This is a genomic window from Legionella pneumophila subsp. fraseri, assembly GCF_000586315.1.
GTDB classification, from domain to species: Bacteria; Pseudomonadota; Gammaproteobacteria; order Legionellales; family Legionellaceae; genus Legionella; species Legionella pneumophila_B.
This window is the reverse complement of the sequence record NZ_JFIM01000016.1, coordinates 1-115,343: the sequence shown is the minus strand read 5'-3', so window position 1 is coordinate 115,343 and position 115,343 is coordinate 1. Positions and strand designations below refer to the sequence as shown.

Below are 115,343 nucleotides of genomic sequence, written 5' to 3'. Positions count from 1 at the left end.
CTTTCCACATATTGTTCAGGGTTATCTTTATACTGATTTATGAGTGCATTTTCCTTACGCACGTCCGAATAAAGGTAGTATGACGAATTAAGTATGCCAAACCCCATAATGCCTATACCAAGATATACCCACATCGTGGGGAATAACGTTCCCAGATAGATGAGTGGTATAGCCCCTGCTGCAGCTGCAATGAGAATACCAGCCGACATCACACGACTTAATTTAGAGGCTGTTGGATCAAGTATTCTTGCAATAGTACTGCTTACAAAACCAATGACTGAAAAGAGCACTCCCAGAATGCCCAGGGCAATGCCCGCGCTTTCCGTAAGTACAATGATGCGTGTCATGTACTGCAGAATGCTCGACAGAGAGTTTGTAGCGAGCCCCGTGCTACGCAAGTAGACAAAGGCTGAATTATTGTTCTGTAGGTTTTTCTTGATTTCTTTGCTCATCTGGCAAAACTGGAATAAATATAAAAAATGCTCATTATACAAGGTCTGTCTTAAGAGAACTTTAACAATCTTAGATATCAATAGCCCGATGATCAACTTTTTATATGTTGACAGTGTATAGCTGGCGTAGCACTGATGCAAGCGCAGTCATACTCCCGGATTTCGTTCCACTTAATCCGGGCTACGCTTGCTAGCTGAATTACATAAGCAACATGAATAAAGCCATTCCTATCATCATTAAATTTTCAGTGAGAGAAATAAATCCTAAAGGTACGTTACTATCACCTCCCACACAGGCACATTTAAGCTCACGCTTGTCGATATAAACGGCTTTAAAAACCGAAAGAGCACCTACAGTTCCAATAAATAAGGCAATTGGAATAGAAAGCCAATTTAACGCTCCTGCAATCATTAATATCCCCGCTAAACCTTCAGCAAATGGGTAAATATAGCTGTAAGGAACCCAGCGTTTGGCCAGGAGGTCATAGTTTAAAAACATGGTTGAGAAGCTTTCGATATTCTGGAGCTTTAATAAAGCAAGAACTGCCATGCTAAATGCAATAAACCAGCTTAAAGCATGTGGTGTAAAAGGATTGGCAAAGCGAGTATAACTCACTGCCATCGCCATTAAAGCGGTAATCGCAAACAGTACGATGACGGGGCGATAACTTTTTTCTTTTGGGTCTCTTACTTTCTTTCCAAAGTAACGCCGTAAATCGTCATAACCACCTATACGCTCATCGTTGAAAAAAGTCTGAGGTGTGGTTTTCACATTGTGTTTATCCTTAAACGCCTCGACCTGTTCACGGGTTGTTAGCCAATTATCTTCTACCTCATAGCCTTGACGTCTTAATAAATCTCTAGCTTTGAGACCATAAGGGCAAACATGATGTTCTATCACCATGCGATACAAAACCGCTTTTTTAATTGAAGTATGATTCATTTCTATCCCCTATGATTAATGGTCTATAAATAGTAATATAGAGTACGTACTATAGTACGGAGTCAAGTAATGAATAATAAAAAAATTGGTGAATTTGCTAAATTATGTGGAGTTGGCATTGAAACCGTGCGTTATTATCAACGCCAGGGACTGCTTCATGTTCCGTTGCTTAACAAAGAACTTGGGGCTGAAAAAATAAGGCGTTATGGTGACGATGATATAAATCGTTTAAGGTTTATTCTTTTAGCAAAAAAAGCAGGCTTTACTTTAAAAGAAATAAAAGAACTATTGGAGTTTGATGCTAAAAATGATCGAGAGCGCGTAAGAGATATGGCTGAAAAGCGTATTGAAAAACTAAATTTAAAAATTAATGAATTAACCGAAGCTCGGAATAAACTTTCACTCTTAGTAACAAAATGTATGGAAACCAGCTCTTCGCCTTGCCCCATTCTTATGACCTTTGAGAAAAGTTAAACCCATAAAAATAGAAAGCAATCAAATTGTTGGTAACCAATCATTGAGCTCAGCAATGATTGCAACTCACTTTGCTGGCAAATCAAATGCCCAAACCCGATCAACACCTAAATACCCATACCAAAGAAGCCGTATCCGTCCTAATTCATCGGGTTGAAACCGAACTGGAAGAGACAATACTGTTCCCCGATGGTGGAATGTTTGGATGATATTATCCTTTAACCGGCTTTTATCAATGAGCTTACCCTATCGACATAACAATAGCAGAGCATGAGAAGAGGGTTACTTGCTTTGAATTAACTTGATTTTGGAGTAAAGCCCATATTCTTAGAAGAAAGAAAATTAATTTTATCAGGATCATAGTCATTTTGAGGATGTGCATTTATGTATTTATCTGACATTACCAAGTAGTTATTAATAAATCCTTCATAGACCGATTGCCCTCCCAGCATTTCCAATTCACAAAGATCGGCAAAATGGGCATTAACCTCACCGCGGCTGTCCACACCAAATTTAGCAGCTAACCGTTCTTTTGCAGACTCTCTAACTCTGACAAAACAATTCTCATCAAGAAAGTCACGATATGGTTTGTATTCCTCAGGGCAGCTGTCAATAACAGGATCTCTTGAGCGGGATGTGGTTCTCCCTGTTCTTATTTCTTCTTTATATTTAGCGATTTTGGAGGATAAAGTCGCGGTAGTTAAGGTTTGATCCCCTTCATGCTGAATATAACACTGGTGGGGATCTGAATGGATATACTTTTGTCCAGGGGCAACGTTCCATCCGGTAAATTCCAGCAAATTTTTAACAATAGATTTTGATGCTGAAGGAATTAAAGGAGATCGATCGATTAAGTCTGAAACAGCGGCTTTAAACGATTTAAATGCATTGTTCATTATAAGTCGTACTTTTATATCCGCTTGCTTCTCAATCTCATTTTTTACCTCCAGCGCTACTGACGCCCCAAAACAATCGCCTTGCAAAACAATATCATCTGGCTTGACGCCCTGATTTAATAAAGACAAAACCGCTGCAATACCTGCGTTGGTTAAATCATTAGCCTCCGTAACTTCTCCTGTACTCATTCCGATGCCTGGAAAATTGAGCGCGTGTACCGTTGCCCCCGTTTCTTTTGCCGCAGCGCTAATATCCCGAAAACACGCTTGATAGTAGGTATTTGCGCCAGGAAAATATACAATGTGTTTACCAGTACCCGGTTTTTGAGGAGAATCTGGCTCTGGTTCGCATTTCAGGATCTCCAATTCACACCAATCCCCTGAAACCAATTGAGAGGGTACCCTGTTTAATGTTAATTCAAGATTCTGGAACGCGTTAAAATAAGCGGCTTCAGGATTGGTTTTTTGTTGATTAAGAAAATCAGCAAATGGTTCCAGGAAATCTTTATCCGTATCTTGAGCACCATAGCCCTTTTTTTTATACCAATCGCCCACTCCCTCTGAGAACAATAATTTCGCAACAGAGACCTTCAAATGATTCTGAAAGAATGAACTATTTCGCGTCTTTGGCCCTTTATTTTTGGCCATTACCGACTCAAATTGATAATACAAAGAACATGTCAGTTTAAGTATAGTTCGTCGATTTTGAACAAATCAAATTCTGGCTCGAATGAAAGCAAAGCTATAATGATAATTGGGTTGAAAATTTTGAATATTGTGCGGCAAGACTTTAGCAGCCTGGGAGGAGGGTAAAACCCGTGTCCTGGGGTTACCTTTACCACTAATTCACTCCCCACCTCCCCCATTCTCATTCAATAACCCAGAGTGGACATAACGATGAAAACTGGAATAAAGCCTTTCTTTAGCTGTGTCAGCATACCAATGCCTTATTGGGTTAATCAGTTCTTGACTTCAGAGAATACAATGTAACCTCAGGATGCAGGCTACGCCCCCACACCAGGTTACTTGCCTGCTGTAGTGAAACTCAAATCTATACTTTAACTTCCAGGACACTCTTGTTTTCTAGTGGCATTTGCAAATGCATATCTCTAATTCATCTTTTTTACATGAATAACATGCTCGGGCAATCGCTCAAAATGCACTGCCGTCTACCAAGTTAATAAAGCAGTTTTCTTGCCTTGGAATTGATGATTTAAAATGACTAAATTTATCTTTAGCGATTTATATTAAATAAAGATCCATGGTAACTTGTTAATTCTCTAGAATGATTAAATTGGTAATCATCTCGCAAGATATGATGACTATATATATCTTGATAAAAATCGGTCGTTTCAGAAAATCGACCGCTCCTCGGGTAATCCAAAGCCTCTTTAGCTTTCACAACAATTTGCTTATAAGCCGCTTTGGCGTTTAATTTACTGCTTTCGAATTTTTCAATTACATCCAGAATATCCTTTACTCGATGAGGAAGGCGTTTATCACCATGCATAACACCATCACTATAAAATGAATAATTAGCTAGTTTCCATTCATTGGCCATAATATGCATCTTTATTTCAGCCAATCTGGTCTTCAGATAATTCGCCTCAGGAAATGCCGGGATTGTTACATTGGCGGACAAATTATTGTGAAATGCGTTCTTGATTTCCTCTCGTTCTCTTGTCAATTCAACTGGCCTGACTCCTTGTCTATATTGCTCGGGAGTAATTTCAGGAAATTGTTGCTGATAGTAAAAAATAGGCAAAATTCTAAACCCTTTATTTAGAAACGCTTGATAATCAGCGTCTCTATGATTCAGAGAAAAATATTTTACAGCCGTTTGTTTTATAGTAGCCCAAATTTGTTTTACTTGTTCCGGGATTAAATAATCCCCTAATGTTTTATTGCCGTTTTTTATTGTTTGATCATAAAAATTAATAAAATTTTGCTGATCAATTTTTGTGATATAACCCAGCAGCAGTTGCCCTATGAGGCGATTACCTGTACGAATTGGGTCAGTTGATTCTATTGAAAGTTCAATGGCCATTAAGTCATTGATAATTTTCAAAATTTCTTCGTGAGAAGCTTTCGCTATGATGTTATTCACCAGTTGTCGTTTTTCATCTCGGCTCATCATGGAGGTGTTGTTATATTCTTTTCTTGTTAAGCCGACCTTTAACAAATAGAGATGAGGCACATCAGAATTTTTTAAGGAATCAATTATTACGCTCATGACAAATGACACATCAAATTAACCAGCATCCATTCTATATCAATTATTAGCAGACAATAAAGAAGAGACATACATGGCCTCTTATATTGAAATCAATATTAAAAATCTGGTGACATAATCCCTTGATCTGGGATAGTTAGAATTCGCTGCTCGCCTACGCGTATTTCGGCTGAATAATCAATAAATTACCATCACGCGTCACTACTCCCAACATAATTGCGTTAATTAATCTATGGATGGATACGGTGTAATAATTATCCCCTGAAACCGGATTCTTTTTGTAAGGATCAGCGACCACTACTAAGCGATGTTTTTGGTTGTATCCGCATAGAACAACAAAATGTCCGCACGGTAGGCCGCGAATAGGATCACTCCTCGATTTGCCTTCCTTGTTGAATAATTCCCGACTGCAGTTATACAGATAGGTTGAACTAAGACCTGTCAATATGGGAATCTGCCTGGCAAAATATTCCTTTAAAATTTCTGCAGTCAGGCATCGAAAATAGATAGCGCCCCCTAAAGTCAGAAAATCAAGTGCTGCATGTGTTCCGCGGGCAAGATACTGGTTACGCTTATACCTCATTTGTTGCATGAGCATTTCTCTCAGAACGTCGGTATTTGATGAACCATCGCTATTAAACCATGTCGGGTCATACAATTGTAAATTATTGACATAAAGGGTCACTTTAAATCCCAATTGCAAGGCATGTTTACCAAGCATGGGCGCTATTGTTCCACCAGATAAAAAGCTCTCTACCTGGTTTGCCACCTCTTCATAACTGATATCCAAGCCATAATATTGATATATGGCATGTAAACAGGTTGGCCCGCAAGATTCATCATCAGGTTGGGAATTTATTTTAAAATCAATCATTATAATATCCAACTGGAGATCAATTTTATGTCTTTTTGATTTAAATTTAGGCTTATCTTGGTTTTATGTCAATGAATCATCTCCTGTTTTTCAAATATTCGGTCCACCAAACTGCTTGAATTAGCAAGCAAACGCAAAAATTGGTTATTTCAAATCGGGAGATACTGTGTCTTCAGCATAACTTTTTAGTGACTGCCAAGCATAATTGGAGACCATACCATGCTCTTGATTATTTAACCGCATAGCATAAATATCCATAGTAACGGCTACATAATCCCTAGTATTTAACTGAACCAAAGAGCCCTCTGCCAACTCCTTTTCAACCAGATGATCCGGTAAACGGCCAATACCCATACCCGATAAAATCAGTTGTTTACGAATATACATATCACCCACTAACCATTTGGGCATAGAATGACTTAATGGCTCAATCTTGAGTTGATATAATTCCTGTTGCGTGCCAGCTATCATAATTTGCATGCAGTATATTCCCAGTTTGGGATTATTTATTCGTTCTTTATGCTGGCCATAATAGTCCCTGCTCGCAACAGGAATCATTCGTATGGAAGGCATACGCAAATATTCTATCTGTGGAGAGCGGATATGGCTTGCAGCTATACACAAATGGCACTCTCTTCTTTCCAGGCGCTCAAGACATCGAACAAAAGTATTGTTACTTAGTGAAAAACAAGTTTCGGGATATTGTCTTATGAAAGATTGAATAAGCGGAGCATATCCTGGCAATGGTAAAGCAATATCGAGATCTATAGAAAACTGTGTTTCTACTCCGGATCTCAATGTTTCAGCACTATTTTCCAGTTGCATAAATTGAGCGACCACTTCTCTTGCTTTTTGATAAAAAGCTATACCTTTCGCAGTGAGTTGAGGTCGGTATACTTTTCTATCAAACAGTTCGAAGCCCAGGCTGGACTCCAATTTTTTTATGGCATTAGTGATTGCCGGCTGTGAACGGTGCATCTTCTCTCCAGCAGCAATAAATCCACCCGATTCGACAATTGTAATAAATACCTGGATTTGTGAAAAATTTATCATAACTAAAAATTATCAAGATAATTATAAAATAATATTTTAATTATATGATCTTTATAGTTATGGTAAACCCTTGATGAATTGATTTTAATACTGACTGGAGGCTTCATGATAAGAGAATACATGGATAAGAGAAACAACCAATTTACTACCGAAATTTTAAATTATTTTAGTGACCTAAAAAAATTTTCGACGAGTTATCTTGAATGGATAACCATGGAGCATTATCAATTTTCGTTAAACAATACTCGTTTCTTAATGAATTCTCATATCCAAACCAAGTCGCTTTCTGATCCCGGAGTTTCTGAAGAGTTACTAGCTAACTATAACGAAGAAAAAAATCATGCTCAAATGTATCGGCATGCACTAAAAAAAATCGGCCTGGATGTAACAAACAGGATTCCGTATGTGTCAACCAGACAGTTTTTTATGCGCCTTGAAGCCTTGATTGAGATTAACGCATCCAAAACCCTTGGCGTTATGTACGCTACTGAAACAGCTGCAATATTTGAGCATATTTTATTTAAAGAAATAAGCGCCGAGCTTTGTCAAAGAAAACGTTTGGATTTTGAGAATTCTCGCATCAAGCAATTCCATGATTTACACCTGGATGGAGTAGAACAGGCACATAAAGATGAGTTAGGCAAGTTTATGGATCATACGCTTGCTCAAGAGCACGTTGATCCCAATATTTTTCTCCAAGAAAAAGAAATATTGGATGGCGCGTATGTAGCGATCAATATAATGGAAGATTGGTGGTCTGGTTTAATTAACGCAAAGGAACACCTTTTGGTACAAGCTCATGCTCAATAAACTTACGTGGCTAACCGGCAAGATACAAGAAGACTGGATAGAGAAAATTTTACATTTGCGGCAAAAGATTTGGTCTGATTATCAACGCATTAAAAATGACACTCTTTTTAAGCTCTATAGTCATTATCCTTTATACCAATGGCTATCTCACTATAATGGTGAGGTAGTAGCTGTTATTAATTCTTTGCCAGTAGCACTTGATCAATCACTCGATAATTTGCCACAAGAAGGATTAAATTGGGTCCTGTCTCATTTGGAATCTACAACACCCTTAACCCAATCCAATTATCTTGCTGCTGTATCAGTGACAGTGAATCCGGCTTACCAAAGACTTGGTTTAAGCAAACCCTTATTGAATCGGTTAAAAGCCAGTGCACAGGAGGCTCAATATAAAGCACTAATAGTGCCAGCCAGACCTAGCCAAAAAGAAAACTACCCGCTTATTTCCCTAGAGGATTATTTGAAGTGGAAAAGAGTGGATAATACTATTTTTGATCCTTGGTTAAGAGTTCATGCACAACTGGGAGGAAAAATAGCTTATCCATGCCAGCAATCACGCGTGATCACAGCGAATATTGCTCAGTGGGAACAATGGTTCGGCCATCCGTTACTTCAAACGGGTCAATATCTTGTTAAAGGCGGGTTAAATCCTGTCACTATCAATAAAGAAAAGGATATTGGAATATACATTGAGCCAAATGTTTGGGTTATTCATGATTTGTAATTGATTTTTGCCATCTCCCGTTATGATATCAGGCAAACAAGCTTGTCTTTGGTACATGATCTATACGCTTTTCAAGCTTTGGATGTCGTTTTGCTGTGCATTTCCAGAAGTTTGAAAAAATATCCAAAAAAACGTAAAAATAAAATAAACCAGACTTACGAAAAACCCCAAGATCAAGGCAAAAAATGTTTTTAATGAAGGAGTTTAGATAAACTAAATGACCGAATTAAAAACTTTTTTTAACAAAGAGATTGGGATTTTTCGTAAGTCCTGATAAATTCTCATCTTAGGCAAAACAAGGAAACCAAATGTCAAATTTTCGATACAGCCAGGGAAAAAAACTACGCGAAGCGTTAATGAAAGAAAAACCATTGCAAGTTGTAGGAACAATTAATGCCTATACCGCTTTGCAAGCCCAAAAAGCAGGATTTCATGCCATTTATCTTTCAGGAGCAGGGGTGGCTAATGCCTCTTACGGCTTACCAGACCTGGGAATTACCACATTAAATGATGTAGTTGAAGACGCACGGCGCATCATGAGCGCGGTTGATTTGCCTTTACTTGTCGATATTGATACAGGGTGGGGTGGCGCTTTTAGCATCGCCCGCACTATCAAGGAAATGATTAAAGCAGGGGTAGCCGCGGTTCATATTGAAGATCAGGTTCAAGCGAAACGATGTGGTCACCGCCCAGGTAAGGCACTGGTTGAAAAAGAAGAAATGATTGATCGTATTAAGGCCGCCGTGGATGCGAAAACCGATCCTGATTTTGTTATTATGGCAAGAACCGATGCCCTGGCGAATGAAGGGTTAAATAAGGCGCTAGAGCGAATTAATGCTTATATTGAAGCCGGGGCAGATATGATTTTCTTCGAAGGAGTACGTAAACTTGAGGAATATCAGGCGCTAACTGAGCAATGTAATGTTCCGGTATTGGCGAATATCACTGAATTTGGAGTCACTCCATTATTTACGCTGGAAGAATTAAAAGAAGTAGGAGTTAGCCTGGCTCTTTATCCTTTAAGTGCATTTCGGGCAATGAGTGCCGCTGCAGAAAAAGTTTATGACACAATCCGCAAAAACGGTACCCAAAAAGATATTCTGGCAGAGATGCAAACTCGCGAAGAGTTGTATCAGGTATTAAATTACCATTTTTATGAAGACAAGCTTAACGAACTCTTTATGAAAGAAAAGACGACATAAATATCAATGAATTATCAGAGCTGATTTGAAAAAATAAGGTTCTATTTGTCTGGATATGGGGGTTATCTGCCTAAGATTGATGTTTTTAAGTAACTAACTTAGCCCTTATCCAGACAAGCATCCAATAAGCAATCCATTTAAAACCTGATAAAGTTATTGCAAAAGAAAAGCAATTCTATTTATAGTTTTAGGATAAATGATTTGTTGAAAATGATATGTGGCTTGACTACCTCCATAAGATTAATTCCGATCCAAACCTTTTATATCTTTTTATAAGAACTTTTATTATCTATGTTTTCGCAATTTTTATCATCCGCGTTGGCAATACCCGATACAATTTTGAAACAGCATTTGATTATATTTTTGTATTTGTCATTGGCGCCGTGTTAAGTCGCGCAATTAATGGCAACTCTACTTTAATATCTGCGATGGCTGGGAGCAGTTTACTTATTTTTTTACATTGGATCTTTGCTATTTGTTCCTTTTATTCCCACGGATTTGGAAAACTGGTTAAAGGGAAATCGGTGCTATTAATACAAGATGGGCAGCTCATTTGGAGTGCTTTGAAAAGACATCAAGTGACTGAAGAAGATTTGAGGCAAGTTTTCAGAGAAAAATTAAATGCAAGTGATTTGACAACAGTGAAAGAAGCTCGTTTGGAGCGAACGGGGCGCATCAGTTTTATTACCTACAAATAATTTTGTAACAAGAGCGAATTCTGGCGATTACTTTTTTTCGTAAATCCTGGCTGTTTCATTGGATAGAAATTGTATCTTGAAAATTAAGAATACTCTTCTATTCTTTATGTAAAGAATTCTTTTTATGAAAATTAACTAAAAATACCAACGTAATTATTTGATTTTTATATGGCTCGTTTAACGACCTGCGTGCCCTCAATTGTCCAAGACATACAGCGGCAAGTAAAAAACGGGCATTTAAAATTCAAGTGAATCATACGTATAAAGGAGGAGTTATGTTTAACTTAAAAAGGAATTTAATCAAGTTAGGGACTCTCAGTATCAGCATTGCTCTATTAGCAGCATGCCATACTGTCAAGGGGACTGTAACAGGGGCTAAACAAGATATTAAAGCAACTGGAAAAGCAATATCAAGAACCATGCAATAGAACGAAAACAATGTTGGATTATTTTAATCCAACATTGTTCAAATTTAATAAAAACTTCAGTTATATCTTCAATGGAACGAAAAAGGCCATTATTAAAACAATAATCAATAAAATTCCAAAACTTATACCCACATATTTTAATTGGATATTTAATGGTAAACTTCCCATTTCATGAGCGTGCTCATGCCCTCCTTTCGAACCAATCATTTTAGCTTGTGCCTGAGAATGCGCTTCATGCCCCTCATGATGATGAGCCATATGCCCTTCGGTATGTTCTTCCCCCTCCGGCAAAGTCATACATCCATGCTTTAATTTTTTCTTAACCAACCAGTTATTAATTGGAAAAGCGATAAAGCCACCGACTAAAGTAGCCATTCCCATAATAAACCAGAATTGCAAATGCGCTGGATTGCGCCCATATTCTAATGAATTCATTAAAATCATCATCACAGGAATCATACCCATCATCACAAAATTCATGGATACGGTTTCTGCAAAAAATGTTTTCCTTAATGCTTCTCCATAACTGGAATACATATTTCTCATCATTCCAGCCTGAAAAATAACCCAGCCAAAAATAAATGCAGAAATATACTCGAGAATCAGCTCTACACCGTTGCTTAAATCAATAAAGGATAAAAAAATTGCTGCAAATATAATGCCTGTCGCATCCCCAGCCAAACAATGCACTTCCGAATTAACCGCCTGTTTCCATTGCGCTTTAGTATATAACGCATGCAATCCTTTACCTGGGCTTCTGCAAGTCAAAAAATAAAAAAACAAGCCGAAAGGGCCGGTATAGGCCACAACCAAAACCCATCCGAGTTTTTGCACCCAATCTATTGGCATCTCCCTCACATCATAAGCTATAAAAGCCAAAGAGAGCATCAGTAAAATAAACCATAAAACCATAATCCCATCGATCATTGCTCTTCCTTTTCTCTGATCTTCTCGTTTATTTTAGAACACATCAGTCTTTTTTTCTTATCTTTATAAAAAGCGATTGGCAACAACTTTCCAAATAAGTCCCAGGGCAAGTAAACTGATTCCCGTTATCCATACCCCAATCGGAACCCAAAACGCCAGGAAAAGACAGGATAACAACCCTCCGATGGCGAACAGGGGTGAATACAATTGCTCCTCTTTAGGCAAACGCAAGGCAGCAAGATTAGTAATTGCGTAATAGATTAGCACTGTAAACGCACTGAATGTCCATGTTGTTTCAACACTACCAGTCAATACCAGAGCAATAATTACAACTCCAACTCCAATGACAGCAAAAACAGGAACATGTTTTATTTCTGATACATAGCAAAAAATCTTCGGTAAATCGCCTTTTCTACCCATAGCCAAGGCCACACGAGATAAGCCAAGTATTAAATTGAGTAATACCCCTAACATGGCCGTGCATGCCCCGATGGAAATTAAGACATTCAATCCAGGGATACCAATAGCTCGTGCTGCGCTCTCCAAAGGAGTTGCGTTTGTTTCAGTCACTTGAGCCAGTTTTTCAACCCCCACAGCCCCAATGGCAACAAGGCTCACCAAAATATAAAGTATTGCACTAACAATCAGAGTGATAATAATAGCTGCAGGAATAAATTTTCTTGGATTTTTAACCTCTTCCGCTAATGTTGCAATTCTCCCATAACCGGTATAAGCCACAAACATTAAAGCGGTAGCATAAAAAAAATGGCTTAATCCTTCCTGGTTTGATACGGGAAAGAAGGGCTTCAAATTAACCGTTCCCCACTGGAGGAAATCAGGTAATCCTCCTATTATAAAAACGGTTAAGGTTACTAACGTAATCATTACAATAACAATATTCACTGTGTTTGTTCTTCTGAGCCCACTTAAGACTAAAAGTATTAATATGATAGACACTATCAAAGCAATAGGTATGATAGGTACTGTCTCTAAACCTGACAGGTGAATGAAATAACCGGCAAACCCAAGTGCTGCCGTTGCAGCGGAAGCACTCTTCGCGCATAAAAACATCCAACCGGCAGTGAAACCAAAAGCAGGATGTAAATAACGATATCCGTATTCATAAGTACCTCCACTAACAGCATGATTTGCGGCAAGTTGAGCGCTGGAAAACGCATTACAGGTAGCAACAAGTGCTGCCAAAGCAATAGCAAGAATGACGGATGGTCCTGTGACACCCGCCGCAATTCCGATGCTGACAAAAACACCCGTGCCGACAATAGATCCAAGCCCCATCATCGTAGCGCCGAATAGAGTGAGTTCACGTTTCAAAGGCTTATGCTTGATATCCATATCCATCTTTTTTATTTCCTATTAATAAATATCTTTGCTGTTTTAACAGGTATTCACAATTAACGTGTTAAGAATATTGGTTTTTTTAATATGGCCAATCGATAATTGCCTACTTTATTAAAACCAATTGCCTGGTAAGCTCGTACGGCGGCTTGATTATTAGTAAATAATACCGCTCGACTCACTCCACTTTTTTGGGCTGCACTAAGACTAAGCGCAACAACTGTTCGAGCATACCCTCGCCCCCGCAACGTAACTGGTGTCCATACCGGTCCAATTTGGACAATATCCGGTAATCTTGCGTTAAAACCGCATAGCGAGACAGGGATACCGTTCTCCTCTAAAACCCAACGATCATTGCCTTCGAGAGTACTTTTCACTTCACTCTCTACGTGCTCTTTTAAAATTGAACTGCCCTCTTCAGCACCTAAGGCTTCGATTTGATAAGCTCTAATCCATTCATATAATAAACATTTATCACAGTCTTTGGCGACTTTCAGTTGATATCTGTCTTGATTATCAGGCATTGCCAGATTCTGTAAATTAAGCGCGTATAACCCATCCGGGTAATTCACGGAATAATCTATGTGTTTGAGCTGAAGGTGTTGAATAACTACGTCGGCTTGCTGCTCTTCACCCAGAATACCTGCAATTTCTCTGGTCACACTTTTTTGAAAAATGTCCACTAGAGCTCTTAATACATTGAAATCAGGGCACTGCACGATTATATTGCCGTTCCAATAATGGGCTAATACGCCAGTAATCTTTTTGGTATCGTCAAAAGAAGCAAAATACTCACCATGAAAAGGTTTATCATGATAAGACAACCCAGAATGATAAAGATTACTACGTAAAAACATACTCTCATCCATATGGGACTTTAAAAAAATTTCCAAGTTGGCTTCGTCACCTGCTCTTAATTGCCTGATATTCATCATTTGCTTTCTATCGTATGGTTTTGCTCATAGCTCCTGCTTGCCTGCTCCAATTTATCTATGTTATTGCTGCAAATATAGTTTTTTAACAAATTAAATTTGGCTTCACTCCAGGAATAAATACTTAATGCCAGAATTCGTTCAATCACATCATCTGCAAATCTTTTTCTAACTAGTTTCGCAGGATTTCCAGCAACAATGCTATAGGGCTCCACATTTTTGGTGACAATACTGTTTGCTGCCACTATTGCTCCTTCGCCAATAGTAACACCAGGCATAATAACAGCACGCATCCCGATCCAGACACCATCCTCAATAATAGTATCGCCTTTGCCCTGATAAGCATCTACATATTTGTCAGCAAAAGGATACAAACAAAACCAGTCCGCTCGATGATTATGGTTTCCTCCCAACAGGATTATCGCTTCAGCAGCAATGCAGACATAATCTCCAATGTATAGTTGGTCGATCGGCCATTGTGGTTGCCAGGTTTTTAAACTGTATTCATCTCCATAAAGATACCGAACGACGGTTTCTTCAAAACTGCCAGTCCATGCGTCGCTGTAATAGCTGTGTTTACCTTTGATATGAATGTTGGGATTTTTCACGCTTTGATGTAGATATTCGATTTTAGACCAGTGCTTTTCATCCGCAGGTTTCATGCTTTGCTCATTTCGGAATTTAAATGATCTCATTGTATATTATTATTCTCACAATTTTCTAATGTTTAATTAGGGTCTGTTAACATTTCGCCCGCTTGAATCGAAAAAGCTTGGTTTTCGAGCACCGTAGCGGAGCATACATAGAAGCATGTGAGTAACGGGGTACAGAAAATCATGGCTTTTTAGCCAAGACAGTAGAAATATCAACAGACCCTAAGTATGCACTTCATCCAATCGATGACATGAGAGGAGTCATCTGAAAGACCCTGACACACCATTTGCGAGCCTGAGCCCACCTTCTATCACTTCTCTTATTTATTAGCTCATTGAGAAAGAAGAGGACTTGATATATTGCCAGCTCTCACAAGTTCTAATAAGAACCATTTGATGGCTCTGCAGAAAAGCACTAACATCCTTGATGGCTGCATCCCCCTGATTGATGGTAATTCCAGGAATCTTTGCAAGTTGTTTAAGCAAATAATCCGCCGGGTAGTTTTGGGCTGTTCCCGCAAGTTTTGATGTCCAAATGGCCAGGTTATGTTCCGGATAGTAAAACCAAACAAAAGGATGAGTGTCACAAAATATATCTGTAAAACAAATTTCCTTTACCGTTGTTTTATTTGTAGAAGTACTTACAGGAAGCACGCTTAATGTTGTTCCTGCTTTTTCTTCGTTACTTTTTTTATTTTTTTTGGCAAAGAAAGGAAAACAGTTCATCATCTATTCCTTGTTCTGGCACCTCAATTCCTATTAGTCAGATAAACATAACACATCTGGAACAACTACTACAATTGATCACCTATCTGAGCTAGAATCACCAAGCCATGAGCAATAAAACCGTTTATTTATAAACAAACCAGGAATTGTCTTTCTTGGTTTGAGCGAGACTAAAAATTCAATTTATTTTCTTAATCTAAGGATAAGATTTATGAAGCCAACTAACAACATGCGGAAAAAAGAGACTAACGAGCTGGATTTAGAACAAAAACAAAAGGAAAAAAAAGGAGACAATGCCCCCGATTTTATTCCTGGCGCCTCACCCTATTATAATCTTTATTGTTTTTTTTATAGACTTTGCCATAGCGAAGAGACACCCAAACAACATCAACCTGCTACTTCCTTTCAGCATGGGAAATAAATTTCTTTTGACATGATTAGAAGCTGCCGGGATTTGATAACAATCTATGTTCAGGGAATCATACGTTATGGCTCCCGGAAATAAGTCTTTAAAGAAAACCGGCTATATTTTTAACTAAAGCCCACATGCTAAAGCAACTAATAAAACTCAACCATTCCAAAAGTTATTGCAACTACTATCGTAATTAGCGGAAATTTGAAATAGACAAATTGTAGCTTGCCAAAAAAATGGATTAATTTATTTATATTTAATTCAGTCCAATTTGTTTTTGTTCGGATTCCGAGAGTTAATTTATTGGTATCATCTTTATTCCAAAGGGGCTCTGCATGAGTATGAAATAAATAGTCCCATAACGTTAATCCTGAAGTATAATTTCTTCTGCATTCATCTTGAGTATGATGCAACACATGATATCTCGGAGTAATAATTATTCGAGATAGTGCTCGCTCAAGTTTAATATTCAGACCAATGTTGCTGTGTCCCCAGAATACTAGAACCGCTTGAATAAAATCGGAGATTAGTAAGACAAAGAAATAAGGACCTAACAACATAATCAAAACTATTTTTAAAACATTGAATAAAACATATTCAATGGGATGAAATCTAAAACTTGTTGTTACGTTAAGTGATTTGTCGGAATGATGTATTTTATGAAAATACCATAAGGAAGTAGCATGACTTAGGCGATGAAATAAGTACACGAACAAATCATACATTATGAACCATAAAATAAAGGCAAGCCAAAAGGGCATCTTCAGCACATTAAATAATCCTATTTGATAATATTCACAACAGGCCGCCACAGTTAAAGTGCTAAGAGGAAAAGCAACTATAATATTAACCACTCCCAGACACCAATTACTGATTCTACGCTTTCGAATTCCTGCTTTGCCTAAATGATTATAGCTAAAGAAATATTCAAGAAGTACCATCAAACCAACAAGTGTAAAAAATAAAAAAGCTCTGGTAATGGCATAAAAATCTAAATCTAAAGAATCCATAGCAAAACCTTAATAAATCTGGTTAAACACAAAGAAAAACAAGCAATCCCCTTGGTGCTTACTCCTTAGCTTATTAAGTTATGTTAATTATCTTGACTAGAATAGTGTGTTTGTGCATCTCACTATATGTAGATAACTATAGCACAAAAAGCCAATAATATTGGGGAAAAGAAAGCCAAGCGAGCAAGAACAGTAAATTTTTAATACTATCTGTACTTGTTTAATTATCTACATTACAATCTCGCACTCAGGTTATTTTTAAATAATCTGAGTAACGCCAGTTTTATGTATGTAATGCAGTTGCATTTTTATAAGGATAATAATTTATGAAACGAGTACATCATCACCCTGCAACACACTCTCACCCATCAAATACTACTGTTCAAATCAGCAATGGACAACACACTGTCGTTGTTAATCCGAACCCACCTTATTTTCCAGGCCAATTGCCTATGTACCATCCCAATAGTTTTTTTACAACTCATCATCATTCACCCTATTACGCATCCCAGCATCAACATTATCATCAACAACCAGCACCAAATACTCATCAACACCCATAAATGATGGTAACTATTAATAATCAGACTATTACTTTTTAAGAATTTAGACTGAACAATAAGTAATAACTGGCTTCTCTGGTTATTACTTATTTTGCCCCCACGCTTTTTTGACAAAGGACTTTATGGAAAGTTTGGTTTCTATTATTCTTGAAAAACGAAACAATCAAATGGACAGCCATGGTTAGCTATTTATTTTCAGAAGTACATTTTACCCATGCTCTAAAGAAAGTACTTGGAATTAGTGTTTTGGTTGGTGTTTACAGCGCCATTATTTATTTTTGGTTTGAGCAAGTTAACTTGCATTCCAGTAACTGGCTATCCTATTCGCAAAGTGTATTTGGCATCATTTTAGGATTGCTTCTGGTTTTTAGAAGCAATCGGGCTTATGAGCGTTGGTGGGAAGCGAGAACTCTGTGGGGCCAATTAGTCAATGCCAGTCGTAATTTAGCAATAAAAATCAGGGTGTTGTTATTGCCTAATGCCGATGAAGCCAAAAAATTTTCTGAACTCATCAACACGTTTTGCGAGGTATTAGCTATCCATTTGAGGCAAAAAAGTACTCGTGATGACTTTAAAAAATTTTTAACAATGGCAAATCTTCCCAGTCATGTACCTTCTTATGTTGCCCAGGAGCTGTATCGTGAGCTTTCTGACAAGACGAAAGCGTCAAAAAGATTGAATCTATGGTTGTTGGATAACGAATTTAGCAAATTTATGGATATTTGCGGTGGTTGTGAGCGCATAAAAAATACATTTATCTCTCTTTCATTTCGAGTTTTTGTAAAACATGTATTTATTATTTTTATCCTTTTTTTACCTTGCAGTCTAATCGATACACTTGGAGTTTGGGCAATACCTGCTACCATTATTATCACCTATTTAATTATAGCTATAGAAGGAATTGCCCGAAATTTAGAGGAACCATTTGGTTTAACAGAAGATCACTTAAACCTTGGCGCAATAACAGAAAGTATTAGAGAGAGTGTCAATGAAGTCTTACTAGGACAGAAATCCAATGAAGAGTCTGGACTTGAAAACCGTCCTTAAGTATTCTTAGAATCCAATGTAATTGAATTGGTTTATACTTAATAAAAATTTCTACTTTAAAGGGGAGTCATTACAATGGAATGTAAATGCAATCAATGTGGTATGGGTGTAAAAAATTTAACCTGCAGTAAATGCGATGCATTGCTGGTTAGCGGCACCATAGTCAAAAATGACGGAAATAAAGTTCAAGTAGCAAAATGCCCCAATGGATGCGGTCAAATCAAATCACCTGTTTGCTGCGGTCATGATATGGTGTGCTCCATTTAAGTCAATTTAATTTAAGGACTCTATAATAAAAACGAATTGGTCTATTCTCGTTATTGTACTAAGAAATTAGAGCAATTGAGGCCTATGATTGATCATTTTTATATTTCTCAACTGGCAAAAGAGGTAAAAATCTTTTGCCTTGCAAAATTTATCAATAAGAAATTGAAATGGAACTGGAATGTCTAAAAATTTTTTATATGCCTGTGAATTAATTACTGGATTGGGTTATACCGTCTATCCATACTATAAACTTGACGCAATTTATTACTTTTTAGATAAAACGAATATAAACCAAGATCAGCCCATAACCGTATTTCCTAAAATAATGCATGGTGTTAACCTACAATCCTTAATAGTTTAATGGATCCGATAACTCACGGTGCTTTAGGAGCTGCTTGCGCACAAGCAACTTTTGGAAAATACAGCAAGAAAATCCCTTGGCAAGCAGGTGCTTTAGCAGGGATGGCTCCAGATTTGGATGTTTTTATTCGTTTTAGCCAAGAACCATTGAGCCTTGAGCAATGGCACCGTTATCTTACGCACTCCTTAATGTTTATCCCAATTGGAGGCCTGGTAATTGCACTGTTTTTATTGTGTTTTTCACAATATAGACAATATTGGAAAGTAACTATTGGAGCCTCTATTGTTGGTTATGCAACTCATTGTTTATTGGATGCATTGACTTCTTACGGCACCGTTTTGTTTTGGCCGTGGAGCGATAGTCGTATTAGTTGGGATATCATTTCCATTATTGATCCCGTATTTACTCTGCCTCTATTATTGGGGACAGCCTGGTCTGTCATCTATCAAAATCAAAAAGCAGTAACAATGAGCTTGTTTTTCTGCATTTTTTTTCTGATTTATAATACGATATTACATAACCGAGCTTTAGATGGCATTCATCAATACGCCACGGCTAATAGTCTCAAATTAAACCATGCACGTGCTCTGCCTAAATTGGCCAGCTCTACTGATTGGCGCATCATCGCCAAACAACAACATTGTCTAATTATCGCAGAAGCAAAAACCTCTCTTTTCTATCCAACCACAATCAGGCTGATTCGACAGGCTTTAAGCTTTAATGAATCAATGATTCCTTTCACTTTGTCATCCGGACAAAAAAGTGATTTGGCGACATTTCAGTGGTTTACCGATGGATTTCTAATTGTTGCCAATACAAATCCATTAATCCTCGCAGACGCAAGATATACGATAGATGACAACCCCATATTCTCACTCTGGGGAATAGAGATATTGCCAGGGCAAGAGCATATCAATAAATTGAGCTTGCCTAAAATCAATGAATATTGTAAATCGCCAGATAGGCAAAGCTATCTATAAGGAGGACAGACCAAACTAGAAACAATTCCAATTAATAAACTCATTTTTTAGTTTTTTCAAAAACAACATAAGAATCGTAAATAAATAAAGATTTAAATTTATCCCAAAATTGTTTGCCACAAATAAAAAAGCTTAAAGCAAACATAGTGGTCCATACGATTTCTATCCAATAATAATAACGTCCATAAGCTAAGGTAATTTCTTTTACAAAGACCTCCAGCAACCCTATAACAAGTGGGAAGGCAAAGAAAACCAAACCTAAACGATAACGAGCTCTTGAGACTTTTTCTTTAAAAAGGATATTTTTAATTTTTTGCTCGATAAAGCCATACGCTTCTTTTCCAAGTAAAGCGATAGCTAAAACTATCAAAATTTCTGGGAGACCAAACACTAATATTGAAGATAGAAAACCCTTTATCAGCACCGAGAAATTGGATTGCACAATGAACGGGATCAGCAAAGGACAAACTATCGCCAAAATTAAAAGAATAATACCTAGATAAAAACGGAACCGAAATTTCAAGATGGCTACTCACACTATTTATCTCACCTATCAATAGTAATCCAGAAGAAGATTGAATATCTACAAAATGAATAATTAATTCCTGCAATTTTTTCATCCGTTTTCTCCCCATACCCACCGGACACCATGACATTCGACTCTATGATTTATACAGATCTTTTATCGTATTTATTTTACAAAATGTCATTTTATTGTTATCAAAATAATACTTTTTGTTTATAATGTTGACAACTTATTTAAGGAATGATTATGGCCGCTACAATTCCCCATATTGAAACAATTACTTTTACCGACTGGTTCCTGACAATCATTGACACTCCAGGCATTCCCATCAATGAAATTGAAACAAGAGTAGCTGAAGGCTTTAAGAGAAAATTGACAGAACGGCAATTTCAACAATTAACCGAATTAATCCATTTAATCAGTTTCATTAAGCACAGGCGTCTCTCCAATCCTACCTTGGCTCTCCGCATCTATGTTGATGAAAATACGAGCTCTCTATCAAGAACCGCATTGATTGATGCAGTCAGGATGCTTCCACCAAAAGATAATAAAACCTATGAGTTGGTATGCTATTTGGCTCAAAAAAATAAACTGGAACGATATACAAACATAACGAAAGTCCCTCCTCTGCAATTTTATCAGGGGGATGGCGTATTTGAGCAATACGATGAATGGATTCTTCTTTTTGAACTGTTCGGGTTAACCCAGGTAACACCCAATGATTTAATTCCTGCTATTGCTCATTTATTAATTAGCAACAATCTTGGCATCCCTGAGCTTAAAGCACTTTCAAAATTCATAGGCACTACGGATAAATTAGGCATATTAAGCCAAGGTTTTATGGAAAAAATGACTCCTCATTTGTGTAATGGGCAAATCATAGAAAAATATGAGTCATTCTGGCTTAAATTACAAAGTAACGACTTGTTAACCGAGGAAATGCTGGAAACAATCTATCCACTACTTAAACAACTAGATGCTCTTGACGCTTTTTTTTCTCTCTATCATGAAGAACTATTGCACAGCAGCGCTCTGTCTTTCCTGAGAGAAACTTTGCCATCCTTTTGCGCAATGAGCCTCCCTAGTAAAGAAAATTATGACGACGAGATACCAACAAACACGCCTTTGCATCTGGCCGTTATTGAGGGTAACAAAACGAATCTGGAACGAGCGTTAACCTTTGCCAACCGCAATTTACTAATAACATGCTCTTATGAAAATACAGCACTTTTATTAGCCTGCAAACTTGCTGATAAAGAGGCAGCCCGATTAATTTTGGCGAAAATGCAAGAATTAGGTTGTGCTGTCAATCAAAGAGATCATCATGGCATGACTGCCTTGCATTGGGCTAATTTTTATCATTTTGATGAGCTAATCAGGGAGCTGGAGATTGCGGGGGCGGCTCCCCAATTAAAAGCAGCCAATGGAAAAACCTGTGAGTATTTCTATCAACATCAATTCACCTTGAAAGATTTAAAATTAAATGGCAAAGAAATCATTGATGGTGAATTCAAATTAAGTGATTGCGCTCTAACGGATATTGCTTTCCATATGGATAAAATAGCCTTGAATTTAAAATTAACAACACCATCTGAGATTGCAGAACTGTACGCAAGAGATGAGATGGCACAAATTCGTTCAAGCAACCGGTTCTATTTGTTTTTTAAATTATTCCGACCAAAATTAATTGCCTGGTTAGACAAACAAAATGAGCTGGAACAGCAAACTATTCATCATGTATCGGCTCACAGTTAATTCGTACAGCATCATCAGCTTTATCAATTAGCAAGCATTGCAATCTGCCTTAATTTTGTTAAGGATAAGGTAGGTTGCTTAAAAACAACCTAACTGACCTTTTATTTTGCTAAAATGAGGCTAAAATAATAAATAACTATATAAAAAGGATCTTTAAATGGTTCGCCTCAGAATTTATTTATGTTCTTTGCTCTTGGTTATTCCCTTTTATAAAGGGTATGCCCTGACTTTGACCATAGGCACCTTGTCTTATAATCCTCCTTTTGAAATTCAGGTCAACAATTCTTCCAAGAAAAATGAGTTTTATGGTTTTGAAATTGAACTTATGGATGAGATTTGCAAACGCATCAATGCAAAATGTCAATACAAGCCATTATTATTTGAACAAATTTTATCGGAAGTTAATTCCGGCGCAATCGATTTAGGCATTGGAAGCATTAATATTACGCCTGAAAGAAGTGAGCGATTTTTATTCAGCCTTCCCTACAAAGCCAGCTATCACCAGTTTCTTGTGCCATCTAACTCGAATATAAAAAAAATTGACGATCTTAAAGGAAAGACTATAGGAATTCATTTAGGTTCACCTACTGCCGATTATTTAATCGGTCTATTTTAACAATAATATTCAATTTAAATATTATCAAACATTCATGGATTTGCTTAATGGACTGACTGATCCACAAGTTAGCGCAATAATAACGAATAGCGATCAAGCGCAATACTGGGTGTCGAATACACCTGACTGTAAGTTATTGGGAGACAGTTTTCCTTTTGGAATAGGATTTGCGGTTGTCGCCAGATTAGATCAAGCTGCACTTATTGAAAAAATCAATCAGGCATTAATTGCTATTGAAAATGATGGAACCTACATTAAAATATATAATCTTTACTTTCAGCCTTAAGTACCATTTAAACAGACAAATGACTTAAACGCTTAATAAATCTATTGATTTTTGCCTATAATCTGGAGAACAATAAAAAGGCAATATCATTCTATCAATATTATAAAGATATGACTCTCAGCTATTTTATAAAAAAATGGAACGCTAAAATAAAAAAACCTATTGGCAAGAGCTTCTCAAACCTCATGCACTATAAGCTTATAAGTCCTTTAAAATAATGAATTACCAGCATTCCTTTAGTTTAAAGAAAAAGTTTCTGTTCGCTTTTTCTATTTTGTTTATTGTACAAATGTTCACTTATGCTCCTGTCAGAGCATCAACAAGAGATACTCAACTATGGACTCTTATGAACGCGGTAGGACCAATCAACAAACAGCATCGCAAAATACGTTATTGGCTCGAAATACAAGAGAGGATTGGTGAAAATATTTCACAACTCTCTCAACAGCTATTACGCCCAGGCTTGGGATACGAACTCTGGCCTACTACAACCATCTGGCTCGGATATGATAGAATCTATACAGCGCAACCATTTGCCAACCCTCCTGTAAATGAAAATCGAATTTGGCAACAGTTATTGTGGAGCAAGGAGTATACTCGCTTCAGGCTTACGGCCCGTTCGCGTTTGGAAGAACGCTTCATCGAAAGAGCTATTCATACCGCCTGGCGTTATAGACAATTACTTAAAACCAGTATTTTTATCCCCAAACATCCTAAATACGCAGCAGTGATTAGTGATGAAGCTTTTTTTCACCTGAATGATTTTAATCTTCAACGTAATCAAGGCTTTGATCAAAACCGTTTATTTCTTGGCTTAGGTTATAGAACCAGTAAAAACAGTACGATAGAAATTGGGTATCTCAATCAAATGATTAAGCGAGTAAATAGTCCCGACTATCGTGGAGACTATTTATCTATGGCTCTATTATTAACGGAATAAGGAAACAGTCGTCTCCCGCAAACTATTGAGTTCCAGGTAGGGGGCTGATCTCTTGCAATTAAGTAGAACAAACTGCTTGTAATTCTTGATCACCCAAGTTAATCAGATTAATCTGAGTCCCTGATTCTGCACTAACCGAGATGCTGCTATTATTTTTTATTGTAATAGAAGTTCCCTGACCAGTTGAAAGACTTTTACCATTTACTTTACCATTGTTCTTTAAAACGATGATTTTTATTTTACCATTAATCTGCGTGCTACTCTGCACGTTACAAGTCGCATTCAAAGTCCATAAAGTACTATTTTTTAGCGTCTTGGTTTCGTTAGGGCTAAGTCGTATCGTTTTTTGAGCATAAGTTGGGAAGCTTAATAAACCAATTGAAATACATATCAACAAAGCAAAAAATTTAGGCATTCTACTTTCCTTCTCCAGAATCCAGGATATGATTATTTTGTTACAAAATGTATACATTATATGCAATTTTGCTTAAGGTTTTATTACGGCTTTTTATAAACCATTTTTTGAAGTGTCCAATTAAGCAATCAACTCTCATGGATAAATTGATTTAATTGATTGGCGATCTTTTCCTTTTTAGCAAAAGAAGAATCATACGTTGTTACAAAAGGAAGAGGCGGCTTATCCTTTAGAGTGATGGCAAGTCTACAAGTTTTCGCGCCTCTACTCCCAATCGACTCTTCGACTATAATTTTATCTACATCAGAAAACGATAATTTGGTTTCCTCTGTCTTAAATAATCCCTTTCTTTTGATTACAATTGTTTTTAATATTCTGTCAAAATCAATGATAGCCCCTCTAACGGTAAGCAAAAAAACACCTACCACCAGAAAAAAGCCGGATAACCCATACATCCACCAAGAGGCTGGGTAACTCACTTTAAAAGTCGTTTCCAAGCTATTGCTTATATAGTTGTTAATCCTATTCGCAACAATGTCCTTGTCGCTTCGGCCGCTGGAACTACTCCCCGTAAGATTGACTGAACCTTTATCCGTTAACAAATCGATATAATAAAGCGTATTTCCTTTGCTTGAACGACTGCTTTTAACTACGGCTGCCTTTAAATCCCCCAAGTCGGTACTGGAATGATATAAATCATAAATATTGCTTTGTAAAACACACTCCTTAGCCAAATGATACTCTTTGTTTTTGCAAACGAGAGTGTACTCCATCATTAGAATAAGGATTGTAAAAAGACTTGCTACAAGAAACAAAACTGCGAATAGATATATAGGCCACATGCTGATGATTAGGCGCATCTTGTTTGTGCTGATAGAGTGTAGTTTCATTTCATATTATTGCTAATAACTTATTTTAAATATAGCAACAACTTTCGATTATATGTAATGGTTAATACCATTAGTCAACGTGAAAACCATTCCATAATGACCAAAACAAAACCATAAAGGGGCTATTTTTCTACTAAATGCTATTTTTTGCCACAAATAAATCTGGCTTTTAAAAAAAATATGTTATTCTTTCCAACATCACTGATTCGTACTTAATCAAAGTGGCGAATTTATTTTTTATCATTTAACAAAAGACTTTAAATATGGGATGGACTGATCGATTTTGGAATGCGTATCGCGTGGTTACTAATACCGTAATCGAAGGTGCGGCAAACTCTTTAAATGCAGCGGGCTCACTAGCCTGTATGGTCGGAGGCGCTGGGGTCTCTCTCTCTTACTCCATGTCTGAAACGATAAAAGCAGGATACTTCGGATCAGTTGGAGTAGCTGGCACAGTTAATTTGGATGTGACTGCAGTAGAATTTAATTATGGATTTAATCAAACCATTCCTTTTCGCAGAGATTTACTGGAAAAATCCGGCGGTGGCAGCTATGCATTGAATGATTTTGCCAATCCAGGCACTATTTTTATGATCAGTTCTCTGGCTATTCTTTCCGGGACTACCTTAAGGACTTTTGGTGCCAACCTTAAAAAATGGCAACAAAACAGAGAAGACAAATATCACTTTAATTCCAGGTACAGCACTGACTTAGAACCACCTTCTTACAAAGAATATCTGTATGTCAACGCAGAATCCTTTTGTAATTCTTTGGCAATCGCTTCATTTAGCAGTCTTTTAGCAAAAAATGTTCTGGATTTCTCAATCAAGGATTTATCGCAATATCATTTCACTTATCCTTTTAATGGAACAAATATAACTGGCTCAGTGAAAACGCCTGATTATACTGGCCCAGTTACATCAGAATTTTTCCCCCTTGATTTTTTTGTGTCTCAAAATACAACCATCCACACAGATTATTTAAGCCTGTTGGTCAATGAAAAAGTGAAAGCCAATGCGATGACCAATGTCACTTATGGTGGAGGAGTGCTTTTAAAGCCCAGCCATCAGTCAAGCGCCCCCCTTCTGGCAGCAACTACAAGTATTGGTATCAGCACCTATTTGGCAGGCACTTTTTTTGGCAAGAAAGTCTTGCGAGAACGTGATGAAAGGCTTCAACGTTCAAGATCATCGAGCTATTCCATAGTTTCAGGCACTTTTTGGGATAATAAGAATGACATAGAGGCAAAGGGCGATGAAAAACATGAACACGCCCATTCATTGCAGTAAAGAATGGCCTAAATCTCCTTCATGTAATATATTGCAATGAATAAAAATGAAATGGAGTTTTTCATGATATTTAAATCAAGGCTAGCTGGCGTTATTTTATTGTGCTTTTCAAGTGTTAGCGGGTGGTGTCTGCCTCAGTCTTATAAGGAGGATAGAATCATTGTGTCAAACTGCCTTTATGAGCAACTAAAAGACAAAGCCAGGTTAATTACCCAATCTGATCACTTTAGCTTCATTGCCATTTCCATTGATGACAATATTGCCAATACTCTACAAAAAATGAGACCGGTATGCGGACATTACCTTAATGCTGAGCCCTATATCAAAAATATCTACAATGGTTTCCTTGATTCGCAAAAATTATTGGATAAACTGACCCGCCACCACCCCATTCCACCCGCAAACCCTTACCCTATTAATCATGAAGCACAAGTCCATGGTTTGTTCGATCAAATTGATCCAGCCAAAATATGGCAGACCAATCAACATTTAACCAGTTATATCAACCGCTCTGCCAAATCCAGGACAGGAGTAGACGCTGCACAATGGTTTAAACAGCAATTTGATACTTTGGCCCAAGATTACGGAAGAAAGGATGTGGATAGCTACTTTGTCAAAACGGGTAATAAATATATACAACCCTCAGTCGTCACAGTGATTGGAAAAGATAAACCAGGTGAAGCAATTGTTGTAGGAGCGCATATTGACACACTGGACGGTAATATGCCTGGCGCCGATGATGACTCTAGCGGAATATCCGTTGAACTTGAAATGGCAAGAGTTCTCTTTTCATCGGATTTGGAGCTCAATAGACCCGTTTATTTTATCGCTTATGCTGCTGAGGAAAGAGGGCTTATTGGCTCTGGATATGTAGTACAAGATTTTTTACAGAAAAATACTCCAGTGAAGGCAGTAATGCAATTAGACCAGGCAGGATACAGAGCCAACTCCAAAGACCAAACGATTTGGCTATTAAAGGATTATGTAGACAAAGGTTTGACTGAATTTACTGCACAATTATTAACACACTATGTCAAAATTCCTGTTGGCTACACTAAGTGTGGTTATGCCTGCAGTGATCACGTGAATTGGACCTATGAAGGTTTTAAAACCACCTACCCATCTGCTACTACTTTAGACGATGATAATCCTTATGTTCATACCTCAGATGATACTTTGGACATTCTGAATCTGGAACATATGGTTAATTTCACTAAATTAGGCCTGGCCTTTGTAGCAGAGCTTGGTTTAAATTAGCGATGAAAATAGATGAAAATAATATAGAATTCATACCAATTTAATGGTGCTCTGCAATTGGAGTTTATTAATGAAAACAGAAGCCTTGCTTAGATGGTTAAACATAGAAAACAATGAATCCTATGATTCTATCAGAAGAAAGTATCAACAAAAACTTGAGGCCTTAGAGAAAGAAGAACGCATTAAAAAAATGGGGGGTATTAATCCTTTTGCTCCTAAAATACCCCCTAATAACACCCAGATAGTTACTGCCAAAGAAATACAAGAGGCATGGGCTGCTATTGACTCTCAAAGCAAGTACCAACAATTCAAAGGACTGGCGCCTCAAGAAGAGAACTTGCCCACATTTTCTAACAAAAAAACGGATAGCTATAGTGAAAAACCGAAGCTAAACCATTTTGTAAGAGAACGTCCGCAAGGCCCCCACGGAAGGCGCTTGCCTGCTCATTTACAAGCTAAAGTTACAAGGACACCTCTGGACAAATCTCGCTGCAGACCAATGGCTAAAGAGACCGAGCAACACGTTAATGTATTTTTAGACCAAACCACCTTGTCAGTGAATGACTTGCAATTTGCTGTTTATACGGCTGTGCAAAATTATACGAATTACCACACGAAATCCGAAAATAAAAATAATCCCAAATACAATAGAGGACAAGGAGATGGCTATTTCAGTTTTTTTCGTCATGGAAACTTTGGAATCACTACAGCCAATAATCTATATACTTCTATCAGCGCAAAAAATGCTACGATGGATGAAACCATAGAAAGATTAAAAGATTTTTTAGGCCACTCCTCCAGGGCGTATCATCATCATTCCTTCACATCCTACCTGGCTGATGCACTTGCTGAAAAGGGATTATTAACATCGCATCCTGCCAGCCGGTATAAGCAAGAAGACGTGGTGAAGCAACTTGAGCAATGGATAGCACAAAATTCATCTCTTAATCATTTAAAATCATAATAACAAGAATATCCTGCTGTTTTTTGCACCTGAAGTAAAAACAAATAAGTTAGTACCAGCCATCGACATCCGTGCCTAATTTAAAGAATAGGCACCCTTTCATGCTTATTCACTAAATAAAGCAGGACTGACGAAAAACCCCAATCTCATTGTTAAAAAAAGTTTTTAATGCAGTCAATTAGTTTATTCTAAACTCCCTCATCAAAAATATTTTTTGCCTCGACCCTGCGGTTTTTCATAAGTCCTGACAAAAACTTATCTCCACTTAAAGGTTTGGAAAAATACTATCCCTGTACCATATCACAGTTCATTGAACGCATTAATTCCAATTGTTCTGCCGTTTCTATTCCTTCAGCAATAACCGACAGTTTCAGATTGCGTGCCATGGCTATAATACTATTAATCAAACTTAACTCATTATGATTTGTATTTACACTTTGAATAAAAACGCGATCAATTTTTAAACTTTTGAATGGATAGGATTTAATATACTGCAGGAAAGAATATCCTACCCCAAAATCATCCAAAGAAAAATGAATACCCATATCACTTAATTTGTTTAATTGAGATAAAATGAATTTTGAATCATCAATAAATGCAGATTCTGTAATTTCAAAAATTAGAGAATCTGCAGATAATTTCGTCCTTTTCAAAATTTCTTGTACCTTATTAATAAAATCCTTTTGTTTTAATTGTAAGGTAGAGATATTCACTGCTACTTTTATCTTGCTGCTGGTAATAAATTGCCACTCTTTCGCTTGCGTACACACCTTATCCAAAATCCAATAGCCTAATGGAATAATCATCCCGGTCTCCTCAGCCAAGGGGATAATCTGGTCAGGAGTGATTTGACCTAAGGTTGTGTTTTGCCAACGTAACAAGGCCTCCGCAGCGACTACCTTGTTTTCTTTAAGCTCAATGATCGGTTGGTAACAAATATATAATTCATTACGTGTTAGCGCCTGATATAGCTCCGTCTTAATACGAATATGGTTATTTGCCTCCTCAACCATGGTATTTTGAAATACTGTCCAATTATTTTTACCCCGCATCTTACTCTGATACATGGCTGTGTCTGCATTACGCATTAAAGTTTTGGCATCCTTGCCATGATAAGGATATATTGCAATTCCTATACTTGTAGACACCAGTAATTCTTGTGATTCAATTACAAAAGGTTGAGAACAAACTTCTCGACATTTTTTTGCGATACTTTCAGCATCGGTATCTTGCATGATGTTTTCTAAAATCATCATGAATTCATCACCACCTAACCGTGCAATCGTATCGGTTTGCCGTACAACAGATAGGAAACGTTCTGATAACGCTTTCAATAGTGAATCACCAACCGCATGTCCCAAGGAATCATTAATCTGTTTAAATTCATCCAAATCTAAAAACAGCACCGCCAATTTTTGATTGTTGATGTGGGATTTTGAAATGGCTCGTTCCAATTTGTTAACCGCATAGAGACGATTAGGAAGATTGGTTAAATTATCAAATGTTGCCTGGTATTTTAACATTTCCTCATAGCTTTTCTTCTGAGTCACATCTTCCATAACAGCCAGATAATGAGTTATTTCTTCATTATCATTGCGAATTGGAGAAATAATTGCTGATACCCAAAAATGCTCTCCGGATTTGTTTTTATTCAGCAACTCACCATGCCACTCTTCCCCATTGGCTAATTGTTCCCACATGGTTTTATAAGTTTCATGGGGTGTTTGGCCTGATCGTAAAATTCTTGTATTTCCCCAAATCAATTCTTCCTTGCGATAACCGGTTTGCTCTATCACTTTTGCATTGACATACTCAATAGTTCCCGTTTTATCAGTTATTATGACTAAAACAGGGCTTTGCTCTAAAGCTCGTGTTAACTTTCTTATAGTCGCTTCAGAGCGTTTTTGAAGTGTAATATCCCTTACTATAGCCAAAACCAATTTCTCACCAGTCGCATTAAAAACCGCTAAACGAACGTCAACAGGAAAAATTGTGCCATCTTTCCTGCGGTGCATCCCTTCTATGTTAACAGGCCCCTTTTGCACATCCTCCCACAACTGATTTAAACTTTCCTGCGAAAATCCCACTTCAATATCCCAAACATAGGAATTAATTAACTCCTCCCGACTATAATTCAAAGACAAACAAGCTGCTTCATTCACCTCCAGAAATGCTCCCTGCAAATTATGAATAAAAATACCATCCGATACAGCGTTCATCAGATTTCGATATCGTTCCTCGCTAATTTTTAGTTGATTGAATCGATGTACTTGTTCAGTAATATCTTGTTTAATGGCTATATGCCGGGTAATTCTCCCTAACTCATCATCCATCACAGGAACTATGATGGTTTGCGCGATCCAATAGCTGCCATCCTTTTTTCTTGAGCGTATTTGCCCCTTCCATGTACTCCCTGATTTAAGTGTTTGATTTATTTGTTCAAATAAATGAACGTCTTCGACCGGTGAACGCAATAAGGACGCCACCGTTTTGTTCATCGCCTCATGAGCATTATACAAAGTGATATTCTCAAAAGCAGGATTAACATATTGAATGACAGCTTCTTCATCAGTTATTTCGACAGAGTCGCCTGCTTTTTCCAAAATAGTGGTCAGCAGCTTTTCCCTTTTTTTACTCATCAATTTGGCTAAAGACAGATTTAATACACCCAGAATATCTTTAAAAAAAGGCATTAGTGTTTCAAAATTAAAATTAATAGACTCAAACCAGAAACTAATACAAAATAAATTACCTTGATAATTATCTAGGCAAATATCGATACGCTGCTTTGATTTTTCTTTAGAATGCTTCTTGAGCTTTGTCTTATTTGTTTTTAAAAAGTGCCAATCCGACACTTCAGTTAAAAATTTCTCTAATTCATGTTGCGCATCAAATATTAATCCATTAGAAGCCATAATATTGATATGACTGCCGTCATAATGCCAAATCGCTGTAATTGTATCTTTTAATAAGGGATGCTTACCAAGTAACTTTAACCCACGCAAACTTAAAGTATGTAATGTATTTTCATCGTAACTCAGTTCAATCATTTGGCTTACTAATCTTCGTTCCAACTGGTTAAGATGACTTAATGGACTTGGCCTTTTAACCTTCCTCATTTTATCCATCGTGTGCTAATTTAGATGTGTGCGCATCATTTATGTATAATAAAGCTTAGGATCTTATCGCGTAATAATCAAAATAAGCGCACCAAATATGATCACTTAATAACTTCATCATAATTCACAAGCAGCGATATTAAACAACCTTATAAAATTTAATTGACTAATGACTTCAAACTGCTCACCAATCAAGTTAACATAGAGATCCAACACTTTATTTAAAGTATCCATGCGAACATCAAGCTTCCTAGATGGGTTAATAGGTGAAGTCGATAGTGCGCTTCGAACTCTTGTTTTGCCAAAAAAACGTATTACAGCGCGCCAATCCCCTGCTGAGAACCTTGCTGACACCGTGCTTTCCAATGAGGAAAGGAAACATATTTCAGGATTAATGAGAGTCAATCATACCGGAGAAGTATGCGCTCAAGCGCTTTATCAAGGACAAGCTCTAACAGCACGGCTGACTCACATCAAAGAGCAAATGGCTAATGCTGCGGCCGAAGAAGTCGATCATTTGGCCTGGTGCGAAGAACGATTGTATGAATTAGGCAGCAAACCCAGTCTTTTAAATCCCATCTGGTATTGCGGTTCTGTTCTATTAGGTGCCTTGGCTGGATTGGCTGGCGATAAAATCAGTTTGGGATTTGTTGCTGAAACAGAGCGCCAGGTAACAGCTCATTTACAAAGACATCTTCATTATCTCCCGGAAAAGGATAAAAAATCAAAAGCCATATTAGAAAAAATGCAAGAAGACGAAGAACATCATGCGAATACAGCCATGGAAGCTGGAGCAGTTGAACTTCCCTATGTTATTAAACAATTGATGAATGCTGTATCAAAATTAATGACTCAGAGTAGTTATTATATTTAACAGGATATGATTACATATGGACTACAATACGATATTCATTCTATTTGTCATCTTTGTTGCCTTCGTATTTGATTTCATTAATGGATTTCATGATGCCGCCAATTCAATTGCAACCATAGTCACTACAGGTGTTTTAACGCCAAGACAAGCTGTACTATGGGCTGCTTTTTTTAACTTCATTGCTTTCCTGATTTTCAATTTAACTGTAGCCCAAACAATAGGCTACGGTCTAATCGATACTGATCTGGTAGATACTTATTTTATTTTAGCAGCCTTGATGGGAGCGATATTCTGGAATTTAGTGACTTGGTATTATGGACTGCCATCAAGTTCCTCTCATGCCTTAATTGGTGGATTGGCCGGTGCGGCAATAGCCAAGGGAGGCCTATCTTCCCTCAAGATTACAGGTTTTGCCAAAGTGGCGGCAGGAATATTCGTATCTCCTGTTCTAGGATTATTGATTGGCTTATTATTTACTCATATTTTCACTTTGTTTCTTAGACATAAGAACGAAGAAGAACTGAATACATTATTTAAAAGCTTTCAACTGATTTCTTCAGCACTATTAAGTATCACTCATGGAGGTAATGACGCACAAAAAACGATGGGAATCATCGCGGTATTACTTTTTTCAGCATCTTGGCTTGATGGTGTATTTTATGTGCCATTTTGGGTCGTCATTTCATGTCACGGGGTAATTAGTCTGGGGACTTTAGCTGGAGGCTGGAGAATTGTGCATACGATGGGAACTAAAATTACCAAACTTAACACACTGAAGGGTTGTGCCGCTGAAACAGGAGCTGCCATTACCATTTTCGCCGCAACAGAATTTGGAGTCCCTGTCTCAACTACCCATACGGTCACGGGTTCCATTGCAGGAGTTGGGTTAATCAGTGGAATAGGTGGCGCCCACTGGAAAGTTTTACGAAGGATATTCTATTCCTGGTTGCTTACCATCCCAGCAGCAGCATTAGTTGCTGCTGCCATCATGACCATCTCACCAACTGTTTAGATTATAACCTTATTCAGCGGCACAATCCCCTTCAACACTTAATGCACTATTTGTCCTGCTAAATGCAAAATAGACCACTATACCAACTAGCATCCAAATCATAAAACGCAATATCGTTACCCATGGCAAATTCAAAATCAAATAAAAACAGCTTATTATACCTAATACAGGAACATAAGGCATAAAGGGAGTTTTGAATGGCCTTTCCATATCAGGATGGGTTCGCCTTAAATATAAAACACCTCCACAAACAATAATAAAGGCAAACAAGGTGCCAATATTTACTAACTCCGCCAAAGTACCAATAGGAGTCACTGAAGCGAGAGCTGCCATTAATATACCGCATAACAATATAATTCGAACTGGTGTTTTAGTCTGTTCATTCGTTTTTGATAAGAACCTTGGCAATAAACCATCCCTTGACATCGCTAAAAACACCCTGGTTAATCCATAGAACAGGACCAACATAACTGTGGTTAAACCAGCAATTGCACCCACACCGACCAGTCCAGCTGCTGTTTTATAACCCAAGACAAGCAGAACATGACTGATTGGTGATGAAACGTTAAGAGTAGTGTAATGGGCAATTCCGGTTAATAAACCTGAAACCAGAATATATATCACCGTACAAATAGCCAGAGAGGCGATTATCCCTATAGGTAAGTCTCGTTGTGGATTAATGGCTTCTTCGGCGGCAGTAGAGACAGCATCAAACCCCACGTAGGCAAAAAAGATGATTGAAGCACCTTTCATTACACCAGCCCAACCATATGGCATGAAAGAAGACCAATTTTCAACCTTGACCTCACCAAATGCGATCACTATAAAAATAAAAATAACCAAAAGCTTAACAAGCACCATGATATTATTAAATCGAGAACTAGACTTCACACCAATAATTAATAATGTAGTTAAAACGGCGATGATCGAAATGGCTAAAATATTGAGATCGCCGCCGTCAGCAGGGCCGTGTAATAAATGAGTTGGAATAAATATTTTCAGAGCCATTAAAAAATCATTGGCATAACCACTCCAGCCGATAGAAACAGCCGATACAGCAATAGAATATTCCAATAACAAATCCCATCCGACGATCCACGCGATTAACTCACCAAATCCTGCGTAAGCATATCCATAAGCACTGCCACAACCTCCTATGCTGGCAGCCAATTCAGCATAGGATAAGGCTGCAAACGCGCAAGCAAATCCGGCAACAACATAGGAGAATATCACGGCTGGCCCAGTGAGAGTGGCAGCAACTATTCCTGTCAGAACAAAAATACCAGCACCTATAATCGCACCCACTCCCAAAAAGGTAAGGTCAAATACATTAAGGCATTTCGCCAAATGTGATTCATTATCTAATGATCCTTTTATATCTTTTTTACGAAACAAGTCCATGATAGTATGCTCTCAGGTTTATTTTTTATTGTTTATTTCAGAAATTTAAGTTATCAATAAACATAAACTCCGGTTATCTTCCATCTAACAAAACCTTACACAACTCAACTCTACCATTAAATTATAGCTGGGAGAAACCCTGCAAAGGTTAAAAATTGAATGAAAAGATTAATTTCCAGCTTAACAGTAATTTGCTCTTTAAATGCTTTTGCGGCATCCGAAACGGCATCTAATCCTTGTTCTCGATGGATCCCTATCCTTAAACCCGTATGTCAACGTATCCATCAAACATGGACAGAAGGCCATGATGATATGTATTTTTCGGGTTATGCCTGGCATAACCGCTACACGTATAGACCTGAGAAAATTAAATCCTACAATGAAGCCGCATGGGGTGGCGGATTAGGTAAAAGTCTTTTTGATGAAAAAGGAAACTGGCATGGACTTTATGCGATTGCCTTCCTTGATTCCCATCGCCATATAGAACCCGCCGTTGGTTATGCCTATCTAAAAACAGCTTCTGTAAATAAAGATTTAAAAGCAGGCCTCGGATACTCCGTATTGGTTACTTCTCGCGTTGATTATGATAACGTCCCCTTTCCAGGAGCATTACCATGGGTCGCCATTTTCTATAAACGAACAACGATTGCGGCAACCTACATCCCTGGCTCAGCAGGAGCAGGAAACGTGTTGTATATCCTCGGAAAAATATCATTATAAATAAGTAATAACCCCCACATGCGGCAAAAGATATTGCGGAATAAATACCAATCACATCCTTTTAAAACTGTTGCAACTGAAAATTCAACTTGCTAGTCTCTTGAAGATTTTTAACTGTTAGGTAACAAGGAGAAGTAACATGATGTTGAAAACCAAGTTGACTGCTTTTATCAGTGCTGTAATCTTGGCTGGCTCTTCTTTAGCAAATCAAATAAAACCTGAGGCATGCCCCAGTATACCCTCGATTCAATCGGAAGGGATGTCCATGTCTGCTGAAATTTTGGAGGGCATGTATATCACTTATAATTTAAGTCATTACAATACCAGTTCAAACTGGGTATTTATTGTAGGACCAATCGCAGCTGACAATGATGATATGGCATTGGCAGAAAGCAATAAATTACTTTCAACCATGTCAGGTTCTCCCCATCCAGAAGATGATGGAGAAGGCAATTGGATATGCCAATATAATACCGAATCCAAGGACATTATAGCGTTTGCTATAGAAGCAGATGATATGTTCTCTCCATCGAAAATGATGAGATATTTCAGAACAGTTCGCTGATCAGCGTATAACAACTACATGGATACGGAAGCACTATTTGCTTCCGTAACTCTATGGATTTCAAAGCCAATCAATATTTGGGTTTACCCACTTTGATTTTATCGTTCAAAAAAATCCTGGTAATGAATAGACCAAATCAAATTCAATGACTATTAACAAAGAATGGTTAAGAACTTCTCTCTTTTTGGTACTTCTTTATTTTATGTGCTATGTTTTCTTCATGACCCTCAACATCAGGACGAAAAGAAAATGAAATCATTTATTGAGCAAGCTCAATTCTATGCAACTTACCATCAAAACAAAGCGACACGTTACACGCATATGGCAGGAGTCCCATTAATCATGCTTTCCATCATGATCTTTTTGGGATTTGTTAAAATTGTTATTCCAGGTGTTTATGCAACCGATCTTGCTTGTTTAGCAACATTAGCTGCCCTCATTTATTACTTCCTGTTAAACTGGCAACTCGCCTTGGCATTAACTCCGATTTTGATCTTTTTGTTATGGCTAGCCAGTTGGTTTAACTATGATGGTCCAACGAAATTCGGACTTTGGGTATTTATTATTACTTTTGTTGTGGGTTGGGGATTGCAATTATACGGTCACTTTATTGAGGGGAAAAAACCTGCCTTTATGGTTAATTTTACCCAAGCCCTTATCGCACCCTTGTATTTAACAGCAGAATTGTTTTTTATGGCTGGACTTATGAACTCCCTAAAAGAACAAATTTATGGGAATGAAGAAGGAAACATCCATTCTGAAAAAGAAAGCAAAACAAAATCCAAATCTTAAATAATAAATAACTGAATTATTCAGTTGCTTCAATCACAGGACTTACGAAAAACCCCAAGGTCAAGGCAAAAAATGTTTTTAACGATGAGATTGGGGGGTTCGTAAGTCCTGAATCAGTTATCTGCAAAATGAGGCATTACAATTTTAAAGCAATGGTGAATTTTGTTATTTCGTTTAAAATCCTGATCGATGGTCTGCGCTGTGATGTCCTGTACTGCATATTTTTCTTTCAGCATTGGCTCTAACTTAAATTGGCGCAGATTAGTAGAGAAATATAAAATACCATTGGGATTTAATAGCCGCATTGCCATGTTAATCAAAGAAACATGATCTCGTTGAATGTCTAAAATATCGGCCATACGCTTTGAGTTTGAAAAGCTGGGGGGATCTAAAAAAATGACATCAAATTTATCCCTGGTAATTTTCATCCATTCCTTGCAGTCATATTGCAAAAATTGATGCTGGGACAAATTAATATCATTTAACCTAAAATTATCTTCCGCCCAAAGTAAATACGTTTTGGATAGATCAACATTCGTGGTTAATGCACCAGCCAGGGCAGCATGGACACTTGCGCTGGCGGTATAACAAAAACAGTTCAAAAATCGAGTTCCCGGCTCCAATTGCGCAAATTTCAAGCGCATAGGTCTATGATCCAGAAATAGCCCTGTATCGAGATAATCATACAAATTCACTATCAATTTTGCCTTGCCTTCTGTCACAATCAGTCTGTGGCCGGTTTTTCCTATTTTTTGATATTGCTCTAAACCCTTTTGCTGCTTTCTTTGTTTGACTATTAATTTTTCAGGGTGAATACCCAATGCTCGAGGAACGACTTGCAATATCTCAAGACTGCGTTTTTCCGCCTTGTGTACTGGAATACTGGCAGGTGGCGCATATTCTTGCAACACAGCATAGTCATTATATATATCTATGGCATAGGCGTATTCGGGCAAATCGGCGTCATAAATTCGATAACAGGAAATTTGATTCTTTTTAGCCCACTTCTGTAAATGATTTTTGTTTTTTTCCAATCGGTTAAATAGCATTTGTGCATTATCAGACAACGGTGCATCCGGGGTATTTTTAAGCTTATTCGCCGCAGAAAGAGTCAAACAATAGAGTTTGCACTCTAGTGGCCCATTATATAAAGTATATTGCTTATCAGCCCGTAAACCTAAGGCTTTGGCCAAAACCGAACTGGAGGTTAAAATAGCCGCCTGCCAACCTTGATAATAAGTATGTAATGCGGTGCCCAATTGTTGATATAAAGGAACAAGCTGAGTTACCTCGCCCAGTCGCTCGCCATAAGGTGGATTACAAACAACTAATCCTTTTTTTGTCCCTGGCCTACAAGCGTTTAGCGATAATGTTTTAAACTCAACCAACGGTAATACCCCAGCCCTCTCTGCATTGGAATGTGCAAGCGCAACTACTTTGCTGTCCGTGTCCGTACCAACCAGCTTAACTGCCAGTGGTTTAACTTGCTGTAATGCCTGAGTTCGTAATTTTTCCCATAAAGAACTCTGATGTCGGGCCCAATATTGTAAGGATTGATCTTGTCGCAATAAGCCTGGAGCAATATGAGCCGCCATCATGGCAGCTTCGATAACTAATGTGCCTGAACCGCAAAACGGATCATGTAAACCATATCCTTGAGCGGCCAACTCTGGCCATTTCGCTCTTAATAGCATGGCTGCTGCAACGTTTTCCTTTAAAGGAGCTTTCCCCGCTTTTTTACGATACCCTCTTTGATGCAAGCTATATCCAACCAGATCAAAGCTCACGGTTAAAATATCATTTTTCAAATGAGCATGAATTAAAATTTGCGGTTTTTCCTTGTCGACAGAAGGCCTTGAGCCATTCAATCGGCGAAAATGATCCACTATGCCATCTTTTACTATCTGAGCGCCAAACATGGTATTACGAATTTGCTCTGATGCACCATGAAATTCGATGGCTATGGTTTTATCATGGGTGAAAACCGTTTGCCAATGAAAGTCTGTGCATAACTGATGTACGGCTTGTTCTTTTGCAGCATGACCACTAAATAAAATGAGTTGAATTCTGTTGGCTAGTCTTGACCATAAACATAAATTATAAATTACAGGCAGGCTGGCCTCACCATATACTCCTTGTGGACTCACCTGAGTAACATGTAGCCCCAATCCCTTGAGCTCGTCTTCCAGCAAATACTCCAAACCTTTTGCACAACTAATGAATAGTGAGTAATTCATTTTATTAAAGACCTTAAATAGCGAAACAGTGCTTTAGCAGCACCAGTATTTTTATCTTTTATCTGATCATCTAACGCTTTTTTAATCAATTGCCTTAATTGTTGCACGTCGTCAGGTTGATAGGCATCAATAAACTCTGTCAAAGCTTCTTTTCCATCTTGCAATAACCTGTCGCGCCATAGTTCTATCTCATGAAAAGAAGCAGTAATTGAACTCTCTTCTTCAAGGATTTTTTCATAGGCAGCAATAATCGTTTCAAAATCGGCTGCTCGCATTAATTTGCCTATTAATTGCGCCTGTCGTCTCTTCGCTCCATGACTTTTGATTGACTTGGCATCCATAATTGCTTGACGTAAATTATCAGGAAGGGGTAAAGAATCGAGCTTGGATGTGCTTAGATCAATAAATTTCACGCCTATATCTTGTAAATAATGGGCGTCTCTTTTTTTCTGTGATTTACTGATTTGTTCATCCATAGGGCGATATATTTTTTAAAATAACATCCATTATACTATATTAGTGCATGTCCAGATAGGATAGACTCTAATCAAATTTGAATGAAAACAGGCAAATACCAGCGCCTTCAAAAATCAACCGGGGTCATCATGTTGGTTGACCATGAGTTTAAAACCTCTGTTCCTGCAAAACAATAAAGAAGAATCCCAAGTAAGCCGATAAACTCAGTCCGCTGCAGCAAGTTTAATAGAAGATTGAACATATTGTTTGGCAGGCCTTGATCGTAAATAAGTATGGCCAATCGCTAAAAAATTATAGATGAGAATAAACAAAAGTAAAAAATGCAGCCAGGTTATTGTTAATTTCGTAAAAATTGGAATGGTGATCATAACACCCAGACATCCTGAAAAGCTTAAAATCAAAGTCTTTTTTAACGGGATTTTATTTTTTTGTAAAAAAACCAATGTGGTCAGGGGCTGTTGCATAGCCCCTGCTGTTGTCATGATGGGAAAAGCCACAACGGGTGAAACATTCATTAAAAATAAAACACCTTGCACCATGACAAAAAGCCCCACCCCGACCGAAGTCAGAGAACCACAAACCACCATGGCAAAAAAACCAATAACCAGTTTCCAGGAATGTAATTCCGTCAAATCACCACCAACGGGCAATATGCGAAGCTGATGGGAAATTAAAAGAATAATGATTAGGGCAAATGAACAAATCATTGCCAATCTAATGGCTTGCTTGCTTAACTGACTTACGACAAAACCACCTACTAATCCACCAATACAGGTTCCGGTGACTAAAGTAAGCAACGTAGTTAAATCAACATCTATCATGTTTATAAAAAATAAAGACTCTATAGCTCCAGGGAGGACCTGGGCTCCATTATTCACAGCAGGTAATTCATCATCCCTAAAAGTGCCTAACAATTTTGCCAAAGCGACATTAACAGCGAAACTACCAACACCCACTGTATCCGCAATAAAAGCAATAACCCCGCTACACATTAACTTAACATATTGGGAGAAGGATAGAGGCGAGGAGGGCTGCTGAATAAATTTTAAAACCATTACGGCCAGGCAGAATAAACTCAATATTAGTATGCAAAGCGTGATTAAAAAAAATGCCATTCTGTTCCTAATACGAAAGTAATATTTAATCTTAATGATTTTAAAATCAGAGCTTATTAAGATTTCAATTCCAATGAAATCTAAAAGATAGATCCTGATTGATTATATACTAATTTCCATGCACGGCAAACAACAATGCGAGCAAAAATAGCTCGCGATGAATTACAAGAAAACACTAATTTGCTTGAAGCAAAAACCTGCTGGAAACTCTTGCACCCGTTAAATAGCACACCTGGCTGTATCAATACCTACTTGGCCAAAAGCTGACTTAACCTTATTGATATCCGAGTTTAAATCTCTGGCAGCATAAATCACTCCGCAAGCTCCGTTTTTAAAGTCGGTCGTAGGGGTCCAATATTTTGTATTAGCAACAACCATGATGTGATACGCGTTTTTAATACCCATATCTTTGGACATTAGGTAAAAAGCCTTATTAAACACACCACTGGCTGTATGAACTATGAAACTCTGGCGTTCTTGAGGAAGCGCAATATGCGCATTGGCATAGGCCACTACCTCATCATAATTGATAGCACAATAGCTGCCATAACTTTGCGCAATACCTTTGTCCAAACAATCCGCAGAACTTCCGTCAGAAGAAGGATAATCCATGAAACGCAAAGCCTTGCCAAAAGAGTCGCGAATAATTGTTTCGCCAATGCCCCATGTTACTTCATTTGGTTGCAAGTAAGCCTTGTTATACAGCTGAGGATTCGTTTCCAAAAGATAAGCTCTTGACGCCTGTCCCGCCATATCAGACAGAGATTCATTAAGCGCGCCAGATTGATCATGATACTCAAGACCAGAGTGTTGCTCTGTAAAACCATGAGTTACCTCATGACCTGCTACATCTAAAGAAACTAATGGGTAAAAATCCATTCCATCTCCAAATGACATGGCTTGCCCATCCCAAAAAGCATTATCATAGTTTTGTCCAAAATGAACTCGCATAACCAATTGCATTGGCGCGCCATTAGGATGTTGTAGGGCATTAACCCCATACCAGTCCTTGTACATACCAACAATAACATGTCCGAAATAATACGCATCATTGCTTGGGGAAAACCCTCCATTAATATTTTCTTCTACATTATTATTACAAAGGTATTCAAAAGGGGTATTTATACTGTTTTCCCAGTCCCATTGGGAATTGAGATTAACCAATTTAACTTTTGAGTTTTCCATGACACATTGGCTGCCATTTTGAGTCACATCCAAAGCAGGTAATCCATCTTTACCATACCAATATTCCTGAACTTTCTCATTGCCCCCTGGTCCTGTATCCAAATAATTTTTAATATTATTCCATTGCTTAATCAAAGCTCCGGTTTGAGCATCAATAACAAAAAAAGGCCAGTCTGGTTTGCCGTCTTGCTGTACGCTTTTAAACGAAACCAAATAAACCAGCTTTAATTGACTATTTTGATCAGGTCGAATCTGTAATTCGGCGGCTTCCTGTTGTATGTTAGACTGGGGGCTGAATTGAAAATAGGACTTTTTTGCAAATTCCTTGGCTTGTTGTGCGCTAATGCCGGGTTTAGTATTAAGCTCTATATTTTCCAATAAATGCCCGTTAACCTCTGCATTATTATTGGATTGAACTCCAGGATTAGCTCCTTTAGTAATCATCACTTGAGCGCCAATAACAGGTATTCCTTTATACAACTGCTGATAACGAACAGTCATTTGATTATCTTCTTTTGTTTGATTCAATTTTTGTAATGAATTATCAATAACAGCAGAAGAGCTCTTTAAAATAATCGTATTCTTTGGTGTCTGTAGTATCGGGTATTTATGTATGCTATTGAGAGGGGCTTGATATAAATCAACATTGTCTACAGCAAAAACACTTGAAGAAGATATCGACAAAATAAAGAACATTATTTTCTTTGACATAGAGAGCACTCACAGAATACACAATGCCGCAAATAATGTCATAAAATTAAACATTATGCAATATTTGTTTTCATTCCATGTTTTTATTTCACACCTTTGACAACCTCTTATGCATTGCAAGTGAACGCCAAGACCCAAATTGGGAAAGGCTCTTGGGAGAAGTAAGTCTCTCTTTATAAACTGAGTATCCTGACATCCATGTTTGTAATCATTTATAACAGAACCATGATTGCTCAACCTGAAGCGTTTACTTCAGACTCAAGTCTGGCGCGATAACCTCCGGCCAATTCTTGATATAAGCGGACGATGCTTAGTAGTTCTTGCAATTTATCCTGATTTAAACTGATGTTGATTTTATCGAGCGAAATTTTGCTGTTTAAGGTTTCTATATAACTTTGAATACCTGTCTGATACAACCTGTCGTTCAAATTATACGCTTTTGCCAAATGTTTTTGAGCCGACGCAGTTTGTTTGAGCTTATTGGTTAAACGCTCATTTTCTGATAAGGCATTGGTCGTATCTCTTAATGCTTTTTGTAAAGTATCAATATAATTATAATAAGAAACCTTATTTACGCCTTTAGCCTTCGCTACTGCACCTAAAACAGGCATATCAATAATGGGTGCTTTCAATAATTGATCATTAAATTTGACCGTTTTTTTAGGTAACGCGTAGCGGTTATCTCCAGCAGCTAAACCACCTATGTAATCTAATTGTATTGTTGGTAAAAGATTACTTTCTGCAACGCCAATTCCTTCATGGGAAGCACGCAAACGGTTTTCAGCCACTTGCATATCAGGTCGGTTTTCAAGAACCGTTAACGGTAAAGAACCAGGTATTAAATTATGATTTTTAAGTTGTAATAATTTCTTAACCGTTTTTATTTCGCCTGGATTTTGGTTTAGTAAATAACGGATAGCATTGCGACTTATAATGATATTACGCTCTGTTACTTCCAGTTCGCCTTGTATCAAATTGACCTGGCTATACAATTCTTCCTGCTCAATTTCAGAACTTAACCCTCCCTGGTAAACTTTCCTGGCAACCTTTGCCAACTGAGTAAGATCATTGGCTAAGGTCTGTAAAAATTCTTTGCGTTCTATTTCTGCAAGATAGGTGAAATAACTTGCTGCTATTTGTGAAATAATAGTGAGTTTGAGAGCATCGTCTTCTGCTTTTACCTGAGCAAGTGTGTATTTTGCCTGTTTTTGCTCTCTAATTTGATTGATGATGTTTATGGTATAGTTTGGAATAAAAACAATCAGAACGCCAGGAAACCCGGTTGCCGGATTTCTTGAATAACCGGTCATAAGATCCAGAGTAGGAGCCCACTGATAACGAATTTTTTTAAGTTCACCCTCTGCCGCTTCAATGCTCCCTCTTGACATACCAAGGCTTGTATTGGAAATCAATCCTCTTTCAATCAGTTGGTTGAGAGTGGGGTCTTTAAAATCACGCCACCAAGCCATGTAAGGAATATTCTTGCTGTCAATATTTTTAACATTTTTGTCCGTTACTGACCATTTGTTAATCACTTCAACATTAGGTCTGCGATAGGGTTCACTATAACATCCGACTAAAAAGACTGATAATAAAATGATTTTAACCGGACGTAGCATTCTTTACTCCCTCGCTAAGGTCAATTGTTTGCTCCCCTGCAACAAAATCCTTTAAGTGCACCAAATCTTTTTGAACCTGTTGAAATAGTTGATAATAATTAAACGTATGATAATGTTTCGTATAATAAGCCATATATAAAGCTTTCAGGCCAATAAAAATTCGATTGGCCAGTTCCACAAACTGATTAAATTCATCCCCTACAGCATGTTCTGAACTGATTAAAAACTGGGAATTTGTTATGAGCTTATTGACCTCAAACAAACTGTCAGTCAACTTGATACAAGCTTGGAACCACTCTGTTTTTTTTATTTTACCCTTATTTAACAAGCGAACCAGTCTGTAAAGATCATCAATCACTTCGGCCTGAGTACTCTTGATAAATCGCTGCATCAGCCCATAATGCCTAAACCAAAAGTATTCAAAACCCAGAATAATAGTAAAGGCGATCAAAGTGCAAACCGTATAATCAATAATAAAATAGAAGACTGGAAGGGTATCTTCCGTGCTAAAGTAGCCTGAGCCAATTACAGACACATTGACAGTAAATACAGTGGGAACACTGTATGCCCTTCCTACCAGAAAAAAAGCAAAAAAGACCATTAAGGGCATAATCAGAATTAACGTTCGATAATCCAGATGACCTATAAACCACAATAAATATCCGGTGAATAAACCTAAAAGGACCCCTAAAAACCGATGATACGTCCTGAATATGGTTGTTCCATTATCAAAACCGGCATAAATCATCATGACAGCAAAACCCGTCCACCCTGCCCGTGGATAACGCAACCATTCCTGGACAAAAATAGTAAAGGCAAAAACCGTACTGATCTGAATACAGCGCAGCTCAAGATAAGAAAATGCTTGAACTCCTAGCCATCGGCGCATAAGTAATTCCAGCTTAAAATTAATTGATACAAGACTTCCAACTCATGCGTTTCTTTAAATGCAGGCAGCTCCTGGTCTGAGAGTATCACTGGTTGTCTCGCTTTACAGGCTTTACAAAGACGTTCAAGATAATGATGTAAAACCATAACGTATTCCCTACGTAACTGCTTTTGAAAAGACAGCAAGTAAGACATGGTCAAAATTAACTCAAAAGACAACATGGTTATCTTTAATATACTGTAGCACTTAATATTTCTTGGCAGCATTTTGGAATAGCGCTCCATCACAATTATGCCTGAAAAGATAGCGATGGTTTTGACCTCTCCCTTACAAATCTTGGCAGATAGAGACTCCAGGCCGGTAATGACTTCGAAAAAGGCTCGTTCCCAAATATCAAAATAATATTTTTTGGGAAATAGAAATAATCCAGCGAAAATTACCGCCATGGCAGCCAATGTATATAAAGCATTATTAATGGCAATATAAAAATTGCTGTCTGCCTCCACACCATAAATCAGGGAATAGGACGCCAAACTCAGCATCAATGGAACAATAACAAGCATTTTTTTAAAATGGTGAAGCACGAGGAAATAAAGAGCCAAGGTATAGAAAAAAACGAAAAAAACAAAAAGCACGTTGTATACAGAAATTATGCCGAACAAAAATATAGAGAGTACGCTTCCTAAAAGGGTATAGAGTAAAAGCATGTACTTCTCTTTTAGGGTTGTTCCCGCCGCCTCCACAGTAAAACAGGTGATTGGAGCATAAAAATAATAGAAATACGGATTGTCAATGGAAGAAAAAAAGTAAAATAAAATCATCAGTTCCAAAACAAACACTGCTTTTAATCCATTAATACGATGTTCTTTATACCTATCGTAGGATGCAAGCTTATCTTTTAGTTGAGATATAAACATAAGCACTGGCACCAGGATTTAAAGGGTAGTCAGGATCGGGATCCAATATCTTGATTTGTAATGGAAATCGCTGAGGAAGCAACAGCCATTCATTTTGATTTGTAACAACCTGAATTTGACTCTTTGGGGCAGTAGTTTGCCGTTCAGCAGCCCATAACGAGTTGACAACAACCCCATGAAATATTTTGTCAAAATAATACATGCGTAAAATGATATACGCTTTATCACCTTGGCGTACGTTTCGTAAGTCCGTTTCATTAAAATTAGCCTGGATATAATAATTTGCAGTATCTATAAAAGAAAACACTGGTTTATGGATCTCGATAGGGGTATTTGGAGAGACATACATATTATCTATCACTCCATCACCAGGGGCTCTGACAATGGTTAAATCAAGATTAACCTTGGCATTATCCATTTTTGCCTTAAGGCTGGCGACAGTATGTCTTTGTTGTTCAATTCTGGCTTGCAAAACCGCCACTTCCTGTTGCAGAGCATTTCTTTTATTACTTAGCGTAGAAACATCATAACCAAGATTTTTTAATTCAAGAATAGATACTGCTTCAGCCACGTTCTTATTTTTTTTAAGGCCAAGAGCAAATTGGGCTTTTTCAAGCTCAGCATCCGTTGCTTTAATCAAAGCAACCGTTCTTTCAATCTGCTTTTGAAGCACGTCTATTTTCTTTAGCCCCTCCTTATAATCAGCCGTTGCCTGTTGATAAGCCAACTCATAAGGAACCCGGTAAACACTAAATATAGGATCGTTCTTTTTTACTTTTTGACCATTCTTGACATAGATTTCAGTAATAAAACCAGATACATCAGCAGCTACAGGAGTCACATTAGTAACAACAAACGCATTGTCAGTGAAAGGGATCAAATAGGAAAATAAATGAAAAAGGCCAATAATAAGAGCCAAGCCAACGACAATAATGGGAAGATTGATGTAATTTTTGGCCTTTTTAAAAAACATAGGGATAGAATAACTAAAGAAAAACCGGATATGTTTAGTTACTATTTTATACCATGTGGCAAGCTTCTCTTTCACAATGCAGCGCCTCTTTGATGATGACTCTATAATACAACATCAGTTTATCTCTCAAAGAGAGAAACCCCATGACAAGGCCCTCTCTTTTTCGGCATTAAAACTAAAATACCTCTTTTTTCCGTTTTCGAAACAATCGAGAAAGATTGTTGGGTGACTCATATAATCGGCTTTTTCCATCCTCAGGTAAATAACCCCATTGAGATTCTTCTGCCAGCACAGCCTTGGCATCTGAATACCCAGATTCCATTCGCTTCTTAATAACCACTCGGCCAAAGTTGTAATCCTTCGAAGCCGCTTTTACTATTCTTGAACTGTAAGCCAAATGAACCAAGGTACAATGATGAGGGCTGCCGATATCTAACAAATGAGCGCTCTTCTTCTTTTGCTCATCCGTTAAAATACGGCTCAATTCCATCATTGAATTTCGCATTTTTTGTCTCTGCAAATAATTATAGATAGTGCGTTGAGCATGGGTTCCATAGGAAATGTCTTTTCTTCTCTCTTCAATTTCACTCATGCTTTTTGGAATAAACGATCGTCCACCAAAACAATCAATTAGAAAACACAAGGTATTTTCTGGCGGAATGGCCTCCAGAATAACTTCTAGTGGGGTGTTAGAATGAACGCCACCGTCCCAATATAACTCCCCGTCAATATTAACCGCAGGAAAGCCTGGAGGTAAAGCGGCACTTGCCATAATGTGCTCCACTTCTATACGATAATTGATATTATTAAAATAGATTAAATGGCCATTGCTGATTTGAACGGCACCGAGACTTAAACGAATGGGGCAGGAATTTAGCAATTCAAAATCAATAAGCTCCAGCAGCGTTTTGCGAAGAGGCGTCGTATCATAATAGCTTAAAGTCGTTGGATCACCCCATAAAGGAATTGTTCCGGTGCACCATTTTGGAAAAAAAAACTCGGGCTGGCCAAATAATAAGGCACAAGCGGCGCTTAATTTATTATAAAAATCTAAAGTAATTTCGGACTCGCCTAAAAAATCGAAAAAATTACCCGGCGCAATTTCATCCCAAAATCTTTCGAGTTTTTCAATACGTTTTTCAGGAGGATTCCCTACAATAATCGCAGCCTGTATAGCGCCAATAGAAGTTGCTGCAATCCAGTCCGGTTCATACCCGGCTTCAAGAAGCCCTTTAACCACTCCAAATTGATAGGCTCCCAGTGATCCACCACCTTGCAGCACATAAGCCACTCGAGGGAAACGTCCTTGAATTTTGGGTGGTAAGTTATCAAAGCGATTGGCATAGGGATTATTACCGTGCGGTTTAGATTCCACTTCCAAACTCATAAAAACTCCTTTTTCACTTTAGTTGACCATCGCATCCTGACTGAAATATTGGGAATACTTGCTGCCGTTTAATAACACTGTCCAAAATTAGATTGATAAATACATTGTTATTAAATAACGTGAATTATGGATTAGGATTATATAAGAAGCTGTCGATATCCCGGGTTCGAGCTGAGGAGATGCGTAAGCATCGTCTCGAAGCCTTGGCACGAAACATTAAATTCCATACAAGGCTTCAAGACGGCATCAATGCCTCCTCAGCCCGAACGATTCAAGATAGCGTATCCATAACTCACTTTAAATAAGTTTCACATAAATCATAAGTGTTTAATCATTCACATTGTACTCATATTCCCTTGAGCAACCAAGATAATATATGAAGATTGGCCTGAATAGTTTTAACTATCCAGCCAAAATCAACAAAATCAGCAACTAAAAATGTCCTGTACGAAAATCATGCATTGCTTGCATAATTTCTTCTTGGGTATTCATTACAAAAGGACCGTATCGAACAATAGGTTCATGAAGTTTAGCCGCAGCTATCAATAAACAATGATTTCTGTTTTGGCTGTTTTTGCCTTCCATTTGTATTCTTTCGCCGTTTGTCAGGCTAGCTAAAGTCCCTGCAGTAATTTGCTGTCCTCCTATATTCACAACACCCTCTATGACAAAAAGAATGGCTTGATAATCATCAGGAATCGTTTGTTGGATAGTTGCATTGGCTGGGAGAATAATATCAAGAAATAAAGGTCGCGTCGCAATTTCAACAATGGGTGAGCTCAAGCCTTGATCAATTGTTCCTGCTATTACTTTGATGGTTGCACCTGATTCCATGACCTCAATAGGTAATTGATCCGATGATTTTTCCTGATAACGAGGCTCTTGCCATTTTTCTGCTGCAGGCAAATTTAGCCACAACTGCAAACCATGCAAACGACCAGTTGAAGACGAAGGCATTTCCGAATGAATAATCCCTTTTCCAGCAGTCATCCACTGCACACCACCTGCATTGATTACTCCTTTGTTGCCTTTATTGTCTTCATGGGTAATGGTTCCCTCCAGCAGATAAGTAATTGTTTCAAATCCGCGATGTGGATGAGGCGGAAATCCGGCAAGATAATCCAATGGATCCGAGCTGTCAAAATAATCAAAAAGCAGTATAGGTTCAAAATAATTGGTTTTATCAGCACCTATATACCGACGTAACTTAACACCTCCACCTTCCCGTATTAATCTTCCCTGGATTAACTGCTCTACTTCTATTGCTTTCATATGAACTACTCATTATTACTATTCTATATAAGATAGTTCAAAATAGTATGGTTTCCTAATGGAATTACTATTATTTAACCTATTGGCAGGTTCGGTTATCAAGGATATGATGAAAATAGACTCTAGGGATAGGAGCGGAACTTATGAACACAACGGAACATACAGAGCTGGGCAATGGTTTGCTCATGGATAAAATCGAAGGCAATCCTTACTTACGAATAGATGAGTTTGGTGTGCTCCATCTGCGACTCCAACGATTCGGTGAAAACAACCTGCCTGAACCAATGGAGTTAGAGATGTCTGCTGGCGAAATTATTGCTATGGCGGGTGATTACTTTACTCAGGCTAATTGGACTATGGATTTGGATCTACCCAAATGCGAGTTCTTTAATTCCCCAATAGAATTGGGAAAACACCTCATTCGCAAGCCTATAGATCCTAAAGAAGAAAGCGCTTTAATTACAGCGTACAATAACTTGGCTGCTCCTGATGTAACTCGAAAAGAAATTGACCGTATTTATTCAATTAATAATGCTAACTATGTACCCTTTTCGCCTACCTTGAATTTCTATGCTCAACAACTGATGTATTATTTTCGTGTCAAAGATTACGGGGAAATGCTTGTTCGCAATCAAACCCATTTTACACCTTGGTCTATTCGAGTTTATATCCTGGGCCACGCTATCGCCTTAAGATATGCTCGCTTATCCTATGAATTAAAACAATTAGCTACTGACAAAAATTATCAATCAGATAACCCTGATTTGAGTACTTTAAAAATCTCCTTACAAAATAAAAATGAACCTCTTTCAAGCAATACCCTGCTTGATTTGGCGAATCGCTATCACGCCCAAGCTTATTCTATAGAACTATTTACTTTTCATTACTATTCTGATCATTTTGCTACAGGACATATGTCTATGATTGGCGATTTACGTGTCGTATTAAAAGAGCGTTTTGGAGTCTGGGGCAATATCCTGGCTAATAATCTTCATGATGAAGTAAATCGTGTTGGAGTTTATACAGTAAGACCCTATGACCCAACCCCTAATACGACAGAAGCCCCTTCTCGAGCTCGTGGGGATGGAAAATTTGATACATGCCTTAATCAATTTAACCGTTTAGCTTGCTTAAATGGTATGACCGCATCACTAAAAGACATCAATCAAGTATTATCTGGAAGTGAAATACCGGAGCAAAAAGATTTTGGCGGTTTGGTGCATATGCCCGACGTTGATTTTAACTCAAGACAACATCAACCACTGCTGGTTTTAAGTAAAGGGAAAGTATATTACCGCAACAATCTCAGTAAAATTGAAATACTTTCTCCTACAGAATATGAGCAGCTCAGACAAAATCCTGAAAAACATGGGTATAGGGAGCTAACCAATAAATGGGCTGCGTTTAAATTAGTTACCAAACTTCGCCTCTTTCCTTATATTTACGACGGCTCGGTTATGCCTGTTTCAGATGAAAAGCTCGCTGAAATTATTGCAGATGAAAAACGAAGAAATCCGCAACGAGCTCCCATCCCCACACCAACATGCCTTCCAGAAAACGAGCCAACTGTATTTGATTGGCGAACAAAAGCGAGCTGGCGTAATAACAAAGACTCGCTGGATATTTTGGATGGGTTAAAAAAACACAGTATTTTGGGAGCAAAACAAGCTCCTTCGGCCATTCAAGAGGAAGAAGAGGTTCAGTTGAATTTGGGAGTCTGATTGTTTTCTGATAAACTAGCCGCCTATTGTTACTATTTAAATTTTAGCAAACCAATTAAATATGTCTTAAGGTTAGTGAGTTGAATATAAGCAAATACAATTATTTTCTTATGTTCAACTTGCATAACATAATAACCGCAGACAATTTTGTCTATTCAAGAGGTGATCATGAAGCGCTTAATACCTACTTTCATATACCTGCTTATTTTAGCAATTGCGCCCTTCTCTGCTCATGCAGAAGCGCTCTTGAAAGATACCCTTGGTCACAATATTCCTTTTTCATCACTTAAAGGAAAATGGGTTTTTATCAACTATTGGGCAAGCTGGTGTGAAACCTGTATTGATGAAATCCCTGAGTTTAATCGTTTTTACAAAAATCATAAAAACGATGCAGTAGCCTTATACGCAGTCAATTACGATGCTCTTCCCTTACCGGAGCAAAAACTACTAATCAAGAAATTTAATATTAATTATCCTAATTTGTTAAAAGATCCGGCTCAGGATTTACAGTTGGGAGACATCACAGGAGTCCCTGTAACTTTTGTATTTAACCCAAAGGGGCAATTAATTAAAAAATTATACGGAGGACAAACAGCAAAAACATTAGAGAAAGTCATCGAAAGGAATAGGAGCGCCTAAGAGGATAAATAAAAATTATCTTTTTGGTCAATAAATTAAATCAGGACTTACACAAAACCCTAATCTCTTTGTTAAAAACATTTTTTGTCTCGACCTTGACGTTTTTGCGTCCTGTAAATGTTTTCTTGTGAACAGATCAAGTGCAGGCTCCACAGCCTGGTTTGGCTATTCATGAAAGCAACCGTCGTTTTTGATCAATCGTTATTCTAATTTTCATTAACCAATCACCGTTTTCATCTACAGACTCTTTAAGTACCGCGCCTAATTGGTATAATTGGGCTCGTAATTTTGCCTGGCCGGGTTTAATTACAACATCCTCAATTAAAATCGTACCATGCAATTGCGTTGCTATTGCTTCTTTTAAAAGATCCAGACCAGCTCCTGTTGTCGCTGATAACCATACCTTGCAAGAATCTTCAGTGTAATCAATTTTTGGCTGCCAACCTTCCTGCAAATCAATTTTATTAAACACCTGAATTACCGGGATATCATTCACTTTCAATTCATCTAATACCTTTTGTACTTCAAAAACCGTTTCGCGCCAATTTGGGTCAGAAATATCAATGACATGTAGCAACAGGTCAGCCTGTTGGGTTTCCTCCAAAGTAGCTCGGAATGCTTCTACCAAGTGATGGGGAAGATCACGAATAAATCCTACCGTATCGGCTAAAATAGCAGCAGACGACCCCGGCAATTCCAGTTTGCGCATTGTCGGATCCAGCGTTGCAAACAATTGATCAGCCACATAAGTGCGTTCCCCTGTTAACGCATTAAATAACGTGGATTTTCCGGCATTGGTATAACCTACTAAAGAAATAGTGGGCATAGACGCTTTTCGCCTGGCCTGCCTGTTTTGATCACGGCTGCAGCGTACTTTTTCCAAGCGCTTATTGATGTAACGAATGCGCTCTCTTAACAAACGCCGGTCTGTTTCTAATTGGGTTTCTCCTGGGCCTCTTAAACCAATCCCTCCTTTTTGCCTTTCCAAATGGGTCCATCCACGAATAAGCCTTGTTGATAAATGTTGCAATTGGGCTAACTCAACTTGAAGTTTACCCTCAAAAGTACGAGCTCTCTGAGCAAAAATATCAAGAATCAAGCCACTTCTATCGACAACTCGACATCCAAATAATCGCTCGAGATTCCGCTCTTGAGATGGTGAGAGCTCATGATTGACTAGCACTAAATCCGCATCGAGCATGTTTACCAAATGAGCTATTTCCTCAGCCTTACCTTTCCCTACATAATATTTAGCATCAGGAGTAGCGCGAGCACCTAATACACAATCCAACACCTCAGCTTTCGCTGAAAGCGCCAATTCTTCAAACTCAGCCAATGCCTTATCCGCATCAACCCCGGGGAGAGCTAGCTGCACTAAAACAGCGCGCTCACCGCCTTGTGGACGTTCAAACACTACCCTAATCCCCAAACAAGAAATTGTTTAGTCTGCCACAGTTCCGTCTTCCTCACCAGAGCTTTCCTCAGCAGGAATTTTGACCATTCGAGAAGGAACAACTGTTGAAATGGCGTGTTTATAAACCATTTGGGTTATGGAGTTTTTAAGCATCACCACATATTGATCAAAAGAATCGATTATCCCATGCAATTTAATACCATTGACCAGGAACACTGAAACAGGTACCTTTTCCTTGCGCAATTCATTTAGGAAAGGGTCTTGTAGTAAATGATTTTTAGACATTGCCTACTCCTTGTTGTTATTGTAATTTTTAAAGGCAAAAACGGGTATCTAACTATTTATTCGACACCCTATAATAAAACTTTAGTATATTTTCATGACAGCGTGGTTTGAATTCGTTAATATAGTCAATCAAAATATTTTTGCACATCTAGAATCAGGCTACTGATGAGTTAATAAGGAGATTTTAATGACGTTTACTTGCGATGAATTAAAAGGATTAGAGCACCCCTACGAAGTACTTGGCAATGGTGACGCACTGGCGGAAAACCGCGAAGAGCTAAACAAATTAACCAATGATGAAAAATTAGTTTTAGCCAGCCGCCTCGTTTTGGAGTGCCCCGTTAATGAATTAAAAGATTTTGCTCATGCCATTGAAGCAGCTAGAATGCCACAAGATGATAGCGATACCTTTCATTCCTTTTTATTCCAGGCTTATCAGGTAAAAAAAAGAATCATTTCCTTGCTCGATCCGCGCAATAAAAACCCTCATTCCATGATATTGGAGAAGGAGTTTGATGGTGAGCTATTTAATAATTTTAATAAATTGGCTATTGAGGTATTAAATAACAATGAAGTCGCAATTGCATTGAGACTGGCTGAAACAACTCCTCCCCAAGAACGTTCCCGAGTATCTCAAAATATTAACAATATTTTCCCACAGTCTCTCTTTGCCGCTAAAGTAAGCCACGCTTTTGCTATTCGCAGAGACATAGAGCGATTATTGTTAGGAGACAGGCCTGATCTATTCTTCTCAAGCCGTGAATTCAAGATCGATTCTTGTATCGAATTCGCCAGTTTATTCAATGTAATCAAAGATAAAGAATCTTCAATTGCCGGAAAACTCGCACTGCGAACCTCGGCCGAAAATCGCACTGAGGTATTAAAGAAAATTAAAGGTTTCTGTGCTGAGGATAGTGAGCTTGCAATAAAAGTTCAATCTGCTTTTGCATTAAGAAGAGATATAGACCGTTATCTATTAGGCGATAATCCAGAACAATTTTTTAATAGCCGTGATTTTAGCGTTGATTTATGCCTTGAATTTTCAATTTTATTCCCGGAGTTATTAAAAGGGCATGAGCAAGCTATCGGAGAAAAGTTAGCTACACTGGATGCTAAGGTACGTTCAGATATCAGTAGAAAACTGGAAATGATTAATGGAGCAGCTCACGAGCAATCAAGTCCTTTCAGAAAGATAGCCAGTGCTATGGTGCCCAAGGAAGAGCCCTGCCTGATAAAACCCATACCCGTTGTCTTACCTTCTACTGAGGAAATGATACCAAAGCAAGAATCACCTACCAGTTTACGCAATAGGAACGTTTTGTTTAAAGAACAATCTGAAGAACAAAAGAAGAAAAACTCTCAGTTAGAACCCATTGCCTCAGATTCTGAAGAGGAAGAAGAAAAAAGTAATTGCTGGACTAATTTTTGTGGATTATTTGGCAAATAATCCATCCATATCCTTTGCCCTTACTTGGTTAAGGGCAACTTTACACTTTTTTACCCATTCTTTACACATCATGCAGCAACAATTCATGTTAGTATTTTCCCATAAATTCATTGACTTATTGTAATCTACTCAAGTTAAAGCGATGAATTAAAAATAAAACACCGCTTTAAACTTAATATGATTCGAACAGAATGCTATTGAACAAGTTTATTTTTTAGTTTTAAAACAAATAGGCAAGACCCTTACCTCATAAAAAATCAAGGAAAACAGAGTGCGCCGTCCTGAATGAAGAAAAAGTTCTGCTTCCAATTGATAGTCGGAACCTTTCAATACGTTCAGAATAGCAGCAAAAATGAGAGGTGAATTGAAATTAATGCTAGTACAATGAGAGCTTTTTTTGATAACATAGCCAGATTTTTAATCTGTATTGATGATTTAATTTAACCAAGAATAAACAATTCAAATTTGAGATAAAAAATTACTTAACAGCATTTATTGGGAACTCTAATGAAAGAAAACAAACTAACAGTAGCACTGGTTCAGGAACGATGGTATGAAAATCCTAAAGAGCATCAAGATAAACTGGCTTCCGGAATATTTTCAGCTACCCAGCAAGGAGCAAAGCTTGTTTGTTTACAAGAGCTTACCTTAAGCCCTTATTTCTGTACCCGTTGTGATGTTGATCCTGTTCCCTATATGGAGGATATTGCCACTGGCCCTACTGCTCAATTTGTTAGCCAAATGGCAAAGGCGAATCAAATTCATATTACAGCGTCACTTTTTGAAAAGGCAGGATACAATACTGCGGTAGCTTTTAATCCCCAAGGAGAATTGATTGCTGTTACCAGAAAGCAACATATCCCTAGTGGTGAAAAATACCATGAAAACTTCTACTTCAAACCAGGTAATTCCAATTACCCTGTCCATGCCATCGCAGGTCACCGCTTGGGATTACCCACGTGCTATGACCAATGGTTCCCTGAACTATCAAGAATTTATGGATTAAAAGGAGCTGAAATTTTGGTTTATCCCACAGCTATTGGAGGGGAACCAACCGCGCCAGGATTTGATAGTCAACCCATGTGGCAAAAAGTTATGATAGCACAGGGAATTATGAGCAACACCTTCATTATTGCGGTCAACCGTATTGGCTGTGAAGATGATTTAAATTTTTACGGAAGCAGCTTTATCAGTACCCCTATGGGTGAAATTTTAGCTCAGGCACCACGAAATGAGCCTGCTGTATTAGTTGCTGAACTGGATTTCAGTCAACGTGAATTGTGGGGACGATTATTCCCATTTCCACAACAGCGAGAACCCGAGACTTATCATGAATTAGTCAAACCCCGTTAATCCCCTTTGGAACGCAAGAATGAACAATAATACTCTATCAGATGAAAATCTTTATAACATTGAAAATTGGGGTGAAGGATATTTCAGAGTTAACTCTAAGGGAAATATTGAGATCAGTAAAAAACCAGGTAAACAGGGTGTTGAACTGCAAACTATAGTTGATGCAGCCGATCGTGCCGGATTGCATTTGCCCTTACTAATCCGTTGTAGTGATATTCTGCATGATAGAGTCCAGAGAATTTATCAGGCGTTCACCCAGGCTCGAGAAGATACTGATTATGCAGGCAATTACCAACTGGTTTATCCGATTAAAGTAAACCAGGAACAAAGTGTGGTGCGTGAATTGTTAAAATCGCCTGATAATCAGATAGGCCTGGAAGCTGGCAGCAAACCTGAGTTGATGGCGGTTATAGGTATGTTGGGAGACCAGCAAAGCACCATAGTTTGTAACGGCTATAAAGACTCCAGCTACATTCGTACAGCGCTAATCGCTCAACAAATGGGGCATAAAGTTTTTATTGTTATTGAAAAAAAATCTGAATTGGACATTATTTTAAAAGAATCTGCGCGCCTTCAAGTCAAGCCGACACTGGGAGTACGAATTCGGCTAGTCAGCAAGAGTGCTGGCAAGTGGGAAAATACAGGTGGGGTTAAGTCAAAATTTGGATTAAATGCCAAACAGGTACTTGAACTGATTTTACAATTAAAAGCCAATGATATGCTGGATTGTTTACAGTTAATGCACTGCCATTTAGGCTCACAAATAGCCAACATTCATGACATACGCCATTGCATGCAGGAAGTAGCGAGATACTATATTGAGTTACGTCAGCTCAATGCTCCGATAAGCACAATTGATGTTGGTGGAGGTCTGAGTGTGGATTATGAGGGAACTCGATCTAATAAAGGATGCTCAATGAACTACAGTCTTGTTGAGTATGCTACGCATATCATGTTGGCTTTAAAACACTTATGTCAGGAAGCTGAGATACCAGAACCTGATCTTATCTCCGAATCAGGACGAGCATTAACAGCTCATCACGCTGTATTAATTTCCAATATTACGGATATAGAGATCATCAATAAGGCACCTGTCCTTCCTGAAATATCGGAGGATGATTCACATGTCATTCGTGATATTTACGATACTTACCAAGCAATAACAGACAGCTCACCCACTGAAATATATAATTATGCAGCACATTCGCTTAATGAAGCACACTCCCTTTTTAAACACGGGGTAATCAGCCTGCAGGAAAAAGCCAAAGTGGAAGCTTTTTACACAAACATTTGTATGGAGATAAAAGATAAACTGGATGAAGAAAATCCAAGTGAAAAAGCTTTACTGATGCGAATCAATGAATGCATGGCTGCCAAGATATTTTGTAATATTTCTTTTTTCCAATCTATTCCTGATGCCTGGGCCATTGGCCAGATTTTCCCGGTAGCCCCTATCTCTCAGCTTAATAGAACGCTTAGCATGCATAGCATCCTGCAAGATTTAACCTGCGATTCAGATGGTACAATTAAACAATATCCTGGTAGTTCCTGCGTTACAACTACATTGATGCTCCCTTCTTATGATGTCAATAACCCTTATAATATGGGATTTTTCCTGGTTGGTGCCTATCAGGAAATATTAGGCAATCTACATAACTTGTTTGGAGATACCAATTCTTTGGATGTAAAACTTTCTGATGATGGGCATTTTGAGCTGGATGATTTAGTCAGTGGTGACACTGTCACAAACGTGTTGAATTTAGCCCATTTCGATACCAAGAAATTAATTCAATCTTATGAAAAGCAATTAATAAAATCAGAACTACCTAAGGAAAAAGCACTCTCTTACTTAAATGAATTAAGAAGTATTTTTTCTCAATTAACTTACCTAGATGGAAATGTCGCACAGTGATTATGAATACAACACCTCAACAATATGGTTTTTATATGCCTGCTGAATGGCATCCTCATGAGCGATGCTGGATGGCATGGCCCTGTCACCAAAGCACTTGGTCTAAAGTCGGATTAGATAAAGCAAAAATGGCCTATGCTCGGGTTGCAAATGCTATTTCTCAATTTGAGCCCGTCGCTTTATTAGTCAATCCAGGTGATGAAGACTCAGCTAAAAAATTATGCAATGGCCATAATATTGAAATTATCACTTTACCAATTAACGATTCATGGACCCGTGATACAGGTGCTACCTTTTTAATTAATAAAGCAAAACAACTTGCCGGAGTGGATTGGATACATAATGCCTGGGGTGGTAATTACGCTGATTGTTCTTTAGATAATTTAATAGCTGCTGAACTAATAAAATATACTAATGCTCAATATTTTCATGCGCCATTGGTCATGGAAGGTGGTTCCTTTCATGTGGATGGTGAGGGGACTATATTAACAAGCAAGGAGTGTTTATTAAATGCCAATAGAAACCCTCATTTAACTCAGCAGGAAATCGAGCAATACCTTTTGAATTACCTGGGGGCAGAGCACATTATTTGGCTGAATATGGGATTGATAGGTGATGAAACAGATGGTCATGTTGATGAAATAGCAACATTTATTGCTCCTGGAAAAGTATTGTGCCTTATTAGCAATGATAAGGATGATCCTAATTATCATCGCTTGCAAGAGAATTTTGAAATTCTTAAATCATCTAAAGACGCCAAAGGACGCGTGCTTGATGTATATACTGTTGAACAACCTCCAGCAACTTACCTTGATGGGGAAAGGCTAACACTCTCGTACATTAATTTTTACATGGCTAATCAAGGTATTGTGATGCCAGCTTTTGGATATGAGTCTTATGATAGATTGGCTTATCAGCTGTTTGTACAAATATTTCCAGGTTATCAAATTACACAAATTGATGCTCTCGATGTATTTTCTGGTGGCGGCGGTATACACTGCATTACTCAACAACAACCTAAGTCCATTGGCATTGCAGGGTAGTGCGGCTTTCAATGAGGAAGACAATACCGCTTCTGAATTGAGAAATTTCTTACATATCACTGCTCATTATACTCAATGACATAAACTACCAATTGGTTATACTTAAAGCATACAGGGATGACATGGATATGTCTGACAGGAAGTCAACTAAGGGACCAGTACAAAGGATGTACTTCGCTGCAAGGATGCAGCACTTATTAGCTAAATTGGTAGTTTGCCTATGAATCTTTTCTTTTAAACAACAAAATCAAGTTTTCTTCATGATCTCATTATCTGAACAGTAAAATCCATTTAATTATTGAGCAAGACTTGCTGTGAGTTAGAGGAGCGTTTGTCACCAGTGGAACAGTAGTCTCTCTAACTCATCGAAACATTTATTTAAATATCAATGTTTTCAGCATCTAAAGCATTCGTTTCAATAAACTCTCTTCTTGGCTCTACATTATCACCCATTAAGGTAGTAAATATTTCATCTGCAGCTACTGCATCTTCAATACTCACTTGCAGCATTCTTCTTACATCGGGATCCATAGTGGTTTCCCATAACTGCTCAGGGTTCATCTCTCCAAGGCCTTTATAGCGTTGTATGGTTTGTCCCTTTTTTGCTTCATCCATTAGCCAATTAAGTACTTGTTCAAAATTTTCTACTGGTAAAGATTTATCCCCACGTTGAATATAAGCTCCTTCTTCTATTAAATTCGACAATTTATGTCCTAAATCAGCCATTTCTTTGTAATCTTTAGACAAGAAAAATTCAACTTGCATAGGAATATAATTTTCCAGGCCATGTTGATACACTGTAATTTTGGGGTTGTATTGATTGCTTTCTGTCAGTTTTTGGATATCTACTTTGTATTGTTCTGTTTTACTGTCTACTTGTTGTAAGCTTAAGTGTAATTGTCTGCACCAATTTTCAATTTTTGACTGATTGTTAAAATCTTCTTGATGCAGCATTGGCATATAAGCTACTCGCTTGAGTATATCGCTGGGGTATCTTCTCTTGTACCGCTTTATAATCCTCTCAACTCGCCTGAAGTGGTGAACCAATTCTTCCAGCGATTTGGCTGATATGGGTGGAGCCTCTTTAGCAGGATAAAATGTCGCTCCATCCAGAGCGCACTGAGTCAAATAATCAAACAAAGCTTCGTCGTCTTTAACATATTGCTCCTGCTTTCCACGCTTTACCTTGTACAAAGGCGGTTGAGCTATATAAATATAACCTCTCTCCAATAGCTCTCTTGTTTGTCTATAGAAAAAGGTCAGAAGTAAAGTTCTTATATGAGACCCATCCACATCAGCATCTGTCATAATGATGATTCTATGGTAACGTACTTTGTCTGGATCATATTCATCAGGACCAATTCCACAGCCTAGCGCAGTAATCAGAGTGGCTACTTCTTGAGAAGAGAGCATCTTATCAAACCGGGCTTTTTCAACATTAAGAATCTTACCTTTGAGGGGTAAAATGGCCTGAAATTTCCTGTCTCGTGCTTGTTTTGCTGAACCTCCTGCGGAATCACCCTCAACCAAATACAACTCAGAAAGTGATGGGTCTTTTTCCTGACAATCAGCTAATTTACCTGGTAATCCGGCAATATCCAGAGCCCCTTTCCGTCTAGTCATTTCACGGGCGCGACGCGCTGCCTCTCTAGCTCTCGCGGCATCAATAATTTTTGCTACGATAGCTTTTGCTGCAGTGGGATTCTCCAAGAGAAAATCATTAAATTTTTCTGCAACACAAGATTCTACTGCTGGTTTTACTTCAGATGAAACCAGTTTATCTTTGGTTTGCGATGAAAACTTGGGATCTGGTACTTTAACTGAAAGAACCGCTGTTAACCCTTCACGAGCATCATCACCTGTTGGCGATACCTTTGCTTTTTTCGCATATCCTTCGTTTTCTATGTAATTATTCAAGGTGCGAGTTAATGCTGCTCTGAAGCCAGCCATATGTGTTCCGCCATCCCTTTGAGGGATGTTGTTAGTAAAGCAAAATATAGTTTCTTGATAGCCATCATTCCACTGCATTGCCAGTTCAATGACGATGCCATCTTTTTCTGATGTCATTGAGAAAACCACGGGGTGAACTGGTGTTTTATTTTTATTTAAGTGTTCCACAAAAGCCTTGATGCCGCCTTCGTAGTGAAACGTATCTTTTTTTTGTGTTCTTTCATCGAATAAATGAATGCAAACACCTGAATTTAGGTAAGACAATTCACGTAATCTTTTAGCTAGAATATCGTAATGGAATTCTATATTCGAAAAAGTTTCTGCGCTTGGTTTAAACCAGATTTGTGTACCAGTTGAGTTGGCTTCTCCAGTTTCAGCGATAGGAGCTTCAGGAACGCCGTGCCTGTAGTGTTGTTCATAGACTTTTCCATGTCTACGCACCAGCAAATGCAACTCTTCTGAAAGAGCATTCACTACAGATACACCCACTCCATGTAGCCCCCCGGATACCTTATAAGAATTATCATCAAATTTACCTCCAGCATGCAGGACTGTCATGATGACTTCGGCTGCTGATTTGCCTTCTTCTTTATGAATGTCGACAGGAATACCACGGCCATCGTCCTTAACTGTAATTGACTCATCGCTATGGATGGTAACAAAAATTTCCTTGCAATATCCTGCCAGAGATTCATCTATTGAATTATCTACAACCTCAAAAACCATATGATGCAAACCGGTCCCATCGTCTGTATCCCCAATATACATGCCTGGTCTTTTTCTTACCGCATCTAAACCTTTTAAGACTTTAATATTATTTGAATCATAACTGGCGTCTACGCTCATCAGCTGTCCTCTTGCCGTATTATGGTATTAAAATGAATATATTATATCATCTTTTATATTTGGTTTATATCTTAGTAGAGAACTTTACGCTTGAGCCGTCTAAATTGTTGGTGTTAATTTCATGAATACCGTTTTGTCTATTTGATTTCTACATCAGCACATTTAAGCATCTCTTTAGTATCGTACTATATTTTCATCTTTATAATTTTATACTGTATTCAGGGATTACTATTATTTAATAACGATAACTACTCATTCAATCAATTTGTGTTCCACGTGAAACATTTTATATTTATCAAAAGTTAACTTCACCACGGTTTATTTGTAGTAAGCTTGTGTCAGATGGTATAGTGTGCAAATTGTTATTGTTTAAATTCGTTATGACAAACTGCCCTCGTTGCTGTGTCAGATATTTAATCAAATTTCTCTGGTGATACTCGTCCAGCTCAGCGGCCAAATCATCAATAAGGTACAAACACTCTTTATCTAGCAACTGTCCTTGAGCCAGTTTAAGTGAGATGAGAATTATTTTTTGTTGTCCACGAGAGAGCGTATGCTTCACTCTGTATTGTTCAGTAGTAATTATCAAATCAGCTTGATGTGGGCCCAATTGGGTATATAATCTATTTCTATCATTTTCAAACGATTTAAGAAGCAATTCATTCAAACTTTGTCCTGTATTCTTTCTATCCCAGCCTTTATAATACTGTATTGTACAGGATATATTAGTCAACTCACTTAATACTTGGTAGAATTTGGGTTGCCACTGTAAAAAATACTTAGTCCTAAGATTATCCAGTTGGTTTGCCAATTGACTTAGTTGTTGATCCCAAGGAATAAAATGTTCGTAGCTCGCCTTAGATTTCAATAAGGCATTTCTTTGACTAAGAGTGCGCTTATATTCTTTCAAAATTTTCAAATAATCATGTTTCACGTGAAACAATCCCCAATCAAGCAAACTTCTCCTTACCGAAGGACCTGCATCAATAATTTGAAAAATATCTGAGTAAATAACTTGACATGGAAGAGCATAGGCTAGTTGACTTGTAGTACAACAAAAATGATTATTTAATTTAATTTGTGTGCCATCTGTTAAGGATTTTTGAACACTAATGGTACTTTCATCTTGAGCACGGGCAAAAACATTTAATTGGTTTTGTCCATAAGAAATAATTGGTGTGACTTCACGAGACCGAAAAGAGTGACCACAACTCAACATATAGAGAGCTTCTAATAGTGAGGTTTTGCCACTGCCATTAGGTCCTGTAATACAATTAAAGTGTGAACTTAGGATTAAATTAGTCGAAGCGATATTCCGAAAATTATGAATTCTTACTTCAGATAAAATCATATTTTCATAGGCATAATGATGTATTGATAATTATCATTGACTAATGACTCAATTAGAATACTACTTTCGGTATTAGACATTGATAACTTAATTTCTCCTTCAGAAAAGTGAGTTAAAACATCCAGCAAATAAGTAGCATTAAGTCCTATTTTAAGTTCATCACCTTGTGTTTCAGCGCTCAATGTTTCTATTGCTTCTTCTTGCTCATTATTATTGGCAATTAAAGTTAACTGACCTGGTTGCAAATGCAGCAACACGGCCTTTGATTTTTCATGAGCTAAAATGACAATACGAGACAGAGCACGCTTGAGCGTAGCACAATCAATAATAATATGTTTATCCTGTTCTCTTGGTATGGCTTTAGTATAAGGAGGAAAGCGTGCTTCAATTAATTTAGACAAAAATACAAATTGGTTAGTAATCAATTTTATATGGGATTTCCCTGCAGCCAACAAAACCTGATCGTCATTTATACAGTTCAATAATCTTAATAATTCTTGCACTCCTTTTTTTGGCAAAAGTAATTTTGCTTGAGCAATACTATTACAAGAATACCGAGAAATAGCCATCCTGTGCCCATCAGTAGCAACTGCTGAAATAAGATTACTGTCAAACTCAAGCAACAAACCATTCAAAAATATACGAACATCCTGCTGAGACATAGCAAAATGAGTAGATTGCAATAATTGCAAAAAAACCAGGCGAGGGATAGTTAACTCAACCTCATTGCACTCATCTTCGCTGGTTGGATAATTTTCAGAAGGCAAAGTAGCCAGTTTAAATGTGCTTCGATTTTGTTTTATCGTCACTAAAGTTTTATCAAAAACAATAGATGGGCTTGCATTGTCATCCAATGACCGAATAATATCAATAAATTTCTTGGCTGGTACTGTAATAGAACCACTAGTCTGTTTGGAGTCACATGCCACCTGTGCTGATATTTCAATTTCCAAATCCGTGGCGGTAATGAATAAAAGTCCATCCGATAATTTCAATAAAAAATGGGATAAAATAGCCAGAGACTGCTTCTTATCGACAGCTCCGGAAACAGTAAGCAAAGGGGTAAGAAGCTCTTCTTTTTTAATAGTTAGCTCAAACAAGATAGACTCCGTATCATGAAGATAATATTCGCATTAAATTCTTATAATCTTCAGCAAAATCGCTATCATCCTGGATTAATTCCTTAACTTTTCGACAAGCGTGTATGACTGTCGTATGATCCTTACCACCGAAATGATCGCCGATTTCAGGTAAACTATGGTTGGTCAATTCCTTACTCAAGGCCATTGCCATTTGCCTTGGTCTTGCAATAGACCGACTTCTACGTTTGGAAAGTAAATCAGCAACCTTTACTTTATAATATTCAGCTACCGTTTTTTGGATATTTTCTATTGTAACTAACTTATCTTGCAAAGCGAGAAGATCACGCAAAGCTTCGTGTACAAATTCAATAGTTATCGGCTTACCAGTAAAGTGAGCATTGGCTATAACTCGACGCAAGGCACCTTCGAGTTCTCTGACATTCGAACGTATACGTTTGGCTATAAAAAAGGCTACTTCATAGGGTAATTCAATATTGGATTGCTCTGCTTTGCTAACCAATATAGCCACACGAGTTTCTAATTCTGGAGGCTCCACTGCTACAGTCAACCCCCACCCAAATCGAGATTTTAAACGCTCCTCCATCCCTTCTATTTCTTTAGGGTATCGATCACTAGTCAATATAATTTGTTGCTGACCTTCCAGTAAGGCGTTAAAGGTATGAAAAAACTCCTCTTGTGACCTATCCTTGCCAGCAAAAAACTGGATGTCATCAATAAGTAAAGCATTTAAAGAACGATAAAAACGTTTAAATTCATTAATAGAATTGGTTTGCAATGCCTTAACCATATCGGCTACAAAACGTTCTGAATGCAAATATAATACTTTTGCTTCAGGGTTATTTTTTAGAATACTATTACCAATAGCGTGCATTAGATGTGTTTTACCTAAACCCACTCCTCCATAAATAAATAAAGGATTATAAGCATCCCCTGGACGTTCAGCTACCTGCATGGAAGCAGCTCTAGCCAGCTGATTTGAATTTCCTTCAACAAAGCTATCAAAAACAAATTTTTTATTTAAATGACTACTCTTATAGTCAACTGCTTTCTTATTAGAAGTAGATTTTAGCGATGCTATACTAGAGGATGTAACAATTGGTTCAGCAGGTGTCACAACAGTCTCTATAGGCTTACTGCCTACTTCAATAGAAATGACTTTGATATCATCACCGGAAAATTGTTTAATCAACTCTTCAATACGGGAAAAAAAATGCTTTCTGACCCAATCAACAACGAAACGATTAGGCGCTAATAAGACTAAACGCTGCTCGTCAGTGTATGCTTGTAAAGGACGCAACCAGGTATTAAATTGCTGAGCAGAAAATTCATCTTGCAACAAACCTAAACATTTTTGCCAAGCAGTAGTTGACACAAAATAACTCCTAAATTAAACAAGGGTGGTAAAAGAATACTTAAAACCATCTATCCACAGTATTAAATATTGCCATTGAAAGTACCCGATCAGCAAGACAATTAATAAAGATTAATAACAAGAATTTATCAATTGGTAAAATTTTTTAAAATCTAAAAAGATTTCAATCTATATGTCATCTGAATAATCAATAATTATACTCAGCTTTAAAAAAAAGGCAAAGTTATCCACAAAGACATAATAAAGTCTGTTTTTAAATATTTATACTTATTAGATTGTATGAATAAGCTCAGACGTTTGGAAATAAATAGAAAGGCAGCCAAAAATAATTAATTGAAATGATTCACCAGTAAATCAACCAATCCCCAAAAATCAATACAAAACCAATTAGTACCAATTATACTCATTTTGAACTTATTTCTTTATGGATAAGTACAGATCAAATAAGTGAAAAAGGGGAAAATAACACATGAGTAATATTGGCAAAGGAAAAAGACAACAAATAAGTCACAATAATACAAAGAAGTTACAAACATAGTTTGATAAAATGTAATATATTGAAAAATAATATATTTTTAAAAGTATCCACAGCAGTTGTGTTTTATATAATAAAAATAAATTTAAAAAATATATAAAGTTAATGTTATTACGACCTGTAAATAAAAATTTACACAAAAAATAATCAGTTAATCAAATTGACAGTTGAAAAAAAGTTATCTATCATTTCCAACCTTATAAATTTCGAAGCAGGTTTATCATGAAACGCACTTTTCAACCTAGTAATTTAAAACGTAAACGCGATCATGGTTTTCGTTTAAGAATGTCTACTCGTGCAGGTAGATTAGTTATAAAGCGACGTCGTGCTAAAGGCCGCAAGCGTTTATCAGCGTAAGTGTTTGCATTTAGAAAAACGCAACGGCTATTAAAAAAGAATGATTTTGATTTCGTGTTTGAAAACGCGAAAAAAATAACTACAGATGACTTTGTTGTTCTTTTTAGAGAAAATAAGTTAGGTTTTGCCCGTCTTGGATTAGCATTATCAAAGAAAATGATAACTAAGGCACATGACAGGAATCGTATCAAACGGCTACTTAGAGAAAGTTTTCGTCAAACTAACTTGCCATCTGTAGATATAATCATTTTGGCGAGACCAGGTCTAGCAAAGAAAACTAATTTAGGTATAAATACTAAATTAAATAAAACATGGGAAAAATTAACCTCATGCTACGGCAAATAGTTTGCTTACCAATAAAAATGTATCAGTATTTTATTAGCCCTTTGATAACACCATGCTGTCGCTATTATCCAAGTTGTTCCGAATATGCTGAGAGCGCGATCAAACATTATGGCGTAATCAAAGGTTTATGGATGGCAATTAACCGATTGTCTCGTTGTCATCCATGGTCAAAAGGTGGCTATGATCCTTTACTTCCTAACGATAAGAATTGAGAATATTTAATGGATATACGACGTATAGTTTTATATATGGCGCTTGCGCTTATTGGGTTATCACTTTGGAACGCTTGGCAAATTGATTATCCAGCCAAACAACCAGTATCAGTAGAAGATAAGGCTGCGGGCAAATTAACATCAGATGGGCATTTGTTACCACAAATAATACCCTCTAATGCAGAACAAGCTGTAACATTGAAAGCAGAGGAAAATGCGAGCAATAGTAATCAATTGATTCAGGTTAAAACAGATGTTTTGGATGTTGATATTGATTTGCGGAATGGAGATATTGTTAAAGGTCTATTACTTGATTATCCACTGAGTGTTGAAGATAAAAATAAGCCATTCCCTCTCTTGCAAAATCAGTCCAGCGAGAGATATGTAGCGAACAGTAGCCTTTTTGTTTTAGATGGTCAAAAACCTCTATCGTTAGATTTTGATTTTAAATCAGAAAAAGAATATTACGAATTGAAACCGGATCAAAACCAGTTAATAGTGACTCTAAATGGTAAAAGTGAAGACGGTTTGGATGTAAAAAAGGAATTTGTTTTTACAAAAGGAAGTTATTTAATTGAAGTCAATTACAAGATAGCCAATACTGGCAATTCGCTATGGAAAGGATATTTTAATACTCAGTTATTACGCAGTTCTCCGAAAGAAGACAAATCAAGTATTTTTCATATTGGTTCATATACAGGCGCTTCCTTTTCGAATCCCGGGAAAAATCGTTACCAAAAAGTTAGTTTCAGTGACATGAGCAAATCGAACCTGGATGTGGATGCAAAAGGTGGTTGGATTGCTATGCAACAACACTATTTTTTGAGTGCTTGGGTTCCCAATGCGGGTAGTGAAAACAAATTTTATACATTAGCTACGGACAAGGATTATACTATTGGAGCAGTAAGCCAACCTGTTACTGTCAAACCAAATGAAGAGAAGGTGATTGGCTCCAAACTATACATAGGACCGGAAATTACCAGTGTTTTAAAAGACATATCCCCATCTCTGGATTTAACGGTGGACTACGGTATTTTGTGGTTCTTGTCTTCATTATTATTTTCTTTAATGAAGGCAATTTATACTGTTGTTGGGAATTGGGGCTGGTCAATTGTCCTTGTGACTGTACTTATTAAATTGGCTTTTTATCGATTGTCAGCTACAAGCTATAAATCAATGGCTAGTATGCGAAAGCTACAGCCTAAGTTGCAAGCTTTGCGTGAACGATATGGTGATGATAAAGCTAAAATAAGCCAAGCTACCATGGAACTTTATAAGCAAGAAAAAGTAAATCCTTTAGGCGGTTGTTTACCTATATTAATTCAAATTCCAGTTTTTATAGCGCTCTATTGGGTTTTACTGGAAAGTGTTGAATTAAGACAAGCTCCATTTATATTTTGGATAAATGATTTGGCTTCAGCGGATCCTTACCATGTTCTTCCATTAATCATGGGAGCAACCATGTTGATTCAGCAAAAGCTCAATCCAGCACCAGCTGATCCAATGCAAGCTAAGGTAATGATGTTTTTACCCATATTATTTACCGGACTGTTCTGGAATTTTCCTTCTGGTCTGGTTTTGTACTGGATTGTGAATAATACTTTATCAATATTACAGCAATGGTACATCACCAGAAAATACTCAGATGAAAAGCCAGCTAAAAAGGTTGTTGCCACAGCAAAATAAATGTCAATAGATACCATTGTTGCTATCGCTACCCCGCCAGGACGAGGCGGGGTAGGAATCGTCAGAATATCAGGTCCAAATGCTTATGCTATAGCCCTTTGTCTAAATGGGAACAAAGCATTGCAACCACGTTTAGCCACTTTTTGCTCTTTATATAAAGGAAATAATGAAGTCCTTGATCAAGGATTGGTCCTTTATTTTAAAGGACCTCATTCTTTTACAGGCGAGGATGTTATTGAAATTCAAGCGCATGGCTCACCTGTAGTTTTGGATTTATTAATTAAGGAATCCATAGCAGCAGGGGCAAGGCTAGCCAGGCCGGGTGAGTTTTCTGAAAGAGCATTTCTTAACGATAAAATTGATTTAATTCAAGCAGAAGCCATAGCGGATTTAATTCAAGCCAGTTCCGATACTGCGGCTCGTATGGCTTTAAAATCACTACAAGGTGATTTTTCCAAAAAAATAAATCAATTGAATGAAGAATTAATTTACTTACGCATGTACGTTGAAGCCGCTATCGATTTTCCGGAAGAGGAAATTGATTTTCTTAATGATGGAAATGTCAGTCGATTACTACAAAGAATTATTGAACGATTAGAAGAAATACGTTCACAAGCGAACCAGGGAGTTTTGTTGCGTGAAGGATTATCCCTGGTGATTGCTGGCAGACCTAATGCAGGGAAATCAACCTTAATTAACAACTTGGCAGGGCGAGATGTTGCCATTGTTACTGAAATTGCTGGTACTACTCGAGATGTTATGCGAGAACATATCCTATTGGATGATATCCCTCTGCACATTATCGATACGGCAGGATTAAGAGACAGCGATGATCTGGTGGAAAAAGAGGGAATAAAACGCGCTTGGCAAGAGTTGAAGCGAGCCGATTGTGTGCTTCTGGTGGTAGACATCAATAATCCGGATCAACAAAATTCTCTGCTTAATGAGTTGAAATTAACATTACCCAATAAAGTACCCATAATTACGGTATACAACAAAATTGATACCACTAAATTTTCAGCGAAATGCTATGAACAGACGGTTTATTTGTCTGCAAAAACTGGTGAAGGAATGAGTGAGCTGAAAAAAGTAATTAAACAAGTGGTTGGATATCAACCAGCAGAAGGTCAGTTTCTAGCTCGCAGACGACATCTACAAGCATTGGATGAAGCAAAAACTTTATTACTAAACGGGCAAGCACAATTAACAAATCATAAAGCTGGAGAACTGTTGGCAGAAGATTTACGGTTGGCTCATCAAATATTATGTGAAATTACAGGTGAATTTACTTCAGACGATTTACTGGGAAAAATTTTTTCCAGCTTTTGTATTGGAAAATAAGGATGATGCAAGGCAGTCATCATATGAACTTTCAATTATTCCTGCTTTTGAAATCAGTAAAATTATTATTAAATAAAACGTAGTAATGTATTTACTCTTTTTGCCTTACTTCAAGCCAAACAAAGCATCCATCATCTTGATCAATTGATATGCAAATACCGGGTTGAATTACAAAAATCAATGTGTAAAATAATAATACAAAAAAGCTTGTCAAAATACATCTCAAATGGTAACGTATTATTGTAAAACTTCCTGTGTAATTTTTGTGAGTTCTTAATCATGGTCTACTCAAAACAAAGTGCTGCATTTCGTAGGGATAAACAACAGTTTTTTGCTCAAATTCCGATGGATAGTCAATTAGATGCAAAAATTGTAACAATTGATGATCGAGTAAATACCATAGATTACACTTTTTTATTGCGCCACAAGCAGGATTTAGAAGCTGAATTTACTCAAATGTTTAATGTGTTACAGCAGCAAGACGATGAAAACAAGGAAGTTTTTTGGTTGTACTGCTATTACTGTGCGTCCTTGCTGGAAGCTTTTTATAAAGCTTATTCACAAAGCGGCAAACAAGCTGAATACGCTAAAATAAAACAAAAGATAAAAGACCATTTAAACAAGGTCAATGTTCAAGAGGAAGAGCCCGGTTTTATTCAATCCTTGTATGATTCCTTTCTTGGCGGTTTTCGTAATTTAATCAGTTCTCCATTGCATGCTTCCAAAATCAGGGATTATGTTGCCTATTCCAACTTGTGTCGTATCTATTGGGCGTTTTGCCGTTTGACTTTAACTAATGGATTGAGTGTAGCTCGAGACCTGAAAATTATTGAGAAGTTGGATGCTATTTTAGGAACTCATACTGACGTCGATAAGATTATTTCAACTCTTCAGGCACCCACCGGGATTATAAATTATTTTAGTGTTGGTTTCTTTTTGATGCGATTAATAATCGATGGGGGTATGTTATTAAGACATACTTTTTTCCCTACTGAATTGGAAAAAGGTGCGGAAAATGGTTGTGAAATCCATCAAATGGATTATTTGCCAGGCCCTGCCAGTCTCGAAGATTATAGAAACAGTTATATTCTTGTTCATGAAGACAATCAAGAAGTGGCGCTTTATTACATTCCTAGAAGTGGTAAAGCAGAGAAATTAAGCATTAAAGAAAATAGCAAACTAAAAGATGCTTTATTGAAAAAAATGAACAAGGACACATCCCTTCGTTTGAACTCAACTGAAGTAGAAGAGATAATCACTCAACAAACAGGACATGTTCCTGAGGTGACTTCGGCATGGGATAGATTTAAACATGAGCTCTACAAACGACACTGTAATTTTGCCAATGACTTTGTTTGGGCTACGATCAACCTGCTTACCAATTTTAACCATCTTTTCAATATTCCCGGCCCTGTAGCAGGGATGATCACTTCTGTTTTTCTTGGGTTCGACGTATGCATGGCTTTATATAAGTGTAACTTAGCCAAACAAGAGTATTTGATTAAGAAAGCTCAATATTTACAGGAAATAGAAGACTACAATAATCCGGAGAAATTCAAAAAAATGACTCCTGAACAGCGGTTATTGCATGTAGAGATGCTTAATAAGCAACTTAGAGAGCTTGAAATTAATTATAAAACTCAGGAAGCTACTTTCTACTTTGTTGCCGCTGCCGCCGCCTTATTGATGATGGGATTTACTGCATCAATGCTGGTAAGTCCGCCTCTATTAGTCGTTGGTTGTTTTTTTGCCTGTACTCTTGCTGTTGCAATGTATCTTTCTACAGGAGCTTATTCGAAATATAAGGAAAAAAGTTTGTATTTGGAAGAGGCTCAATTGACAGGTAAAAACCTTCCAGTTGCTCTTAAAGAATATGAAGCCGCGCGAAATGATTTTATTTTTACCATGGTAAAAAATACGGTCATGCCTATAGTCTTAATTACAACATTTGCTATTTGCTGGCCTGCTGCAATTGTTTTAACGGCTATGTATATTGGTTATGAAATCTTCCATGCTTACGACCAGCACTCTGAAGCAAAAGCGGCCAAGCAATTGGCTTTAGCCGCCCCTTCAGAGGAAAAAGATGGATATATGGCCTTGGCTACTTCTCCCAATTAGGCTTCAGGGTACATTGCTTTGATGGCAGCGATATCTTTTTCACTTAACTGAGTTCGCTGCCCTATTTCCACGCCATCAACTAGAGGTATGATAGTTGCTTGACCATTCTTGGAAAAAGCAAATCGGCCGTAATGCATAATGGATCCATAGTCGTATTCACCAAAATCTTTTCCATCGGTTAAATGTTGATCAAAATTAAATTTATGATCTTCATCAATATTTTCCCAGACAATACGAATATATTGATTTCTGTCTGATCGGGATTGCTCATGCCACATTCCCAAGGCATGTCCTATTTCATGCACCGTATTCATGGTAGTACATCTTGGCGCCAAATTGATTTCTTGCTTCCCTCCCTGGCGTCCAACATAGGAAGAGCAGGTTGTTCCCTCTGCGGGGATAAAGGAAATGTAATCACGATAGTCATAACGATTTTTAGAGGTTAATTCGACAAACTCTATATTCGTTTTTTTTTGCCAATGATCTATTGCTTGTAAAATGGCAAGCTTGTTTATAAAAGGTAAATTTTCAGCAATTTCATAAGGGATAACACCATTTGGCCAACGTGAACCCCCGACTTTTGGTGTAATAACAGCACCCTGGTTTTTAAGATTCGCCGCTTTACCAATCAAAATATCACCTTCCACTACTGCAAACTCTCCAACTTGTTCATAGGTAATGGTACGACTGCCCATTACCGGATCAGCTACTGTGATTTGATGGAGATTAATTGCATAAGAAGAGGAGAAACATAATGAGGAATAAAACAAACTTGCAATCCATGATTTAGTTTTCATATATAGTCCTTAAGTCAAAAAACCAAAGACAGTTTAGGGGAAAGAGGTAGTGGATTTCCAGAGCTTTTTATATAGTTTGTTGGTTCTTAATCATCTTAAAGCAAGGACGTCTTTATAGAACGTCCTTAATCGATGATTATTACGAGAACTTGAAACTGGCTATAAGAACTTGGTAATGAGAAAGTGGATGTAAAGTTAAGTTTAAATATTTTTACAAGGTGTCGGTGTAATTTCGCTAAACTGAGTACTATCTCCATTTTCATTAAAGAATTTTAAATGCCACTCTGGTTTTTTATTTTTCCTTTTTGTTGATGAATTTGGTGATTTATCTTCTTCAGGTATCCAGGTTATTTGAGCGACATCCTGAGCTTTCTCAATTTTCTGTGTTTGTTCTACAATCTCCTTTTTCAGGGTCGCTATGATACCTTTAGGCATAATATTTACTTTTTGTGTTCCGTCTTTATCAAAACTATAGAGATTGCCTTTTCTGTCTATTCCATATCGATGATTAAAAATTCCCTTTGAAGTTTTGCAGACTGTTGTAAACATGTAATATTCATTGCTAGTGGCTCTGCTGGGACGTATTAGAAAAGGTAATTGTTTTTTATTCAATTCACTTTCTGCATTGTTAATCCTGGAGACAAAGAATTTGCAGGAACGCAATTGAGAGCATAAGCTTTTTTGTTTATTCTCTCTTCTATCCGAAGAGTGAAAGGAGTTAGTCATTGGAGTAAATAATTCAGAGGGATTTGTTTCAGCTTCTTTTTCCCCATTTTCTTGATAATCAAGGTCGATATTTTTTTTCTCGGGTTGGGATTTCCATGGAATTTTGCTGAGATTCTCCGTTTTTTCAATAATCATTTTTGTTATAACTATTTCTCTTTCTAATGCTGCAATTATACCCTCAGAATCAATGTCCATTTTTTCAATTTGTGAATCAAAAAATTTATAAAGCTCGCCTTCCGTATTAATACCATATCGATTGGCAAAGATTCCTTGCGAGGTTTTGTAAACGGCTGTAAACATAATGTAACCAGAAATTTGGGATTTACTTTTGCGAATTACAAAAGGAATTTTCCCATTGTCTAGACAGCTAACGACATCATCAGGATCTGAAACAAAGAACTCATGTTCTAATATTTGGCGTACGGCAGGTATTTCGGAAAATTTATCATTTTGGTTTATTGTTTCCGCAAACGCATCAAGATTATACACATGCTCATGCATGTCTTTGACTATTTGCCGGTAATTCTTGTACGGACGTCCGGTTCCCTTTATGCTGGCATATGAACTTACATTGCTGCCGTCATAATGGTTTAAACGTAAAGTAACTCCATGAGGAATCATATAAGAATAATTTATAAAATATTTTTTTAAGGTGGATAAAATGTCATCTTTGTCATCAATAAAATTAAAGATTATATCTTCATCAGGATGATCATTTCTGATTTTTTGTATTTGCGCAAAAAGGAGAATTCTTTTAAAGGGATCTAATTTTGCATGCCAATTTTCATTATAATCGGGATAAGGAACATGTTTATGTTGTAGTTTTTTATTGTCTAACCATTCAATATTTAATACTTCATCCATAATTCGATTAAAGGTCGTTCCATACTCAAGATCTCCAGTGATATCGGGTAAGAGCGTTTTATCTAATTCAACCTTGAGATAATCGCATAGTCTTTGTAATGCTAAACAAAAAGATCCTCTAAATAGTTTTTTTTCTCGAAGAGCGTTGAGTTGTTCCATAAACATGGATTGTCGACTGGAGCCGTTAAAAACGATGATTGGTTGCAATTTATTTTTTGCAATTTCACGCTTGATTTTTTTTATTAATGGTAAATTTGTATAAATGACCGCTTTACCTGAAAATTTTTCAGAGTCAGGAGCGTCATCGTATTCTTTTCTTAAAATACACTCATCACCATCAATAGAATAACATTCTATCGTCATTTCAATACCTCAAGATAATTTAATTTATTTGTAAAAAAAATGATTAACAGGATATTAATTTGAACTAAATGGTTGAGAAAGACTTAAGGATGGATTTTAATTATAGTTGTTTTGGCAATATGTTATTGTGTGTTATTTTGATGGAAAGAAGCCTGATTAACTTAAAATACTTATCTCAATAATATCCAGCTATTTTGATTTAAGATTGACTAAGTTTACCAGTCCTCCACTCACTTACATCAGGCACAATGCGCTTCTTAAGTGAATAATTAATTGACTGGTAAATTTTAATTTATTTTTATTAAGGAATTATTAAATAGAGAGAAAATTTTGTGTAGCTATTGTTCAGGTTAGTTAATCGGATTAGCCCAAGTTTATCGCGAACAAGAGTATGCCTGGCTTATCTGGTTATTTGAATAATTATTAATATCCCTAATTTCATGAACAATAGCCAATGAAGCAGTACTATGTCAGGAGAAAATTATGCGGAATCATTAATGAATAGAGGCCGCTATTTTAATTCCATTAGAAATGTGAAAAACTGGATTTTTGCATTGTTTAGTAAAATAATCCTTTAGTCTTGAAATGAATTAGTGAGAGATAGGATGACTCGAAGTCAATTGATTTTGGCTATTTTGGCAGGATTGGTCATAAGTATTGACAATATGATTAGTATTGTTGCGTTTTCCTCACTTATTTACCAAGGTGCGTTAGAAATTTATATTCCGTTGGTCATTAATATATTGGCTATTTCAGTAATTATTATAAGCGCAAATTATTTGTTCCTGTCTTCCCCTCCTTATGCCATCGCTCAGTTGCAAGATGAAGCAGCAATTTTGTATTCAGCCATGGCATTAGTGATCATTAAATCGATGCCATCAGGCTCTACAAACGAAGCCCTCTTTATTACGATTCTGTTTCTTCTTGGGGTCACAACCTGTTTCACTGGGTTGTCATTTTATTTCGTTGGAAAATTCAAGTTTGGCAATATTATCCGTTATCTGCCCTATCCTGTAATTTGTGGATTTATGGCTGCGACAGGCTGGTTGGTTTTATCAGGAACATTTGCATTATTAACTGGTAAAGCACTACATCAAAATTGGCTCATCTTTTTTCATAAAGAAGACATATTATTGTGGGCGCCAGGTTTTATTGCGGGAATAGTCGTTTATGTTTTCAAAGAAAAGCTAGGTTATCGATACGCACTGCAATTGATGTTTATTTTTCTTGTTATTTTATTCTATACCCTTTTTTATGTTTTTAATTTGGAATATTTGGTAGACCCAACAGAAGGATATGTTTTGGGACCTTTCAATCAAAGCCATATTGATTCGCTTCTGAAACCTGAAATATGGCAAATGATTCATTATCCATTCTCAATGACCTTATTGAATTATGCAGGGTTGGTTATACTGGTAAGTTTTATTGCCTTGTTATTAAATGCGAGTAGTTATGAATTGATAGTTAATAAACAATTGGATTTGAACAAGGAACTTCGTACAGCGGGTGTTGGCAATGTATTAAGTGGATTGGTTGGAGGGATGATTGGTTATTTGTCTTTGTCAGCATCTACTGTTGCAAAAGAGTATGGAGGTGCTCGTATTATCGGGGTGATGGCTTTTGTTCCCATGTTGCTTATTTTGTGCTTTGGCGCCGTGGTCGTTGAATGTTTCCCGAAAATGGCTATCGGGTGTTATTTGTTTTATATCGCTTTCTGTTTTCTATCTGAATGGTTGATCAATACCTGGCGTTTATTAAATTTAAGCGAATATTTAATCGTTTTGCTGATATTGGTTATTGCCATTATCTTTAATATGATTACGGCGGTAGCTATAGGAACGGTTATTTCAATTTTTATCTTCGCTTTTCGCTACAGCAAAATAAATCCGGTTAAGTATCTATTTTCCGGATCAGACTATAATTCCTCTTTTGAGAGAAATCCGATATCTCAATCCATTTTATCGACAAAGGGAGATGAAATTCAGTTTTTGAAATTGCAAGGTTTTCTTTTTTTTGGCTCTATCTATAGGCTGCTTCAGTTAATAAAAGGTATTCACAAAGCACGATATATCATTTTAGATTTTGAGCTTGTTTACAATATCGACTCATCCCGCATTATTTTAATGAAAAACTTAAAGCTTCATGCGGAAAAAAATAATATTTCCTTTGCAATTTGTTCATTAAAGCCCATTGTTTATCATGAATTAATGAAAACCAATTTATTACAATCGGAAACCAATTGGCTTAAAGTATTTACTGATCAAGAATCAGCATTAGAGTGGTGTGAAGATGAAGTTATAGTAAAATATACAGACAATATAAATATTGAAGAAGTAACACTAGAGAAACAGTTACTGTATTTAGGTTTTTCCTCTGAACTGGTCGCATGGATTAGTGAAAAGGCTTCCATAAAATCTTATAGCCCGAATGATAAAATTTGTCATGAAGGAGAGGAGTCAACCAGTGTTTATTTTATCCATCGGGGAAGGGTTTCCGCATTTGTTGGTGATAAACGCGTACTTGTTGTGGGCTCAGGAAATGTATTAGGTGAAATTGCCATGTACACTCATAAGAAACGTACGGCAACATTAATAACCCACGAAAAAACTGTTGTTTATGAAATTGATTTGAAATCAATCCAAGATCTGTCTACAAATAACCCCTTACTCTTGGTTCAATTTCACGTGTGTATGGCCAAAATTTTAGCAAGCCGTCTCTCGGTACTAAATAAACGGATAAAAGTTTTTGATTCCACAGCCATTTTACAATAAAAGTTAAAGTATTCTTTTGCTTGAAAACCTAATTAAGGAACAATCATTAGTTTACTTTTAAATTTGTTCTAATTGCTTTAACTGAACTCGATAGGCTATCACTCTCTTGTCCATGATGTAATGCCATAGTGGTGGAATTAAAGCAATGATAATCATTCCTAGATACCCTGAAGGAAGTTGAGGGCTTTTCTCCATATGGCGTAAAATTTGATAGGGACGTGCGCCATGAGCATGATGATCTGAATGCCGTTGTAAGTGAATTAGTAGCTGATTGCTAAGCCAATGATTCGCGTTCCAGGAATGATTTGGATTTACCTTTTCATATTGGCCGTTACTCAGCATTTTCCTTTCTAGCCCATAATGTTCAATATAGTTAACAATTTCTAATGTCAGGATGGCAATGAATGATTGTAATAAGAAAAATGATAGAGCGATTAATCCGCCAAAAATGAAACAGGTTACACTAATGATTAATGGAAAAGTAAGTATCCACCAGAAATTATTATGTAAACTCCAGAGGGGGTAGTTTTTATGTGATAAACGTTTTTCTTCTAAAAGTAAGGCGGATTGAAACGAACCTAATAACGTTTTTGGTAAAAATTGATATAAATTTTCACCTAATCGGGCTGTGGCAGGGTCATCAGGTGTTGCTACTTTAACATGATGGCCCTTGACATGCTCAATAAAAAAATGACCATAGCAAACTGTAACTAGCAAAACTTTACTCATTAGTTGTTGCAATTTACTGTTTTTATGCATCATTTCATGAGCAAAGTTGATGCCTACTCCACCTGAGATAAGTCCTAGTGACATGGTAAATCCTAGCCATTCATTCCAAACCAAATCTTGAGTACTGACTATATAGATTCCATAAGCAATGATGGTTACTTGAACAGGCACATAAGCACAAGTAATGCATTTAAAAAATTTATCTTTTAGGAGTTCTTGTTCTTGCTCCGGTGTTGGATTTGCCGAATCATGAAGAAAGGCATCAATTAAGGGAATGAAAGCAAAAACAATTAAGAAGGGTAGAAAACTATACCAGCCTCCTAAATGCAAAGAGACAAAGGGCAATGGGATAAGTAAGTAGACCAGTGAAAAACTGTATTTTTTTAAGACATCCATTTTATAATCCAATATAGCCTAATATATAAATAATTTAGTTTAAAGAACGATATCTTTGCTTGGTCTTAGAGGACAAAAAAAAGTCATTTACGGACAATGTTACGGGAATAAGCGCTCAATATGGTTTTTTTAGCTCCCTTTTAATTTTAATGCTTCTTCATAGAGCTGATTTTTGTTGGCATTAGTCAATTTGCATGCAATAGCCACAGCTTGCTTTAAAGGTAATTCTTCCAATAGTATTTTGAGTAATTTTTCATGCGAATGGAGTTCTTCATTTGATGAACGAGGTGGAAAAATTAAAACAAACTCACCTTTGGTATGACCAGGGTCGCTTAATAGCCAGTCTATAATTTCTCTTATTTTTCCAGATACAAATCGCTCAAAGCTTTTGGTTATTTCTTTTGCTAAAACAAGTTTACAATCTTGGCCATAGATCTCTGCAATATCGTTAAGGCTGTCTATGATTCTATGAGTTGATTCATAGAATACTAAGGTATAGGGCGCTGAGCGCAATGATTGAAGTTCATGTCTTCTGGCACTTTGTTTGGCCGGCAGAAAACCTAAAAAGGCAAAAGAATCGCAGGGTACCCCTGCAGCGCTTAATGCAGCAATTAAAGCACAGGCGCCAGGAACAGGCACAACAGGGATATGGTGCTCATGGGCTTGTTTCACCAAAGGAAATCCTGGGTCGCTAATCAACGGCGTTCCCGCGTCACTGATTAATGCGATTGATTTTCCATGGAGCAGTTTCTCAATTATCTCCTTGCTTTTGTTTGCTTCATTATAGGCATGCAATGAGCTTAAATTATTTTTTATTCCTAGTGAGGTTAATAATTGTTTGGAATGGCGTGTATCTTCTGCAAGTATTAAATCAACGTTTTTCAATGTATTGAGAGCCCTGAAAGAAATGTCTTCGCGATTTCCTATTGGAGTAGCAACTATGTAGAGGGTTCCTAAATCTGTTGCTAGAGTGTTTGTCATGGTTTATCCTCTTGCGAAAAAGCAAATTTGGCGAATTAACATGTTAATAAAACAATTAAAACTTCGCATGGTCTTAGTCTTGGTATCGATTTTTTTGCTTTGCCAATGCACAAAAACAGTTAACTCAACCGCACCTGTTGTAAAAGCCAACAAAAAATTAAAAAATCCATATTCATTACCTACTGCAGCATACTTGGCTATGGCCAAGAGTCAAGAAGGCCATGTAAAGCAAAGCGCATTGATTTCAGCAGCCGGTCGCTTAATTACTGATGGGCAGTGGAAGCAAGGAACCGCCATTTTAGCACAAACTGAAGAATTAACGGTTGAGCAGGCCAATGAAAAGAATCTTTTATTGGCAAAAATCGACTTTATGCGTGATAAACCCAGGGATGCCTTAGCTAAGCTAGCTAAAATTAAAGAGCCTGAAAAGTTCTCATTATATAATCAAATCCAGTTTCACGAAGAATTGGCAAAATCATTTCGGGCCATTGGTAGTTACTCTGAATCAGTGAGTGAGCGTATCAAATTAGAATCATTGCTCCCTGATGAAGAAAGTCAGGCCAATAACCGACGGGCTTTGTGGTTGACTTTAACCAGTTTACCTCAAGCGGAATTAAATACGATGGCTGTCGAAGCCGTGGATAAATCAGAAATGCAAGGCTGGTTACAGCTGGCTGTTATTTCCCGTAAGTACAGAAATAACTCAAAATCATTGTTGGCTGCCTTGGATCAATGGCAGATGCATTTTAGTAGTCATCCAGCCAATCAGATTTTGCCTAATCCATTAGACAGCATATCAAGTAAATTATTAACCCCGCCTAAGCAGGTTGCCTTATTATTGCCTTTGAGTGGCCCATTATCCGGGCCGGGTAATGCTATACGGGAAGGCTTTATGGCAGCCTATAAGGCCAACAGGGGAGATGAATCAACAAAAATTAAAGTTTATGATACAAGCAAGGGCGATATAACGAACACATATCACCAAGCTATTTCCGATGGTGCTGAATATGTTGTTGGTCCGTTAACGAAAGCTCAAGTCGCTACCATCGCATCCCTAGATCATCCAGTTCCTACCCTATTGCTAAACGATACCGACACCAGTACACAGAACAACTCTTATTCCTTAGGCTTATCTCCTGTTAATGAAGCGATTCAGGTTGCAATAAAAGCAAAAAGCAAAGGTTACAGAAAAGCACTGATTATTGCTCCCAATAATGCCTGGGGTAATGAAGTAGCGAAGGCTTTTACTAATCAGTGGAATGCAGATGGGGGGCTTGTTGTTGACACTCTTCGATATGCAGCCAAGCAAGATTTGAATAAGAGCATGAAAGATTTTTTACAAATCACCAATAGCCAGGAACGCGAGAAAATATTAAAACAGGTATTAGGGTACAATGTCCAATCGACTACTAGCCGAAGACAGGATTTTGATATGATATTTTTATTGGCTTATCCTTCAAAGGCTCGCCAGATTATGCCTTTATTAAAATATTATTATGCTGGAGATGTTCCTGTGTACGCCACCTCAAGTGTTTATAGCGGGAGTGCCAATGCTTTGAAGGATAAGGATTTGGATGGGATCATTTTCTGTGATATACCCTGGGTATTTTCTCATCAGATGGGAACGAAAAACTGGCCTGAACAATTCAATAGTTATAACAGGCTTTATGCTTTAGGCATGGACAGTTATACTTTGGCTACCCAATTAAACCAACTGATATTATTCCCAGCCGATGGCTCTAACGATTCGACAGGAATTTTATATTTAAAACCTACTCAACAAGTAGCCAGGGTTCTTGAATGGGGGCAATTTAAACAGGGTCTGGCTCATTCACTAGGGGATACCGTTTAATTTTAATGTGAGCCAAGATAAATAATGACCCAGGAAAAAGGAAAATTTGCTGAACAATTGGCTTTAAATTACCTAAAGGAACATGGTCTTGAATTAGTAATCCAAAACTATCGTTGTCGTTTGGGAGAAATTGATTTGATTATGCGTGAAGGGGCTTATCTGGTTTTTATTGAGGTTCGTTCGCGCTCAAATAGCAGTTTTGGTGGAGGGCTTGCCAGCATTACTTACGAAAAGAAACAAAAAATAATAAAAACAACTTCTCATTATATGATTAAGTATCGAATACAGGATAAGTTTCCCATACGGTTTGATGTGGTTAGCATAGATGGAAAATCAAACAAGATTACCTGGTTGAAGAACGCATTTGATGCAGGATCCTAGGAACATAATGAATAGAAGGTTTTGAAATGGTTCAGTTAGAAGAAAGAGTAAGACATTTATTTGGTGTCACAATAGAAGCAAAAATATCAGCGGCTGATGTGTTATCGGATTCAATAGCTAAAGCAGGGAAGTTGTTGGTTAACTGTTTATTGAATGATGGCAAAATATTTATTTGCGGTAGTGGGGGATCTAGTGCCAATTGCATGCACTTTTCCAGTTCGATGTTAAATCATTTTGAAGTGGAAAGGCCTTCTCTGCCGGTTATTAATTTAAGCGCTGATGCGTCTTGCTTGAGTTCATTTGCCGATGAGCATCATTATGGTCAAGTGTTTGCACGGCAAATTCAAGCCTTAGGGCAGGAACAAGATGTATTGCTTTTACTAACTACGTCAGGTAATTCTGATAGCATGTTACAAGCTCTTCATGCGGCAAGTGAACGCGGCATGGATACGATTGCACTGAGCGGTCGGGATGGAGGTGTTTTGGCGAATCATATGGGGCCAGAAGATATAGAGATAAGAGTAGCATCAGACAGTACCGCATTGATAAGAGAGCTGCACTTGTTCATATTGCATTGTTTTTGTGATTTAATCGAGCAATCTTTGTTTGGCCAGGTTTTAGGATAAAAAATGAAAATGAATCTAAAATTTAAATCTATCGTAGTGATGATGATTGGCGCTTTACTAACCGGTTGTGTTGCTGTGGTTGTTGCAGGTGCAGCAGCGGGTATGGTTTATGATAGAAGAAGCGTGACTACCATGGAGGCGGATGCTCGATTATTTCATGTGATTCATAAAGCCATCATCAAGGATCCTCGATTTAGTCACTCTAGAATTCTTGTTACCAGTTTTAACCGGGTGGTATTGCTGGTTGGACAAACCCCCGCTGCGTCATTGCGCGTTCTAGCCGAGCGGATCGCTCAAAATGCCCCTGGAGTAAAAAGAGTTTATGATGAAATAACGGTTGATTATCCCATTCCCCTGACACAGCGGACGAAAGACAGTTGGATTACAAGCCAAGTTAGAAGCAACATGTTGACTAAAAAAGGACTTGAATCGGGTTCGATACGGATAGTCACTGAAAATGGAGTGGTCTATTTGATGGGAATTGTTTCTGATGAACAAGCATTGCTAGCGGTTGATGTGGCCAGACGCGTTGCTGGAGTGAGAAAAGTCGTGAAAATATTCCAATATATACGTTAGCATGTTTAAACAGGGATGTTTTATACTAATAGTTTTTTCTTTAGCAAGCTGCTTATCAGGTTGTCTGGGCGCCCTATGGACTGGAGCAACTCTGGCCTATGACAGGCACAATGTATATAAAAAATTGGATGATTATAATTTAATAATAGCTCTTAATGATGTTTTGGCTGTCAATCGAACATTTAAAAATTCAGAGACGGTATTAGATATTGCTGTATTCAATAGAGATATTTTAATAGCTGGACATGTTCCGTCTCAGGAATTATACGATGAATTACAGCAACGTCTTGGTAAAGTTAAAGGATATAGACGGTTATTTAATCGAGTAATTATCAATAAAATGCCATCCAACTCAATCCAGGACAGTTGGATTACCACGAAAATCCGCAGCCAAATTTTTGCGGACTCTTCAATCGATCCTAACGCTTTCAAGGTGGTTACCTCTGATCGTATTGTCTATTTGATGGGAGATGTTCAGGCAGAGCAAGCTGAAAAAGTGATTAAAATTGCAAGATTCACAGATGGTGTACAGAGAGTAGTAAAACTTATGAGGTATTATACTTATCAACCTGCTACGAATATGGCCTGATTAGAATCAGGCCAATAGCTGCACGTCCAATCCAGGAAGTGGCTAACCTGGGAGGATAAGTATACTGTATCAATGGAATCGACCTTTATCCAGTCGTTTTCGTATTTTTCTCAAATTAAACTCGCGTAACAGCCCAGTAGAGCCATTTACAATACTTTCTTCGTCTTTATTGTTCGTTTGATTACAAGGATGAGATCTGCAATGTTGTCTGTATGAAAGGTGATTTTTATTATGCTTGTGTGAAAGCCCATCGTTATAACGATTGCTCATTTTTTCTTGCAGCCTGGCTGCTGTATGCTGAATTTTCTCTGACATTTTTTAATCCTTAGGCGAGGTTAATTAGTAAATCGCTTAACATGTGAATAATGCTAAACCCTACACTACTATTATAGCTCGTAATTTGAATATCAACGTTGATTATTGCCATTGTTTAATTTATAATTCGCCCCGTCAAAGTTAGGTGAATATGTGAACAAACAGCTGAATAGGCGTGGAATCACGCGATTGTGGCTGGCGCAGTTAGGAGTTACTCTAATCCTTGCTGCCCTTTGCGCAATTTTATTTGGTGCCAACGCAGCTAGTTCTGCATTGCTTGGCGGACTGGTTTGTATTATACCAAATGCCTATTTTGCTATTAAACTGTTTAAGCATCAAGGTGCGAGAGCTGCGAGGCAAATAGTTAATAGTTTTTATAAAGGCGAGGCGTTAAAAATAATACTGTCCATGTTCCTGTTTGCATTAGTATTTTTATTATGTAGGATCACACCGGCAGCGTTTTTTGCATCATACATTTTGGTTCTTATGACGCATTGGTTTGCCCCATGGATTATTGTCAATAAACAGAATAGGCCAAAAAGTGACTGAAATGGTATCTAGCACAAATTATATTAAACATCATTTAACGTACCTTACCTATAACGTAAATGATATGACATTCGGTTCAAGTGGTGGTTTTTGGACCCTGAACCTGGATACAATTTTCTTTTCTATAGGTTTAGGGCTAATTATTTCAGCAATTATGTATTTGGCAGCAAGGAAGGTAACCACTGGTGTTCCCGGGAAGTTACAAAATTTTGCTGAGCTTATGCTTGAATTTGCCGATAATCAGGTTAAAGATTGCTTTCATGGAAAAAATAATTTAATAGGTCCATTGGCATTAACTATCTTTATGTGGGTATTCCTAATGAATTTTATGGATATCGTACCAGTAGATATCCTTCCTATGCTTGCTCAGTTAGTCGGTATACATTACCTAAAAGTTGTACCAACTAATGACTTGAATTTAACCTTTGGATTGTCACTTTCTGTATTTTTTCTAATAGTTTTTTACAGTTTGAAAATAAAAGGTGTTAAAGGCTTTGTTAAAGAGCTCACCCTGCAGCCTTTCAATCACCCACTATTCATTCCATTTAATTTATTGTTGGAGTTGGTAGGGCTGATAGCTAAACCAATTTCCTTGGCACTGCGACTTTTTGGAAACTTATACGCTGGCGAATTAATATTTATTTTGATAGCCTTGTTAACCTTAAATGCAACAACGTCATCATTAATTAGTACTATGACACTGGGTACGGCGCAATTTATTCTTGCACTCGCTTGGTCCATTTTCCATATATTAGTGATAACCTTACAAGCATTTATTTTTATGGTCCTGACTATAGTTTATTTAAGTTTGGCCCATGAAGATCATTAACCGATTTAATTATCATCATCCATTGTAAAGGGGATAAAATATGCAAGCTGCTGAATTAATAGCACAAGTTCAAAGTATGACCGTCATCGCGGTTGCCTTGTTGATAGGTTTAGGTGCACTAGGCACAGCCATAGGTTTCGGATTGCTAGGCGGTAAATTTCTTGAGGGCTCAGCTCGTCAACCAGAAATGGTGCCTATGTTACAAGTTAAAATGTTTATTGTAGCTGGTTTGCTTGATGCGGTAACCATGATTGGGGTAGGTATTGCATTATTCTTTACCTTTGCTAACCCTTTCCTAAGCAGCCTGGGTTCTTGATAACACATAAATAGGGCGCTTCGCGCCCTCACTGTTACAGGAGAATATACTTTGGATATTAATTTAACATTAATAGTTCAAATGTTGGTTTTTGCCGCGTTTGTACTGTTTACTATGAAATTAGTTTGGCCTCCGTTAGCAAAAGCTTTGGAAGAAAGGCAAGACAAAATTGCTGATGGATTGGCTGCTGCTGAAAGAGGGCGAAAAGAGCTGGAGTTGGCTCAGCATCGTGTAAAGGATGAATTAAAACAAGCCAAGGCTCATTCTGCGGATATTATTGATAAAGCCAATAAACGAGCATCAGAGATTATTGAAGCAGCGAAAGAGGCCGCAAAACGCGAAGCTCAAATTCAAGCAAAACTTGCGCAAGAACAAATTGCTCAACAAGTAAATCACGCCAAAGAAGAACTACGAAAACAAGTTGCAAAATTGGCTATTACTGGGGCAGAGAAAATTTTAATGCGTGAAGTGGATGCAAAAGCGAATAGCGAACTGTTAGATAACCTTATTGAAGAGATTTAAAATGTCTGATAGTACCACTATAGCCAGACCCTACGCAAAAGCGATATTTGAACATGCTTTAGCAGAAAATAAACTGAGTGAATGGTCAGAATACCTTGCTGTGTTGGCCCAAGTTGTTTTAACTCCTCAAGCTTCTCAGTTTATTGCTAATCCGGCATCAACAGATGAACAGCAAATTGAACTTCTCATTGAGATATGTAGTTCAAAGTTCAAGAAAAATGATGCATTAAATAATTTAATTAAGCTATTAACAACTAATAAAAGACTGATGTTGTTGCCAGAAATTAAAGCTCTTTATGAAGTATATAGAGCAGAGCAAGAAAAAATACTGGAGGTTGATGTAGTCAGCTATTCCGAATTGACTCCAGCGCAACAACAGCGTTTGAGCGAATCCTTAAGTCAAAGATTATCACGTAAGGTTTCTTTAAAAGTAAGTATTGATCCCTCCTTGCTTGGCGGAGCGCTAATTCGAGCAGGCGATTTAGTTATCGATGGTTCAGTTCGGGGCAAGCTTAATATGCTTGGCACCAGCTTGGCCGCTTAATTTAGAGGATAGTTTCCATGTCAGAACAAGTAGCGTTAAATCCTTCTGAAATCAGTGAATTAATCAGAAAGAAAATAGATCAATTTAGTGTGGTTTCTGAAGCACGAAATGAAGGTACTATCGTTAGTCTGAAAGACGGTATTGTACGACTGCATGGTCTTGCCGATGTTATGGCAGGTGAAATGATAGAGTTTCCAGGAGGGGTCTACGGCTTGGCTCTTAACCTGGAGAGAGATTCTGTTGGTGCTGTAATATTAGGCGACTCATCCACATTAGCTGAAGGGCAAAAAGGTAAATGTACAGGCCGTATTCTGGAAGTTCCAGTTGGAAAAGGTCTTTTGGGACGTGTCGTTGATGCGTTAGGAAATCCTATAGACGGGAAAGGCCCGATAGACTCATCTGGTATGTCTCCGATAGAAAAAGTGGCTCCTGGTGTAATTACGCGTAAATCTGTAGATCAACCTGTTCAAACAGGATTAAAGGCAATCGACGCGATGATTCCCATTGGAAGAGGGCAAAGAGAGCTTATTATTGGTGACCGCCAAACTGGTAAAACCGCCATTGCTATTGATGCGATTATCAATCAAAAAGGCACTGGAGTTAAATGTGTATACGTGGCCATTGGTCAAAAGGCTTCATCGGTTGCATCCATTGTTAGAAAATTAGAAGAGCATGGAGCTCTTGAACATACTATCGTTGTGGTAGCGGGAGCTTCTGATTCAGCGGCGCTTCAATATATTGCGCCTTACGCTGGTTGTACCATGGGCGAGTATTTCATGGAGCGTGGAGAAGATGCCTTGATTGTCTACGATGATTTAACAAAGCAAGCATGGGCATATAGACAGATCTCCTTGTTATTACGCCGGCCACCAGGTCGCGAGGCTTATCCTGGTGATATCTTCTACTTGCATTCTCGCTTGTTGGAGAGAGCGGCAAGAATTAATGCCGATGAAGTGGAAAAATTAACTAATGGTGAAGTGAAGGGTAAAACAGGATCACTGACTGCATTACCGATTATCGAAACGCAAGCAGGTGATGTGTCAGCCTTCGTACCAACAAACGTTATCTCCATTACCGACGGGCAAATCTTCCTTGATGTTGACTTATTTAACTCGGGAGTTAGACCAGCAATCAACTCCGGATTGTCTGTTTCTCGGGTTGGTGGTGCTGCACAAACTAAAATTATGAAAAAGCTCGGTGGTGGTACTCGTCTTGCTCTGGCACAATTTCGTGAGTTAGAGGCGTTCTCTCAATTTGCTTCCGATCTTGATGATGCAACTCGTAAACAGCTAGAGCGCGGTCAACGTATTACTGAGCTGATGAAGCAAAAGCAATATTCCCCGCTTACTGTGGCTGAAATGGCGGTAAGTTTGTTTGTAGTGGAAAAAGGGTATTTGGATGATGTGCCAGTAAATGAAATCAGTTCATTTGAATCCTCATTGCACGATTACATGCGTAGTACCCATGCCGCGTTATTGCATGCCATTAATGAAGCTGGTGCTTATGATAATGAGATCGAAGCAAAACTCAAGAAAGCAGTAGAAGAGTTCAAGAATACAGGCAGTTGGTAAGGCATAGTCTCAAAGGGCTGACTCTTTGAGATACAAAGGCCATTATATCCAAGTAATGGCCTCTAAAACTAATAAAGGCGAAGTGAAAGATGGCTGGAGCAAAAGAAATACGTTCAAAAATTTCGAGTATTAATAAGACTCGAAAAATTACTCGAGCTATGGAAATGGTAGCTGCTAGCAAAATGCGTAAAACGCAAGAAAGAATGCGGGCTTCTAAACCTTATGCGAATAAAATATATGAAGTCATAAAGCATATTGCTCGAGCAGCCTCTGAGTACAGACACCCATTTATGAGTGAGCGCGAAACTAAGCGGATAGGCATCATTGTTGTTACCACAGACAGAGGTCTTTGCGGTGGATTAAACTCGAATCTATTTCGCGAAACGATTCGTACCATTCGTACTTGGCAAGAGCATGGCAAGGAAGTTGATATTGCTGTTATCGGCAGAAAAGGCCAGGCTTTTTTTAGACGCGTGGGTGGTAACATACTGGGTTCCATAGACCATCTGGGTGATACACCGAGTATTAACGATTTCATTGGTGTTGTGAAAATAATGCTTGATGCTTATTACAATGGCACCATTGATTCTTTGCATATTGTGTACAATGAATTCATTAACACAATGACGCAAAAACCTTTTGTAAAACAATTATTGCCCTTACCAAAATCAGAAGAAGATAAAAAAATATTGGGTCATCATTGGGACTATATTTACGAGCCCGAAGCTAAAGAACTATTAGATGAAATTTTAGAGCGATATATTGAATTACAAGTGTATCAAGCTGTTGTAGAAAACATTGCTTGCGAACAAGCGGCAAAGATGATTGCTATGAAAAGTGCAACGGATAATGCAGGTGATTTGATTAAAGAATTTCAATTGGCTTATAACAAAGCCCGACAAGCAGCCATTACTCAAGAGTTGGCAGAAATTGTCGGTGGCGCAGCCGCTTTATAAAGAGGGTATATAATGAGCTTAGGAACTGTGGTAGAAGTAATTGGTGCGGTAGTTGACGTAGAGTTTCCTCGTGATAGCGTGCCTAAAGTCAATGATGCGTTAAAGCTTGTAGACAGCGATCTGGTTTTTGAAGTGCAGCAACAACTCGGCGATGGAGTGGTGCGCACTATTGCCATGGGAACCACCGATGGTTTAAAGCGAGGATTAAAAGCAGAAAACACTGGCCATCCTATTCAAGTGCCAGTAGGCAAGAAAACATTAGGACGCATTATGGATGTTCTTGGACGTCCTGTGGATGATGCCGGTCCTATCGATGCCGAAGAAACCTGGGCTATTCATCGTAAAGCACCAAGTTACGAAGAGCAAGCAGGCAGCCAGGAATTATTGGAAACGGGTATTAAAGTGATAGACTTGCTTTGTCCTTTTGCCAAGGGAGGCAAAGTAGGTTTATTTGGTGGTGCCGGTGTAGGTAAAACCGTTAACATGATGGAATTAATTCGTAACATTGCAATTGAGCATAGTGGTTACTCTGTGTTTGCCGGGGTTGGTGAGCGTACCCGTGAAGGAAATGACTTCTATCATGAGATGAAAGACTCTAATGTATTGGATAAAGTATCTCTTGTTTATGGTCAGATGAATGAGCCACCAGGAAACCGCTTGCGCGTTGCTTTAACCGGTTTGACCATGGCTGAAAAATTCCGGGATGAGGGGCGTGACGTTCTTTTATTTATCGACAACATTTATCGTTATACTCTGGCAGGAGTTGAGGTATCTGCGCTCTTAGGGCGTATGCCATCTGCAGTAGGATATCAGCCGACATTAGCGGAAGAAATGGGTATGCTGCAGGAGCGTATCACCTCGACAAAAACAGGCTCCATTACTTCAATTCAAGCAGTATATGTACCTGCGGATGACTTGACCGACCCATCACCAGCTACAACGTTTGCTCATTTGGATGCCACTGTAGTATTGTCCCGTCAAATTGCCGAATTAGGTATTTATCCTGCGGTAGATCCGCTTGATTCTACATCACGCCAGCTGGATCCTTTAATTGTAGGACAAGAGCATTACGATACAGCGCGTCGTGTACAACAAACATTGCAACGTTATAAAGAGTTAAAAGATATTATTGCAATTTTAGGTATGGACGAGCTGTCAGAAGAAGACAAGCGAGTTGTAACTCGAGCTCGTAAAATCCAAAGATTTTTATCTCAGCCATTTTTCGTTGCAGAAGTGTTTACTGGTTCTCCTGGTAAATACGTATCACTTAAAGATACTATCAAAGGTTTCCAAGGCATTCTTGCTGGTGAATATGATGATTTGCCTGAACAGGCATTTTATATGGTTGGAAGCATCGAGGAAGCTGTTGCAAAAGCTAAAACCCTATGAGGCAAGATAATATGAGTATTACAACGCACTTGGATATAGTTAGTGCAGAGCATGAAATTTTCTCTGGTGTGGTGGAAATGGTAGTCGCAACCGGAGAATTGGGTGAAATTGGAATTACTCCTGGTCATGCTCCATTACTAACCGTATTAAGGCCAGGTGAAGTTAGGATTACTTTGCAAGGTGGTACACAGGACATTTACTATGTACAAGGTGGAATGCTTGAGGTTCAACCTCATTGTGTGACAATTCTTGCTGATGTGGCAGAACGAGCTGAGCATCTGGATGAAGCTGCTGCATTGGCAGCTAAAGCTAAAGCTGAAGCGGCTATAGCCAGTAAAGGAGGAGATATTGATTACTCCGTTGCTGCAGCCGAATTAGCAAGAGCTGTTGCCCAAATAAGAGCAATTCAAAAGGCTAGAAAAAAGATCAAGTAAGAGTTTCCACCTATGGAAATTACTTTGCTGTAAAATACTTTATATCCCTCTAAAAAAAGGGTTTCTTCGTAACAGGAGAAACCCTCATTACCATGTGTTCGTAAATATAGTTTTGTTGTGGCGTTTTTCTGTTTAGTTCATAAAGGAAATGGTGCGATAACTCTAATACCTTGCATCCCTCTGTTATTTTAAGAAATTCAAGTAATGTGAGAATGGTCTGTGTAGCACCCGGCAGGCACATCGTGTATGTGGTCGCGTACTATAACCAGATAATTGGTCATTTATAATTCAAGTGACCATAACTGAAAAATTATTTGTACTACAGGGATAAGTCTAGCATTCATAAAAAATTTCTTGGTAATTTACAACAACTTATCTTATTTATTCTACATTCATTCACATAGTTATCCACAGGATATAAAAATACAAGACTAAAACTAATTGGTAAATATTCATATAAATCAACAAGTTATTTTTTTGCCTATAAAGATGAAATAAAATGGATACAAAGTTATACACAGATAACATGATGATTATAATTCTAACATTATGAATATTCTGTTAAAATTGTTTTGCATTGTCTTATATGATTCACTAGGATGATTGATAGCACTTAATACATGAAGAAAATACCCGATATGAATGAAGTAACCGAAAAAAAACCACTTACTGAGTTTACAGAAAAAGCTTATCTTGATTACTCAATGTATGTCATTTTGGACAGGGCATTACCGAGCATTGCAGATGGACTTAAACCAGTGCAACGTAGAATTGTTTACGCTATGTCCGAGTTGGGTCTGAAAGCTACAGCAAAATATAAAAAATCAGCACGTACAGTAGGGGATGTTCTTGGTAAATTTCACCCTCACGGCGATAGTGCATGCTATGAAGCTATGGTATTAATGGCTCAACCTTTTTCGTATCGTTATCCTTTTGTTGATGGACAAGGAAATTGGGGATCTCCAGATGATCCCAAATCATTTGCTGCAATGAGGTACACAGAAGCAAGATTATCTCCTTATGCTGAGGTGTTACTCGGAGAACTGCTACAAGGTACAGTAGATTGGGTAGATAATTTTGATGGTACTTTACAAGAGCCAGCTCTACTGCCAGCTCGTCTGCCCAACATTTTATTGAATGGAGCAACTGGTATAGCTGTTGGTATGGCTTCAGATATTCTTCCGCACAATTTAACTGAAGTAGCTAACGCATGTATTCATCTGCTCGATAACCCCCAAGCGGATATTAAAGCGATTTGTGAGCATATAAAAGGTCCTGATTTTCCAACGGAAGCAGAAATCATTACTCCACGTGAAACAATCAGAGCCATGTATGAGTCCGGTAATGGCTCAATTAAAATGCGAGCAATTTATACTCAAGAAAAACAAAACATCGTTATAACCGCTTTGCCCTATCAGGTATCCGGAGCCAGGGTAATGGAGCAAATCGCGCTTCAGATGCAACAGAAAAAACTACCTATGGTTGAGGATTTACGTGATGAATCTGATCACGAGCATCCAACCCGTTTGGTTATTATCCCTCGATCTAATCGAGTGGATATTGAAAGTTTAATGTCTCATTTATTTGCTACTACGGATTTGGAGCGTAGCTATCGAGTTAACTTTAACATGATTGGGCTGGATGGTAAGCCAAGGGTTAAAGGGTTATTAACCATTTTGACTGAATGGTTAGAGTTTAGGCTTGCTACAGTAAAAAGACGTCTTCAATTCAGACTAGAAAAGGTACTGGAACGTATCCATATTCTTGAAGGATTGCTTATTGCCTATCTGAATATAGATGAAGTGATTGCAATCATTAGAGAAGATGAACATCCAAAGCAGGGATTAATTTCGCGATTTAACTTAACTGAACGACAGGCAGAAGCCATACTTGAAATGAAACTGCGTCATTTAGCCAAATTGGAAGAGATTAAATTGCGTGGTGAATTAGATGAGCTATCTGATGAGCGTGATACTTTACAAAAAATACTGGCCAGCCATTCTCTATTAAAAGAATTGGTAAAAGAAGAAATATTGAAAGATCGAGATGGATTTGGTGACTCCCGTCGTTCTCCCATTATTGCAAGAGAGGATGCTCAGGCATTAAAAGAAGAAGATATTTTGCCTAACGAACCCATTACGGTCGTTTTGTCTAAAAATGGATGGGTTAGAGCCGCCAAGGGGCATGATGTCGATGGTAGAGAGCTTAGCTATAAAGCTGGAGATGAATTCAAAGCCCAAACGCTAGCTCGTACTAACCAGCAAATTTTATTTTTTGATGGAGAAGGAAAGGTTTATTCGCTGCCAGGACATGCATTACCATCGGCACGAGGCCAAGGTGAACCTTTAACTGGAAAATTAAATCCTGCTGAAGGAGTATTATTTGAAGCAATTGTTGGCGGAGAGCCTGATCAAAAGGTGTTATTAGCTACGGATTCTGGATATGGATTTATAGCCAAAATTGAAGATTTATATGTAAAAAATCGTAATGGAAAGGCATGCATCAAACTAGGTGAAAACAGTCATGTATTGCCGCCAAGACTAATACCAAATCGAGATCAATTATTTGTCGCTTGCGCGACTAATGTAGGACGTTTACTGATTTTTTCACTGGAAGAGTTGCCCGAATTATCTCGTGGGAAAGGCAATAAATTGATTAGTATTCCTGCTGCTAAAGCTGTTTCACGAGAAGAATATATAGTCGATGTGCAAGTATTGACAACGAATGATGCGCTGACGGTCCATGCCGGTAAGAGGCATTTTACTCTCAAAGGCGAGGACTTGATTCACTATAAAGGCGAACGGGGTCGGAGAGGAAATCGGTTGCCGAGGGGTTTACAAAATGTTACTCAATTGCATGTGACTCAATCAGAGCAACAAGGCAGTTAGAGGCAGTATGTTTCCCGTGAAACACCTTTAAGTGATAACTTTAAATTAAACTGAATAACGCACAGAGTTAGCTTAGAGTTAATTGAATGCAATGTTATTCTTTCTCAAGAATTTTTCTTAAGGTTTCTTTTCTATCTAATGATAAATCTACCAGGGGTAGGGTAGCTAGCGCCATGGTTTTATATAAGCTACTGATATCACGGTTTTTTATCGCTTCGAGATGCAAAGAAATGGTTTGCATATCTCCTCTTGCCAAAGGGCCAGTTAAAGCACTTTTTATACTATCTGCTTGACTTAAATTAACGATATTACTGTGCATGAGATCACATATCATTTTTCTTGATTGTGCTTGTTGTATTCCCGCTTGTAAAAGTAGCTCTTCAGTATATGACGCCAAGGTCACCAAATAATTAGAAGCAATGGTTGCCGCAGCATGATAAATAGCCTTCATTTCAGGTTCAATTGCGATAATGCTGGCTCCCAGCTTCTCAAAAGCCGGCTTAAGCCAACGACACGCCTCAGAGTCTCCCTCTATCACGCAATGGACTTGTTTAAACGCATTGGAATCTAAAGAATTGGAGCGGAATGCTTTCAAAGGATGCAGGCTTGCAATATAACAGCCCTGTTTTTTCAGAGGGAGAAGTACGCTTGAATTAAGAGCTCCGCTACAATGGATTACCAGGCTACCTTTTTTTAACATTTGAACATCGTCCAATATCGATACTACGTCCGAAATGGAGTCGTCTCTACATGTTATCCACGTAATATCTGCTTCAGAAAGCTCAGATATTTTAGCAACTGCATTGCCAAATCCGATTTCATTGCAGGCCACCCTGGCACTTGTTAAATGGGAGTTACAAATAGAACTTAAAGAGGCAATCTGATTAACAGACATGGCTATGCCTAAATTTTTACCCAAACGCCCAGCACCAATAATATTGAAATTCATAGTGAAGCCAATGATTTGTCCCCGTTCATTTTCTTATTATAATGAAAATTAATTTATTGTCTTGCTAAATTATCGGCCTGAATTAGTCAAACATTATCAGAATCTAAGAATCGGCTGAAATGATTAGTTGAGTATAAATTGTTATTCTAGACATAAAAAAATAAAATTTTATCGTAATTTGTGTTTTCTGATTGTTTTTTTCTCGAATTTGTAGCAGGATGAAGTTTCCACAAAAAAATCAGGATGATATTATGAAAAAACGGATTGTTTCATTATTTGTCATTTCAACAGTGGTTTCATCTGTAAACGCGGCAACTCAAACTATCGTATGGGGTGAGTCAACGAAAGCATTACCTCAATTTAAGCAAGCCCATCCCCTTAAAAAGCAAGGATTATTGCAAACTGTAAAGGGTCAACAAAGTGATTATAAACTGGAGTTACAAACTAATTCTAACAACTCGACCAGGCATGCCCGTTATCAAATCACTTACAAGGGGATTCCTGTTTGGGGCTATCAAGTCATTTTCCATTCAAAAGATGGCGTCAAGCAAACTGTAACAGGTATGAATATTACGGGAATAGAACAGGATATTCATTCTACTGAAGGAAAATTGAGCCCGGATGAGATAGAACAAAAGATTCTTGGAAAAGTAACTGAGCCGGTTAAATTTAAAAACCTTAAAAAGGTTATTTATATAGATAAAGGAAATAAAGCCCATTTGGCTTATCATTTGTCGTACTATTCCAATAGTGAAAAAAAGCATGTCAATGCACCTAATTATCTTGTAGATGCCAATAGCGGCGAGATTTTGAAGCAATGGGATGAGGTGCGTCATGAGAGAATTGGTCAGGGCTTAGGTGGTAATGCTTTTCCTCTCCCTTATCGTCAGGGAATATTTCAACATGGTAATGCCTTGCCTGGCCTCCCCTCCCCTCTTTAGGGAAGTTTGACGTTAATGTAAAGGATGGCTTCTGTCGTGTTGAAAATGAATCCATAAAAGTGATGAATTTGGAAAATCATAATATAGGTTATGAGTTCTTTCCAATTACCACATTTACAGAATCTATGCTGAATTTAAGTGCCTTTTCCTATCCATGCGATGAAACCAGTTTGTTTTTAAACTATGCTGACGGCAGAACGGGTCCTGTTAATTATGCCTTCTCTCCAGTCAACGATACGATGTATTTTGCCCAACAAACCTTAGACATGTATCAAAAAGTTTATGGTGTTAATCATCCAATAGGAGATGATTTGCCGATACGAGCGTACACACATCTCGGTGATATGGATAACGCCTTTGCAGTGCCAACTATCAGTCTTGATGGTGTTGTTTTGGCACATCAACAAATTGTAATCGGTAATGGCGATGAATTTTTAACAGCTCCTGCCCAGAGTGTATTGGGTCATGAATTATCGCACAACTTTACTGCCTTACATTCCGGATTGATGTATGAAGGGCAATCTGGTGGTATCAATGAATCTTTCTCTGATATGGCGGCAATGGCATTGTTAGATTATCTTAGCAAGGATTATCCATGGTATTGGGATGGTGAAGATTGGGCCATTGGTCGTGAGGCCGTAAAAAGTGGGCAACCTATTCGCTACTTGGATGATCCAGCCAGGGATGGAATGTCTATAGGACATGCTAGTGAATACACGGATGCGTTAGATGTGCATATAACGAGTGGAGTGTTTAATAAGGCGTTTTATTTGTTAGCACATAAACCAGGCTGGTCTATACAAAAAGCATTTCAGGTGATGGTTGATGCCAATATGAATTATTGGTCTCCTATTGCATACTATGATTTTGCTGCATGTGGTGTCATTCAAGCCGCTATTGACAGGCGTTGGGATAAAACACCTGTTATCGAGGCATTTGCTGAGGTGGGCGTTGTTTGTCCAATGCATAAAAGCTAGTTTTAAAGTTGCTTGATTTCAATAATTCAGGTTACTTGAAACAGCGAGAATTACCAATGAAGATTCATGCCTTTCTATGCAAGAACTCTGACCAGATAAAATGATTTTTCCCGGAGTTCAAAACATGTTGCTGCACTCTAAGGGCGAGGCTCAGTTCAACAAAGACCTGGGCTGAAGCTCTTAAAGAGTGGATTGCCAAATAATCAACTATACCTGAGTCAAGGTTTCTCAACGTTGCGTAGTTTATTCCTCAAAAACAGAAATCGAATAAAACACAATTAATTTAAAAAAAAATCCCCAACTGCCGCAAAATTGGTTATAATATTTACATTTTGTAGTTTTGATAATATTTACGTATCGTTCAAAATAACCAAATTTTGATCCAAAAAATAATCCAATTACCCTATCTCTATTAAATAGGGTTAATTAGTAAATGAACAAGAGGTTAACTTCCAATGAGTATTACAGCCCAGGAGTTGGTAAAACAATATAAACTTCGTTTGACTCCCGCAATGGAAAACGATTTATTGTCGGAAGAAAGCAGATTAAAGAAGGAGCTTGAAGCGGTTCCTTTTAACTCTGAGGAAAATCTGTATAAAAGTATTTTGCAAATGATTATTGTATTTTATGAAGAAAATACTTTGGAAGAAAATCGTTATTTATTGCAAGATCATGAGTTAATAAAGCAATTAAGTGCATTGATGTGGGATGATATCCAAATCAAATTAATTCCTTTTCTAATTCAGAAAAATTTCACTTTAAGTGAGGTTAAAGAGCTCTTATTTGACGAAGCGTATTATCGTTCACTTCATGTTCTTGTTGATTTTGGTTTAACCCAAGATATCCCTGAGTTATTGGCCCTTCGGGAAAAGAGAGAGCAACTAAAATTCATTAATACTCTAGCGGATGATCATTGCAGAAAACTATGTCTTATATTTTGGGTCAAGGGGAGTTTATCAATTAAAGAAATACAAGACATTGTTCATGCTACCAGCCATTACCCAATGCTGGCTGAAACATTGATTGCATTAGATAAAACCAAAACCATTTCTATAAAACAGCTAAAAAAACTGGCCCTGGATCCCAAAAAGCACCAACAGGAATCCATTTTATATCATTACTCCGAACAATTTAAAGCCTATAATTTGCGTAAATCCGATTTATCTCAATTGAATTTGGATGACCTGGACGCATTAGGGAAATCCTTTAAAGTCTTGAAAGAAGCGGGGATTGCCAATGATTATGCTTATCGTTTGGCACTAAAAAATAATAAAACAGGACAATTGCTTCGCTTGTTTTTGCCAGGGCTCGCTAAAATCGAGTCACTCTCTCATAGAAAAGCTTTAATTGACCTTTTATATATAGGGGCTCAAAAAGGAGTTGTTACCCAGGGAAAGGCACTTTTACAAATTAAAGACACCAATTTACTGGCTTTGGCAAGGAGGTTGCGCGAACGATTTATTTGTGTTCAGCAGATGCAAGACCTCGGGTTTAAGAAAGAAATCATTGCATTTACAGGCGAAGAAAACAATATCAATTCCAGCCGTTTTAGGTATGTCATTATGAGAGTAGAGGAAAAATGTAAGGACATACATGAACGATTACGAAAATCATCTCTTGATAAAGATAAAGTTGGAAATTGGCAGCGTGCTGATGAAAAATACAGGCAAACACTTTACAGCATTGCTTATGATGGTATAACAAAATCAGGTGTCGACCTGCACATTAAGATGAAAAGTGCGGAAAAGGAAATATTAAGTATTGTTGACCCTGAAATAAAATCAATCATTCATAAAGTTTTAGTTGTTATAGCTAATATTATCATTACAGCACTGACCTTGGGTTTTGCTAATGATTTAAAGGAAAGCGCTACTGGCAATTATTGGTTTTTTAACCAAAGTCCATCTGGAGAAGTCATAAGAGCCTTAAATAAAGAGGTGTTAACTGCCATCGACTCTCCGGAGTTAATTACAATTTCGCCCTGATTCCAGGGCATCTCTCAACAAATTCAGATGGCTTTGGGTAATAAAAGACAACTCTGAATGTTTAATTAAAATGATGATTTGTAGCTTGTCATCATGCCTAATAATCAAGTAAATTTTCATTTATAACGCATTATGTATGCTAGATGTGTAGTCTGTTCCTAGTCAAGTGTTATTTTGTATGAAAATTATACTTGAACTTCTTGACTATTTCTGATTAATATGGGGCATAGGAAGGATTGATCTGATTTAAAGGATTTGATATATGGGTTTGCCCAAAAAAGCACTGAAAGAGAGCCAGCTGCAATTCCTAACGGCAGGGACCGCAGTTTCGGATAGCTCTCATCAAACATACAAGGTCAGTTTTATTGAAAATGGCGTTATTAAAAATGCTTTTTATAAAAAACTGGACCCTAAAAATCATTATCCAGAACTTTTGGCGAAAATAAGTGTCGCTGTCTCTTTATTTAAAAGAATTTTTCAGGGAAAAAGATCGGCAGAAGAACGTCTTGTATTTGACGATGAAGATAGGTTGGTAGGTACTTTATCTATCAGTGTTGAAGGATTTAAAGGGTTTAATTTCCATAAAGAATCAGTGCCTCAAGAATCTTCCGCCAAAGAACAGGTGATTCCCAGCACAAGAACCTTAATTGAAAAAAATTTCATGGAAATCCTTCTGGGGAGGTGGTTTCTTGATGATGATGACGGTCATCCACATAATATGAGCTTGGCCGGAGACATTGATTTTGATATGTTTCTTTATTGGTTCACCATCTATATGAAAGAACCCAGGCCAGGCATCGGCATACCTAAAACAAGGGTTAATTTGACTGTGCGCGATTGGGAAGGGTTTCCTATTGTAAAAGACTCAAAACCCTTCCATTGGCCAACATATAAACACCCGGGACAGGAAACTTTGCCAACGGTTTTGCCTGTCCAAGATAAGCTGGTTAATTTAATTCTTGAAAAGACGTACCCGGATCCAGGCCAATTTGAGCAACTCGCTCATGAATCAGTGGCTCAGGAGCAAAAATTTGCTGCGGCGTTGAAAATACTTTTAACGTTTCAACCGGAGATGATCAGAAAACGTTTGACCGAGCTTTTTGGCGAGATGACGTTAAACTATACTTCTCTGGATGAAACGGATGTTGCTCTGCGCAGTCAGTATGAGAAAGAATTTCCGCATTTATGCAATGAACACACCAATATAAAACCATTCGTCGATTTCATAATGAATTTATACCAAAAGCATTATGATAATTTATATCGCGTCGTTGTTTTTTATATGGGTTGCGAGAATAATGGTTATGGCGTTCCTTTGCCTTCCACTTGCTCGGCGCTCTACCACAAACCATCGATTTATAAAGACATAGTCGAATGGGCAAAAACTCAGAATGTCACTATCTTTAGCAAGGACGACAGCAGCATCAAATTTGATGAGGACGAGTTGCGAAGAAGATACCATCAAGTGTGGCGAGATGCCTATGCACCTACTTTCAGAGATCTGTTGCATGACTCTTATAGTCTGACTAATAAACTATTACAGCAAGTTTCTACGTTTCACGTTGTTTTGAATGAAGTAGAAGGCAAAAAGCCAACCGATGATACCTTAACCAATGCCTGGGAATTATTTGGCACAATGCCTGAGTTATCACTTGATAAAATTACTCCATTAATTAGTGTAGATAAAGACAGCAAACTAAGAACAGCGTTAATATTGCTTGTTGAATTTACAACTCAATTTCATGCAGTAGCCAAGGCTTATTATCAGAAAGACAGAAAGGATTTAACCGAGGAAGACAATCTTGAATTCTCCGAACAATTAATGCAATTGTATACGAGCTATAATCTGAAGATTCGTCAAAGTTTAGCTCATACAAGCACTCTTGCCGGTGAGTTTAATCGAATAGCAGTTGGTTTAAAACAATACACTGAACGAGCCAATTTCCAATTGCATTTAACTACAACAGATGAACAGATGAAGGAAGCTACTGTCGCTACGACTCCCAAAGAAATATTGCCGCATACGCATGAAGACGTCATCAGGCAGTTTAATGACTCTTTGTTTCTTTGGGCAAAGAACTTAAGACCTGAAGATTTGACTCATCATATCTCTGAAATAATTGATAAATATTATGCCCCAACTATAGAACTGTTATCAAAGCGACACAGGGCACAACCAGTTAAAGAGTATTTACAAGCCAGCGCAAATGAAAGCGGTGAAAACCGGTTGGCTTATATTTTAAGTGCAGGAGAAGGGGATACAGGAGCTTTAAATACTTTAATTATTCAACACCTCACGCCTTATATGTTACAAACCTATCCTTTGTTGAGCATTCGTAATGCGGTTAAAGAAGGTAATTTTGATAAGGATATAGAGATTTTTACCAAGGCGGCTGTAGATTTTGCCAAACATGACAGGCGTTTTATTCATTTATACAATGTTGAGGGAAAGTCTCTATTTTACAAAACGATGTATGAGTGGATTGATGCACTCCCCTCAACCAAGTTTAAAGGATTGCTGGAGTCTGCATTAAAAGAATATGAAGGCAAATTATGGTGGTCTACTTCAAGAAGATCGGAGGTAGAAGGTTATTGTACAAGATTCTCACAAGCGAAAAGTATTGCTATGACTTTTTTAAATGGGAAAGATTCTTCCTCTTTGAATGATATTTTATTCGATAAAATCATCGCGGCCATACAAAAAGACATAAATAAAGACAAAGAAAAATTAAAGATACCGGGATTCAGACTATTAAATTGCTATAATGCCAAAGAGCATAGAGCTGATTATTTTAAAGAGGTCAAAAATTACGCAGAGCCAATATCCCATAGGCAAGAAACTGCTTTGAATTCGAACGTCACGAGCCTAGTGATTTAAATTTTATCTGGCATGGAGATTTACTCGTCTTATTGTGACAATACAATAAGCTTTAGGTTATTATTCTCTTTTTTCAGTTTTGAGTAAAAAGTATGTTTCGTGATGTACTGAAGACCTTACCCCAATACCTTATGCCGAAACACGGTATTACTGCTTTAGCAGGATATTTTGCTGACGTTAAGAGTCCTCGTTTCAAGAATTTCTTAATTCGAAGCTTTATTCATAAGTTTGATGTAGATATGAGTGAGGCACTTATTGAGGATCCTAAGTCTTATGACTGTTTTAATGATTTTTTTATTCGTCATTTAAAGCCGGAATGCCGTCCTCTCGCTCAGTCAGATGTTATTTGTCCAGTTGATGGTTGTATCAGCGAAATAGGTAAGATTGAGCGGGGACAATTATTGCAGGCTAAAGGTAAATATTATTCTGTGCAAGAACTTTTAGCTTGTGATGAGCAATTGGCCGAGCAATTTGTGCAGGGACAATTTGCAACTCTATACTTATCGCCGAAAGATTACCACAGGGTACATATGCCAATAGATGCAGAGCTCGTTTCAATGACTTATATTCCTGGTGCCTTGTTTTCCGTTCAGCCAGCGACTACACGCGTTGTTCCTAAATTGTTCGCCCGCAATGAAAGGCTTGCCATTTTTTTTAAAACGAAAATTGGCCCGATGGTGATGGTGATGGTTGGGGCTACTATTGTAGGTGCCATTGGAACCAGTTGGCATGGTGATGTCAAAAGATCAAAAAAATTGGAACGTTTTGATTATAGTGAGCAGCTTCCAGTAAAGATTATATCTCAGGGAAGTGAAATGGGTTATTTTAAATTGGGCTCTACAGTTGTTTTATTGTTTGCAAACGGTGAAAAAATACAATGGGATAAAGAATTATCTGCCGGCAGTAAGATTCAATTGGGTAAACCAATGGGAATCATTACTTGATTGATGGTACCGAGAAGAGGACTCGAACCTCCACGGGGTTGCCCCCACTAGCACCTGAAGCTAGCGTGTCTACCAATTCCACCACCTCGGCATAGGGCGTTAAGGTACGCAAATTATAGTGTTCTGTCAATACACCTCTTGCTTGAAATCAAAAAAGTATAAATTTCTTGAGATTTATTGCTGCGAATAGGGGAAGCCGGCTTTTAATATTCTTTCTCGTACTCCTCTCCATTCACTTATATCGGGTGGTAGCTCGATAGCTATACAAATGGCATCGGATGTATCAGCTAATCTTAGTTGATAATACAAGTCATAGGCCGATTTTTCAGGATGAATCCCCAGTGGATGAAAGAGATTGGTCTCGACACCAGGGGGTTGTCTATTTGCTATGACATAAACAGTCCCCTTACGTTTTTGACAAAATTGGGAAAGGGTTTCATATTGATCAAAATAATATAAAGTTTTTTGTGGCTGATAATGGCTATCTAATTTACCAGGGACACGAATGTCGTTTTTATGAGTCGAGCATCCTATGGCAATCGTTTCAGCAATCGTTTTTTCATCTATTATCCCATGGCGTAAAATTTGATAGGAATCAGGATTAGTAGCATCTACGATGGTTGATTCAATTCCCACGCGACAACGGCCACCGTCCAGGATGGTTAACTCGGCATCATTAAATGATTGTTTAACGTGCAAAGCGGTTGTAGGGCTAATTTTTCCAAAAGGATTGGCTGAGGGTGCTACGACCGGAATATTTAACTTTTGTAACAATTTTTGTGTTAAGGGATGATCCGGGCACCTTATTGCTATGGTCGATTGACCACCGGTAATGAGTGGATTGATTTGATCTTTTTTACAATGGAATACCAGGGTTAATGGTCCAGGCCAAAATTTGCTAACTAACTGACGTGCATACTCAGGCACCTCCTCCACGAGATCATGCAGGTTCCAGTTGGAAGCAATATGAACTATCAGAGGATGATTTAAAGGCCTGTTTTTCATCTCAAACACGGCTCTAATGGCTGCATTATTGTTTATTGGTGCGGCCAATCCGTAAACTGTTTCGGTCGGTATAGCCACTGGTTTTCCCTGTTGTAAATCATGAATTGCCCGATTGAGATTGGTAGTAATTATGGACATATAAGGGGCTCGATAAAAAATTACACTTATAAAAAATAGTTATGTTTCAGGGTTGTTTTTCTGTTTTTTACGCTCAATTTAACAATAAACTTCCATAAAAACCTCGAGGGGATCAGGTTGGACCAATAACCTGATTTTCCCTCAACCCTATGCTGTCAATTCAATGGCAATAAACTAATGAATTTTAGTCTCTCTAAAAACTTAAATTCCAGCAATTTCTAAAACGGTTTATTATAGAACATATGGTTCATATTGTGGAGTCCACATCGTTCTTTTTATAGAATCACCGATTTGATTATCACTCATTGGTTCTATGTGACCTTCTTTTATACCCTGTAAAATAACCGCTTTCGCTATATGTTGGCTTACTTCTCTAATTGAAGTTAATTCGGGAAGTAAGCGTCCTTCTCCAGTTTTGACTGCAGGCGCTAGCTCACTTAATGCAACTGCTGCTGCCATCATCATTAAATTAGTCACTCTTTTGGCTTGTCCTGCAACTACTCCAAGACCAACTCCCGGGAAAATGTAGGAATTATTGCATTGGGCTATCTCAATTTTACGGCCATTCATTGCAACTGGCTCAAAGGGACTGCCAGTTGCAATTAAAGCTTTACCTGCCGTCCAGTTTAAGAGATCGTGTGGGATTGCTTCTGCTCGAGACGTGGGGTTTGATAAAGGAAAAATGATGGGTCGTTCACAATAGCTTAGCATGGTCTTAATCATTCCCTCATTGAACTGATTAGGTTGGCCAGATACACCAAGGAGTATGGTCGGTTGTGCATTGTTAATGACATCTGTTAAAGTGATCTCTCCCCTTTTTTCTAATTTCCAATTTTGCAGGCTGGCAGAAGGCCTGACAAATCCTTTTTGAAATGGCAATAGGTCTTTCATTTCATCATGTAAAAGTCCATACCGGTCAACTAAATAAAAACGTGATCTGGCTTCCTGTTCAGTAAGTCCCTGGTTCATCATGGCATGCACCAATTGTTCACTGATCCCGCATCCGGCTGATCCTGCACCTAATAAAGCAACTCGATGCTCTTTTAATGGAATATTAGTAACACGAGTTGCTGCCAGTATGGCGGCTACAGCAACGGAAGCCGTTCCCTGAATATCGTCATTAAAAGTACAAAGTTGATCTTTATATCGTTCCAATAAAGGATAGGCATGTTGCTGTGCAAAATCCTCGAATTGCAATAGCACATGAGGCATATGGCGTTTTATACTTTGCACAAATTGATCAACAAAATCATCATAATCTTTACCTGAAATCCGAGTATGTCTCCATCCAATATATTCTGGATCTTCCAGGCGTTCCTTGTTATTGGTCCCTACATCCAGAATAATGGGTAAAGTATTAGATGGGTGTATCCCACCGCAACTGGTATAAAGAGACAACTTCCCTATGGGAATTCCCAATCCTCCTGCTCCCTGATCTCCCAACCCCAGGATCCGCTCGCCATCTGTGACAACAATCACTTTGACTGAACGAGTCGATGCAATGTTTTGTACGATACTGTCCAGCTTGTCTCGCTCTGGATAACTTAGAAATACTCCTCTTGGCTGCCGATAAATATGAGAAAACAGTTCACAGGCTTGACCGACAACTGGTGTGTATATAATGGGCAAAATATCAACCAGATTGTCAATTATAAAACGATAAAAAAGTACTTCATTTCGATCCTGTAAGGCACGTAAATAAATGTGTTTCTCCAAAGGGTCTTCTTTGGCACTATAAGCGTCAAGGCAGCGAACTACTTGTTGTTCAAGGGTTTCCACTGTTGTTGGTATTAAACCGTGCAAGGCAAATTCATCTCTTTCTTGGAGGCTAAATGCGGTGCCTTTATTTAGTATGGGGTCTCTTAGTAAGTCCATTCCCCTTTTTGTTATTTTGATTGCCATTAGAACACTCCTTGTGAATATTTGTAGCCAGGAAATTTAAATCAGGGCGCAAAGCTCCAATTTTTTGTCTAGGCCTTGGGTTTTGCGTAAGTCTTATAAATGCTAATTTGTTCTTGTATAGTAATTCTCACATAGTTTCTAGTTTAGTCGATTTTTTCGATTTTGCGCTAATAGCGGTTTTTGCCTTTTATTTTTTGCCAGCATAAAATGGTTGAAATGGGAATATTGGGATAATTGGCTGTGTTACTCAAATGGATAGAAAAATTAATTGATGGGTATTTTGCTGTAATTCCCAGGCACACACCTGAATCCGAAAATATCAATAGTGCGTTGGTAATCGCTCATAGAGGCGCTCATAATAATGCAAGGGGGATAATAGAAAACACCCTTGATGCATTTCAAATGGCACAAGAGGCTGGATGTTGGGGGATTGAATTGGATGTACACCTCACTAAGGACAAGGTGCTCGTTGTCAATCATGACCCTACTTTAAATCGATTATGGAACAAGGACATTGCTATTGCCGATCTGAATTTTAGCGAATTGCGCGCATTAGAATTCAGGATCCCATCTCTTTCTGACGTAGTGAGTCAATATGGGAATTCCATGCATTTATTTATTGAGTTAAAAACAGCCATCGAGGATGAAAAGATATTGGTACAAGCTTTGCAAAATCTAACGCCATGTAAAGATTATCATTTGTTAACCTTGCAGGAATCTACTTTTAAGAAATTGTGCCGTTTTCCCAAGCAATCTTTATTGCTTGTTGCGGTGCATAATAATGTTAAGAAATTTTGTGAATTAAGTATTAGGGAAGGTTATGGAGGCGTACTGGGTAATTATTTATTATTGACCAATAGGGTATTAAAATTTTTACAAGATGCCAATCAACATTTTGGCGTCGGCTTTGTCGATTCTAAAAACAGTCTGTATAGAGAATTGAATAGAGGGGTTAAATGGCTCTTTACTAATGAGGCAATGAAAATTAATCAGTATTTAAATGATTTAAGAAATAAAATGTAACCATTTTAATAATGGCCCTGCCTGTTTTGACAATTCAATAATCATCACATAGTCTTAAATTAACATCTCTATTTTATCAGTTAGCAAGGATTAGGACCTTAAGATGGCAGTTTTAAGGCTAGGGCATTTGAGTAAGTGATGGCAGGGGGTACAATGACTCTAAAAATTACCTTTTTAGGCTCCGGATCGTCCTTTGCTATAGGGCCCGAAAACTATCAATCCAATGTGCTTTTAGAGCTAGAAAACGATACTTTATTAATCGATGCAGGAACGGACATCAAATACTCATTACGAGATCAAGGATTAAGTTATAAAGATATAAAAAATGTTTATATCAGCCACTTGCATTACGATCATTGTGGCGGATTGGAATGGTTCGCTCTAATCACTTATTTTGATCCTAATCACCTACACAAACCTTGTTTAATCGCTTCTGATAAAATTATCACTGAATTATGGGATAAAAGTTTATCCGGTGGTTTAAGTACTTTACCTCACGTGAGAGCAAATCTTAGTGCCTTTTTTGATGTTAAACCGGTAAAGCAATATGAGGGTTTTGTTTGGCAATCCATAAAATTTAAATTGGTACAAACAGTCCATTACTACAGCGAATATGAGTTGATGCCTAGTTTTGGTTTGATATTTAGCTATAATAAATCACGTATCCTTTTTACATCAGACACACAAAGTTGCCCGGCACAGTTAATATCCTTTTATGAGGAATCAGATATTATTTTTCATGACTGTGAAACCACAGAGTCTAAAAGTGGGGTACATGCACACTATTCTGAGCTTGTTAAACTTCCTTCTCACTTAAAGAAAAAAATGTGGCTATATCATTATAATCCAGGGAAATTGCCTAATGCCAAAAAGGATGGTTTCTTAGGTTTTGTTGCCAAGGGGCAAAGCTTTGTATTTTGATTTAACTTGCACATATGCTCCCGGATAAACCAGGGAGCATGTTGTCAAATACCAGATTAATTTAACAAATTGGGTGATAGCCTGGGAGAAAACCATTTCAATTCAATTGAAAGAAGGTTGTCTTTATCACTACTGATTGGTGAACTGGTTAATAGTACGAGTTATTCGATTGACCAATTCATCAATTTCATCTTCACTGATAATAAGTGGAGGTAGTAGTCTCACTACTGTTTCAGCTGTAATATTGAACAAAACCTGGTTTTCCAAACCCAGGACTCGCATATCGTTTGCAGGTCTATCCAATTCTATCCCAATCATGTAGCCTTTGCCGCGTATGGCTTTTACATTGGGATGTTCTCCCAGGTTGCTAATTAATTTATCCATTAACAAAGCACTGTTTTTAGTGACTCGCTCACATAATCTATCTCGTTCAATGACCTCCAAAACAGTCAAAGCCGTAGCACAAGCCAAAGGATTACCACCAAAAGTCGAGCCATGATTTCCGGGTTTAAATAAATCTTTCGCTCTCTTGCTCATTAAGCAAGCTCCAATTGGCATGCCGTTTCCAAGTCCTTTTGCAGTGGTAAGAATATCGGGTTGGATGTCATAATGCATACAAGAATAAAGCTTACCTGTTCTGCCATTGCCTGTTTGTATTTCATCCAAAATTAACATCCAGTCATTCTGTTCACAAAAGTTTGCTAAGGCACGTAGATAACCTTCCTCTGCCGGATAAATTCCTCCCTCACCCTGAATAGGTTCTACCATAACTGCAACGACATCCTCTCTGTTGGCTGCAATAGTATGTATGGCGTCAAGATCATTGAAGGGAGCACGAATAAATCCTGGGACCAAGGGTTCAAAACCAGCTTGAACTTTACGACTGCCTGATGCGGTTAAGGTTGCCATAGTACGGCCATGAAATGCTTTTTCCATTACAATAATAGAAGGCGTTTCAATTCCCTTTTTATGGCCAAACAGACGGGTAAGTTTGATGGCAGCCTCATTCGCTTCTGCTCCAGAGTTAGCAAAAAAAACCTGTTCCATTCGCGCCATCGAAGTGAGTTTGGCAGCCAGTAATTCTTGCTCTTTAATATGAAAGACATTCGAAGTGTGTATTAGCCTGGCTGCTTGCTCCTGTATGGTACGGGTGACATCAGGGTGCGCATGACCTAACCCGCAAACTGCTATCCCGCTTAAGCCATCGAGGTATTTTTTCCCCTGCTCATCATACAACCACACGCCTTCTCCATGCGTGAAGGTTACAGGCATTGGGCTGTAACTTGTAATTAAACTCATGATGTCTCCATAAACTCAAAATTATCCGGTAAGGATTGCAACAAATCCAGCTTGTTATTTTATTTCAGATTACTGCTCGCAAAATCCCAATTAACTAATGACCAAAAGGCTTCGATATAATCAGGGCGCCTGTTTCTATAATCGATGTAATAAGCATGCTCCCACACGTCACAAGTTAATAAGGCCTGTAATCCTTCAGTCATTGGTGTTCCAGCATTACTTGTGCTGATGATTTTTAAAGCACCTGCCTGATCCTGAACCAGCCATGCCCATCCAGAACCAAATGTTGTTGCGGCAGTTTGCGTAAATTGTTCTTTGAATGCAGCAAAAGAACCAAAGCTTTTATTAATGGCTTCAGCCAGCTTGCCTTTTGGCTCACCTCCACCATTAGGGCTCATGCTATGCCAATAAAAGGTGTGATTCCAAACCTGAGCCGCATTGTTAAAAATGCCGCCTTTGGCTTTCATGATGATCTCTTCCAGTGTCATGGATTCAAATTCTGTCCCGGGAATTAATTTATTTAAATTGGTAACGTAAGTATTATGGTGTTTACCATAATGATATTCCAAAGTTTCTTTGGAAATATGAGGAGCCAGTGCATCCAATGCATAAGGTAATTGTGGCAGGGTAAAAGTCATATCAATCTCCAGGATTAAAAGTGTTTAGTTTATCAGGATAAGTACGATATTCAATGTGCCATTACTGAGCGTTTCAATATTTTTATAGCCTTGGCTAAGACTACATTTTTCTTAGTATAATAATCTTTCGCGAAATAATGGATTTTCTTCTCATCAAGGTGGGAATTTTTGGTGCATTTAGTGCTAAATTGGTATTTTATTGATCGTTGAGGTGGGGTAAAATATCACTATAAGAAAAAGATTGATAGGATTATCACAATAGAATCATTAGTTGCGACCTTGTTTGGTTTTCGACATAATTGGGTTTTTTATTTTATTAAAGGTGCATAGTGGATACTTTAGAAAAGATTAAAAAGCAGATTGCTGAAAATGCGATAATGCTCTACATGAAAGGCACTCCCAAGATGCCTCAATGCGGGTTTTCCGCTCGTGCAGTCCAGTGTATTGAGGCTTGTGGAGTCGATTTTGCGTACGTCGATATCCTTGCTAATCCTGATATTCGTCAAGTTCTACCCCAATTTTCTGACTGGCCTACCTTTCCTCAACTTTATGTGAAGGGTGAATTAATTGGGGGATCTGATATCATAGCTGAAATGTTTCAGCAAGGAGAGTTAGAGCCTATGTTGCGTGATGCGGTAGCGGCATAATTTTAATAACAATTGTGGGATTATACTCCCCCACTGCTAATGGAGATTATAGAATGAGTGTCTTAGTTGGGCGTAAAGCACCTGATTTTACTGTGGCTGCAGTAATGGGCAATGGAGAGATTGTTGATAAATTCAATTTACACGAACATTTGAAAGGCAAATACGGATTGGTATTCTTTTATCCCTTGGATTTTACCTTTGTATGCCCTTCCGAGTTAATTGCTCTTGATCATCGTATTGAAGAATTCAAAAGGCGTAATGTTGAGGTGGTTGCTGTATCTATTGATTCACATTTTACACATAATGCCTATAGAAATACTCCTGTGAAAAATGGCGGAATAGGGCCTGTAAGATTTACTTTGGCAGCGGACATGACTCACAGTATTTGCCAATCCTATGGGGTAGAACATCCAGTTGCTGGTGTGGCTTTCCGAGGAGCTTTTGTTATTGATACGAATGGTATGGTCCGTTCGCAAATCGTCAATGACTTGCCGATAGGAAGAAATATTGATGAGATTATTCGGATCATCGATGCGGTTCAATTCTTTGAAGAAAATGGTGAAGTGTGTCCTGCTGGCTGGCAAAAAGGACAAGCTGGCATGAAAGCATCTCCTAAAGGTGTCGCAGAATACCTGTCTGAGCATTCCGAGTCCTTATAATAAGGACAAGGAAATAGAATCCTTTTGTTGTTGTGTTTTTATTGCAAAGCGTAACACAAGAAAATTTCTATCAAACTCCTGGATTACAGTTTTAGGTAATCCAGGATATTTATATTTTCTGATATCAGGTGTTTAGCATTCGCCATTTGTTTATCATAAGGCAAAATAAATCCGCTGTTTTTTCCGCATCATAAATGGCAGAGTGAGCTTCATGGCTGTCAAAATGTAATCCAGCTGCTTGAGCTGCTTTGGCCAATACGGTTTCTCCAAAAATCAAACCCGCTAATGTTGCTGTATCAAAGCAAGTGAAGGCATGGAAAGGCGATTTTATTCCAGTTCTTTTGATGGCTTCTTTGATAAATAACAAATCAAACCAGGCATTATGTCCTACTAAAACAGCTCTTTGGCAACGGGTTTTTTTTAGCAAGTCATGGATGGGTTTGAATAATCGAGAAAGTGCAGTTTGTTCATCTACTGCAAAACGAAGAGGCTGGTAAGGATCTATTTGGTTGAACTCCAGTGATTTTTGATCCAGTTCTGCACCCGGGAAAGGTAAAATATGTTCAAAATAACTGTTCTCCCTTTTTAACAAGCCTTGCTCATCCATATCCAATAAAACAATACACATTTCCAGGAGAGCATTTTTTTGAGGATCTATTCCCGCTGTTTCTACATCAACAACAACAGGTAAAAAGCCACGAAAGCGATTTTTAATGGTATTACTTAGAATGTTATTGCGAGAAACCATTAATACTCCAGTTTATAGTGTCTCCGGCGGCAATAGGCACAACATGAGTTGATCCAAATGGCATCGAATCGGGTATAGTCTGAGGCGATTTAATTAGTTCCAGTTGCTGTTGGTTAATAGGGAGCTGGTAAAACTCAGCCCCAAATCGACTAAGAAAATCATTGAGTTTTTTTAATTGGTTAAGTTCATCAAAGATCTGGGTGTAGAGCGCTACCGCAAATGGAGCTGAATAAATACCTGCGCATCCACAAGCATTTTCTTTGGTATTGATGGCATGAGGGGCGCTGTCAGTGCCAGCAAAAAATTTTCGATTTCCGCTCGTGGCGGCGTGTTGTAATGCTTTTTGGTCCTTTTCGTGTTTTAAAATGGGTAAACAATAATAGTGAGGTCTGATGCCACCGGCGAGTAGTTTATTGCGATTATAAAGCAAATGGTGAGGAGTTATTGTTGCTGTAAGATTAGCAGGTCCTTCAGAAACATAATCCACAGCGGTTTTGGTCGATATATGCTCCAGCACGATTCTCAATTTGGGGAAATGTTTGGCAATGGGTTTCAGGTATTCATCAATAAACAATGATTCACGCTCAAAAATATCGCTGTGAGTGACCTCGCCATGAATTTGCAAGACTAAATTGTTCGTTTGCAATACTTCAAATAGAGGATAGAGTGCCTTCAAAGATTTAGCGCCCTCTTCAGCATTCGTCGTTGCTCCAGCAGGATAAAGTTTTGCTCCAACTATATAAGAAAGAGAAGCGGCTTGTTGTAATTCTTCTGGTTTAACAGACTCATTTAAATAAAAAGTCATATAAGGAATAAAGGAATTTTGTTTGGGAATGGCTGCAATGATTCTGTTTCTATAACTCTCAATGGCTGATAAGTTTGTTAGTGCTGGTTTGAGATTGGGCATGACTAACGCTCGGGCAAAATGTTGCGCAGATGCTTGGACGGTATGAGTTAGAAACTCTCCATCTCGCAGATGGAGATGCCAATCGTCAGGCTGATTAATTATCAGAGTTTGCATAATAAAGATTCCTGCATTATTGCCGATAAAAGAGGATAACATGAATTGGGCAATTGGGATGAGCAAAAAATGATTTCAGATCATTTTATGTGCAAGAAAATAAAAATCATTGCATGGAGTTATTTATTCATTACTGCCACCGTCTTTGCCGCTCCATCAATCCAATATGCCAGCCCTATGGGAGAAGAAAATTGGCGCATGACAGGCAATCCTCTTCGATGCGGTTTATCATTGACTATTCCAAATTATGGTATTGGATACTTTGAGCAATACGCAACGAAACCACCACATTTTATTCTGCGTAAATGGGATCAAGCTCAACGGGCTTTGCCTGCTCAAGTCATTGCAAGCCCCCCAGTATGGAAGCCATTATTAACCAGGTCTTATCTGGTAGCCCGTACCTTTATGAAACCGGGGGAATATGGATTATTTTTAAATCGGCAGCCTGCTTTAAAATTATTGGCCTTTTTATCTCAGGGATATCAGGCAAACTTTAACTATTTATCAGAGGAGGGATTTCGTACTACGGTTATACTCTCCCCTATTCGTTTTCAAAAAGTGTATTCACAATATCAACGTTGTCTCGGTAGCTTGTTGTCGTTCAATTATGAGGATGTAAAAGAAAGCGTGTTTCATTTCGGCGTGGATAGTAAGTTATTATCTGATGCAGATAAAGCTCAATTACGACGAATTGCCCAATACGTTGATGCCGATATACAGATTGATGTCATTAAAATTATTGGTCATGCTGACGATAGCGGTCGTAAAGGTTACAATAATGCCATTTCACAATATAGAGCAGAGGCTGTGAAAAATTATTTGATTAGGCTTGGAGTACCTCAAAGAAAACTTTCAATAACATGGGTTGGAGCTCTGCAACCGATAGCCAGGAATGATACTGATGAGGGGCGGGCAGCGAATAGACGTGTTGTTGTAACGCTGATAAAAAAATAATATTTGTGATTAAAAAATATCATTTCGTGGTGTCTTTTCATCCTCGAAAATCCATTTCTTTTGGAACAAATTTCCTTTAAGAGAGACAAGGCAATAATGTAAAAAAAATGACGATACTGTTTAAATTTAGTTATATCGTCATGAAAATATTCGAATTTTTAATAAATTTTCTTGACTTATTTAAAATCACTGCAGATACTCATATCGTTGCATGCTTCGAACCTAAGCGACGATGCGTGCTATTGACAACTCCAAATGGTGAGTTATCAATAAAATGGAAACTCAATAATAAACAAGTGGAGACAAGGCATGTTTAGTTTGAAAAAAACAGCAGTGGCAGTACTCGCCTTAGGAAGCGGTGCAGTGTTTGCTGGAACCATGGGACCAGTTTGCACCCCAGGTAATGTAACTGTTCCTTGCGAAAGAACTGCATGGGATATTGGTATCACCGCGCTATATTTGCAACCAATCTATGATGCTGATTGGGGCTACGATG

Annotated in this window: 106 protein-coding genes, 1 tRNA gene and 1 pseudogene (1 of these 108 running past the window's edge); 62 read left to right on the top strand and 46 right to left on the bottom strand. The window is 37.9% G+C overall.

All coding sequences use genetic code 11. The features are described from left to right. Together ceg2 and CC34_RS0105590 are read right to left on the bottom strand one after the other, a co-directional pair. Positions 1-452, bottom strand: partial view of a lpg0059 family Dot/Icm T4SS effector gene (gene ceg2 / locus CC34_RS0105595; protein WP_027228349.1) — the beginning only. 646 nt of this gene lie to the left of the window's left edge; 452 of the gene's 1,098 nt are visible here — the first part of the coding sequence; it begins with the start codon at positions 450-452; its stop codon lies beyond the left edge, outside the window. Between the two features lie 199 nt (positions 453-651). Then, positions 652-1,395 carry a glutaredoxin family protein gene (locus tag CC34_RS0105590; RefSeq protein WP_027228348.1) on the bottom strand — a complete coding sequence of 248 codons (744 nt, stop codon included), beginning with the start codon at positions 1,393-1,395 and terminating at the stop codon, positions 652-654. Between the two features lie 69 nt (positions 1,396-1,464). On the opposite strand from CC34_RS0105590, the gene CC34_RS0105585 reads away from it, so the two are divergent. Together CC34_RS0105585 and CC34_RS1000000117680 are read left to right on the top strand one after the other, a co-directional pair. Further along, positions 1,465-1,869: a MerR family transcriptional regulator gene (locus tag CC34_RS0105585; RefSeq protein ID WP_027228347.1), complete on the top strand. Its 405-nt coding sequence runs from the start codon at positions 1,465-1,467 to the stop codon at positions 1,867-1,869. A gap of 86 nt (positions 1,870-1,955) precedes the next feature. Beyond that, positions 1,956-2,078, top strand: a complete 123-nt coding sequence (locus CC34_RS1000000117680; protein ID WP_258073495.1) for a hypothetical protein — start codon at positions 1,956-1,958, stop codon at positions 2,076-2,078. An 87-nt stretch (positions 2,079-2,165) separates the two neighbouring features. On the opposite strand, the gene sdbB is transcribed toward CC34_RS1000000117680, so the two are convergent. From sdbB to CC34_RS0105560, 4 genes are all read right to left on the bottom strand, one after another. Continuing rightward, a complete protein-coding gene (gene sdbB / locus CC34_RS0105575; protein WP_028378756.1) occupies positions 2,166-3,413 on the bottom strand; it encodes a Dot/Icm T4SS effector alpha/beta hydrolase in 1,248 nt (415 codons plus the stop codon). A gap of 586 nt (positions 3,414-3,999) precedes the next feature. Further along, positions 4,000-4,998, bottom strand: coding sequence for a hypothetical protein (locus CC34_RS0105570; protein ID WP_011214346.1), 999 nt, complete (start codon positions 4,996-4,998; stop codon positions 4,000-4,002). A gap of 154 nt (positions 4,999-5,152) precedes the next feature. Continuing rightward, complete coding sequence (locus CC34_RS0105565; protein WP_027228344.1) at positions 5,153-5,872, bottom strand: C39 family peptidase; 720 nt, start codon at positions 5,870-5,872, stop codon at positions 5,153-5,155. Between the two features lie 144 nt (positions 5,873-6,016). Further along, the gene (locus tag CC34_RS0105560) at positions 6,017-6,925 is read right to left on the bottom strand and encodes a LysR family transcriptional regulator (RefSeq protein ID WP_027228343.1); all 909 of its coding nucleotides are present in this window, start codon (positions 6,923-6,925) and stop codon (positions 6,017-6,019) included. Positions 6,926-7,030: 105 nt separating this feature from the next. Here CC34_RS0105560 and CC34_RS0105555 point away from each other — a divergent pair, with 105 nt between their 5' ends. The 5 genes from CC34_RS0105555 (at position 7,031) to CC34_RS1000000117365 (ending at position 10,787) form a co-directional block, all read left to right on the top strand. Further along, a complete protein-coding gene (locus CC34_RS0105555; protein ID WP_027228342.1) occupies positions 7,031-7,735 on the top strand; it encodes a DUF3865 domain-containing protein in 705 nt (234 codons plus the stop codon). Further along, the gene (locus CC34_RS0105550; protein ID WP_027228341.1) at positions 7,725-8,459 is read left to right on the top strand and encodes an N-acetyltransferase; all 735 of its coding nucleotides are present in this window, start codon (positions 7,725-7,727) and stop codon (positions 8,457-8,459) included. The genes CC34_RS0105555 and CC34_RS0105550 overlap by 11 nt, the downstream gene beginning before the upstream one ends. A gap of 308 nt (positions 8,460-8,767) precedes the next feature. Then, the gene (prpB, locus tag CC34_RS0105540; protein WP_027228340.1) at positions 8,768-9,661 is read left to right on the top strand and encodes a methylisocitrate lyase; all 894 of its coding nucleotides are present in this window, start codon (positions 8,768-8,770) and stop codon (positions 9,659-9,661) included. 215 nt (positions 9,662-9,876) lie between these two features. Next, entirely contained in the window at positions 9,877-10,359 is a 483-nt protein-coding gene (locus CC34_RS0105535; RefSeq protein WP_014840716.1) for a DUF421 domain-containing protein, read from the top strand. Between the two features lie 275 nt (positions 10,360-10,634). After that, entirely contained in the window at positions 10,635-10,787 is a 153-nt protein-coding gene (locus CC34_RS1000000117365) for a hypothetical protein (protein ID WP_011214339.1), read from the top strand. 60 nt (positions 10,788-10,847) lie between these two features. Here CC34_RS1000000117365 and CC34_RS0105525 read toward each other — a convergent pair whose 3' ends face one another. From CC34_RS0105525 to CC34_RS0105505, 5 genes are all read right to left on the bottom strand, one after another. Next, positions 10,848-11,714, bottom strand: a complete 867-nt coding sequence (locus CC34_RS0105525; protein ID WP_028379228.1) for a DUF4396 domain-containing protein — start codon at positions 11,712-11,714, stop codon at positions 10,848-10,850. A 63-nt stretch (positions 11,715-11,777) separates the two neighbouring features. Next, positions 11,778-13,073, bottom strand: a complete 1,296-nt coding sequence (locus CC34_RS0105520; RefSeq protein WP_027228338.1) for an APC family permease — start codon at positions 13,071-13,073, stop codon at positions 11,778-11,780. A gap of 53 nt (positions 13,074-13,126) precedes the next feature. Further along, on the bottom strand, positions 13,127-14,005 hold the full coding sequence (locus CC34_RS0105515; protein WP_027228337.1) for a GNAT family N-acetyltransferase: 879 nt from the start codon (positions 14,003-14,005) through the stop codon (positions 13,127-13,129). Beyond that, positions 14,002-14,664 carry a CatB-related O-acetyltransferase gene (locus CC34_RS0105510; protein WP_027228336.1) on the bottom strand — a complete coding sequence of 221 codons (663 nt, stop codon included), beginning with the start codon at positions 14,662-14,664 and terminating at the stop codon, positions 14,002-14,004. The genes CC34_RS0105515 and CC34_RS0105510 overlap by 4 nt, the downstream gene beginning before the upstream one ends. A 318-nt stretch (positions 14,665-14,982) precedes the next feature. Beyond that, complete coding sequence (locus CC34_RS0105505) at positions 14,983-15,381, bottom strand: hypothetical protein (protein WP_027228335.1); 399 nt, start codon at positions 15,379-15,381, stop codon at positions 14,983-14,985. A 211-nt stretch (positions 15,382-15,592) separates the two neighbouring features. Between CC34_RS0105505 and CC34_RS0105500 the strand changes: the two genes are divergently transcribed. After that, positions 15,593-15,802, top strand: a complete 210-nt coding sequence (locus CC34_RS0105500; RefSeq protein ID WP_027228334.1) for a hypothetical protein — start codon at positions 15,593-15,595, stop codon at positions 15,800-15,802. Positions 15,803-15,939: 137 nt separating this feature from the next. On the opposite strand, the gene CC34_RS0105495 is transcribed toward CC34_RS0105500, so the two are convergent. Further along, positions 15,940-16,803, bottom strand: coding sequence for a sterol desaturase family protein (locus CC34_RS0105495; RefSeq protein ID WP_027228333.1), 864 nt, complete (start codon positions 16,801-16,803; stop codon positions 15,940-15,942). Positions 16,804-17,129: 326 nt separating this feature from the next. Between CC34_RS0105495 and CC34_RS0105490 the strand changes: the two genes are divergently transcribed. The 4 genes from CC34_RS0105490 to CC34_RS0105465 all read left to right on the top strand — a co-directional run bounded on the left by CC34_RS0105490 (position 17,130) and on the right by CC34_RS0105465 (position 20,021). After that, entirely contained in the window at positions 17,130-17,366 is a 237-nt protein-coding gene (locus CC34_RS0105490; protein ID WP_027228332.1) for a hypothetical protein, read from the top strand. Positions 17,367-17,543: 177 nt separating this feature from the next. Next, a complete protein-coding gene (locus CC34_RS0105485) occupies positions 17,544-18,413 on the top strand; it encodes a bestrophin family protein (protein ID WP_027228331.1) in 870 nt (289 codons plus the stop codon). Between the two features lie 75 nt (positions 18,414-18,488). Next, positions 18,489-18,680: a hypothetical protein gene (locus CC34_RS0105480; protein ID WP_027228330.1), complete on the top strand. Its 192-nt coding sequence runs from the start codon at positions 18,489-18,491 to the stop codon at positions 18,678-18,680. Between the two features lie 360 nt (positions 18,681-19,040). Continuing rightward, positions 19,041-20,021 carry a metal-dependent hydrolase gene (locus tag CC34_RS0105465; RefSeq protein WP_027228328.1) on the top strand — a complete coding sequence of 327 codons (981 nt, stop codon included), beginning with the start codon at positions 19,041-19,043 and terminating at the stop codon, positions 20,019-20,021. Between the two features lie 40 nt (positions 20,022-20,061). On the opposite strand, the gene CC34_RS0105460 is transcribed toward CC34_RS0105465, so the two are convergent. After that, positions 20,062-20,481, bottom strand: coding sequence for a hypothetical protein (locus CC34_RS0105460; RefSeq protein ID WP_229309779.1), 420 nt, complete (start codon positions 20,479-20,481; stop codon positions 20,062-20,064). A 306-nt stretch (positions 20,482-20,787) separates the two neighbouring features. On the opposite strand from CC34_RS0105460, the gene ankQ reads away from it, so the two are divergent. The 4 genes from ankQ to CC34_RS0105445 all read left to right on the top strand — a co-directional run bounded on the left by ankQ (position 20,788) and on the right by CC34_RS0105445 (position 24,144). Next, positions 20,788-22,302 (top strand): Dot/Icm T4SS effector AnkQ/LegA10, encoded by a 1,515-nt coding sequence (gene ankQ, locus CC34_RS0105455; protein ID WP_080272226.1) that lies wholly within the window; start codon positions 20,788-20,790, stop codon positions 22,300-22,302. A gap of 157 nt (positions 22,303-22,459) precedes the next feature. Next, positions 22,460-22,918: a transporter substrate-binding domain-containing protein gene (locus CC34_RS1000000117675; RefSeq protein WP_261341535.1), complete on the top strand. Its 459-nt coding sequence runs from the start codon at positions 22,460-22,462 to the stop codon at positions 22,916-22,918. A 34-nt stretch (positions 22,919-22,952) separates the two neighbouring features. Then, complete coding sequence (locus CC34_RS1000000117670) at positions 22,953-23,204, top strand: type 2 periplasmic-binding domain-containing protein (RefSeq protein ID WP_261341536.1); 252 nt, start codon at positions 22,953-22,955, stop codon at positions 23,202-23,204. Positions 23,205-23,421: 217 nt separating this feature from the next. Continuing rightward, a complete protein-coding gene (locus CC34_RS0105445; protein WP_027228324.1) occupies positions 23,422-24,144 on the top strand; it encodes a DUF2490 domain-containing protein in 723 nt (240 codons plus the stop codon). Positions 24,145-24,202: 58 nt separating this feature from the next. Here the strand turns inward: CC34_RS0105445 and CC34_RS0105440 are convergent, their stop codons facing one another. Next, positions 24,203-24,559 (bottom strand): S-Ena type endospore appendage, encoded by a 357-nt coding sequence (locus tag CC34_RS0105440; RefSeq protein WP_027228323.1) that lies wholly within the window; start codon positions 24,557-24,559, stop codon positions 24,203-24,205. A gap of 128 nt (positions 24,560-24,687) precedes the next feature. Continuing rightward, positions 24,688-25,449: a PH domain-containing protein gene (locus CC34_RS0105435; protein ID WP_027228322.1), complete on the bottom strand. Its 762-nt coding sequence runs from the start codon at positions 25,447-25,449 to the stop codon at positions 24,688-24,690. A gap of 263 nt (positions 25,450-25,712) precedes the next feature. Between CC34_RS0105435 and CC34_RS0105430 the strand changes: the two genes are divergently transcribed. From CC34_RS0105430 to CC34_RS0105420, 3 genes are all read left to right on the top strand, one after another. Then, on the top strand, positions 25,713-26,738 hold the full coding sequence (locus CC34_RS0105430) for a hypothetical protein (RefSeq protein WP_027228321.1): 1,026 nt from the start codon (positions 25,713-25,715) through the stop codon (positions 26,736-26,738). A 63-nt stretch (positions 26,739-26,801) separates the two neighbouring features. Then, positions 26,802-27,995, top strand: coding sequence for an aminopeptidase LapB (gene lapB, locus CC34_RS0105425; RefSeq protein WP_027228320.1), 1,194 nt, complete (start codon positions 26,802-26,804; stop codon positions 27,993-27,995). A 70-nt stretch (positions 27,996-28,065) separates the two neighbouring features. Next, entirely contained in the window at positions 28,066-28,959 is an 894-nt protein-coding gene (locus CC34_RS0105420) for a hypothetical protein (protein ID WP_027228319.1), read from the top strand. A 284-nt stretch (positions 28,960-29,243) separates the two neighbouring features. Here CC34_RS0105420 and CC34_RS01000000116180 read toward each other — a convergent pair whose 3' ends face one another. Further along, a complete protein-coding gene (locus CC34_RS01000000116180; protein WP_050598197.1) occupies positions 29,244-32,078 on the bottom strand; it encodes a sensor domain-containing protein in 2,835 nt (944 codons plus the stop codon). Positions 32,079-32,310: 232 nt separating this feature from the next. Here CC34_RS01000000116180 and coq7 point away from each other — a divergent pair, with 232 nt between their 5' ends. Next, a complete protein-coding gene (gene coq7, locus CC34_RS0105405) occupies positions 32,311-32,952 on the top strand; it encodes a 2-polyprenyl-3-methyl-6-methoxy-1,4-benzoquinone monooxygenase (protein WP_028378395.1) in 642 nt (213 codons plus the stop codon). Positions 32,953-32,968: 16 nt separating this feature from the next. Then, positions 32,969-33,964 carry an inorganic phosphate transporter gene (locus tag CC34_RS0105400; RefSeq protein WP_027228317.1) on the top strand — a complete coding sequence of 332 codons (996 nt, stop codon included), beginning with the start codon at positions 32,969-32,971 and terminating at the stop codon, positions 33,962-33,964. 9 nt (positions 33,965-33,973) lie between these two features. Here CC34_RS0105400 and CC34_RS0105395 read toward each other — a convergent pair whose 3' ends face one another. Then, the gene (locus CC34_RS0105395; RefSeq protein WP_027228316.1) at positions 33,974-35,365 is read right to left on the bottom strand and encodes an amino acid permease; all 1,392 of its coding nucleotides are present in this window, start codon (positions 35,363-35,365) and stop codon (positions 33,974-33,976) included. Between the two features lie 159 nt (positions 35,366-35,524). Here CC34_RS0105395 and pagP point away from each other — a divergent pair, with 159 nt between their 5' ends. The 3 genes from pagP to CC34_RS0105375 all read left to right on the top strand — a co-directional run bounded on the left by pagP (position 35,525) and on the right by CC34_RS0105375 (position 37,442). Then, positions 35,525-36,085, top strand: a complete 561-nt coding sequence (pagP, locus tag CC34_RS0105390; protein ID WP_027228315.1) for a lipid IV(A) palmitoyltransferase PagP — start codon at positions 35,525-35,527, stop codon at positions 36,083-36,085. Between the two features lie 139 nt (positions 36,086-36,224). Next, positions 36,225-36,650, top strand: coding sequence for a DUF4949 domain-containing protein (locus CC34_RS0105385; RefSeq protein ID WP_028379227.1), 426 nt, complete (start codon positions 36,225-36,227; stop codon positions 36,648-36,650). Positions 36,651-36,899: 249 nt separating this feature from the next. Beyond that, positions 36,900-37,442 (top strand): Mpo1 family 2-hydroxy fatty acid dioxygenase, encoded by a 543-nt coding sequence (locus CC34_RS0105375; protein ID WP_027228313.1) that lies wholly within the window; start codon positions 36,900-36,902, stop codon positions 37,440-37,442. A 113-nt stretch (positions 37,443-37,555) separates the two neighbouring features. Here the strand turns inward: CC34_RS0105375 and rlmKL are convergent, their stop codons facing one another. From rlmKL to CC34_RS0105320, 10 genes are all read right to left on the bottom strand, one after another. Next, entirely contained in the window at positions 37,556-39,679 is a 2,124-nt protein-coding gene (gene rlmKL, locus CC34_RS0105370; RefSeq protein ID WP_028378398.1) for a bifunctional 23S rRNA (guanine(2069)-N(7))-methyltransferase RlmK/23S rRNA (guanine(2445)-N(2))-methyltransferase RlmL, read from the bottom strand. Continuing rightward, positions 39,676-40,155 carry a ribosome biogenesis factor YjgA gene (yjgA, locus tag CC34_RS0105365; RefSeq protein ID WP_027228311.1) on the bottom strand — a complete coding sequence of 160 codons (480 nt, stop codon included), beginning with the start codon at positions 40,153-40,155 and terminating at the stop codon, positions 39,676-39,678. The genes rlmKL and yjgA overlap by 4 nt, the downstream gene beginning before the upstream one ends. A 204-nt stretch (positions 40,156-40,359) precedes the next feature. Beyond that, positions 40,360-41,271, bottom strand: coding sequence for a membrane protein (locus tag CC34_RS0105355; RefSeq protein WP_027228310.1), 912 nt, complete (start codon positions 41,269-41,271; stop codon positions 40,360-40,362). Positions 41,272-41,490: 219 nt separating this feature from the next. Beyond that, complete coding sequence (locus CC34_RS0105350) at positions 41,491-43,167, bottom strand: M4 family metallopeptidase (RefSeq protein ID WP_027228309.1); 1,677 nt, start codon at positions 43,165-43,167, stop codon at positions 41,491-41,493. A gap of 233 nt (positions 43,168-43,400) precedes the next feature. Next, entirely contained in the window at positions 43,401-44,786 is a 1,386-nt protein-coding gene (locus CC34_RS0105345) for a TolC family protein (protein ID WP_028379226.1), read from the bottom strand. Next, a complete protein-coding gene (locus tag CC34_RS0105340; protein ID WP_028379225.1) occupies positions 44,770-45,675 on the bottom strand; it encodes an FUSC family protein in 906 nt (301 codons plus the stop codon). The genes CC34_RS0105345 and CC34_RS0105340 overlap by 17 nt, the downstream gene beginning before the upstream one ends. Next, entirely contained in the window at positions 45,660-46,592 is a 933-nt protein-coding gene (locus tag CC34_RS0105335; RefSeq protein WP_028379224.1) for a hypothetical protein, read from the bottom strand. Before CC34_RS0105335 ends, CC34_RS0105340 begins: the two co-directional genes overlap by 16 nt. Then, complete coding sequence (locus CC34_RS0105330) at positions 46,567-47,640, bottom strand: HlyD family secretion protein (RefSeq protein ID WP_027228305.1); 1,074 nt, start codon at positions 47,638-47,640, stop codon at positions 46,567-46,569. Before CC34_RS0105330 ends, CC34_RS0105335 begins: the two co-directional genes overlap by 26 nt. Positions 47,641-47,740: 100 nt before the next feature. Continuing rightward, positions 47,741-48,952 carry a patatin-like phospholipase family protein gene (locus tag CC34_RS0105325; protein ID WP_028379223.1) on the bottom strand — a complete coding sequence of 404 codons (1,212 nt, stop codon included), beginning with the start codon at positions 48,950-48,952 and terminating at the stop codon, positions 47,741-47,743. Positions 48,953-49,384: 432 nt separating this feature from the next. Beyond that, the gene (locus tag CC34_RS0105320) at positions 49,385-50,224 is read right to left on the bottom strand and encodes a pirin family protein (protein ID WP_028379222.1); all 840 of its coding nucleotides are present in this window, start codon (positions 50,222-50,224) and stop codon (positions 49,385-49,387) included. A 143-nt stretch (positions 50,225-50,367) separates the two neighbouring features. Between CC34_RS0105320 and cegC1 the strand changes: the two genes are divergently transcribed. Then, positions 50,368-51,945: a Dot/Icm T4SS effector CegC1 gene (cegC1, locus tag CC34_RS0105315; protein WP_028379221.1), complete on the top strand. Its 1,578-nt coding sequence runs from the start codon at positions 50,368-50,370 to the stop codon at positions 51,943-51,945. A gap of 168 nt (positions 51,946-52,113) precedes the next feature. Continuing rightward, entirely contained in the window at positions 52,114-52,584 is a 471-nt protein-coding gene (locus tag CC34_RS0105310) for a TlpA disulfide reductase family protein (RefSeq protein ID WP_027228301.1), read from the top strand. A 169-nt stretch (positions 52,585-52,753) separates the two neighbouring features. Here the strand turns inward: CC34_RS0105310 and hflX are convergent, their stop codons facing one another. Together hflX and hfq are read right to left on the bottom strand one after the other, a co-directional pair. Further along, the gene (gene hflX / locus CC34_RS0105305; protein ID WP_028379220.1) at positions 52,754-53,998 is read right to left on the bottom strand and encodes a ribosome rescue GTPase HflX; all 1,245 of its coding nucleotides are present in this window, start codon (positions 53,996-53,998) and stop codon (positions 52,754-52,756) included. A 27-nt stretch (positions 53,999-54,025) separates the two neighbouring features. Then, positions 54,026-54,283: an RNA chaperone Hfq gene (gene hfq, locus CC34_RS0105300; protein WP_027228299.1), complete on the bottom strand. Its 258-nt coding sequence runs from the start codon at positions 54,281-54,283 to the stop codon at positions 54,026-54,028. Between the two features lie 187 nt (positions 54,284-54,470). Between hfq and CC34_RS0105295 the strand changes: the two genes are divergently transcribed. The 4 genes from CC34_RS0105295 (at position 54,471) to CC34_RS0105275 (ending at position 60,038) form a co-directional block, all read left to right on the top strand. After that, positions 54,471-55,730, top strand: a complete 1,260-nt coding sequence (locus CC34_RS0105295; protein ID WP_028379219.1) for a lpg0008 family Dot/Icm T4SS effector — start codon at positions 54,471-54,473, stop codon at positions 55,728-55,730. Between the two features lie 507 nt (positions 55,731-56,237). Then, positions 56,238-57,083: a carbon-nitrogen hydrolase gene (locus CC34_RS0105285; protein ID WP_028379218.1), complete on the top strand. Its 846-nt coding sequence runs from the start codon at positions 56,238-56,240 to the stop codon at positions 57,081-57,083. A gap of 19 nt (positions 57,084-57,102) precedes the next feature. Then, a complete protein-coding gene (speA, locus tag CC34_RS0105280; protein WP_027228296.1) occupies positions 57,103-58,995 on the top strand; it encodes a biosynthetic arginine decarboxylase in 1,893 nt (630 codons plus the stop codon). Positions 58,996-58,997: 2 nt separating this feature from the next. Further along, positions 58,998-60,038, top strand: coding sequence for an agmatine deiminase family protein (locus CC34_RS0105275; protein ID WP_028379217.1), 1,041 nt, complete (start codon positions 58,998-59,000; stop codon positions 60,036-60,038). Between the two features lie 378 nt (positions 60,039-60,416). Here CC34_RS0105275 and gyrB read toward each other — a convergent pair whose 3' ends face one another. The 4 genes from gyrB to dnaA all read right to left on the bottom strand — a co-directional run bounded on the left by gyrB (position 60,417) and on the right by dnaA (position 66,660). Next, positions 60,417-62,834, bottom strand: coding sequence for a DNA topoisomerase (ATP-hydrolyzing) subunit B (gene gyrB, locus CC34_RS0105270; RefSeq protein ID WP_027228294.1), 2,418 nt, complete (start codon positions 62,832-62,834; stop codon positions 60,417-60,419). Between the two features lie 295 nt (positions 62,835-63,129). Beyond that, a complete protein-coding gene (recF, locus tag CC34_RS0105265; protein WP_027228293.1) occupies positions 63,130-64,185 on the bottom strand; it encodes a DNA replication/repair protein RecF in 1,056 nt (351 codons plus the stop codon). Then, positions 64,182-65,285, bottom strand: a complete 1,104-nt coding sequence (dnaN, locus tag CC34_RS0105260) for a DNA polymerase III subunit beta (RefSeq protein ID WP_028379216.1) — start codon at positions 65,283-65,285, stop codon at positions 64,182-64,184. Before dnaN ends, recF begins: the two co-directional genes overlap by 4 nt. A 13-nt stretch (positions 65,286-65,298) precedes the next feature. Then, positions 65,299-66,660 (bottom strand): chromosomal replication initiator protein DnaA, encoded by a 1,362-nt coding sequence (gene dnaA, locus CC34_RS0105255; RefSeq protein WP_027228291.1) that lies wholly within the window; start codon positions 66,658-66,660, stop codon positions 65,299-65,301. A gap of 757 nt (positions 66,661-67,417) precedes the next feature. Between dnaA and rpmH the strand changes: the two genes are divergently transcribed. The 6 genes from rpmH to CC34_RS0105230 all read left to right on the top strand — a co-directional run bounded on the left by rpmH (position 67,418) and on the right by CC34_RS0105230 (position 73,254). After that, complete coding sequence (rpmH, locus tag CC34_RS1000000116920) at positions 67,418-67,552, top strand: 50S ribosomal protein L34 (protein WP_010948689.1); 135 nt, start codon at positions 67,418-67,420, stop codon at positions 67,550-67,552. After that, on the top strand, positions 67,553-67,897 hold the full coding sequence (rnpA, locus tag CC34_RS0105245; RefSeq protein ID WP_028379215.1) for a ribonuclease P protein component: 345 nt from the start codon (positions 67,553-67,555) through the stop codon (positions 67,895-67,897). Beyond that, the gene (gene yidD / locus CC34_RS1000000116915; protein WP_080273204.1) at positions 67,864-68,109 is read left to right on the top strand and encodes a membrane protein insertion efficiency factor YidD; all 246 of its coding nucleotides are present in this window, start codon (positions 67,864-67,866) and stop codon (positions 68,107-68,109) included. Before rnpA ends, yidD begins: the two co-directional genes overlap by 34 nt. 9 nt (positions 68,110-68,118) lie before the next feature. Then, complete coding sequence (gene yidC / locus CC34_RS0105240; protein ID WP_028379214.1) at positions 68,119-69,795, top strand: membrane protein insertase YidC; 1,677 nt, start codon at positions 68,119-68,121, stop codon at positions 69,793-69,795. Continuing rightward, positions 69,796-71,136, top strand: a complete 1,341-nt coding sequence (gene mnmE / locus CC34_RS0105235) for a tRNA uridine-5-carboxymethylaminomethyl(34) synthesis GTPase MnmE (RefSeq protein ID WP_028379213.1) — start codon at positions 69,796-69,798, stop codon at positions 71,134-71,136. Between the two features lie 279 nt (positions 71,137-71,415). Then, complete coding sequence (locus CC34_RS0105230) at positions 71,416-73,254, top strand: lpg3000 family Dot/Icm T4SS effector (RefSeq protein WP_028379212.1); 1,839 nt, start codon at positions 71,416-71,418, stop codon at positions 73,252-73,254. Here CC34_RS0105230 and legP read toward each other — a convergent pair. After that, positions 73,251-74,051, bottom strand: a complete 801-nt coding sequence (gene legP, locus CC34_RS0105225; RefSeq protein WP_027228286.1) for a Dot/Icm T4SS effector LegP — start codon at positions 74,049-74,051, stop codon at positions 73,251-73,253. The two genes, CC34_RS0105230 and legP, sit on opposite strands and share 4 nt — an antisense overlap. Before the next feature lie 201 nt (positions 74,052-74,252). Next, positions 74,253-75,806 carry a hypothetical protein gene (locus CC34_RS0105220; RefSeq protein ID WP_231957856.1) on the bottom strand — a complete coding sequence of 518 codons (1,554 nt, stop codon included), beginning with the start codon at positions 75,804-75,806 and terminating at the stop codon, positions 74,253-74,255. An 803-nt stretch (positions 75,807-76,609) separates the two neighbouring features. On the opposite strand from CC34_RS0105220, the gene CC34_RS0105215 reads away from it, so the two are divergent. After that, positions 76,610-78,775 carry a SulP family inorganic anion transporter gene (locus CC34_RS0105215; protein ID WP_028378401.1) on the top strand — a complete coding sequence of 722 codons (2,166 nt, stop codon included), beginning with the start codon at positions 76,610-76,612 and terminating at the stop codon, positions 78,773-78,775. A gap of 57 nt (positions 78,776-78,832) precedes the next feature. Here the strand turns inward: CC34_RS0105215 and CC34_RS0105210 are convergent, their stop codons facing one another. Together CC34_RS0105210 and rsmI are read right to left on the bottom strand one after the other, a co-directional pair. Further along, positions 78,833-79,900 (bottom strand): alkane 1-monooxygenase, encoded by a 1,068-nt coding sequence (locus tag CC34_RS0105210; protein WP_028379210.1) that lies wholly within the window; start codon positions 79,898-79,900, stop codon positions 78,833-78,835. Positions 79,901-80,029: 129 nt separating this feature from the next. After that, complete coding sequence (rsmI, locus tag CC34_RS0105205) at positions 80,030-80,881, bottom strand: 16S rRNA (cytidine(1402)-2'-O)-methyltransferase (protein WP_027228282.1); 852 nt, start codon at positions 80,879-80,881, stop codon at positions 80,030-80,032. Between the two features lie 40 nt (positions 80,882-80,921). Here rsmI and CC34_RS0105200 point away from each other — a divergent pair, with 40 nt between their 5' ends. The 5 genes from CC34_RS0105200 to CC34_RS0105180 are packed head-to-tail and all read left to right on the top strand — an operon-like array spanning position 80,922 to position 84,905. Next, on the top strand, positions 80,922-82,733 hold the full coding sequence (locus CC34_RS0105200) for a penicillin-binding protein activator (RefSeq protein ID WP_028379209.1): 1,812 nt from the start codon (positions 80,922-80,924) through the stop codon (positions 82,731-82,733). Between the two features lie 24 nt (positions 82,734-82,757). Continuing rightward, on the top strand, positions 82,758-83,114 hold the full coding sequence (locus tag CC34_RS0105195) for a YraN family protein (protein WP_027228280.1): 357 nt from the start codon (positions 82,758-82,760) through the stop codon (positions 83,112-83,114). Between the two features lie 26 nt (positions 83,115-83,140). Continuing rightward, entirely contained in the window at positions 83,141-83,740 is a 600-nt protein-coding gene (locus tag CC34_RS0105190) for a D-sedoheptulose-7-phosphate isomerase (protein ID WP_027228279.1), read from the top strand. Positions 83,741-83,743: 3 nt separating this feature from the next. Next, positions 83,744-84,316 (top strand): BON domain-containing protein, encoded by a 573-nt coding sequence (locus CC34_RS0105185; protein ID WP_028378403.1) that lies wholly within the window; start codon positions 83,744-83,746, stop codon positions 84,314-84,316. A gap of 1 nt (position 84,317) precedes the next feature. Beyond that, positions 84,318-84,905, top strand: a complete 588-nt coding sequence (locus CC34_RS0105180) for a BON domain-containing protein (RefSeq protein WP_028379208.1) — start codon at positions 84,318-84,320, stop codon at positions 84,903-84,905. Positions 84,906-84,974: 69 nt separating this feature from the next. Here the strand turns inward: CC34_RS0105180 and CC34_RS1000000117360 are convergent, their stop codons facing one another. Continuing rightward, complete coding sequence (locus CC34_RS1000000117360) at positions 84,975-85,220, bottom strand: hypothetical protein (protein WP_027223096.1); 246 nt, start codon at positions 85,218-85,220, stop codon at positions 84,975-84,977. Positions 85,221-85,373: 153 nt separating this feature from the next. On the opposite strand from CC34_RS1000000117360, the gene CC34_RS0105170 reads away from it, so the two are divergent. The 10 genes from CC34_RS0105170 to parC all read left to right on the top strand — a co-directional run bounded on the left by CC34_RS0105170 (position 85,374) and on the right by parC (position 95,218). Continuing rightward, on the top strand, positions 85,374-85,769 hold the full coding sequence (locus tag CC34_RS0105170; RefSeq protein WP_027228276.1) for a F0F1 ATP synthase subunit I: 396 nt from the start codon (positions 85,374-85,376) through the stop codon (positions 85,767-85,769). A gap of 1 nt (position 85,770) precedes the next feature. Beyond that, the gene (atpB, locus tag CC34_RS0105165; RefSeq protein ID WP_027228275.1) at positions 85,771-86,598 is read left to right on the top strand and encodes a F0F1 ATP synthase subunit A; all 828 of its coding nucleotides are present in this window, start codon (positions 85,771-85,773) and stop codon (positions 86,596-86,598) included. Positions 86,599-86,638: 40 nt separating this feature from the next. Beyond that, positions 86,639-86,914, top strand: coding sequence for a F0F1 ATP synthase subunit C (atpE, locus tag CC34_RS0105160; RefSeq protein WP_010948671.1), 276 nt, complete (start codon positions 86,639-86,641; stop codon positions 86,912-86,914). 51 nt (positions 86,915-86,965) lie between these two features. Beyond that, positions 86,966-87,436 carry a F0F1 ATP synthase subunit B gene (locus CC34_RS0105155; RefSeq protein WP_010948670.1) on the top strand — a complete coding sequence of 157 codons (471 nt, stop codon included), beginning with the start codon at positions 86,966-86,968 and terminating at the stop codon, positions 87,434-87,436. A 1-nt stretch (position 87,437) separates the two neighbouring features. Continuing rightward, entirely contained in the window at positions 87,438-87,980 is a 543-nt protein-coding gene (locus CC34_RS0105150) for a F0F1 ATP synthase subunit delta (RefSeq protein ID WP_028379207.1), read from the top strand. Positions 87,981-87,997: 17 nt separating this feature from the next. Then, on the top strand, positions 87,998-89,551 hold the full coding sequence (gene atpA / locus CC34_RS0105145; protein ID WP_028379206.1) for a F0F1 ATP synthase subunit alpha: 1,554 nt from the start codon (positions 87,998-88,000) through the stop codon (positions 89,549-89,551). 89 nt (positions 89,552-89,640) lie between these two features. Then, the gene (atpG, locus tag CC34_RS0105140; RefSeq protein WP_028378407.1) at positions 89,641-90,507 is read left to right on the top strand and encodes a F0F1 ATP synthase subunit gamma; all 867 of its coding nucleotides are present in this window, start codon (positions 89,641-89,643) and stop codon (positions 90,505-90,507) included. A gap of 12 nt (positions 90,508-90,519) precedes the next feature. Further along, positions 90,520-91,896, top strand: coding sequence for a F0F1 ATP synthase subunit beta (gene atpD / locus CC34_RS0105135; RefSeq protein WP_010948666.1), 1,377 nt, complete (start codon positions 90,520-90,522; stop codon positions 91,894-91,896). Positions 91,897-91,907: 11 nt separating this feature from the next. Further along, a complete protein-coding gene (locus tag CC34_RS0105130) occupies positions 91,908-92,330 on the top strand; it encodes a F0F1 ATP synthase subunit epsilon (RefSeq protein ID WP_027228272.1) in 423 nt (140 codons plus the stop codon). A gap of 620 nt (positions 92,331-92,950) precedes the next feature. Then, positions 92,951-95,218, top strand: coding sequence for a DNA topoisomerase IV subunit A (gene parC / locus CC34_RS0105125; protein ID WP_028379205.1), 2,268 nt, complete (start codon positions 92,951-92,953; stop codon positions 95,216-95,218). A gap of 94 nt (positions 95,219-95,312) precedes the next feature. On the opposite strand, the gene CC34_RS0105120 is transcribed toward parC, so the two are convergent. Beyond that, positions 95,313-96,167 (bottom strand): Rossmann-like and DUF2520 domain-containing protein, encoded by an 855-nt coding sequence (locus tag CC34_RS0105120; protein ID WP_027228270.1) that lies wholly within the window; start codon positions 96,165-96,167, stop codon positions 95,313-95,315. A gap of 251 nt (positions 96,168-96,418) precedes the next feature. On the opposite strand from CC34_RS0105120, the pseudogene CC34_RS1000000117790 reads away from it, so the two are divergent. From CC34_RS1000000117790 to asd, 4 genes and pseudogenes are all read left to right on the top strand, one after another. Further along, a pseudogene (locus CC34_RS1000000117790) lies at positions 96,419-98,085 on the top strand (M4 family metallopeptidase). Between the two features lie 455 nt (positions 98,086-98,540). After that, positions 98,541-100,070 (top strand): hypothetical protein, encoded by a 1,530-nt coding sequence (locus tag CC34_RS0105110; protein ID WP_028378411.1) that lies wholly within the window; start codon positions 98,541-98,543, stop codon positions 100,068-100,070. 262 nt (positions 100,071-100,332) lie between these two features. Then, positions 100,333-102,948 carry a lpg2975 family Dot/Icm T4SS effector gene (locus tag CC34_RS0105100; protein ID WP_028379204.1) on the top strand — a complete coding sequence of 872 codons (2,616 nt, stop codon included), beginning with the start codon at positions 100,333-100,335 and terminating at the stop codon, positions 102,946-102,948. 92 nt (positions 102,949-103,040) lie between these two features. Beyond that, a complete protein-coding gene (gene asd / locus CC34_RS0105095) occupies positions 103,041-103,892 on the top strand; it encodes an archaetidylserine decarboxylase (protein WP_028378413.1) in 852 nt (283 codons plus the stop codon). A gap of 4 nt (positions 103,893-103,896) precedes the next feature. Here the strand turns inward: asd and CC34_RS0105090 are convergent. The 3 genes from CC34_RS0105090 to CC34_RS0105080 form a co-directional block, all read right to left on the bottom strand. Beyond that, positions 103,897-103,983, bottom strand: a tRNA-Leu gene (locus tag CC34_RS0105090). An 83-nt stretch (positions 103,984-104,066) separates the two neighbouring features. Beyond that, a complete protein-coding gene (locus CC34_RS0105085; RefSeq protein WP_027228265.1) occupies positions 104,067-105,035 on the bottom strand; it encodes an L-threonylcarbamoyladenylate synthase in 969 nt (322 codons plus the stop codon). A 231-nt stretch (positions 105,036-105,266) separates the two neighbouring features. Further along, a complete protein-coding gene (locus CC34_RS0105080) occupies positions 105,267-106,937 on the bottom strand; it encodes an NAD-dependent malic enzyme (RefSeq protein WP_027228264.1) in 1,671 nt (556 codons plus the stop codon). Positions 106,938-107,177: 240 nt separating this feature from the next. Between CC34_RS0105080 and CC34_RS0105075 the strand changes: the two genes are divergently transcribed. After that, positions 107,178-107,960: a glycerophosphodiester phosphodiesterase gene (locus CC34_RS0105075; RefSeq protein WP_027228263.1), complete on the top strand. Its 783-nt coding sequence runs from the start codon at positions 107,178-107,180 to the stop codon at positions 107,958-107,960. Positions 107,961-108,113: 153 nt separating this feature from the next. Continuing rightward, positions 108,114-108,881 (top strand): MBL fold metallo-hydrolase, encoded by a 768-nt coding sequence (locus tag CC34_RS0105070; RefSeq protein WP_027228262.1) that lies wholly within the window; start codon positions 108,114-108,116, stop codon positions 108,879-108,881. Between the two features lie 129 nt (positions 108,882-109,010). Here the strand turns inward: CC34_RS0105070 and CC34_RS0105065 are convergent, their stop codons facing one another. Both CC34_RS0105065 and sodB read right to left on the bottom strand, forming a co-directional pair. Next, on the bottom strand, positions 109,011-110,180 hold the full coding sequence (locus CC34_RS0105065; RefSeq protein WP_027228261.1) for an aspartate aminotransferase family protein: 1,170 nt from the start codon (positions 110,178-110,180) through the stop codon (positions 109,011-109,013). Positions 110,181-110,239: 59 nt separating this feature from the next. Beyond that, positions 110,240-110,818 carry a superoxide dismutase [Fe] gene (gene sodB / locus CC34_RS0105060; RefSeq protein WP_027228260.1) on the bottom strand — a complete coding sequence of 193 codons (579 nt, stop codon included), beginning with the start codon at positions 110,816-110,818 and terminating at the stop codon, positions 110,240-110,242. A gap of 329 nt (positions 110,819-111,147) precedes the next feature. On the opposite strand from sodB, the gene grxD reads away from it, so the two are divergent. Then, complete coding sequence (gene grxD, locus CC34_RS0105055) at positions 111,148-111,465, top strand: Grx4 family monothiol glutaredoxin (RefSeq protein ID WP_011947866.1); 318 nt, start codon at positions 111,148-111,150, stop codon at positions 111,463-111,465. Between the two features lie 53 nt (positions 111,466-111,518). Beyond that, positions 111,519-112,124: a peroxiredoxin gene (locus CC34_RS0105050; RefSeq protein ID WP_014844997.1), complete on the top strand. Its 606-nt coding sequence runs from the start codon at positions 111,519-111,521 to the stop codon at positions 112,122-112,124. Between the two features lie 124 nt (positions 112,125-112,248). Here CC34_RS0105050 and rnt read toward each other — a convergent pair whose 3' ends face one another. Beyond that, on the bottom strand, positions 112,249-112,872 hold the full coding sequence (gene rnt, locus CC34_RS0105045; RefSeq protein ID WP_027228259.1) for a ribonuclease T: 624 nt from the start codon (positions 112,870-112,872) through the stop codon (positions 112,249-112,251). Further along, positions 112,856-113,893 carry a dihydroorotase gene (pyrC, locus tag CC34_RS0105040; RefSeq protein ID WP_028379203.1) on the bottom strand — a complete coding sequence of 346 codons (1,038 nt, stop codon included), beginning with the start codon at positions 113,891-113,893 and terminating at the stop codon, positions 112,856-112,858. The genes rnt and pyrC overlap by 17 nt, the downstream gene beginning before the upstream one ends. A 69-nt stretch (positions 113,894-113,962) precedes the next feature. On the opposite strand from pyrC, the gene CC34_RS0105035 reads away from it, so the two are divergent. Together CC34_RS0105035 and CC34_RS01000000116165 are read left to right on the top strand one after the other, a co-directional pair. Then, the gene (locus CC34_RS0105035; RefSeq protein WP_027228257.1) at positions 113,963-114,847 is read left to right on the top strand and encodes a flagellar protein MotY; all 885 of its coding nucleotides are present in this window, start codon (positions 113,963-113,965) and stop codon (positions 114,845-114,847) included. A 309-nt stretch (positions 114,848-115,156) separates the two neighbouring features. After that, positions 115,157-115,343: Lpg1974 family pore-forming outer membrane protein (locus tag CC34_RS01000000116165; protein ID WP_032833089.1), on the top strand; the 187-nt coding region annotated here is incomplete at its 3' end.

Bases quoted from the DNA above. Each gene is read 5' to 3' on its own strand.
- CC34_RS0105590 (WP_027228348.1), bottom strand. From the start codon at position 1,395: ATGAATCATACTTCAATTAAAAAAGCGGTTTTGTATCGCATGGTGATA.
- CC34_RS0105585 (WP_027228347.1), top strand. From the start codon at position 1,465: ATGAATAATAAAAAAATTGGTGAATTTGCTAAATTATGTGGAGTTGGC.
- CC34_RS1000000117680 (WP_258073495.1), top strand. From the start codon at position 1,956: ATGCCCAAACCCGATCAACACCTAAATACCCATACCAAAGAAGCCGTA.
- sdbB (WP_028378756.1), bottom strand. From the start codon at position 3,413: ATGGCCAAAAATAAAGGGCCAAAGACGCGAAATAGTTCATTCTTTCAG.
- CC34_RS0105570 (WP_011214346.1), bottom strand. From the start codon at position 4,998: ATGAGCGTAATAATTGATTCCTTAAAAAATTCTGATGTGCCTCATCTC.
- CC34_RS0105565 (WP_027228344.1), bottom strand. From the start codon at position 5,872: ATGATTGATTTTAAAATAAATTCCCAACCTGATGATGAATCTTGCGGG.
- CC34_RS0105560 (WP_027228343.1), bottom strand. From the start codon at position 6,925: ATGATAAATTTTTCACAAATCCAGGTATTTATTACAATTGTCGAATCG.
- CC34_RS0105555 (WP_027228342.1), top strand. From the start codon at position 7,031: ATGATAAGAGAATACATGGATAAGAGAAACAACCAATTTACTACCGAA.
- CC34_RS0105550 (WP_027228341.1), top strand. From the start codon at position 7,725: ATGCTCAATAAACTTACGTGGCTAACCGGCAAGATACAAGAAGACTGG.
- prpB (WP_027228340.1), top strand. From the start codon at position 8,768: ATGTCAAATTTTCGATACAGCCAGGGAAAAAAACTACGCGAAGCGTTA.
- CC34_RS0105535 (WP_014840716.1), top strand. From the start codon at position 9,877: ATGTGGCTTGACTACCTCCATAAGATTAATTCCGATCCAAACCTTTTA.
- CC34_RS1000000117365 (WP_011214339.1), top strand. From the start codon at position 10,635: ATGTTTAACTTAAAAAGGAATTTAATCAAGTTAGGGACTCTCAGTATC.
- CC34_RS0105525 (WP_028379228.1), bottom strand. From the start codon at position 11,714: ATGATCGATGGGATTATGGTTTTATGGTTTATTTTACTGATGCTCTCT.
- CC34_RS0105520 (WP_027228338.1), bottom strand. From the start codon at position 13,073: ATGGATATGGATATCAAGCATAAGCCTTTGAAACGTGAACTCACTCTA.
- CC34_RS0105515 (WP_027228337.1), bottom strand. From the start codon at position 14,005: ATGATGAATATCAGGCAATTAAGAGCAGGTGACGAAGCCAACTTGGAA.
- CC34_RS0105510 (WP_027228336.1), bottom strand. From the start codon at position 14,664: ATGAAACCTGCGGATGAAAAGCACTGGTCTAAAATCGAATATCTACAT.
- CC34_RS0105505 (WP_027228335.1), bottom strand. From the start codon at position 15,381: ATGAACTGTTTTCCTTTCTTTGCCAAAAAAAATAAAAAAAGTAACGAA.
- CC34_RS0105500 (WP_027228334.1), top strand. From the start codon at position 15,593: ATGAAGCCAACTAACAACATGCGGAAAAAAGAGACTAACGAGCTGGAT.
- CC34_RS0105495 (WP_027228333.1), bottom strand. From the start codon at position 16,803: ATGGATTCTTTAGATTTAGATTTTTATGCCATTACCAGAGCTTTTTTA.
- CC34_RS0105490 (WP_027228332.1), top strand. From the start codon at position 17,130: ATGAAACGAGTACATCATCACCCTGCAACACACTCTCACCCATCAAAT.
- CC34_RS0105485 (WP_027228331.1), top strand. From the start codon at position 17,544: ATGGTTAGCTATTTATTTTCAGAAGTACATTTTACCCATGCTCTAAAG.
- CC34_RS0105480 (WP_027228330.1), top strand. From the start codon at position 18,489: ATGGAATGTAAATGCAATCAATGTGGTATGGGTGTAAAAAATTTAACC.
- CC34_RS0105465 (WP_027228328.1), top strand. From the start codon at position 19,041: ATGGATCCGATAACTCACGGTGCTTTAGGAGCTGCTTGCGCACAAGCA.
- ankQ (WP_080272226.1), top strand. From the start codon at position 20,788: ATGATTATGGCCGCTACAATTCCCCATATTGAAACAATTACTTTTACC.
- CC34_RS1000000117675 (WP_261341535.1), top strand. From the start codon at position 22,460: ATGGTTCGCCTCAGAATTTATTTATGTTCTTTGCTCTTGGTTATTCCC.
- CC34_RS1000000117670 (WP_261341536.1), top strand. From the start codon at position 22,953: ATGGATTTGCTTAATGGACTGACTGATCCACAAGTTAGCGCAATAATA.
- CC34_RS0105445 (WP_027228324.1), top strand. From the start codon at position 23,422: ATGAATTACCAGCATTCCTTTAGTTTAAAGAAAAAGTTTCTGTTCGCT.
- CC34_RS0105440 (WP_027228323.1), bottom strand. From the start codon at position 24,559: ATGCCTAAATTTTTTGCTTTGTTGATATGTATTTCAATTGGTTTATTA.
- CC34_RS0105435 (WP_027228322.1), bottom strand. From the start codon at position 25,449: ATGAAACTACACTCTATCAGCACAAACAAGATGCGCCTAATCATCAGC.
- CC34_RS0105430 (WP_027228321.1), top strand. From the start codon at position 25,713: ATGGGATGGACTGATCGATTTTGGAATGCGTATCGCGTGGTTACTAAT.
- lapB (WP_027228320.1), top strand. From the start codon at position 26,802: ATGATATTTAAATCAAGGCTAGCTGGCGTTATTTTATTGTGCTTTTCA.
- CC34_RS0105420 (WP_027228319.1), top strand. From the start codon at position 28,066: ATGAAAACAGAAGCCTTGCTTAGATGGTTAAACATAGAAAACAATGAA.
- CC34_RS01000000116180 (WP_050598197.1), bottom strand. From the start codon at position 32,078: ATGAGGAAGGTTAAAAGGCCAAGTCCATTAAGTCATCTTAACCAGTTG.
- coq7 (WP_028378395.1), top strand. From the start codon at position 32,311: ATGCGAACATCAAGCTTCCTAGATGGGTTAATAGGTGAAGTCGATAGT.
- CC34_RS0105400 (WP_027228317.1), top strand. From the start codon at position 32,969: ATGGACTACAATACGATATTCATTCTATTTGTCATCTTTGTTGCCTTC.
- CC34_RS0105395 (WP_027228316.1), bottom strand. From the start codon at position 35,365: ATGGACTTGTTTCGTAAAAAAGATATAAAAGGATCATTAGATAATGAA.
- pagP (WP_027228315.1), top strand. From the start codon at position 35,525: ATGAAAAGATTAATTTCCAGCTTAACAGTAATTTGCTCTTTAAATGCT.
- CC34_RS0105385 (WP_028379227.1), top strand. From the start codon at position 36,225: ATGATGTTGAAAACCAAGTTGACTGCTTTTATCAGTGCTGTAATCTTG.
- CC34_RS0105375 (WP_027228313.1), top strand. From the start codon at position 36,900: ATGAAATCATTTATTGAGCAAGCTCAATTCTATGCAACTTACCATCAA.
- rlmKL (WP_028378398.1), bottom strand. From the start codon at position 39,679: ATGAATTACTCACTATTCATTAGTTGTGCAAAAGGTTTGGAGTATTTG.
- yjgA (WP_027228311.1), bottom strand. From the start codon at position 40,155: ATGGATGAACAAATCAGTAAATCACAGAAAAAAAGAGACGCCCATTAT.
- CC34_RS0105355 (WP_027228310.1), bottom strand. From the start codon at position 41,271: ATGGCATTTTTTTTAATCACGCTTTGCATACTAATATTGAGTTTATTC.
- CC34_RS0105350 (WP_027228309.1), bottom strand. From the start codon at position 43,167: ATGTCAAAGAAAATAATGTTCTTTATTTTGTCGATATCTTCTTCAAGT.
- CC34_RS0105345 (WP_028379226.1), bottom strand. From the start codon at position 44,786: ATGCTACGTCCGGTTAAAATCATTTTATTATCAGTCTTTTTAGTCGGA.
- CC34_RS0105340 (WP_028379225.1), bottom strand. From the start codon at position 45,675: ATGCGCCGATGGCTAGGAGTTCAAGCATTTTCTTATCTTGAGCTGCGC.
- CC34_RS0105335 (WP_028379224.1), bottom strand. From the start codon at position 46,592: ATGTTTATATCTCAACTAAAAGATAAGCTTGCATCCTACGATAGGTAT.
- CC34_RS0105325 (WP_028379223.1), bottom strand. From the start codon at position 48,952: ATGAGTTTGGAAGTGGAATCTAAACCGCACGGTAATAATCCCTATGCC.
- CC34_RS0105320 (WP_028379222.1), bottom strand. From the start codon at position 50,224: ATGAAAGCAATAGAAGTAGAGCAGTTAATCCAGGGAAGATTAATACGG.
- cegC1 (WP_028379221.1), top strand. From the start codon at position 50,368: ATGAACACAACGGAACATACAGAGCTGGGCAATGGTTTGCTCATGGAT.
- CC34_RS0105310 (WP_027228301.1), top strand. From the start codon at position 52,114: ATGAAGCGCTTAATACCTACTTTCATATACCTGCTTATTTTAGCAATT.
- hfq (WP_027228299.1), bottom strand. From the start codon at position 54,283: ATGTCTAAAAATCATTTACTACAAGACCCTTTCCTAAATGAATTGCGC.
- CC34_RS0105295 (WP_028379219.1), top strand. From the start codon at position 54,471: ATGACGTTTACTTGCGATGAATTAAAAGGATTAGAGCACCCCTACGAA.
- CC34_RS0105285 (WP_028379218.1), top strand. From the start codon at position 56,238: ATGAAAGAAAACAAACTAACAGTAGCACTGGTTCAGGAACGATGGTAT.
- speA (WP_027228296.1), top strand. From the start codon at position 57,103: ATGAACAATAATACTCTATCAGATGAAAATCTTTATAACATTGAAAAT.
- CC34_RS0105275 (WP_028379217.1), top strand. From the start codon at position 58,998: ATGAATACAACACCTCAACAATATGGTTTTTATATGCCTGCTGAATGG.
- gyrB (WP_027228294.1), bottom strand. From the start codon at position 62,834: ATGAGCGTAGACGCCAGTTATGATTCAAATAATATTAAAGTCTTAAAA.
- recF (WP_027228293.1), bottom strand. From the start codon at position 64,185: ATGATTTTATCTGAAGTAAGAATTCATAATTTTCGGAATATCGCTTCG.
- rpmH (WP_010948689.1), top strand. From the start codon at position 67,418: ATGAAACGCACTTTTCAACCTAGTAATTTAAAACGTAAACGCGATCAT.
- yidD (WP_080273204.1), top strand. From the start codon at position 67,864: ATGGGAAAAATTAACCTCATGCTACGGCAAATAGTTTGCTTACCAATA.
- yidC (WP_028379214.1), top strand. From the start codon at position 68,119: ATGGATATACGACGTATAGTTTTATATATGGCGCTTGCGCTTATTGGG.
- mnmE (WP_028379213.1), top strand. From the start codon at position 69,796: ATGTCAATAGATACCATTGTTGCTATCGCTACCCCGCCAGGACGAGGC.
- CC34_RS0105230 (WP_028379212.1), top strand. From the start codon at position 71,416: ATGGTCTACTCAAAACAAAGTGCTGCATTTCGTAGGGATAAACAACAG.
- legP (WP_027228286.1), bottom strand. From the start codon at position 74,051: ATGAAAACTAAATCATGGATTGCAAGTTTGTTTTATTCCTCATTATGT.
- CC34_RS0105220 (WP_231957856.1), bottom strand. From the start codon at position 75,806: ATGTTTATGGAACAACTCAACGCTCTTCGAGAAAAAAAACTATTTAGA.
- CC34_RS0105215 (WP_028378401.1), top strand. From the start codon at position 76,610: ATGACTCGAAGTCAATTGATTTTGGCTATTTTGGCAGGATTGGTCATA.
- CC34_RS0105210 (WP_028379210.1), bottom strand. From the start codon at position 79,900: ATGGATGTCTTAAAAAAATACAGTTTTTCACTGGTCTACTTACTTATC.
- rsmI (WP_027228282.1), bottom strand. From the start codon at position 80,881: ATGACAAACACTCTAGCAACAGATTTAGGAACCCTCTACATAGTTGCT.
- CC34_RS0105200 (WP_028379209.1), top strand. From the start codon at position 80,922: ATGTTAATAAAACAATTAAAACTTCGCATGGTCTTAGTCTTGGTATCG.
- CC34_RS0105195 (WP_027228280.1), top strand. From the start codon at position 82,758: ATGACCCAGGAAAAAGGAAAATTTGCTGAACAATTGGCTTTAAATTAC.
- CC34_RS0105190 (WP_027228279.1), top strand. From the start codon at position 83,141: ATGGTTCAGTTAGAAGAAAGAGTAAGACATTTATTTGGTGTCACAATA.
- CC34_RS0105185 (WP_028378403.1), top strand. From the start codon at position 83,744: ATGAAAATGAATCTAAAATTTAAATCTATCGTAGTGATGATGATTGGC.
- CC34_RS0105180 (WP_028379208.1), top strand. From the start codon at position 84,318: ATGTTTAAACAGGGATGTTTTATACTAATAGTTTTTTCTTTAGCAAGC.
- CC34_RS1000000117360 (WP_027223096.1), bottom strand. From the start codon at position 85,220: ATGTCAGAGAAAATTCAGCATACAGCAGCCAGGCTGCAAGAAAAAATG.
- atpB (WP_027228275.1), top strand. From the start codon at position 85,771: ATGGTATCTAGCACAAATTATATTAAACATCATTTAACGTACCTTACC.
- atpE (WP_010948671.1), top strand. From the start codon at position 86,639: ATGCAAGCTGCTGAATTAATAGCACAAGTTCAAAGTATGACCGTCATC.
- CC34_RS0105150 (WP_028379207.1), top strand. From the start codon at position 87,438: ATGTCTGATAGTACCACTATAGCCAGACCCTACGCAAAAGCGATATTT.
- atpA (WP_028379206.1), top strand. From the start codon at position 87,998: ATGTCAGAACAAGTAGCGTTAAATCCTTCTGAAATCAGTGAATTAATC.
- atpG (WP_028378407.1), top strand. From the start codon at position 89,641: ATGGCTGGAGCAAAAGAAATACGTTCAAAAATTTCGAGTATTAATAAG.
- atpD (WP_010948666.1), top strand. From the start codon at position 90,520: ATGAGCTTAGGAACTGTGGTAGAAGTAATTGGTGCGGTAGTTGACGTA.
- CC34_RS0105130 (WP_027228272.1), top strand. From the start codon at position 91,908: ATGAGTATTACAACGCACTTGGATATAGTTAGTGCAGAGCATGAAATT.
- parC (WP_028379205.1), top strand. From the start codon at position 92,951: ATGAAGAAAATACCCGATATGAATGAAGTAACCGAAAAAAAACCACTT.
- CC34_RS0105120 (WP_027228270.1), bottom strand. From the start codon at position 96,167: ATGAATTTCAATATTATTGGTGCTGGGCGTTTGGGTAAAAATTTAGGC.
- CC34_RS0105110 (WP_028378411.1), top strand. From the start codon at position 98,541: ATGAGTATTACAGCCCAGGAGTTGGTAAAACAATATAAACTTCGTTTG.
- CC34_RS0105100 (WP_028379204.1), top strand. From the start codon at position 100,333: ATGGGTTTGCCCAAAAAAGCACTGAAAGAGAGCCAGCTGCAATTCCTA.
- asd (WP_028378413.1), top strand. From the start codon at position 103,041: ATGTTTCGTGATGTACTGAAGACCTTACCCCAATACCTTATGCCGAAA.
- CC34_RS0105085 (WP_027228265.1), bottom strand. From the start codon at position 105,035: ATGTCCATAATTACTACCAATCTCAATCGGGCAATTCATGATTTACAA.
- CC34_RS0105080 (WP_027228264.1), bottom strand. From the start codon at position 106,937: ATGGCAATCAAAATAACAAAAAGGGGAATGGACTTACTAAGAGACCCC.
- CC34_RS0105070 (WP_027228262.1), top strand. From the start codon at position 108,114: ATGACTCTAAAAATTACCTTTTTAGGCTCCGGATCGTCCTTTGCTATA.
- CC34_RS0105065 (WP_027228261.1), bottom strand. From the start codon at position 110,180: ATGAGTTTAATTACAAGTTACAGCCCAATGCCTGTAACCTTCACGCAT.
- sodB (WP_027228260.1), bottom strand. From the start codon at position 110,818: ATGACTTTTACCCTGCCACAATTACCTTATGCATTGGATGCACTGGCT.
- CC34_RS0105050 (WP_014844997.1), top strand. From the start codon at position 111,519: ATGAGTGTCTTAGTTGGGCGTAAAGCACCTGATTTTACTGTGGCTGCA.
- rnt (WP_027228259.1), bottom strand. From the start codon at position 112,872: ATGGTTTCTCGCAATAACATTCTAAGTAATACCATTAAAAATCGCTTT.
- pyrC (WP_028379203.1), bottom strand. From the start codon at position 113,893: ATGCAAACTCTGATAATTAATCAGCCTGACGATTGGCATCTCCATCTG.
- CC34_RS0105035 (WP_027228257.1), top strand. From the start codon at position 113,963: ATGATTTCAGATCATTTTATGTGCAAGAAAATAAAAATCATTGCATGG.